General features: G+C 52.3%; 103 protein-coding genes and 4 pseudogenes. 77 read left to right on the top strand and 30 right to left on the bottom strand.

Going from position 1 to position 100,676, the window contains the following annotated elements; genetic code table 11:
- Positions 1-105 precede the first annotated feature (105 nt).
- The 4 genes and pseudogenes from ACORQT_RS24385 to ACORQT_RS24400 all read right to left on the bottom strand — a co-directional run bounded on the left by ACORQT_RS24385 (position 106) and on the right by ACORQT_RS24400 (position 3,538).
- Positions 106-1,310: pseudogene (locus tag ACORQT_RS24385) on the bottom strand (IS91 family transposase).
- Positions 1,311-1,383: 73 nt separating this feature from the next.
- Positions 1,384-1,752, bottom strand: coding sequence for a DUF2913 family protein (locus ACORQT_RS24390; RefSeq protein WP_372242319.1), 369 nt, complete (start codon positions 1,750-1,752; stop codon positions 1,384-1,386).
- A gap of 349 nt (positions 1,753-2,101) precedes the next feature.
- The gene (locus tag ACORQT_RS24395) at positions 2,102-2,638 is read right to left on the bottom strand and encodes a stationary phase growth adaptation protein (RefSeq protein WP_089186948.1); all 537 of its coding nucleotides are present in this window, start codon (positions 2,636-2,638) and stop codon (positions 2,102-2,104) included.
- Positions 2,639-2,827: 189 nt separating this feature from the next.
- Entirely contained in the window at positions 2,828-3,538 is a 711-nt protein-coding gene (locus tag ACORQT_RS24400; RefSeq protein ID WP_089186947.1) for a tyrosine-type recombinase/integrase, read from the bottom strand.
- Positions 3,539-4,303: 765 nt separating this feature from the next.
- On the opposite strand from ACORQT_RS24400, the gene ACORQT_RS24405 reads away from it, so the two are divergent.
- The gene (locus ACORQT_RS24405; RefSeq protein WP_145958056.1) at positions 4,304-6,139 is read left to right on the top strand and encodes a hypothetical protein; all 1,836 of its coding nucleotides are present in this window, start codon (positions 4,304-4,306) and stop codon (positions 6,137-6,139) included.
- Between the two features lie 180 nt (positions 6,140-6,319).
- On the opposite strand, the gene ACORQT_RS24410 is transcribed toward ACORQT_RS24405, so the two are convergent.
- From ACORQT_RS24410 to ACORQT_RS24440, 7 genes are all read right to left on the bottom strand, one after another.
- Positions 6,320-6,511 carry a DUF7706 family protein gene (locus ACORQT_RS24410; protein ID WP_089186946.1) on the bottom strand — a complete coding sequence of 64 codons (192 nt, stop codon included), beginning with the start codon at positions 6,509-6,511 and terminating at the stop codon, positions 6,320-6,322.
- 53 nt (positions 6,512-6,564) lie between these two features.
- Positions 6,565-6,858 (bottom strand): hypothetical protein, encoded by a 294-nt coding sequence (locus ACORQT_RS24415; protein WP_089186945.1) that lies wholly within the window; start codon positions 6,856-6,858, stop codon positions 6,565-6,567.
- Complete coding sequence (locus ACORQT_RS24420) at positions 6,859-7,710, bottom strand: ParA family protein (protein WP_089186944.1); 852 nt, start codon at positions 7,708-7,710, stop codon at positions 6,859-6,861.
- 151 nt (positions 7,711-7,861) lie between these two features.
- Complete coding sequence (locus ACORQT_RS24425; RefSeq protein WP_089186943.1) at positions 7,862-8,152, bottom strand: helix-turn-helix transcriptional regulator; 291 nt, start codon at positions 8,150-8,152, stop codon at positions 7,862-7,864.
- Positions 8,153-8,354: 202 nt separating this feature from the next.
- Positions 8,355-9,530 (bottom strand): MalY/PatB family protein, encoded by a 1,176-nt coding sequence (locus ACORQT_RS24430; protein WP_372242320.1) that lies wholly within the window; start codon positions 9,528-9,530, stop codon positions 8,355-8,357.
- Between the two features lies 1 nt (position 9,531).
- A complete protein-coding gene (nhaC, locus tag ACORQT_RS24435) occupies positions 9,532-10,971 on the bottom strand; it encodes a Na+/H+ antiporter NhaC (protein ID WP_089186941.1) in 1,440 nt (479 codons plus the stop codon).
- Between the two features lie 145 nt (positions 10,972-11,116).
- Entirely contained in the window at positions 11,117-12,127 is a 1,011-nt protein-coding gene (locus tag ACORQT_RS24440; protein ID WP_089186940.1) for a LacI family DNA-binding transcriptional regulator, read from the bottom strand.
- A gap of 369 nt (positions 12,128-12,496) precedes the next feature.
- Between ACORQT_RS24440 and ACORQT_RS24445 the strand changes: the two genes are divergently transcribed.
- The 14 genes from ACORQT_RS24445 to ACORQT_RS24510 all read left to right on the top strand — a co-directional run bounded on the left by ACORQT_RS24445 (position 12,497) and on the right by ACORQT_RS24510 (position 24,169).
- Positions 12,497-13,141 (top strand): DNA methyltransferase, encoded by a 645-nt coding sequence (locus ACORQT_RS24445; protein ID WP_089186939.1) that lies wholly within the window; start codon positions 12,497-12,499, stop codon positions 13,139-13,141.
- A gap of 16 nt (positions 13,142-13,157) precedes the next feature.
- Positions 13,158-13,379, top strand: coding sequence for a hypothetical protein (locus tag ACORQT_RS24450; protein WP_089186938.1), 222 nt, complete (start codon positions 13,158-13,160; stop codon positions 13,377-13,379).
- Positions 13,380-13,803: 424 nt separating this feature from the next.
- Positions 13,804-14,229, top strand: coding sequence for an antirestriction protein (locus ACORQT_RS24455; RefSeq protein ID WP_089186937.1), 426 nt, complete (start codon positions 13,804-13,806; stop codon positions 14,227-14,229).
- Positions 14,230-14,251: 22 nt separating this feature from the next.
- Positions 14,252-14,686, top strand: a complete 435-nt coding sequence (locus ACORQT_RS24460) for a DUF1380 family protein (RefSeq protein WP_089186936.1) — start codon at positions 14,252-14,254, stop codon at positions 14,684-14,686.
- A gap of 674 nt (positions 14,687-15,360) precedes the next feature.
- On the top strand, positions 15,361-15,651 hold the full coding sequence (locus tag ACORQT_RS24465) for a ribulokinase (RefSeq protein WP_089186935.1): 291 nt from the start codon (positions 15,361-15,363) through the stop codon (positions 15,649-15,651).
- A gap of 86 nt (positions 15,652-15,737) precedes the next feature.
- On the top strand, positions 15,738-17,795 hold the full coding sequence (locus ACORQT_RS24470) for a ParB/RepB/Spo0J family partition protein (RefSeq protein WP_089186934.1): 2,058 nt from the start codon (positions 15,738-15,740) through the stop codon (positions 17,793-17,795).
- Positions 17,796-17,836: 41 nt separating this feature from the next.
- Positions 17,837-18,277, top strand: a complete 441-nt coding sequence (gene psiB, locus ACORQT_RS24475; protein WP_089186933.1) for a conjugation system SOS inhibitor PsiB — start codon at positions 17,837-17,839, stop codon at positions 18,275-18,277.
- A 20-nt stretch (positions 18,278-18,297) separates the two neighbouring features.
- Positions 18,298-18,999, top strand: a complete 702-nt coding sequence (locus tag ACORQT_RS24480) for a plasmid SOS inhibition protein A (RefSeq protein ID WP_233502790.1) — start codon at positions 18,298-18,300, stop codon at positions 18,997-18,999.
- A gap of 556 nt (positions 19,000-19,555) precedes the next feature.
- Positions 19,556-19,996, top strand: coding sequence for a dehydrogenase (locus ACORQT_RS24485; protein ID WP_089186931.1), 441 nt, complete (start codon positions 19,556-19,558; stop codon positions 19,994-19,996).
- Positions 19,997-20,454: 458 nt separating this feature from the next.
- Positions 20,455-20,748: a hypothetical protein gene (locus ACORQT_RS24490; RefSeq protein ID WP_089186930.1), complete on the top strand. Its 294-nt coding sequence runs from the start codon at positions 20,455-20,457 to the stop codon at positions 20,746-20,748.
- Between the two features lie 86 nt (positions 20,749-20,834).
- A complete protein-coding gene (locus ACORQT_RS24495; protein WP_145958055.1) occupies positions 20,835-21,095 on the top strand; it encodes a hypothetical protein in 261 nt (86 codons plus the stop codon).
- A 111-nt stretch (positions 21,096-21,206) separates the two neighbouring features.
- Positions 21,207-22,037 carry a DUF4942 domain-containing protein gene (locus tag ACORQT_RS24500; protein ID WP_308352386.1) on the top strand — a complete coding sequence of 277 codons (831 nt, stop codon included), beginning with the start codon at positions 21,207-21,209 and terminating at the stop codon, positions 22,035-22,037.
- Between the two features lie 816 nt (positions 22,038-22,853).
- Positions 22,854-23,270 carry a protein TraE gene (locus tag ACORQT_RS24505; RefSeq protein ID WP_145958054.1) on the top strand — a complete coding sequence of 139 codons (417 nt, stop codon included), beginning with the start codon at positions 22,854-22,856 and terminating at the stop codon, positions 23,268-23,270.
- 44 nt (positions 23,271-23,314) lie between these two features.
- Complete coding sequence (locus ACORQT_RS24510; protein WP_089186927.1) at positions 23,315-24,169, top strand: LPD29 domain-containing protein; 855 nt, start codon at positions 23,315-23,317, stop codon at positions 24,167-24,169.
- Between the two features lie 33 nt (positions 24,170-24,202).
- Here ACORQT_RS24510 and ACORQT_RS24515 read toward each other — a convergent pair whose 3' ends face one another.
- Positions 24,203-24,523, bottom strand: a complete 321-nt coding sequence (locus tag ACORQT_RS24515) for a hypothetical protein (protein ID WP_197666974.1) — start codon at positions 24,521-24,523, stop codon at positions 24,203-24,205.
- Positions 24,524-24,745: 222 nt separating this feature from the next.
- On the opposite strand from ACORQT_RS24515, the gene mobA reads away from it, so the two are divergent.
- From mobA to repA, 44 genes are all read left to right on the top strand, one after another.
- The gene (gene mobA, locus ACORQT_RS24520; RefSeq protein ID WP_060432402.1) at positions 24,746-25,078 is read left to right on the top strand and encodes a plasmid mobilization protein MobA; all 333 of its coding nucleotides are present in this window, start codon (positions 24,746-24,748) and stop codon (positions 25,076-25,078) included.
- A 7-nt stretch (positions 25,079-25,085) separates the two neighbouring features.
- Positions 25,086-26,228, top strand: a complete 1,143-nt coding sequence (traI, locus tag ACORQT_RS24525) for a TraI/MobA(P) family conjugative relaxase (RefSeq protein WP_444859441.1) — start codon at positions 25,086-25,088, stop codon at positions 26,226-26,228.
- On the top strand, positions 26,195-27,040 hold the full coding sequence (locus ACORQT_RS24530; RefSeq protein ID WP_444859442.1) for an LPD7 domain-containing protein: 846 nt from the start codon (positions 26,195-26,197) through the stop codon (positions 27,038-27,040). Before traI ends, ACORQT_RS24530 begins: the two co-directional genes overlap by 34 nt.
- 123 nt (positions 27,041-27,163) lie before the next feature.
- The gene (locus ACORQT_RS24535) at positions 27,164-27,439 is read left to right on the top strand and encodes a hypothetical protein (RefSeq protein WP_060442014.1); all 276 of its coding nucleotides are present in this window, start codon (positions 27,164-27,166) and stop codon (positions 27,437-27,439) included.
- Between the two features lie 116 nt (positions 27,440-27,555).
- Entirely contained in the window at positions 27,556-27,756 is a 201-nt protein-coding gene (locus ACORQT_RS24540) for a TraY domain-containing protein (RefSeq protein WP_072270311.1), read from the top strand.
- A gap of 516 nt (positions 27,757-28,272) precedes the next feature.
- Positions 28,273-28,554: a hypothetical protein gene (locus tag ACORQT_RS24545; protein ID WP_145957746.1), complete on the top strand. Its 282-nt coding sequence runs from the start codon at positions 28,273-28,275 to the stop codon at positions 28,552-28,554.
- A gap of 77 nt (positions 28,555-28,631) precedes the next feature.
- Positions 28,632-29,672: a toxin co-regulated pilus biosynthesis Q family protein gene (locus ACORQT_RS24550; protein WP_158524210.1), complete on the top strand. Its 1,041-nt coding sequence runs from the start codon at positions 28,632-28,634 to the stop codon at positions 29,670-29,672.
- Between the two features lie 113 nt (positions 29,673-29,785).
- On the top strand, positions 29,786-30,250 hold the full coding sequence (gene pilM, locus ACORQT_RS24555) for a type IV pilus biogenesis protein PilM (protein ID WP_060442016.1): 465 nt from the start codon (positions 29,786-29,788) through the stop codon (positions 30,248-30,250).
- 21 nt (positions 30,251-30,271) lie between these two features.
- A complete protein-coding gene (pilN, locus tag ACORQT_RS24560; RefSeq protein ID WP_060442017.1) occupies positions 30,272-31,903 on the top strand; it encodes a PilN family type IVB pilus formation outer membrane protein in 1,632 nt (543 codons plus the stop codon).
- Between the two features lie 3 nt (positions 31,904-31,906).
- Complete coding sequence (gene pilO2 / locus ACORQT_RS24565; RefSeq protein ID WP_089186993.1) at positions 31,907-33,205, top strand: type 4b pilus protein PilO2; 1,299 nt, start codon at positions 31,907-31,909, stop codon at positions 33,203-33,205.
- Entirely contained in the window at positions 33,192-33,764 is a 573-nt protein-coding gene (gene pilP / locus ACORQT_RS24570) for a type IV pilus biogenesis protein PilP (RefSeq protein ID WP_089186992.1), read from the top strand. The genes pilO2 and pilP overlap by 14 nt, the downstream gene beginning before the upstream one ends.
- Positions 33,765-33,769: 5 nt before the next feature.
- Positions 33,770-35,260, top strand: coding sequence for a GspE/PulE family protein (locus ACORQT_RS24575; RefSeq protein ID WP_089186991.1), 1,491 nt, complete (start codon positions 33,770-33,772; stop codon positions 35,258-35,260).
- A complete protein-coding gene (locus ACORQT_RS24580) occupies positions 35,257-36,372 on the top strand; it encodes a type II secretion system F family protein (RefSeq protein WP_089186990.1) in 1,116 nt (371 codons plus the stop codon). Before ACORQT_RS24575 ends, ACORQT_RS24580 begins: the two co-directional genes overlap by 4 nt.
- 36 nt (positions 36,373-36,408) lie before the next feature.
- The gene (locus ACORQT_RS24585; protein WP_060442022.1) at positions 36,409-36,999 is read left to right on the top strand and encodes a type 4 pilus major pilin; all 591 of its coding nucleotides are present in this window, start codon (positions 36,409-36,411) and stop codon (positions 36,997-36,999) included.
- Positions 37,000-37,053: 54 nt separating this feature from the next.
- Positions 37,054-37,539: a lytic transglycosylase domain-containing protein gene (locus ACORQT_RS24590; protein WP_089186989.1), complete on the top strand. Its 486-nt coding sequence runs from the start codon at positions 37,054-37,056 to the stop codon at positions 37,537-37,539.
- Entirely contained in the window at positions 37,539-38,207 is a 669-nt protein-coding gene (locus tag ACORQT_RS24595; protein ID WP_089186988.1) for a prepilin peptidase, read from the top strand. Before ACORQT_RS24590 ends, ACORQT_RS24595 begins: the two co-directional genes overlap by 1 nt.
- A complete protein-coding gene (pilV, locus tag ACORQT_RS24600; RefSeq protein WP_232092665.1) occupies positions 38,204-39,556 on the top strand; it encodes a shufflon system plasmid conjugative transfer pilus tip adhesin PilV in 1,353 nt (450 codons plus the stop codon). The genes ACORQT_RS24595 and pilV overlap by 4 nt, the downstream gene beginning before the upstream one ends.
- Positions 39,557-39,634: 78 nt before the next feature.
- Complete coding sequence (locus ACORQT_RS24605) at positions 39,635-40,711, top strand: acyltransferase family protein (protein ID WP_089186987.1); 1,077 nt, start codon at positions 39,635-39,637, stop codon at positions 40,709-40,711.
- A gap of 85 nt (positions 40,712-40,796) precedes the next feature.
- Positions 40,797-41,261 carry a DotD/TraH family lipoprotein gene (locus ACORQT_RS24610; RefSeq protein ID WP_148664835.1) on the top strand — a complete coding sequence of 155 codons (465 nt, stop codon included), beginning with the start codon at positions 40,797-40,799 and terminating at the stop codon, positions 41,259-41,261.
- Positions 41,258-42,073, top strand: coding sequence for a type IV secretion system DotC family protein (locus tag ACORQT_RS24615; protein ID WP_089186986.1), 816 nt, complete (start codon positions 41,258-41,260; stop codon positions 42,071-42,073). The genes ACORQT_RS24610 and ACORQT_RS24615 overlap by 4 nt, the downstream gene beginning before the upstream one ends.
- A complete protein-coding gene (traJ, locus tag ACORQT_RS24620) occupies positions 42,066-43,241 on the top strand; it encodes a plasmid transfer ATPase TraJ (protein ID WP_089186985.1) in 1,176 nt (391 codons plus the stop codon). Before ACORQT_RS24615 ends, traJ begins: the two co-directional genes overlap by 8 nt.
- A complete protein-coding gene (icmT, locus tag ACORQT_RS24625; RefSeq protein WP_089186984.1) occupies positions 43,234-43,521 on the top strand; it encodes an IcmT/TraK family protein in 288 nt (95 codons plus the stop codon). Before traJ ends, icmT begins: the two co-directional genes overlap by 8 nt.
- Before the next feature lie 55 nt (positions 43,522-43,576).
- A complete protein-coding gene (locus tag ACORQT_RS24630) occupies positions 43,577-46,885 on the top strand; it encodes an LPD7 domain-containing protein (protein ID WP_089186983.1) in 3,309 nt (1,102 codons plus the stop codon).
- A 26-nt stretch (positions 46,886-46,911) separates the two neighbouring features.
- Positions 46,912-47,265 (top strand): conjugal transfer protein, encoded by a 354-nt coding sequence (locus ACORQT_RS24635; RefSeq protein WP_089186982.1) that lies wholly within the window; start codon positions 46,912-46,914, stop codon positions 47,263-47,265.
- Positions 47,266-47,273: 8 nt separating this feature from the next.
- Positions 47,274-47,981, top strand: coding sequence for a DotI/IcmL/TraM family protein (locus tag ACORQT_RS24640; protein WP_089186981.1), 708 nt, complete (start codon positions 47,274-47,276; stop codon positions 47,979-47,981).
- A gap of 8 nt (positions 47,982-47,989) precedes the next feature.
- Positions 47,990-48,979, top strand: coding sequence for a DotH/IcmK family type IV secretion protein (locus ACORQT_RS24645; RefSeq protein WP_089186980.1), 990 nt, complete (start codon positions 47,990-47,992; stop codon positions 48,977-48,979).
- A gap of 3 nt (positions 48,980-48,982) precedes the next feature.
- Positions 48,983-50,329 carry a conjugal transfer protein TraO gene (traO, locus tag ACORQT_RS24650; RefSeq protein WP_089186979.1) on the top strand — a complete coding sequence of 449 codons (1,347 nt, stop codon included), beginning with the start codon at positions 48,983-48,985 and terminating at the stop codon, positions 50,327-50,329.
- 10 nt (positions 50,330-50,339) lie between these two features.
- Positions 50,340-50,687 carry a hypothetical protein gene (locus tag ACORQT_RS24655; protein WP_089186978.1) on the top strand — a complete coding sequence of 116 codons (348 nt, stop codon included), beginning with the start codon at positions 50,340-50,342 and terminating at the stop codon, positions 50,685-50,687.
- Positions 50,688-50,763: 76 nt separating this feature from the next.
- Entirely contained in the window at positions 50,764-51,399 is a 636-nt protein-coding gene (traP, locus tag ACORQT_RS24660; RefSeq protein ID WP_197666972.1) for a conjugal transfer protein TraP, read from the top strand.
- 10 nt (positions 51,400-51,409) lie between these two features.
- Complete coding sequence (traQ, locus tag ACORQT_RS24665; protein ID WP_060432364.1) at positions 51,410-51,952, top strand: conjugal transfer protein TraQ; 543 nt, start codon at positions 51,410-51,412, stop codon at positions 51,950-51,952.
- 78 nt (positions 51,953-52,030) lie between these two features.
- Entirely contained in the window at positions 52,031-52,417 is a 387-nt protein-coding gene (locus tag ACORQT_RS24670) for a DUF6750 family protein (protein ID WP_089186976.1), read from the top strand.
- A 105-nt stretch (positions 52,418-52,522) separates the two neighbouring features.
- A complete protein-coding gene (locus ACORQT_RS24675; protein ID WP_197666971.1) occupies positions 52,523-53,137 on the top strand; it encodes a conjugal transfer protein in 615 nt (204 codons plus the stop codon).
- On the top strand, positions 53,112-56,174 hold the full coding sequence (locus ACORQT_RS24680; protein WP_089186975.1) for a conjugal transfer protein: 3,063 nt from the start codon (positions 53,112-53,114) through the stop codon (positions 56,172-56,174). Before ACORQT_RS24675 ends, ACORQT_RS24680 begins: the two co-directional genes overlap by 26 nt.
- A 12-nt stretch (positions 56,175-56,186) precedes the next feature.
- Complete coding sequence (gene traW, locus ACORQT_RS24685; protein WP_060432368.1) at positions 56,187-57,395, top strand: conjugal transfer protein TraW; 1,209 nt, start codon at positions 56,187-56,189, stop codon at positions 57,393-57,395.
- Entirely contained in the window at positions 57,385-57,945 is a 561-nt protein-coding gene (gene traX, locus ACORQT_RS24690) for a conjugal transfer protein TraX (protein WP_089186974.1), read from the top strand. Before traW ends, traX begins: the two co-directional genes overlap by 11 nt.
- Before the next feature lie 97 nt (positions 57,946-58,042).
- Positions 58,043-60,187 (top strand): DotA/TraY family protein, encoded by a 2,145-nt coding sequence (locus ACORQT_RS24695; RefSeq protein WP_089186973.1) that lies wholly within the window; start codon positions 58,043-58,045, stop codon positions 60,185-60,187.
- Positions 60,188-60,253: 66 nt separating this feature from the next.
- A complete protein-coding gene (gene excA / locus ACORQT_RS24700; RefSeq protein WP_089186972.1) occupies positions 60,254-60,892 on the top strand; it encodes a plasmid IncI1-type surface exclusion protein ExcA in 639 nt (212 codons plus the stop codon).
- A 91-nt stretch (positions 60,893-60,983) separates the two neighbouring features.
- Complete coding sequence (locus ACORQT_RS24705) at positions 60,984-62,195, top strand: secretion/conjugation apparatus DotM-related subunit (RefSeq protein ID WP_089186971.1); 1,212 nt, start codon at positions 60,984-60,986, stop codon at positions 62,193-62,195.
- Positions 62,196-62,303: 108 nt separating this feature from the next.
- Positions 62,304-63,380 carry a DsbC family protein gene (locus ACORQT_RS24710; RefSeq protein ID WP_089186970.1) on the top strand — a complete coding sequence of 359 codons (1,077 nt, stop codon included), beginning with the start codon at positions 62,304-62,306 and terminating at the stop codon, positions 63,378-63,380.
- Positions 63,364-65,583, top strand: coding sequence for an F-type conjugative transfer protein TrbC (gene trbC, locus ACORQT_RS24715; RefSeq protein WP_063988482.1), 2,220 nt, complete (start codon positions 63,364-63,366; stop codon positions 65,581-65,583). Before ACORQT_RS24710 ends, trbC begins: the two co-directional genes overlap by 17 nt.
- Positions 65,562-65,909: a hypothetical protein gene (locus ACORQT_RS24720; RefSeq protein WP_063988481.1), complete on the top strand. Its 348-nt coding sequence runs from the start codon at positions 65,562-65,564 to the stop codon at positions 65,907-65,909. Before trbC ends, ACORQT_RS24720 begins: the two co-directional genes overlap by 22 nt.
- On the top strand, positions 65,909-66,439 hold the full coding sequence (locus ACORQT_RS24725; protein WP_089186969.1) for a phospholipase D family nuclease: 531 nt from the start codon (positions 65,909-65,911) through the stop codon (positions 66,437-66,439). Before ACORQT_RS24720 ends, ACORQT_RS24725 begins: the two co-directional genes overlap by 1 nt.
- 190 nt (positions 66,440-66,629) lie before the next feature.
- On the top strand, positions 66,630-66,881 hold the full coding sequence (locus ACORQT_RS24730) for a replication regulatory protein RepA (RefSeq protein ID WP_072270501.1): 252 nt from the start codon (positions 66,630-66,632) through the stop codon (positions 66,879-66,881).
- A gap of 281 nt (positions 66,882-67,162) precedes the next feature.
- Positions 67,163-68,047, top strand: coding sequence for a plasmid replication initiator RepA (repA, locus tag ACORQT_RS24735; RefSeq protein WP_233502787.1), 885 nt, complete (start codon positions 67,163-67,165; stop codon positions 68,045-68,047).
- Positions 68,048-68,816: 769 nt separating this feature from the next.
- Here the strand turns inward: repA and umuC are convergent.
- The 4 genes and pseudogenes from umuC to ACORQT_RS24755 form a co-directional block, all read right to left on the bottom strand.
- Positions 68,817-70,091: a translesion error-prone DNA polymerase V subunit UmuC gene (gene umuC / locus ACORQT_RS24740; RefSeq protein WP_444859438.1), complete on the bottom strand. Its 1,275-nt coding sequence runs from the start codon at positions 70,089-70,091 to the stop codon at positions 68,817-68,819.
- 52 nt (positions 70,092-70,143) lie between these two features.
- Positions 70,144-70,524: a translesion error-prone DNA polymerase V autoproteolytic subunit gene (gene umuD / locus ACORQT_RS24745; protein WP_052475507.1), complete on the bottom strand. Its 381-nt coding sequence runs from the start codon at positions 70,522-70,524 to the stop codon at positions 70,144-70,146.
- A complete protein-coding gene (gene recA, locus ACORQT_RS24750) occupies positions 70,524-71,633 on the bottom strand; it encodes a recombinase RecA (RefSeq protein ID WP_444859439.1) in 1,110 nt (369 codons plus the stop codon). Before recA ends, umuD begins: the two co-directional genes overlap by 1 nt.
- Before the next feature lie 440 nt (positions 71,634-72,073).
- Positions 72,074-72,437, bottom strand: a pseudogene (locus tag ACORQT_RS24755) (Rpn family recombination-promoting nuclease/putative transposase); the annotation flags it as partial.
- 431 nt (positions 72,438-72,868) lie between these two features.
- On the opposite strand from ACORQT_RS24755, the gene katE reads away from it, so the two are divergent.
- The 6 genes from katE to ACORQT_RS24785 all read left to right on the top strand — a co-directional run bounded on the left by katE (position 72,869) and on the right by ACORQT_RS24785 (position 78,132).
- Positions 72,869-75,118: a catalase HPII gene (gene katE, locus ACORQT_RS24760; RefSeq protein ID WP_089186966.1), complete on the top strand. Its 2,250-nt coding sequence runs from the start codon at positions 72,869-72,871 to the stop codon at positions 75,116-75,118.
- A gap of 65 nt (positions 75,119-75,183) precedes the next feature.
- Positions 75,184-75,840 carry a DUF421 domain-containing protein gene (locus ACORQT_RS24765; RefSeq protein WP_089186994.1) on the top strand — a complete coding sequence of 219 codons (657 nt, stop codon included), beginning with the start codon at positions 75,184-75,186 and terminating at the stop codon, positions 75,838-75,840.
- A 156-nt stretch (positions 75,841-75,996) separates the two neighbouring features.
- Positions 75,997-77,031 carry a YrzE family protein gene (locus tag ACORQT_RS24770; protein WP_089186965.1) on the top strand — a complete coding sequence of 345 codons (1,035 nt, stop codon included), beginning with the start codon at positions 75,997-75,999 and terminating at the stop codon, positions 77,029-77,031.
- An 80-nt stretch (positions 77,032-77,111) separates the two neighbouring features.
- The gene (locus tag ACORQT_RS24775) at positions 77,112-77,336 is read left to right on the top strand and encodes a YgdI/YgdR family lipoprotein (RefSeq protein ID WP_042785961.1); all 225 of its coding nucleotides are present in this window, start codon (positions 77,112-77,114) and stop codon (positions 77,334-77,336) included.
- Positions 77,337-77,602: 266 nt separating this feature from the next.
- Positions 77,603-77,767, top strand: coding sequence for a hypothetical protein (locus ACORQT_RS24780; protein WP_158234570.1), 165 nt, complete (start codon positions 77,603-77,605; stop codon positions 77,765-77,767).
- A 131-nt stretch (positions 77,768-77,898) separates the two neighbouring features.
- The gene (locus tag ACORQT_RS24785; RefSeq protein ID WP_042785960.1) at positions 77,899-78,132 is read left to right on the top strand and encodes a hypothetical protein; all 234 of its coding nucleotides are present in this window, start codon (positions 77,899-77,901) and stop codon (positions 78,130-78,132) included.
- A 139-nt stretch (positions 78,133-78,271) separates the two neighbouring features.
- Here the strand turns inward: ACORQT_RS24785 and ACORQT_RS24790 are convergent, their stop codons facing one another.
- The 4 genes from ACORQT_RS24790 to ACORQT_RS24805 form a co-directional block, all read right to left on the bottom strand.
- Positions 78,272-78,565, bottom strand: a complete 294-nt coding sequence (locus ACORQT_RS24790) for a YqjK family protein (protein ID WP_071883602.1) — start codon at positions 78,563-78,565, stop codon at positions 78,272-78,274.
- A gap of 103 nt (positions 78,566-78,668) precedes the next feature.
- Positions 78,669-78,965, bottom strand: a complete 297-nt coding sequence (locus ACORQT_RS24795) for a phage holin family protein (protein ID WP_444859440.1) — start codon at positions 78,963-78,965, stop codon at positions 78,669-78,671.
- A 155-nt stretch (positions 78,966-79,120) separates the two neighbouring features.
- Positions 79,121-79,471 (bottom strand): hypothetical protein, encoded by a 351-nt coding sequence (locus ACORQT_RS24800; protein ID WP_089186964.1) that lies wholly within the window; start codon positions 79,469-79,471, stop codon positions 79,121-79,123.
- Positions 79,472-79,540: 69 nt separating this feature from the next.
- Positions 79,541-79,789 (bottom strand): glycine zipper domain-containing protein, encoded by a 249-nt coding sequence (locus ACORQT_RS24805; RefSeq protein ID WP_042785957.1) that lies wholly within the window; start codon positions 79,787-79,789, stop codon positions 79,541-79,543.
- A gap of 244 nt (positions 79,790-80,033) precedes the next feature.
- Here ACORQT_RS24805 and ACORQT_RS24810 point away from each other — a divergent pair, with 244 nt between their 5' ends.
- Positions 80,034-80,336 carry a PerC family transcriptional regulator gene (locus ACORQT_RS24810; RefSeq protein WP_042785956.1) on the top strand — a complete coding sequence of 101 codons (303 nt, stop codon included), beginning with the start codon at positions 80,034-80,036 and terminating at the stop codon, positions 80,334-80,336.
- A 483-nt stretch (positions 80,337-80,819) separates the two neighbouring features.
- On the opposite strand, the gene ACORQT_RS24815 is transcribed toward ACORQT_RS24810, so the two are convergent.
- Positions 80,820-81,410 (bottom strand): DUF2913 family protein, encoded by a 591-nt coding sequence (locus ACORQT_RS24815; protein WP_307877623.1) that lies wholly within the window; start codon positions 81,408-81,410, stop codon positions 80,820-80,822.
- Positions 81,411-81,455: 45 nt separating this feature from the next.
- Positions 81,456-82,415: an Rpn family recombination-promoting nuclease/putative transposase gene (locus ACORQT_RS24820; RefSeq protein ID WP_089186962.1), complete on the bottom strand. Its 960-nt coding sequence runs from the start codon at positions 82,413-82,415 to the stop codon at positions 81,456-81,458.
- Between the two features lie 659 nt (positions 82,416-83,074).
- Here ACORQT_RS24820 and ACORQT_RS24825 point away from each other — a divergent pair.
- Positions 83,075-84,030 (top strand): annotated as a pseudogene (locus ACORQT_RS24825) (IS110 family transposase).
- Positions 84,031-84,320: 290 nt separating this feature from the next.
- On the opposite strand, the gene ACORQT_RS24830 reads toward ACORQT_RS24825, so the two are convergent.
- The 6 genes and pseudogenes from ACORQT_RS24830 to ACORQT_RS24855 form a co-directional block, all read right to left on the bottom strand.
- Entirely contained in the window at positions 84,321-84,662 is a 342-nt protein-coding gene (locus ACORQT_RS24830; protein WP_089186961.1) for a phosphate-starvation-inducible protein PsiE, read from the bottom strand.
- Positions 84,663-85,226: 564 nt separating this feature from the next.
- Complete coding sequence (cspE, locus tag ACORQT_RS24835; protein WP_089186960.1) at positions 85,227-85,439, bottom strand: transcription antiterminator/RNA stability regulator CspE; 213 nt, start codon at positions 85,437-85,439, stop codon at positions 85,227-85,229.
- Between the two features lie 324 nt (positions 85,440-85,763).
- Positions 85,764-85,886 carry a hypothetical protein gene (locus ACORQT_RS24840; protein WP_257590268.1) on the bottom strand — a complete coding sequence of 41 codons (123 nt, stop codon included), beginning with the start codon at positions 85,884-85,886 and terminating at the stop codon, positions 85,764-85,766.
- A 28-nt stretch (positions 85,887-85,914) separates the two neighbouring features.
- On the bottom strand, positions 85,915-86,886 hold the full coding sequence (locus tag ACORQT_RS24845; RefSeq protein WP_089186959.1) for an Rpn family recombination-promoting nuclease/putative transposase: 972 nt from the start codon (positions 86,884-86,886) through the stop codon (positions 85,915-85,917).
- The gene (locus ACORQT_RS24850) at positions 86,883-87,530 is read right to left on the bottom strand and encodes a recombinase family protein (protein WP_089186958.1); all 648 of its coding nucleotides are present in this window, start codon (positions 87,528-87,530) and stop codon (positions 86,883-86,885) included. The genes ACORQT_RS24845 and ACORQT_RS24850 overlap by 4 nt, the downstream gene beginning before the upstream one ends.
- Before the next feature lie 284 nt (positions 87,531-87,814).
- Positions 87,815-89,019, bottom strand: a pseudogene (locus ACORQT_RS24855) (IS91 family transposase).
- Between the two features lie 400 nt (positions 89,020-89,419).
- Here ACORQT_RS24855 and ACORQT_RS24860 point away from each other — a divergent pair.
- Entirely contained in the window at positions 89,420-89,809 is a 390-nt protein-coding gene (locus tag ACORQT_RS24860) for a DUF1090 domain-containing protein (protein ID WP_089186957.1), read from the top strand.
- 789 nt (positions 89,810-90,598) lie between these two features.
- Here ACORQT_RS24860 and ACORQT_RS24865 read toward each other — a convergent pair.
- A complete protein-coding gene (locus tag ACORQT_RS24865; protein WP_075335117.1) occupies positions 90,599-90,919 on the bottom strand; it encodes a FaeA/PapI family transcriptional regulator in 321 nt (106 codons plus the stop codon).
- Positions 90,920-91,703: 784 nt separating this feature from the next.
- Here ACORQT_RS24865 and ACORQT_RS24870 point away from each other — a divergent pair.
- The 7 genes from ACORQT_RS24870 (at position 91,704) to ACORQT_RS24900 (ending at position 98,888) form a co-directional block, all read left to right on the top strand.
- Positions 91,704-92,234 carry a fimbrial protein gene (locus ACORQT_RS24870; RefSeq protein WP_089186956.1) on the top strand — a complete coding sequence of 177 codons (531 nt, stop codon included), beginning with the start codon at positions 91,704-91,706 and terminating at the stop codon, positions 92,232-92,234.
- A gap of 77 nt (positions 92,235-92,311) precedes the next feature.
- The gene (locus tag ACORQT_RS24875) at positions 92,312-92,848 is read left to right on the top strand and encodes a fimbrial protein (RefSeq protein WP_089186955.1); all 537 of its coding nucleotides are present in this window, start codon (positions 92,312-92,314) and stop codon (positions 92,846-92,848) included.
- A gap of 43 nt (positions 92,849-92,891) precedes the next feature.
- Positions 92,892-95,435: an outer membrane usher protein gene (locus tag ACORQT_RS24880; protein WP_070914753.1), complete on the top strand. Its 2,544-nt coding sequence runs from the start codon at positions 92,892-92,894 to the stop codon at positions 95,433-95,435.
- Between the two features lie 139 nt (positions 95,436-95,574).
- Positions 95,575-96,318 (top strand): fimbria/pilus periplasmic chaperone, encoded by a 744-nt coding sequence (locus tag ACORQT_RS24885; RefSeq protein ID WP_089186954.1) that lies wholly within the window; start codon positions 95,575-95,577, stop codon positions 96,316-96,318.
- 36 nt (positions 96,319-96,354) lie between these two features.
- Positions 96,355-97,011 carry a fimbrial protein gene (locus ACORQT_RS24890; RefSeq protein WP_089186953.1) on the top strand — a complete coding sequence of 219 codons (657 nt, stop codon included), beginning with the start codon at positions 96,355-96,357 and terminating at the stop codon, positions 97,009-97,011.
- Between the two features lie 167 nt (positions 97,012-97,178).
- Positions 97,179-97,805 carry a helix-turn-helix transcriptional regulator gene (locus tag ACORQT_RS24895; protein ID WP_158524212.1) on the top strand — a complete coding sequence of 209 codons (627 nt, stop codon included), beginning with the start codon at positions 97,179-97,181 and terminating at the stop codon, positions 97,803-97,805.
- Positions 97,806-97,958: 153 nt separating this feature from the next.
- A complete protein-coding gene (locus ACORQT_RS24900; RefSeq protein WP_089186951.1) occupies positions 97,959-98,888 on the top strand; it encodes a fimbrial protein in 930 nt (309 codons plus the stop codon).
- A 324-nt stretch (positions 98,889-99,212) separates the two neighbouring features.
- Here the strand turns inward: ACORQT_RS24900 and ACORQT_RS24905 are convergent, their stop codons facing one another.
- Positions 99,213-99,617 (bottom strand): hypothetical protein, encoded by a 405-nt coding sequence (locus tag ACORQT_RS24905; RefSeq protein ID WP_145958057.1) that lies wholly within the window; start codon positions 99,615-99,617, stop codon positions 99,213-99,215.
- A gap of 28 nt (positions 99,618-99,645) precedes the next feature.
- Between ACORQT_RS24905 and ACORQT_RS24910 the strand changes: the two genes are divergently transcribed.
- Together ACORQT_RS24910 and uraH are read left to right on the top strand one after the other, a co-directional pair.
- The gene (locus ACORQT_RS24910; protein WP_155296944.1) at positions 99,646-99,789 is read left to right on the top strand and encodes a hypothetical protein; all 144 of its coding nucleotides are present in this window, start codon (positions 99,646-99,648) and stop codon (positions 99,787-99,789) included.
- Between the two features lie 188 nt (positions 99,790-99,977).
- Positions 99,978-100,385 carry a hydroxyisourate hydrolase gene (gene uraH, locus ACORQT_RS24915; RefSeq protein ID WP_089186949.1) on the top strand — a complete coding sequence of 136 codons (408 nt, stop codon included), beginning with the start codon at positions 99,978-99,980 and terminating at the stop codon, positions 100,383-100,385.
- Positions 100,386-100,676 lie beyond the last annotated feature (291 nt).

Genomic DNA, 100,676 nt, shown 5'->3' on the forward strand with positions numbered 1-100,676 from the left:
CTAGCCATGTACAGTGACGACAAAGAGCTGCATGAGATAAGGCTAGCTGCGTGATAATGCGTAAAAAGGCTATTTTTGTTGAGTTTTTACGCTAAAACCCTTTTTTCAGGCACACTTATCCAGAGCCGGGCTCTGAAGCCATCGTTTTTTCGCCATCCGCTGCAGCCGGGCAGAGAGCAGTTTGGTGGCGTGCTCGCCCGCCACGGCACCGGTAAAACGCAAACGGCCCTTGCACAGGATGCACTGGTACGGATCGGTACCCAGGAAGCCTTTCATCAGCACTGCAAATCCGGGTCGCTTCGGTTTTTCCCGTACCGTCATCGCCAGCGCGTCGTAGACCTTCGGGAGCAGCGAACCGCGCTTGCGGTTGGCCAGAAAGCCGTAGTAGCGCACCATTTTAAAGTGTCGGGCCGGGATATGGCTGACGTAACGCTGCAGCATCTCCTCCAGGCTGATTTTCTGGCGTTTGTGTTGCTGCGTGCGGTGATCGTAATACTGATGGACCACGGCACCGCCGCGGTAGTGGCGCAGCTGAGAAGCGGCCACCGGCGGGCGCTTCAGATAACGGCCCAGGTATTTCACGCTGCGCCAGGCACCGCGCGTCTTTTTGGCAAAATGCACTTTCCAGGCGCGGCGATATTGCGCATGCAGATAACGGTGCCACCGATCTTCATTACGGATATGACCGAGGCCCGGCAGGCCTCCAGGGTTGATTTGGGCGTAGTTGTCGCGCAGCAGGTAAACCACGGCGTCTCTTTCTTTTTGAAGAACAGCTGCCGCCAGGTGCCGTGTTTGATGTCGAGGCCGCCGCGGGTGACGGAGACGTGGATATGCGGGTGCTGATTGAGCTGCCGGCCGTAGGTATGGAGCGCACAGAAGATACCGACTTCGATCCCCTGTTGGCGCGCCCAGCGGAGCATGGCGCGGGTGGCGCAGCGAAACAGATCATTGAGCAGGAGCCAGTTGTTATTGAAGAACGGCCACAGCAGGTGCGGCATGGTGAAGGTGATGTGTTGCCAGTCGCAGTCGGGCAGAATGTGCTGCTGTTCGGCGATCCACTGCTCGGTGGCCTTGAGGCCACAACTGCTGCAGGCCTTGGACTTGCAGCTCTGGCAGAAAAAGCGGGCATGGGTGCAATCCGGTGAGGCACAGCAGTAGCGGCGAACACCCATGGCACAAGTGCCGCAGGCGAGCATGCGCTCGACGGCGAGTTTGGTCCAGTCGCTAAGGGTGTCACCGTGTTTGTCGAGATAGCGGCTCCAGCCGTCGTCATGCTGGAACAGCAGCTTTGCGGGTCGCGGAATATACATGGTGCAGAGTCTACAGGGCGTTATCGGGCAGGAAAAGTACGTCGGCGCCAGCCGGCTCACGCCACAGGCGTGCTCATTTTATGCGGGTGTCAACGCGGCGGTGGGGCATGTCCCACCTCGCGGCCGGTCGGGCTGTCAGACGGCACCGGCGTTGAGGTGAGGCAGGATCTAAAAGACGGTTGAGGCAGCAGCGCTGCCGTGCTCGCCCCATAGGGGCGCTACGTTCGAGTAGCCAGATGATATCCACGGCGACGCTTCTGGGAAAGCGCTTCTGTTTTTGGGCGGTGGCCAGCCAGCGGATCAGGAACAGGTTTTCGGCATAGGGCGTGCCGGCGATACCGTCCAGGCGGGCGAGCCCCAATGCTGCCAGGGCGCAGAACGCCAGATGGCTGAGTGCTGCGGTGGTGTTATCCGTAGTAACGGATTTGGTTTTGTCTAACAACGTTGTCTGCCCTGCCCGTTTTGACGAATGGTTAAAGGGACTCTGCGATCCATCATCATTCAGTGTAACTGGCAATCCGGACAGTGACCAGCAACGCATTGAATAAAAAGTAATACAGATGTATTTCTTTTGTGATCATTATCCTGGCATCAAGCGATATAACACTGTATCAGATATATTAGATTGCAATAACGCACGAGGTCTCTATAATATGGTTAAGGATGCAGCAGACTGGTTAACCCAGACATCCCGCTACCAACATAAGTTGGTCAGGCCAAGTCCGGTAAAGGCGCTTCTGAATACCAGAGTTCTCTCTGGCGAAACCCACCTTAAGGTGGGTTTTGTTATTTCAGGGGTGTGGTAACGGCTTTCCGGCCAACAACTTGCTGGCAATAACAAAGAAACCCACCTTCCCTCCCCCTGGCTTGGCATCAACCGCATAGGCGCTGGTCACGTGTATTCGGAGTTTCTTCCGTTCCCGGAACGCTTTGAAGGGGACGTGGTAATAGCAGCGCTCGCCCTCGTCATTCAATGCCTCGATCACCGCATAGCTGCCATAGCCGGCATGGATAATTCGCTGGCGATCCAACGACAGTATCATGTCTTTAAGGTAGCGTTGCGCCAGGCCGTAGCGGTTTTTGCAGAACGGACGTGACTCTTTAGGCGAGTGATACATCAGCGCCCGCTTCTCCTCTTCGCTCTGTTCCGGGTAATCTTTGCAAAAGCAGTGAAACGAGTAGGAGACGATGAATTTATAGACCTTGTCCGCCTTACCTTCGCAGCGGTGCGTATAGATCACTTCGTGGACGTCGAGAAAGGAAAGGTCCCAGGTGTTCCCTTCCGCATCGGTGAAAGGACGCCATTTTTCCACCTCATCAATTTTCACGTCTTAAACTCTCCCAACATGACTCTCCCTGATGATCCTGACACACGAAATAACGGATGGCCGTCATGCTAACACAGGTGGCACCGACGTTCTTGCTCGGGATAAAAGCCCGCTTATCATCGGCTTCAGCACATATAATGTAATACAATATCACATCATTATGAATTACCAGTGTAATACATAGGTATTCTATTTTTGCATCAGCAGGTGCGTGTATTCGCGGTGATCCAGCGAGAACGTCACCCCCAGCTGCGGCGCCACGTCCAGCGCAAACACCTTCAGGTACACCTCCGTGCTTTCATAACGTTCATGGCCCATGTAGGTCTGTACCACTTTTGGCGGTACATGGTTGAAGAACAGGTGCATCGCAAAGCTGTGCCGGAGCGTCTTGGGATTGATGGTCGGCAGCGCAAATTCAATCCCCTCTTCCCTGGCGCGCGCGACGGCCTGCTGCAGCCACAGCCAGGCTGTTTTCCTGCTGACGTCAAACAAGGGGCGTCGCCGGCCGGTGCGGAATGTCGCCAGGAACCGGCGCAGCTGATCGACGTAGCCGGCATCGAGCAGCGGCACTATCCGGGCTATCTTTTCCTCTGCCGATGGCCGTCCCCTGCCCCGCTGGCGTTGTTTCAGCGTGCGCAGGCGGATACAGGGGCGAGGTCCCTCGAGCTGCAGATCTTCCGGCGTCAACGTCAGGGCTTCGGTAATGCGGGCGCCGGTGTTCCACAACGTGGCATACAACATGCGCTGCCGCTCGTCAGGCAGATAATGCAGCAACACCGCCACCTCGGGCGCCAGCAGGTATTTAGGGAGGTAAGGTTGCAGCAGTGCCATGCGCCGCAGCGCGAGTGCGGTCTCGTACTGTGTCACGGCAACCGGCCGATCGGCGCTGGTCATCAACATGGTTCCCCCCTCTGAAGAATGTTTCTGTATGTCTTTTGTATTACATATGTAATTTTGTTGAATTACATTACCCGCAGAGGTTCCCCTGCAGGCTGGCCGATGGCCAGCGGCGTGTTGGGCGCCGGCATGTGGTCGGTGCCTGGCCGGTTGCTGATGATCGCATCCCTCAGACGGCGTTTTAAAATTGAAATACAGATGTATTACATCGATGCGCTGTGAAAAATCTGCAGGGTAATGCCCCTGCCCGCTTTAAATTTTTCGCGTAGCGCAATCTTGCCGATTGCGTCTATTTTGACAGCCCCGGAGACCGGACGCCACGGGAATAAATCGCCGATGCACCGTTGCTGAGGTAACAAAATTCGAAATTAGCGAAAGTTGTTACCACCCTATTTTAGACAAGATGGGGCGTGCGGTAGGTAAAAAATCCCCTGATTTATCGGCGCGTCAGGCGGGAGCGGGGTTGGCGGCGATCGGCCGTGGGTGACCAGGCGGTGAAACACTCTACCTGTTATGTCCAAAGAACCATAGAGATGGATGTTTTTGCGCCGTTTAGAGTTTGGATGCTTAACAGCTTGTTTATTAGGAAAAAAAAAACCGCCTGTTGGCGGTTTTTTAAAGGTATGGCCCATATCCAATCCGGGAACTATCCACAGTCAAAAGGAGAGGGCCGTTTTTTTCGGTTTTGTCAGTCACTTATTCAGCAACCAACATAAATGCGTTAATATACTGGCAATTATAACATGCTAAACAATGGACGCAACTACTATGAGACTTGATAAACGACTTGTCCGAGATGGGCTAACTACCAGGCAAGTGTTTTTCATTGAGTGTTGGGGAAGTTTATCTCATAAGGATAGCATTGATACTGACCGCGTTAGCTTTAATAATATTCTCAATGCTCTGAAGGAGTTAATGTATCTTTACCGGTACAAAGTAAAGTATAACGCAGTCGAAAAACGCACTCGAGCTGCGGAGGAGTTATACGAACTGCTTGAGCATGATCGTGTGCTTGCTCGTGGCGCTTTCCAAGGTATTCCTGCTCAAATAAAAGCTCTTATCGTATCTAAAAATCAGCTGAAGGATTCCGGGCGCAGTATTATAGAAAAAAACTATAGCCTGATGGAAAGTCTGATCACTCATCTTGTCGAACTACTAGAGACATCATATATAAAAGAAGCCCTTGTCGTATTGGAAGAATTACTTGAGCGAGGTGCGGATCCTACTGATGATGAGCTAGGGGATATTAGTGATATATCCAATAGAATAATGAGTTTCATGCTTACGTTAGGGATGCCTTTATCAGAATGTTATCTTCTCTATCAACGTATTTTGTTAGGGAAAAATATTCCTAAGTTTCATGACAGATTTAATTCTTGGAAGGATAAAATATCATCGCCAATGCAGCCTTATACGGTCACATTGATTATGGAGAATGACAGGCTGCATGAGATGCTATTGGTCAACAACCCTCCTGTTAAATTTAATGGGTGTACGTATACACCATTTACAACAATAAAAAATAAAAAGGCAACAAGCATTGAAATAAAAACAGAGGGTATTTCTGTTCTATCAGCTAGAGTGCGGGCTGATTCAATATTAACAGATTCCCTTGATGTTGTTGCATATATGATAGGCAATGGTGATATTAATATACATAAGTCATTTAACGTTACAGACAAAGATGGAAATGCTATAGATTTACAAGGGTTTGAGAATGAAATTAATGTAAATCAAGACAGACTTACACTGCGTGAGTTCTCTCATTTTATAAACTCAATAAGAAAGCTATGTGATAATTCTTCTGATGCATCCTTAAAAAAAATTAGCTCTGCCTTCCACTTCTTACGTAATGGCGTCTGTAATCGTTCAAAAGAAAGTCGATTCACCTCGTTTTGGTCTGCCCTTGAGTCACTCACACTTGGTGTTTCATCAAAAGACAACATTGGACATGATGAACATGTCATTTACTCAGTTGTTCCATGTATGGGCATGGATTATGTTGTAAAACAAATGGTTGCAGTACGAGGGATTATTCGATATCTAAATCTTTATATACGAGATGAAGATGGAGAGAGAATTGACTTTGTTAACGCAGATTTAGCAACGCTTTATACTAACCTGAAGAATGCGAATACTACTAGACAATTGCTGGATGCTTTAGCTCCGTATCCTTACGCTAAGTATATGCTGAATAAGTTGATTCAGCTTTGTATTACACCTCGTGACCTAGGTAATAAGATAATTCGGCATGCTGAAAAAGTGACTCTGCATATACACAGGCTTTACATATTACGTAATTCTATTGTGCACAATGCTGATTCTAGCCCCTATATAGATATCCTTACTGCCAACTTGGAACATTATTTACGTGGTGCTATTAATGCGATGTTTTATACGGCCTCTGCCATACCAAAAATTCGTTCTCCTGAAGAGGCTTTCGTTAGATATCATTTCATGTATGACAGTTTGGTGAAAGAACTTGAGCCCACTTATGGGGTAACAAAGGATTCGGAAATCAAAAGCATTAATAATCAGATCGGAAATGGCGGGATAACGCCTTCAGATGATAAAGTTGTTGAATGGTTAAAACTACATGTATAGTTTTCGTTTGATGTTTTTCTAGTTATTTTTTCATGAAAATGTAAGTTTAAATTTAAAAAGGGTATTGCAAGAGTTTTTTGTCTAGCAGGCTAGATAATCTAGCGAGCAGATATTCTGATAGTCCATGTGTCCTGTTTAAAATGTAGTCCATATGTATTACATAAGGACTACATTATCATTTCAGCGTGGGCTAAAACCCGCTTCGGCCAGTGACTTCTGCAGGAGGTTAACGGCATCCCTCATCTCATATGTCTCGTCTTCATCGACAGCACAAGCTTGAATTTCTGACCAGGTCAGGCGCTTGACGAACTGCGCCAGTGCCAGCGCCTGGCTTTGGGTTAACTCGGTGGTGACGGTCACGATAGCGCTCATCGTTCTCTCTCCTTAATGTAATTCACAAAGATTACTTGTGTAATCCACCTGTATTACAGGTGCTCTTTGATCATCTCCAGCATTTTCTCCGGGCCAACTTCTTTGGCCAGGTACAGTGCGGCGCGTAACACCGTCGAGTCCGTGATGGTCTTGGTGGTCAGATCTTGGATCTCATCGACCAGCTCGCTGCACATGACTTTTTCTGCCGGCGTCATACGGATGGTCTTCGGGTTCTCGCTGGTCGTTCTGTTCCGGTTAACCTTTACGTTGGAAAGGCGGGTTTTAGTCTCGCCCTGGGCTGGTTCCGGTTTGACCATTGCGGGACGGGTGAGGGGGCCTTTAGCCATTTATGCAGCCTCTTTCGATAAGACGGTTTCGAGTTCACGCATCAGCGCGCGGTAATCGTTCAGGGCCAGTGAGCCCTTGTTATAAAAGTAGAGCGGTACGCAGGCTACCTGTGCCTGTGAAATGTTTTCATCGGCGCGGATGCGGGTTTTCAGGTAGTTATCTTTGGTTCGCTCATTACTGGCCAGCTGATCGTGAAGATAGGTATTCATTTTCTTCTTGGCGCCATTGTACTCGTTGCGGAATACGCTGAACTGGGTAAAGCGGGTCTCCCTGATCTCGTCCAGGTAGTCGAGAACCACATCCAGCCCCGTCAGGGCGAAGCTGCCGCCATCGACCGGGATGAGCACGTGATCGGCCATAAAGGCTGCATTGGTGGTCGACAGGTTCAGACCGGGTGAGCAGTCGATCAGAATATAGTCGAACCTGTCCATCACGGGCTGCAGGTGCCGAGAAAGTATTTTTTCCCGGTGATGACGTGTCAGGCAATTTTCCATAACGCGTTCAAACGACGGATCTGAAGGGATAATAAACAGGTTATCGATCACCTCTTCGCCGCTGACGGCCGGAATGATGGCATCAAAAATATTGAAGCGCGGGTTGTTATACAGGTCACAGATGGTATAGCCATATTGCGCATAGTATTTTTTGCCGTTGGCCATCACCTCGGTTGAGTTGGCTTGCTGATCCCCATCGATAAGCAGCACGCGACGGCCTGCCTGAGCAAGAGTCATGGCGAGGTTAGTGATTGTGGAGGTTTTACCTGCTCCGCCTTTGTTGTTCATGATGGCGATGATGCTGGCCACCGTGTTGCTCAGCGGTGTGAGGATGGACTGCACAGGAGCTTTTGTCATCGGGATTTCCCTCTCAATGAAATACTATTGTATTACGTTTAGACGCGGATGTAACTTCGTCATCTGTGCAGATTATAGCAATACAAATGTAATACACAAGTATTTGTATTGAATTACGAATGTATTTCTTTTGGCCGACTAATATTTCCACTCAGGCGACTTTGGTTCCTTCCTCTCGTAAGTCGATATACAGTCCCATCATGGCCATAGTCAGCCTCACCTGGACGGCGCTGGTGACGGCAACCAGGTTGGATAATTCGAGTTTTTGGCGCGACTCCTGCAGCACTTTGCGCACGGTCTCAGGTGATACGTCGCGCAGATCTGCAATGGTCGTGATGGCCAATCCCATGGAGTACAGGATACAGGTCATTGCTTGTGTCGGCGTTAACTCAGGGAATAATTCAAAGTAACGCGCAAATTGTGCAGTCTCAACAGCAGCCATTTTAGCCTTCCATCTAGTGGTCCGCGGCCTGTCAGTAGTCTGACAGTTCCTTGATGGTCAGTACCCGCTCGAACCTATGCCTGGTCGATGCGGGCCCTGAATGACTTCCCTGGTGTTGAGTGTGCCCACGCAAAGCTGGGCACTAACTATCATCATTATCTGGCCCCGAGTTGTATGGTCTGCGCCGTCGGGTGCCTGTTGTTTAAGGGGTAAGTTTGGCCAACCCTCTGATTGCGTCTTCAAGGTACTGACGAGGGCAGCCCAGATTGATGCGGATAAATCCCTTCCCCTGGGAGCCGAAGCTGTGGCCCATCGAGGGCGCGATCTTCGATGTGTGGATCAATGCCTGTTGTAAGGCGTCGTCATCCAATCCCAGGGCGCGACAATCCAGCCAGGCAAGGTAAGTGCCTTCCGCCCGGGTCATTTTGCACCAGGGCGCGGCATAGCCTAACGCCTGCTCAAACCAGCGCCGGTTCTCAGCCAGATAGCGCTGCAAATCGTCAAGCCAGGCCTCGCCGTGCTGATAAGCTGCAGTGGCTGCCGTCATCGACAGCGCATTAAAGACATCCAGGCCATGGGCGTTGAGGCGGTCGATGAACGCCCCTCGCATCCGGGCATTGGGGATCAGGAAATTCGAGATCCGCAGTGACGACAATCCAAACGTTTTGCTGGCAGCGGTAGCTGCAATCACCTGTTCCTGGCAGTCCTTATCCAGGTGCAGGACCGATGTGAACGTCTGCCCGGGCAGCAGCAGGTCTGCCCAAATTTCGTCAGAGATAACGGTCACGCCATGGGCGCGGCAGAGTGTCATCAACTGCGTCAGTTCGTCTCGTGTCCAGCAGCGTCCGGTAGGGTTGTGCGGATTGCACAACAGTAACAGCGGGGGCGTGTGTTGCCGGAAGCAGCTTTCAAGCTGGGCGAAGTCAAATTGATATCCCTGAGGGCTTTCTGTCAGCGGATTCTCGACGACGTTTCTACCGTTCATGGTAATGATCTTGGCGAATGATCCGTAGTAGGGCCCTTGTATCACAACGGCATCGCCCGGGTTACTGAGCATCTGAATAAGGAGAGCCAGGCCGGGAACGACACCTTCGACCGACGTAAACCATTCTCGCTTCAGCTGCAGGTTGTGCCGCTTTTCGAACCAATCCATGGCAGCCTGGTAATAGTGGTCGTCTCGTTCGCTGTAGCCAAATATGCCGTGGTCAACCCGGCTGTGCAGTGCATTTTGGACTTCAGGGGGGCACTTGAAGTCAAAATCAGAAACCCACATGGGTAACAGATCGCTGCCATCCAACTGGAGATAGTGCTCGATAAAGTCCCACTTCACCGAGCCGGTGTTATGGCGGTTAATTACCTGGTTAAAATTGGTCTTCACGTCAGGCATCCTTTTGCTGCAGGTCATTTTGAGGCTGTGTCCTGGCAATGCCGAAGCCGGTGAAGCCATAAATCAGCGCAAACACAACGGCGGCGTAGCATTGGACTGCCCATGGCAGTAAATCCAGCGTGCTGACCCCCAGGGTTGTCGCCATATAAATACCCGCCGCCGTCCATGGGATCAGCGGCTCGATGACGGTGCCGGCATCTTCAACAGTTCGTGACAGGTTCTTATTATCCAGCCCCATGCGGCGATACGCGCCTTTGAACAGCTCAGCCGGTATAAGCAGGGCAAGTTTCCCGTCACTGGTGGCGCCGGTTACGAGGATAGTGGTCGCGACGGTGGCGGCAATCAATTGGCCCGTCGTATGTACCACCTTCAGCAGACGGTTGATGATGATGGTCAGGGCGCCGGTCAACGTTAATGCGCCGGCGAACGAAAACGCGCAGAAGACCAGCAGAATGGTGCTCATCATCGAGAACATACCGCCGCGGTTAAGCAAGCGCGGAACATCGTCAACGATCCCGACTACGTTAAATCCCTGGGTGGAAAACATGGAGAGGTTGAACCCGTCCATTAGCGCGTTTAAACCTTGCTGCAGGCTGAAGCCCTGGAGGGCGACGCCAATGGCAATGGCCAGTGCACATGCTGCCAGCATGATGGGGATCACCGGGCGTTTGGTCACTGCACCCCACAAGACGAGGGCAGGGGGCAGGAGCAAGAGCAGGTTGAAGTGATACAGACCTTCAAGAGCGTTGACTATCGCGGTCACTTTCTCGGGCGTGGCCACGTCGCCAACGGCGCCGGTATGTCCGGCGATCAGATAGACGATGGCCGCCAACACGAAGCTGGGCAGCGTGGTGTACATCAGGTGTTGAATATGGCTATAGAGGTCGGTGTCCGCAACGATGGCCGCAAAGTTAGTCGAGTCGGACAGCGGGGAAATCTTGTCGCCAAAATAGGCGCCCGAGACAACCGCGCCGGCGGCAGCGGCCAGGGGAACGTCCAGTCCTGCGGCAACGCCCATCAGGGCGACACCGACGGTACCCGCAGCGCCCCAGGAGGTACCGGTACATACGGATATCACACTGGTGATGAAGAAAGCCGCGATCAGGATATATTGCGGACTGATCAGCTTTAAGCCCCAGTACACCATGTACGGAATGGTTCCGCTGATCATCCAGGTGCCAATCAGGCCGCCCACGCAGATCAGTATCATGATCACCGGCATCGCCTTCGCCAGCTTGGAGACGATCGCATCGATAATGTCGTCCCAGCGGTAACCTTGCCACCAGGCCAGTGCGGCCGCAATGCCGGCAGAAACCAATAGCAGGGGCTCTATTCGCAGGCCAAACTGCCCATAGCCGATAATAAGCAACAACAACATGGCCACAATGGGCAGCAGCGCTAAACCCAGGCTCAGCGTTTTTTTGTCATCCATGTACAACTCCAGTCAGGGGGTAATTACTCAAGCGTAACTAATAAGTTTCGTAGGGGATGTGAGCGCGGATGGGTGTTCATGTAATCGGTTTCATGAGGTTTGTTAATGTGATGCAGATCTCAGATAAATCGCTTGTCTTGTTGGCTCAGGTCATTGTTTGCGATGGTGCTACGGAATCTCTGAGGATGATTTCAGCGGTATAGCGGTTGTTCTGTGGCGCTGTATTCATGCCTGTGTTGAGCTGAAGGGCGAGCCTGGCGGCACGCCTTGCCATTTTTTCCACGGGGTAATGCACCGTGGTCAACGAAGGATGAAGATACTTGGCCAGGGCGATGTCATCAAAACCTATAATCGATATGTCATCCGGCATTCTTATCTGTTTCTGATGGAAGGTGCGGATCATGCCGGCGGCTATCACATCGTTGAATGTGGCCACTGCAGTAAAATGTTGCTCGCTGGCCAATAACTTCTCAGCTGCACGTTCGCCGCCTTCTTCATTGAAGGGCACGCTGATGATCCAGGTGCTGGGGACATGGATGCCGGCGCCGGCCATGGCCATACGGTACCCCTCGAGGCGATGTTTTTTATCGTCGATCGGCAGATCGGCTGTGATGCAGGCGATCTTTCTGTGACCATTGTTGATCAGTATCGTGGTTGCGGCTTGCGCGGCGCTGACATTATCCAGCCATATGCAACGATTGGCGATAGCGGGTAAATAGCGATTGACCACAACCAGGGCCAGCGTGTGGGCCGCGTATCTCAATATGTCCGCTTCATTCATTCGGGTGACGTGCGCAACGATAGCCTCACATCCCTGGTTTATCCGGAAGTCGAGGCCGCTTTTTTCCAGCTCGGCCTGATGCCCCCCGCTGCAGACCATCAACCTGACGCCTTCTTTTCGCGTGACATCTTCGACGCCCCGCGCCAGGCGCGAGAAAAACGGATCATCGAGGTTACCGGTGAGTAACCCCAACATATTGCCGCTTCGCTTTGCCAGCGCCAGTGCCGCTGCATTCCGGTGATAGTTAAACTCCCGCATTGCTTTCTCCACCCGTTCGCGGGTTACGGGTTCAACAAAGGCGGTGTTGTTGATCACTCTGCTGACGGTGGCCGCGGATACCCCCGCGCGGCGCGCAACGTCTTTCATGGTGGCCATGTCTTATCCTGTTGGTTTTCTTCTGTTCAAACTTTCGGTTAAGTGTAGCTGCTGAGGATGTCGCTACGCTCCGTTTTCCTTACCGCCTTGCGGCGGCCGATCATTTATCCGGATCTTCCCTCCGCGGTGGTTACCGCACACCTGCAGCCCGATGACATATTGGCAGCCCCCGCTGAGAGCGTGGCGGCGGGCTGTGCCCGGCCTTCAAGCCGCTTTCGCGGCATAGCCTCGCCGGCGATACACCCGCCAACTCGGTATTCCACGGTCGGCCTGACACGCGGCGGTGCCTGCCTGCCATGACATCGGGCAGCAGGGAACGGGGGCCGTACCGGCCCCCTCCTGCACCCCTTGAATGGCGAGGTATTCCTTATGTCCCGATATGTCCTGGGTGATTCCGTGCAGGTGATGGCCGGCTTTCCGTCAAACAGCATCGATTTTGTGCTGACCGATCCCCCTTACCTGGTCGGTTTTACCGACCGCAGCGGCCGCAGTATCGCCAACGACAGAAACGATGAATGGGTGCGCCCGGCGTTTCGTGAAATGTTCCGGGTGCTCAAGCCCGACAGTCTGGCGGTGAGTTTCTACGGCTGGAACCGGGTAGACACCTTTATGGCTGCGTGGAAACAGGTCGGTTTCCGTGTTGTCGGGCACCTGGTGTTTACAAAACCTTATGCCTCAAAATCGGCCTTTGTCGGCTATCAGCATGAATGTGCGTATATCTTAGCGAAAGGGCGCCCGGCATTGCCGGCACAACCGCGCTCTGACGTTCAGCCCTGGGAGTACACCGGAAATCGTCATCATCCAACAGAAAAGCCGGTCTCGGTCCTTCAGCCACTGATTGAATCTTTCACACAACCTGGCGCGATAGTGCTGGACCCCTTTGCCGGTTCCGGTTCGACCTGCGTCGCCGCAGCCAAGGCCGGCCGCCGCTATATCGGTATCGAGCTTTTGGCGCAGTACCACGCTATCGGTCAGCAGCGCTTGCAGCGTCTGCGCACCCTGAACGCGGCGTAAACGAGGAGGATCAGCGATGAATTACACCGGAAATGAAGAACTGCGCGCCGCGATTGCGGCACTGTCCAACGACATGTGTGATCTGCACCTGCGGCTGCGGGGACTGGTGAGTACGTATTACTGGAACAGTGACGCGCTGGCAGAGCGCCTTGCCGGCCATATCCTGCGGGACGCGCACGATCGTTACGTCGAAATTTACAAGACGATCAACGAGCTGGAACACCATTTCAAGGATTGAACGACAGGCTGGATACGATCGGGCAGGGGAAACCTGCCCGGGTTGCCTTGCTGTAAGCCTGCGAACGCCGGGGCGCATCGAACGCCCCGCGTCCGTTGAACCGCCACGCGGCACTTGCCGGCGAAGCCGGCGCCGCAACGGGTGCAGGCTGGGCCTGCCCACACCTCTCTAAATTCTTTTCCTTTGACGCCCTGGTGTGGTGACGGCCTGTGCCGTACCCAAACGCTAGTCCGGCACGGTTGTGGCACAAGGGCCGCGATGCTCGCCGTCGGCACCCGTTCGCGCCCGTTACGGGCATTCAGCCGCGCAACGGGCTTGCGCTGCGGCTTTGACGGCGCCCTTGTTCCCCGCCCTCGAGGCCGGCCTTTCGAATGGGTACGGCACCGGCCGGTGTCGCGAACCCTGAAACTCTGGAGGTAGTTCCATGCAACATGCTCATTCCATCACGCTGCAGGTATGCGAATCCGATCGTCTGTCATTTCTGCCGGATATGTTCGGCGACGATTTTCTCTCGGCCGAAATGCAGGTGTATTCGCTCGCCGATCGCTATCTGCCGCAGTACAGCGGCGGTTTCTGGCACTTCATCCGGTTACCGGAGGGCGGCGGCTATATGGCCCCCGATAGCGACCGCGTACACCTGATCAACGCCGACAACTGGTTTGACAAAACCGTCAGCGGCGACGCCGCCGGCATTGTACTGACTGCATTGGCCATCAACCGCCGATGCTGGGTGCATCACGATCGGGGTAATGCCGGTCTGGTGCAACTGCTGATGCAGCGGGAAGAGCAACTTTGGAACTACATCGAGACGCACCCGGAGCGCGGCGACATCACTCGCGCGCTGGATTGACAGGATTTTCACCGAGGGCGGCATGGCCGCCCTGTATAAAATAATGAGGAAAAATAATATGTTCGGCAGTGTTAAAGAAGTAGCAGCGGAATTGTTCCGTGAGTACGGCAGCGAAGAACCGATCACCGTGCTGATATGGGACACACAGTCAGTGCGGTATGCTCTGGAGAAGCACAACCCCACCCCTCAGGATGTATTGGCAATACTGGAAACCATGGGGTGTACCGACATTGACGAGTATCAGCGCCGCGGTATAGGTCATGAATTTGTGGGCGAAGTCATGCGGGGGATCGTGGAAGCCCGAACCGCAACAAGCAGCGTAACGGTCAACAAGCTGGAATTACAGCGGTTGTTACATTTTGCCGCCAACCGGCTTGATAGTGACCGCGCCGAGGAAATGACGGAGGATGAGCGGGAGGCCATGCACAACATCGACGGCTTGCTTAATCAACTCTGATCTGTTGCCGTCCTGCGGTATGTAGGGCGGCATAGTGGTTTACCTGTGAGCGCGCGAAAACCCCTTGCGCCGCTTGCAGCGGCAGGCAGGCGAGGCGTGCGGCTGCGCCGCCCGCCGGCGCTGCCATTCGGAGAATGTACCGGACTTGTCTTACTTACCTGGTACTTTCAAGAATATCGTTTTTCTTCCTCTTCTTACTCTTCCCGCTCCTGTTTCACCAGGCACTTTGCGAATGCGGTAGTGCCTGGGCGTCCGGGCGCGCTGTCGTGCTGCGCATGGCGCCGGCTTGCCGTCGCCACCCTGCGGGCTTCCATCACTGACGCCAGGGCACGCTTGCAGCGGCAAGCTTGCCGCGCCGCGCAGGGAACGCACCGCGCCACAGGCGCTTTAAGGCCGCCCCTCCGGCCGCTGTCGCGCCGGCGTGTCGGGTGGGTGCCCGTTCATTCTTCCGTGGTACGTCTGCCGCAGTGAGCCTTCCCGTCGCGGCTGATAACAGCACAGCGCTTCGCTTAGCGACAAGGGGTGAAATGCACTCCGCCAAAAACTTTTCCTCCCTGCGGTCAAAAAACTTTTTGTCTCCGCCCCTTGCCGACGCTCCCCGCCGCGCTGACTCAGCCTTTTCGCGACGGCGAATACTCACAGCGGCATCAATCAACCACCCGGAGGAATGCAACATGCACCCACAAAACGTCAACAGCGCGACAACGAAGCCTACAGCAGCATCTGCACAGACCCAATGTGACCTGACCATACCGCAGGTGTATGACCTGTTTTGCTACGTGAAAGCGGTGTGCGGTCGTTCGACCGGCACCATTGAACCGCCGGTCGTACCGGCAGGGGCGGAAGAGGTGTTCGCGGACTTTGGGGATTTTGACACCATTTCGGTGTGGATCGTCAAGGGCTGGCCGGTGGCCGCCAGCGATCAGATGACCATGACCCACTGGAGCCTGAACGCCGGGCGATAAAAAAGCGGCATTGCAGCCGCTTTCTCACCGCCAGTCCTGACGCCATCGGGACTGGCACAACACGTGATAACTGAGAGGAAACCACTATGTCTAACATCGAGTCTACCTTACCGGCCAAGGGCAAAACAACCCGCCCGGCCAAATCTACAGCCAAGAAAAACGCCCTCGCGGAAAAAATCGAGGCGGCGCTGGCCAAGGCCGTGCGCAAAACCGCCACGCTCGGCCAGCTGGTGCTGACAGACCTGAACGTGCGCAAGAAAAAGTCCTCGCAGACGTCGATCGAGGGGCTGGCCGCTTCCATCCGTTCAGCCGGTCTGCTGATGAATCTGGTCGTGTTCGAGATGGAGGATGGCCGCTTCGGTGTTGCCGCCGGTGAGCGCCGCACGCTGGCGCTGCGCTGGTTAATGGAACAGGAGAAAGACGCCGACAAGACCACCCCGGACGGCGTCGTGACCGACGATTATCCGGTTGAGGTGCTGGTCGTCAGCAAGGCGATGGCGCGCGTGGTGTCGATGATGGAGAACAGCCAGCGCGAGCAAATGCACCCGGCCGATCAGGTTACAGCGTTCCGAGACCTGTCGGAAGACGGGCAAACCCCGGCACAGATTGGCGATCTGCTGGGGTTCAGCACGCGCCACGTCCAGCGCTGTCTGCGTCTTGCGACGATGGCACCGGTGCTGCTCGATGCGCTGGCCGACGACCAGATCACCCTCGACCAGCTGCAGGCGCTGTCGGCCACCGAAGATCATCAACGTCAGTGTGACGTCTGGGAAAACGCTTACGGGTGGGCGGCTGCGCCGCAGCACCTGCGCGAGGCGGTGCTGAAAGGCGAAGTCTCGGCCAAAGACAACAACCAGCTGGCATTCGTCGGGCGCGAGGTCTACGAGGCGGCGGGCGGCACCTTCAAATTTGATCTGTTTACCGACGAGGGCTTTTTGACCGAATCGGCGATGCTGGAACGACTTGCCCGCGAAAAACTGCACGCGCTGGCGCAGCAGGTGGCCGAGGACGAGGGCTGGAACTGGGCGGAAGGGCGCATTTCGGCCATTAAAACGTGGGGTGAGGATGCGGAGCTGTACCGCGAGCTGGCCGAACCGCAGCCGGAATTTACCGCTGACGAACAGGCCGAGATCGCCCGGCTGAAAGCGCGGCTCCGCGAGCTGGAAGCGGCATTCGAGGCGGCAGATGCCGATACCGATACCCACGAGCTGAACGTCGAGAGCGACGCTGTCGAAGCCGATATTGAGCGGTTGACCGCACACGCGATCATCCGTTCATGGCCGCAGGCGATGCGCAGCAGCGGCGGGGTAGTGGCGTCCCTGCGTGACGGGGAAGTGGTTTACCAGCGCGGGATCGTGCTGCGGGCGAGCGAAGCAACCTCCGGGAATGGCGCTGATGATAACGGCGATGGCACGGCGACCACCGAAACGGTAGCACCGAAAACCAAGGAGAAAGGGCTGTCGGCGGCGCTGATCACCAGTTTGTCGGCGGAACGCACACTGGCGGTGATGGGCGCGCTGGTCGAGAACCCGACCGTCGCGCTGGCGCTGCACACCCACACGTTGGTCGTGAAAGTGTTCGGTTCACGCTACGCCAGTTCGCTGCTTCAAACCAGCCTGACCCCAAAATGTGCGGAGCTGTTGAGCAAAGCCCCGACGGCAGAAGGGAGCCGAGCCGATCGCCTGCTGGGCGAGCTGCACGCGCAGTGGGAAGCGAAATTGCCGCCGGAGTGGAATACCGATTTCACATGGTTGCTGACGTGGGAACAGGCCGAGGTCGTGGCGCTGCTGGCGTACTGCGTCGGCCTGTCGCTGGATGCCGTGCAGCTGTGGCCTGAGAAGGATGGCAAAGTCGGCGATGCCCTGACGCCGCTCGAGCACGCACTGGATTTCACGCTGCGCGACTGGTGGCAACCGACCAAAGCCAATTACTTCGGGCGGATCAGCAAGGAGCTGATGAGCGATGCACTACTTGATGCCGGGAAGGTGGCGCAGGCGGCCTCGGTGCTCAAGATGAAGAAGGGGGATGCTGCGCAGCTGGCCGAGGACGAGCTGACCGCCGGCGGCTGGGTGCCGGAGTGCCTGCTGCCGGTGGCCGATGACACCGCCGATTTACATGACGCTGACAACAGCGCCGCCGCGTAACCGACAGGGAGCTGCCGCCCTGCGGGCGGCAGAAAACAGCGATGAAAAAAGCATTCAATCTGGAAACATTGACGGCGATGAGCGCCGACGAACTGGAGCAGTACCGCAATCGGGGCAGGGAGTACCGGGTGATGCTCAACTGCGCGGTGCTGGGTCAGCTGGCGCTGCCGGAAGGCTGGCATGTGGTGGCAGAAGAGGGTTGCGAGTTCTGCGGGCGCGTGCCGGTGGTGTGCCGGATAAGCCCGGCAGGGGATGAGGCGACGGCGCTCTATTTGTGCAGCGCGGGCGTGGAGGTGCCTAACTGGTCAATGGCGCTGCCGTTCGACGGTGGTCAGTCGCTGGCGTGGCTGTACCTGGATGAGCATTACACCCCGGCCACGGTCAACCGGGTGCTGCATACCGTGGCCGGCTATTACCGGATGGGGTTCTGGCGGCCGGAAAAGCTGGCGGTTGCGCTGCGGATGGGAGGGCATTGCCTGTGATCCCGAACCATCTTGCTCTGGTGCCGTGGCACCCGTATCGGCAGGCCGTCTGGCAAGCCATCGCGCAGGTCGAAGCCCGCCGTGAGTCAGGCAGACGGTTGTCCGCCTACCCGTATGCCACGGCTTTTTTCCGCCAGTTAACCGGGCGGCCCACCCTTTCAGCCAAGGACATCCGCATGATAGACGTGACCTACCGGCCCGGCGATCGTCGCCGCGCCACGCGCAAGGAAGACTATATCGACGCGCTCGACACGCTGATTGCCAGCCGGGGCGAGCACTGTTATTCCCCGTTGCCGGGCGACACTCGCGATACGCTGTTCCCGGAAGTGAACCGCCGCCGCCGTCAGCGCTTCGAACACCGGCTGACGATGAAACACACCCGTCAGGCGCGCATTGATGACACACTCCGGCGGCACAAGCGGCGACGTTATCAGGTGCGGCTGGCGCAGGCGGAAATCGAGCTGGCGTTCATCACGCCGGGCGAGCTTGACCGCTGGGTGCGGCGTGCGCAGCAACAGGGACTTGTCGAGGATGACCTGAGCGGACTGGTGCTGGCATGGACGGCGCGGTTTCCCTGTCTGGCCGAACTGGATAGTTACCTCTGGGCGGCCATGCCGTTCTGGGAAGCCCGTCTGCAGGTCAGTCTGATCAGCGATGAGTTGTCCGCTGAAGCACGTACCGATAACGCGGCGCGGTTGCCGAATCGCCTGTTAGGCCGCTAACCCCCGGACAACAGGCTGCAGTGGCTGCGCCACTGCGGCTTGTTGCTCTTTGGTTCCTGTGCCAGGTATGTCGGTGGTTTCGGCAAGGGAGAAGGCTCTTGTTGATAGTGCAGCGGTGAAGGTCGGGCATGGATGTGCTGATTCAGAACGATTTGCCTGGCGATGCTATGCGGCGGTGGGCGTCCGGGCGCGCTGTCGTGCTGCGCATGGCGCCGGCAAGCCGTCGCCCCCCTGCGGGCGTCCATCGCTGACGCGAAAGGCCCGCTTGCAGCCGGCAGTGCCGGCGCCGCTATTCACTGTTCGCCGATTACCGGCGATCGCTAAGGACGCCCCGACGTTCCGCCGTGTCGAGGGTTTTCATTCTCATCTTACTCACCAGTGGCCATCTCTCTGCGAATTTTTGCGGAGGGCTGTTCGTAGCACCATCCCCGTTCTAAAAACAAGGTACTGGCAAGCCACGCCTCCGGCGCCCTTGTTTTTCTCCTGGTCTGTCGCTTCTTCGCCCTTTGCCGCAAAGAACTCGCTGAGAGATGGAACCTAGAAGGAGCAAACCAGAATGAACACCAACAACGTCAACGTCAAAACCGCCGCTGCAGAATCTGCCGAGATATGTGAAAAGGCAGGAATGTGCGAACCAGAGGCCCCGGAGCCGTGGGAAAAGCCCGGCGTGCAATATCCCGCCGCCGTTCGAGCGTTGGAAATGGAGTTTCGCTATTTAGACGACCTGAATGATCTGTATGCGCAAAGCAGCACGTCACCCGACGAGCTGGAGCAGGCGCTTTATGAGATTTTCAGGCGGATGACAGAACTCGTCCAAAGCTGCGGGGCTGACTATAAACTCCCGGACAAACCGCGGGTGGCCTACGAAATGATCCAATATTGGGTCAGAGGGCAACGCGTAGCACAACGCTGCTTCGGTGAAATCGGTCAGCGCGCCTGGGAGCATGCTCGCTACCGCTTGGCGCTCGAGATGGCAGTGGAGTATTCGTATAACTAAACCGCTATGGTCTTCCTCCGGTGGCTGGCCGCACTCATCCAGCCATTAGCCCTATTCGTCTAGCCAGCCGCAAGCGGTTGGCAAGTCTCGCCGAACCCCTGCGGGTTTCGGACCCGCCGGCTCAGGTCTGAAAGCCAACAGCAACGTCAAAAGCATGCGCTTGCAGCCGGCAGTGCCGGCGCCGCTTTTCACTGTTCCTCGCCAGGGCGAGGAACGCTGCAGACGCCCCGGCGTAATAACGCCGTGTCGGGTGTGTTCATTCTTTCTTGATATGGAGGTTATCTCCCGTCAGCCCCTTACGCGGAGGGCTGTTCGTAGCACCATCCCTGGGCAGAAAACAAGGGTAAATGGCACGCCTTCGGCGCCCTTGCTTTCTGCCCAGGTCTGTCGCTCCTTCGCCCTTTGCCGCGAAAGGTCCCGACGAGAGATGAATTAACCACCAGAGGCAGGAGAGCAGAATGAACACACAGAACGTCAACGTCAAAACCGCCGCTCAGGAGCCCTCGGAAAGATGTGGGGAGAGGCGGAACGCTATCTGTCAGAACGATATGCCAATTTTATTGAAGGAATGCCTGTATGTCCTGAATGAAATAACGAATCGCAGACTGCCGCGAGGTAGCCGTTATCCCGATACTTATGCACTGGCCTCGGCCATTGAAGCCGTTTTACGGGCGGTTGAACAAGAACAATCAGCCGCAATTCAACGTGATCAAAAGGAGGTTTTCAACCAAAAAACGCAAATCCATAAATGAAAAAAGCAGCGTTTCCGCTGCTTTCTCGTGCCGGTCTACCCCTAGGAAAGTTAGCCCGGCTCTCAATAATCGATTGGAGTAAAACTATGACTATTGAATTTTCAATCATTACATCAACTGACTCTTATGTAAAGCAGTTGGCGGCAAATGACGAAGCGCCGAAAAAGCAAACCCGCATACTGCGGGACAGCCTCGAGGCTACGGCAGTTAAACCTGAACTGCGTGCATTGGGGCGGCATATTGCAAAATGTCAGCGTAAACGCCAGCCGGTACGCATTCCGGCTATGCGCGGTAGTGAGCTGGGGCAGGTATTGCGCACGTTAGAACTGAAACGGGCCTACGCCTGATAACACGAACTGCCGTCCTGCTGGACGGCAGTTTTACCCAACTCATTGAGGAGAAACACATGACATTTTCAACCGTAGAACAGACCCGTGATAACGCGGGCGTGATCGCAGATATTACCGTTAATCCTTCCCAGGGGGGGGGAAGTTATTCCCTCTGTATCAATTGACCGCATTATTGCGCAGCGAAATGTCGGCATTGCTCAATTCATGGAGGGAATGGCATTGATCCATACGGCTGCTAAACAGCTTTCAGAGGCGGCCAACAAAGAATATTTGTATGGTTACAGCGACGTGGTCAAACAGGCGTTGGATTGGCGAGGCAAACCAGAAAAATACGGTGATGCGGTTGCCAAGCTGATTGATCGGAAAGTTTGGGATCGGCTGCTGAGTGATACCGGTATGTACACGCTGATGAGCAGTAAACAGCGGGATGAGTGGGATCGCCAGCTGAACAGCAAGGATTGCCCAGAGGTCACGCTTGATACGGTGCTGGCGACGTTCAAACAACTTAATGCCGATAAGACTGTTACCTTTGAGAAAGGAGTAATAGACGTATTTCGTAGCTTGTCATGGGACTACAAAACCAACAGCCCATGCCGCCTTGGGAAAAAGATCATCGTAGAACGCTTTCTCAGCACATGGCGGCACAGGCAATCAAGTTTCACGTGGGAAGGGCAACAACTGCTCGATGATCTGGCGCGTCCATTTTATTTGCTTGATGGGAAGGCGGTGCCGGACTTCAGGTCAGGGGACGGTCAAAAATACGCTGATTTCTTTGGCACTGGCAACAAAATCAGCGAATTGTGTGATCTTGAATATTTTACCGTCAAGGGCTTTGCCAAAGGGACTGGGCATATCGTTTTTAAACGCCCCGATCTGGTAAATAAAATTAACGATATCGTGGCGCGCCAGTTCCCAGGGATGTTGCCACCGCGCTTGTAACCAGTAAGTCAGACCTAAGGAGGCAGGCAGGGAAATCCCTGCCTGGAAAATATGCCCCATCATTATACATTTTAACCAATGTGCCATTTTGTCATTATTCGGTGATCATGGCTTGAGTGTGCCAACTGCAGAAATAGTGGCGAACTGTTGAGGTGTTAACTGCTGCCGGGCGGATAAAAGCCCTGTGGCTTCGCCACGGCTGCTTTCGGCCCTCTGGGTCTGATTCAGTCCAGTAATGCCCCTTTTAATTCGATATCGCTGTTTGATGTTTTCCCTTCTTTGACGCCTATTTCTCCTTTCACCAGGGTTGAAAAAAAACACAATGAGCTGAAGCTCCCTGCGGTGGCCGGTCGCATGCGCCCGACCATCAGCCCTACTCGACTAGTCAGCCGTATGCGGCTGACAAATCTCGCCGAACCCGCGAGCGGTTTCGGGCCTGCCGGCTAGGGTCTGAGAGCCAACGTCAACAGCAGACGCTTACAGCCGGCAAGTGCCGGCGCCGCTTTCACTGGTGGCTCCTTCGGCGCCACCGCTAGAGACGTCCCGCCGTTCCGGCGTGCCGGATGTGTTCATTCTCAAAGTTCTGTCGTTGCCCATCACTCGATAAGTACCGGCGCAGAGGGCAGGGGGTAGCACCGTCGCCCAGCGCAGTACCAGGGTAGCGCTACGCCGCCGTCAAAAACTTTTTCTTTCCTTCGGTCAAAAAAACTTTTCGTCGTCGCCCTGGCACTGCGCCGTTCGTCGTTGCTCCTTTGCCCTTCGCTGCGACGGAACTCACCGAGAGATGGATTAACCATCGACAAGAGGAAAACCAGAATGAACACACAAAACGTCAACACCGCTGCTCTAGAATCTTCCGAAAGATGTGATCTCAATGACTTTGAAACTTGCCGCCTTGGTCAGTTCGCAGTTCGATTTTTTGCGCCTTCAAGTGATGGTGCTATGCATGGAAACTGCACCTACATGTGCCTTGCAAGCAGTGAATGGGATGCCGCCTTTAGATTCGGGCAGCATTGTAAGAATGTTCATTACGATATCTATTCTGTGACAGAAACAGAGCCAGTTCAGAATGTCGCGTTAAGTACAAATAATTATCGATTTGTCCCGTTGAATTCAAAGTGTTGGCGTTGCCTTGATACAGGGTACGTGGTGATCGTTACATCTGATGGAGGCATATACGATGAGATCATGCAACCATTAAAACGCTACGGCATGTTGTCCCCAATTTTCTAATTTATGCGGGGCGATGTCCCCGCTATTTATCATGGAGTTTAAATATGAAAATCGAAAATAAATCTCTTAAGGTTGGGCAAACTGTTTACACCAATCTTTACGGATATGGCCGAGGCGTAATTTTCGGTGTTCATGGTGAGCCTCTACCAGAAAATGTTATAAATTTTCCTGGAAATGAAATGGTTCATGGTGAAAGAATTGACCTTGATATTGTGTTTCATTGCGGAAAAATTCTTCGTAAAGTGTCTGAAAGTATTTTACAGGGGGTTCAGTGGAAGATCTGTGATGACGTTTGTACACCGTCAGAACTAGATGAAATTCTTTCTATCGCATTACAGGAAGAATGTAGGAATGAGAAGGCAAAAAAAGATATGAAAGAAATCTTTGAGGCAGAGGTTCAAAGATTGAAATTCCTACCTGATTTTGCCCACCTTAAAAAAGTAGAAAATAATAATAGCAGTGTGGCAGCAGTTGTATCTTCAAATATTCGTTTGCTGCTTAAGAAAAATTTTTCTGGCGTTAAATTTTCTGTAAAGAAAGTAAGCTATAACTCAATCTCAGTGCGTTGGGTTGATGGCCCAACTTGTGACAAAGTTGAGGAGATAACAAGAAAATTTAAGAGCGGATATTTTAACAGCATGGAGGATGTTTACGAGTATAACGAAAGTCCATTCAATGTTGTTTATGGTGGTATAAATTTCATTTCTATAGACAGAGTTTATAGTGATGAACTCATCGATAAAGCGATATCGCTGTGCAGAGAAATTTATGGTGATAAGGTTCCAGAATGGGCTGATGTAGATTCCTACAAAAAGGGAACGTTGTTCACGGTAAATGTGAACTCATTGTTCAATAATAACTTGCAAAGTGAAATCAGACTCAAGCTAAAGTCGTTTTAGTCAATGATATGGCGGGTAACCCCGCCATTTTCATTATGATTGGTTAGCTTCCTGCTTAACGTTACTCCTCCCGCGTTTTTTTGCTGTAGATTTTGTTGATCGGATGATATCCGATATCGCCTTCTCGCTTACTGATATATCTACCGTTTGTAACGCTGATTTTATCTCAGATGCTGTATATCCCTTTGACCTTGCTAAGGCGATAATGCTTTCTTTTAGTGATTCCAAAAGTTCAGTTCTGCTGATTTTGTTAGGTGTCAAATCAGGTAAGGATTCTAGAGCCAGTTTTGCTTCTTCTAGCTGATCCTGAGTATAAAATTTAGTTCCTGCCATGTAACCCTCTGATTTAGCCATAGTAGATGTAACCACATTAAACCATATCACCTCTGAGAGGCCAAGCCCGCCCCCTCACTGACGCCTAATCAGGCGAAAAATAGCTCGCATCCAAAAGGATAGACGTAGTAAAATGACGGACAGGAAATGTTTTGTCATTACCGCCTGCACGCAGTCTATAATGCAAAACACCTGGTCAGGGCTACGCCCCGACACCCCGGTTGAGTAGTTAGAGGTTGAGCTATGTCGAAAAGCGAGTCGCGTCAGAAAGGAATAATCATCCAAATCCGATGCACCGAAGAGGAGGCTGAGGCCATCAAAGGCAAGGCCAAGGCTGCAGGGATAAGCACTTCCGAGTTACTGCGGCGCTCCGCGCTGAACCGGAAGATAATGACACGAACAGACACACGCTTGATGAACGAACTTCTTCGTTTGGGTGGTTTACAAAAACACCTCTACACCCAAATGCAAGACCAGATGACCCAGGAACTCAGTAAGCAGTTTTCTGACGTACTGGTCGAAGTGAAGAAGGCCATCATCGCTTTGGATTTGAATCTCGTACCAGCAAACGAATAAGGGCACTATGAACGTTATCATCCCACCAAAAAGACGTGACGGCGGCACCAGCTTTATGAAGTTGGTCGGCTACCTGAGTCTGCGGGATGAGAAAAAACCTGATGACGTAATCACGCCCGATAAGACTGAAAAGACCTCTTCACGCTCCAGTCAGGCCATTTTTGATCGCCTGGTAGACTATGTTGAGCGGCGTAATGATTTCTCATCTATGCAGGTTGTCGCTAGCTTTCCTGATGGGCGTGAGCAAGTCATTGTCGGGGGCGTTGAATGTGAAACAAATTGCTTTTCACTGGAGACAGCTGCAGCTGAAATGAATATGGTTGCTGCGCAGAATAGACACTGTAAAGACCCCGTCTATCATTTCATTTTATCCTGGCAAGAGGATGAGACACCGACGCCGTCTCAGGTGTTTGATAGCGCTCGCCATTGCTTGGAAAAGCTGGGGATGGCAAATCACCAATTTGTTACTGCTATTCATCGTGATACCGACAATATTCACTGCCATATCGCCGTTAATCGTGTGAATCCGGAAACGTATCGCGCGGCCAATTTGTGGAATGATGCAGACACCTTACAACAGTGTTGCCGCGTTCTGGAAAAACGTTTTGGCTTCAAACAAGATAATGGCAGTTGGGTGTGGGGTGATAACAATACATTGCGTCGTGCACCATGGCGTTTTCGTAATGCTCCACAGGGTGCTGCCAAGCGAGAGATCTTCTCTGACAAAGAAAGCCTATATCATTATGCGGTTCGGCAGGTGCGCTCAAAAATTACCGATGCCATCAAGAACAAGACTGCAAGCTGGAACTATTTCCATCTTCTAATGCATGCCAATGGTCTTGGATTACGCGAACAATCAGGCGGGTTGGTTATATACGATATTGCGCGACCAGATACTATGATGGTTAAAGCATCTGATGTTCATCCGTCTCTTTCTAAGACTAGGCTTGAACCGTATTTTGGTCCGTTCGAAGCTCCACCACGCTTTGATTCTGAAGACCTGGAAGAGGGGGGTATGCAATCTATAACCACTACCAACCCGAATTCCAGGTGCGCGATCGGGAGGCGAGAAAAGAGCGTCGTGAAGAAAGGGCTGCTGCACGCGATGACCTCAAATTGCGTTATAAAAAATACCGCGATACATGGGTAAAACCTGACTTGAACGTGAAAGCACGCTATCAGGAACTGGCCGCACATTATCAGGCAATGAAGGGTAATGTTCGCCATAGCTACCACGACCCTCTGCTGCGAAAACTGATGTATCGCGTTGCCGAGTTCGAGCGAATGAAAGCAACAGCGGAGCTACGAATTCAGATCCGTGAGGAACGTAAGAGGCTGTTTGAGTCTGGCCAATATCGCCCGTTGTCTTACCGTTCCTGGGTGGAGCGCGAAGCTTTAACGGGTGATGTTGCCGCTATTAGCCAGCTGCGTGGATGGGCGTATCGTGAGAAGCGTAAAGCGAAAGCCGCCGTACCGAATAAGCATAAAGACAGCGTATTGGTGTTTGGTGTTGCTGATGACTCACCGGTGCTCGAACGGTCTACCCATGCAACTCGCTTGCACCGGAATGGTACAATTGAATACCTGCGGGATGGGGTTGTCGCTGTAGTCGATCGTGGTGACCAGGTTGAGATTAAGCCGGGGTTCGAGGATTACGAGGACACCGCGAATTACCACCTGGCTGCAGAGATTGCCGGCACGAAAAGTGGTGAGCGAGTTGAAATTGTTGGCACCGACGATTTCGTTGACCGCGTACTGCTTGAGGGCTGTCGCCTGAATTACCAGCAAGAAAAAGAGGTGTTCGGGCCGACAGACAACTGGCAGCGCGGTCGCTCCGAGGTTCTCGAGCATCGCCACTTTAGACCAGAAATGGGTTATGACGCTCCTGCTGGATCTCGTCAAGCTGACGATCGCGACGATGATGCACCAACAGTGAATTCGTATTGGGGACCACGTCCTTAAACAGAGCAGTAGATAAAAAGTAAAGCGAGATAATTAATGTAAATCATATTATTAGCCGCTGATTGTACAGGGTTGAAGGCCTGTACAACCAGCTAACCATAACAACCTGTACGGGAGGCTGCCATGGCTGCCATCGATCCTAGCCAATTTAAGGCATTACACAAGTATTTTCCGGATTTAACACTCACACAGTTGGCCACCGCCTATATGTATTCGACAGGAATCCCTGTGGGAACGATTGCACAGCTTCGAGACGTATCCGAGGACACTGTCAAAGATTCTCTCAAAGCTGCATGTCATCGAATGCACTTAACGTCGATATCTACGATGGGGACGGCGATCCAGCTTAAGCTAAACCTTGAGTTGTTGATAGCCATTGACACCCTGCAACCAAATTGAATCTTAGTTTCACATTTTAACAAATACGTCAACCCCCTTTTAAAGGGGGTTTCGCATTTTAGGAGAAAGGATTAATCTCGCCATAATTCTTTTGAAGATGTAGGGAATTATAATAAATGACTGATAAGTCACAATGGAAAGCCGCACAGACCGTTATCGAAATGAGCCCTGATGTTAATCGGTTGCTGACTCAGGCCGCAAAGCGCTCAGGTCGTAGCAAAGTTAAAGAGGCGACAATTCGACTTGCCGATCATCTAAAAACAGTTACAGATATTGCGGTGCCTGGCCGCCGTTTCCTTTCTGATGAATCCAAGTAGCACCCTATAGAGATCCAACACCAGGGAACTCTATTTTATTAGTTTGTTTAGTGATTATAAAAATATACGGCGTTAACTCGCAGGGCATTCTTTTACCTGGAATCTTTTGAATTTTGGGTGATTGCCCGTGAGGAATTATCACGAAATGAATAATTCGTCCGTTGGGATGGGGTGCTCGTGGCCTTTGAAAAAAGGTGGTGCCCGCTTTTTAACAACCGGGGTTACTTATACACATTATCCGCTTAGCGGTTATGTTATTTTTCAATGGGAGTAACCCCGAATGGAAAGTCGGACAGCATTCTGTAACTGTTAAGACCCCTATGCAAAAAAGCAATGTATCTATGGGTACGATCTGCCTGTAGAGAAGATTAGCACCACCCGCGAGGGCGGGGTGAATGGGCGTGAACGGGCAACACTGGCAGTGAAAGGGTGCTGACGCAAAAGAGATTTGTGCAAGTCCATTCTAACGAGTGGGCTTGCCTGAACAGCAGTTTACATTCGGATAAGGAGATGTTGATGGCAAAAGGAACGTTAAACTCATCACAAAATTTTTCCTGTGATTTCTCCGAACTATCGACACAAATTGCCCCTGATATAGAGAAAGTAAATAGATCGCGTAAAAGAAAGCGAGTTAGACGCGATACGTTATTTTATCTGGGCAATACAAAAGTGCAGGTTAAGAAAAAGTACAGGCTATCATCCTCCGCTATAACTCCCTCTCTACCTACATCGCGCACCCGGCCTTTTGAGCGTGCGGTGGCCTGTGCAAATATTCTTTGCCGAAGTGTTACTAAATAAACTTCCTGACATCGTTATTCAGCAATATCCCCTGTCTTGTTTCCTGTTTATCCCACTGCGTAATTGAGGTGACTCTATTGAAAATATTTCTCCCCGTTGCCCTGGCGCCGGTGGTGTTGAGTGGATGTGCTATTAGCCCATCTTCGCCGCCGCGCGTTCCGGCTCAAGAGTTTGTGACTTCGTTGATCCAGGAGCAAATACCGATAATTCAGCGAGCACAGGCGGATCTGGCCCAAGCCAGCCGGGTTCGTTTAAAACCGGTGCGGGCGGTTTCTGAGTCCAGGCCAGCAGCCACATCGTTGAGGCGTCAGCCGGAGGTCATTCAGCCCAGAGCGCTTGCAGGTCAGCCGGTACCCACCCTGCAGGCTATCCGCTATATCGGAGAGCGGCCAGCCAGTCTGACGCTTGCCAAACCGGGCAAAGCTTCAACGCTCCGTCAGGCTATACGGCAGATCACCCCGCCTGGATGGCAAGTGACTTTCTCTCAAGAGCTTAAACCGGATGCCCACACTTCACTGCAATGGCGTGGTAACGATCAGTGGCCGTTTGTGCTGGATGACGTGCTGCAGCAACAGGGCAAGGTCGCGCTGGTCGATTGGTCAGCCCAACGGATTTCCGTCACGGCCAAATCTGTTGAATTTACTCCCGGCGCCGTGGCTGCAAATTCGCCCAAAAGCGCATCAGTTACCCCGTCCTCAACCCCAGTGGTAATTGATAAGAAAGGCAGTGTGGTATCTGGCCGTAATCCATTTGGTGGCAGCAAGCCGGTTGCCACCTCGAGCCCAACCCCGACGGTAAAAACTACAGCTTCGTTAACACTGCCAAAATCGGTCGTTAAACCAAAGGTTTGGCGGATCGAAGCAGGGAGCACGTTGAAAGATACCCTCTTCAGTTGGGCGGCGGCAGAGAAGTGTTCTACCCCTGGTGTCGCTAACTGGACTGTCGCCTGGTTGACATCGGTGAATTACCGTATCGACGCCCCACTCCAGTTTGAAGGCAGTTTCCGGGATGCGTTGAATAGTCTGTTCACCTTATACGGTACGGCGAAAGTGCCATTGTATGCCGGTATTCGCCATGTCCAATGTGTCATCTCGGTTGATGATAAGGAAATCCATTGATGGACATTCAGTAAGATCCCTTCCCCTTCTGTTCAGAGGTTGCATTCGCAGCCTTATCTCCTGGAGGTTTGCATGAGTTATCGCGGCAAAGTGAACGTCGGCGTGATCGTCCTATGCACCATATTCTGGATAGTGCTTTGGAGGGTAATCTGATGTTTTACTGGATTTTATCTGTATTTCTGGGGTTCCTGGTGTGGGTCAACATTTCTCCCCATGACCAGGCTGGAACTCAGCTGCAGGATAGCACGCTGAGTCAGCGCGCTATTCAAACCATCCGTTACATCAATGACATCAATGACTGGCGCTATATCAACCCTGCACAAAAAGACGGTGTGATCCCCGATAGCGCCTTCGGCTGGTCATCCGTTGGAGGGTTGCGCAATGTTTTGCAGGCTGGTCGTGTGTATGTCTATCAGCCAGATCAACCTGGGTTGATGGCGGCATTGTTGGCGCAGAGCCGACATTCCGCGCTGGTTGGCAAAGTCGTCGGAAGACGGCTTATCGACAGCGTTGGCAATGACATGCAGGTTAATGTGCCGGCGAGCATTACTGACGGCAGCCTGGTGTACCTCAACTAATCTCTCCTCATAAGGTTAACAATGAAAAAACACCTCCCCTTGACCGGGTTGGCGGCGACGTTGTGTTTGCTGCTTTCCGGCTGTGCGCCGCTTGAGCGCATCGATAAGATCGATAATCAAGTTTCACGGGACGAAAATCAGGCAGATAAACATCTGCATGCTCTTAAAAAGGGCTCTGTGGTGCGGGATTTAACCTCTCAGTGGATCAACCCTTACCCGTTAAATGCTCAGCCTGGTGGCAATAGTTTGTTGCCTCCTTGCGCTGTGGCCATTAATCGTCCAGGGAGTATCACACTGGCGGAAGTCAGTGCTTTCATCAGTAAGCGTTGTCGCTTGCCGGTGGTGGTGACGCCTGATGCGCAGGCTATCTTGGCACCGACTGGTGGCAAAACTGAGCAGATAAGTGGCCCGGTTCCGGCGCCAGACCCAAATGGGCTGGTGCCATTAGCCGCGTTGGGCGGTTCATCTGCCCGCGCGGCGCCGGTCGTTAGTGGTGGCACTGCGCTCAGGGGCGTGTTCTGGCAGGGGGAGTTGGGCGGATTGCTTGATAATGTCACCACTCGTCTTGGGCTGTCATGGCGCTATGAGCAGGGCCGGATCGCCATTTTCTATCTCGACACCCGGACGTTCCCGGTCATGTTCATGGACAGCAAGGCGAGTTTTGGCTCTAAAACCGTGAGCGGAACCACTTCATCGATGGGGGCAACGGGTGACAGCAGCGGCGGTGGGCTCAGTGGTGACTCCAATACCTCTCAGGCGACTGAGATGGAAATCAAATCAAGCCTGTACGAGGACGTCACCAATACCATTAAGTCGATGTTAACGCCCGGTACCGGTCGCATGAATTTGTCCGCCGGCGTCCTGACGGTGACGGATACGCCACGCGTTCTCGAGCAGATAGGCCGTTATCTGGAAGACCGCAATAAAGAACTCAACCGCCAGGTCGTACTCAACGTGCAGGTCTACAGCGTCGAAAAACGCACTCAGGATCAGTACGGCATCGACTGGAACGCCGTATTCAACAGTGGCAGCGTCGGTTTGTCCCTGACCAACGCGTTTACCGGCGCGGCTTCAGATGCGTTGAACGGTGGGGTTTCTATCCTTGATGGCAAAGGGGCGGGCACCAAAGCCTTTATCAAAGCTCTGTCGGAGCAAGCGAACGTCAGCGTGATGACAGAGGCCTCGAGCATGACCACTAACCTGTCAGCTGTGCCGATCCAGGTTGCACTGCAGCAGGACTATGCTTCCAACGTCACTACGGAGAACACGGCCAACGTCGGTTCATCGAGCAGTATTACCAAATCCACGATCACAACCGGTTTCAACATGACCGTGCTGCCGTTCCTGATGCCCCAGTCGCCAAAAATGCAGCTGCAGTTTGCGATCAATATGTCAGATGACCCAACCATGCGCACGTTCACCAGTGAAAAAACGTCGGTTGAGTTGATGAAAACACGCCTCAAAACCTTTACCCAGCGCGTCATTATGCAATCCGGACAAACGTTGGTTCTCAGTGGTTACCAATCTCTCAACAACACCGCAAATCGCCAGGGCGTCGGCAGCTTCCGCTTCTTTGGACTCGGCGGCGGTGCCAACGGCGAAAATAACAAAACCATGCTGGTCATTCTTATCACTCCGGTCATTTTGGGATAAGCCATGAAACAACAGACTACCTACACGCTGCAGAATGGGAACGCCTGGCTTGTGGCCGGGTTGCACTGGCAGTATTTGCCGCTGCGCGGACGCCGCAGCATGCGTTTGCGTGCTAAGGAGGCAAAGGCTACGCATTGGGCAGCATTGCCAACTGGTGACGGCCAGGCACAAGGCACCTTGCTGGGCACTGTTAACCTCGCCGACCAGGCAGCACGAAAAGGAGGCGGGATGGCATCGATGGCATTGGCGGTTCTGCCGGCATTGCCAGAGGCGTGTTATGGCGTTTTCCCGTTATCCAACGGGCAATACTGGTTCGTCGCTGTCAGTGACGGCATGCTTTCCCCGTTCGGTGACATCGTGGGGGATGAAACGGCTGTACGCACTGCGGCGTCCAATTTTCTGGCGATCACCTCAACGCCTGCTTCGGGGTGGATAATATATGCTCCTGGCGGCTTCTTTCCCGGTGAAGAAACGGAAGATAAATCGCTCTCCGAGTTGGTCGATAGCAAGGTCGGTTTGCGCCGGGCCCGGCTGAGTCAGACTCATGACCCGAAGGTGCTGTGGCTTTGGGGCATAGCAGTGGTGGCCCTGGGCGCCGGGTATGTGGGGTATTCAGCCTGGGAGAAACACCAGGAAGAGGCGCGCATAGCAGCGGCTCAGGCCGTGCTGATGGCCAGGCAGCAGATGGCACAACAGACGCCGGCCGACAGCCTGAAACCCTGGGCTACACAACCGCGGTTTCCATCGATGCTCAGTGCCTGCAGAAGCGTTTGGAAAGCGCCGCAGATTTCTATTGCCGGCGCGTTATTCATTACAGAAACGTGTGATGTGCAGGGCAAAATCATACTGCACTACGCTCTGTCGAACGGTGTCACCGTAGAGGATTTCGCCTTGCGGTTACCCGCGCTCTATGGTTCAAATATTCACCCCGTTTTTAATATTCCCGGTAGCGCCGACGATGCCTCTTTTGCATTAACGGTGCCAATTTCTCCTCCTGAACATCCCGAAGATCTTCTCCCGGGCAACCAGCAAATTCAGCGCTTAACCAGTTATGCCCAGCGTATCAATGCACGCTTGCGCCTAAGCGAAATGGACGTAAGCACGCAGTTAACGCAGGGCGACGTACAAAATCTGCCGTGGCGCACCTACAGCTTCACGTTCATTACAAATATTCCGCCCGATCGGTTGTTTGCGCCAACGCGCTTCAACAGCAGTGGAATAAGGGCGACCAGCATCACGACCACGCTCAAAAACAACCGTCTGGAATACACCATTGAGGGACTTCTGTATGCCAACCGCTAAATCCAGAGTAACACCCTGGGCGTTGTGCCTGGTGCTGATAGCACCTGGTGTCTTCGCCGCGCCGGTCGCTGACATACCGGCGGCCCCGCCCGCTTCACCGTCGGTGAAATCACCCACGCCAGCGGATCTTCCTCTGCCGACTATGTCCGTGCGCGCGAAGGCTGGCCGAGCGTTCGACCTTGAACAACTGGAAGCCATCCAGGCAGAGACTGTGCTATATGAGGCCCAACTGGCCAGGGCCAAAGCGCTGAATGAACTGCAAAAGAACGGGTATGACCGTGCACTGGATCAGCCGTTCAACCCGGCGCCACCTTCTCAGGACAACAAATCCGAGGTCAAGGGCGCGGTGCAAGATGCTGCACCGCCGCAAATTGTGGAGATCACCGGCGCGGGTAAAGGCTTCACGGCCGTGCTGGCACTCAGCAACGGCAATCAGGTTACGGTGCAGGTGGGAAATCGTATCCCGGGTACGGAGTTCGTTGTTAAACGGATCAACATCAATGAAGTCGTGGTCTCCGGGAAGAACCAAACACTGGTCTCTCTTTCCTTTGCGGGGTAACCCATATGTATGAGAAACGTGGTTCAACCTATATCCATTTAGATCTGACCAATACTGATGCCCCGACGCTGTATGTGTCTGACGCACACAATAATAGTCTGGCCGTCACGTCAGAGATTGCCGGCGCGTTTAAAAAACACCCCAGGCTGCAGGTTAAACGGGTTCAGCTCGATAAGCTGAAAGAGATGCAGCAAAGCCAGCTCACTGAGAACCCCAACGCTAACGAATATTCCGTTCAACAGGCGAAGATTATTAGCTTCTTCAAGGATGCCAAGATGAAAGGCGCCAGTGATATTCATCTGCTGATCGGGATGAATGATGTGACGGTGGTGCAATTTCGTGTTCATGGCGATCTTGAAACGGTGACAACGCTGGATTGCGCGGAAGGGATGACGCTGGCGTCAACGATTGTGATGTCGATGTGCGATGTGGCCGAGAAGAGTTTTAACCCCAATCGCGCTCAGGATGGGCGGGTGCGTAAAGAGTTTCTGCAAGGGCTTCAGCTCTTCGGGGCGCGTTATGCGCATACGCCGGCAGAATTCGGTCTGTATGTGGTCATGCGCATTTTGCCCGATGAGGGTAAAACGCCGCCTACGCTCGACGAACTGGGTTTTCTACCGGAACAGCAAACGCTTATTCGCCGTATGCTGGCGCGCCCTGAAGGCGTCATCATCCTGTCCGGCCCTACCGGTTCTGGGAAAAGTACCTCCCTGCGTACCTTCAGCGAAATGTACCTGTCGTTTACCGGGCATCGAAAACGACTGATGACGCTGGAAGACCCTCCAGAAGGATTGATTTTGGGCGCGGTACAAACCCCCATCATTGCCGATAAAAACGATCCGGACGCTGTTAGCCGTGCCTGGGTCAGGTCTATTTCTGCCGCATTACGGCTGGACCCTGATGCCATGGTTGTCGGCGAAATTCGTGATGCCAACTCGGTTAAGTCTGCTTTGACGGCGGCTAAGTCAGGACACCTGGTGGAAACCACGCTGCATGCGAATGATGCGGTCGGCATTCTTGATCGCCTGACCGATACTCTGGGTATCCCCATGGGCCAGGTGGCCGATCCTCAAGTCATGATTGGGTTAATCGCACAGCGGCTGGTGCAGCTGTTATGCCCTCACTGCAAGAAACGCTGGGAGGCGGTCAGAGCAAGTCTGGGAGAGGAGAAAAGAGCGCTGCTTGAACGCTTTTGTCAGGTCGAAAAGCTGGCTTTTCGCCATCCTGAGGGATGTGAGCACTGTTACAAAGGCGTAATCGGCCGGCGTGTTATCGCTGAAGTCATTCGTCCCGATGCCAGATTCATGGAGCTGTTTCGCCATGAGGGCAAACTGGCTGCGCGCAGTTATTGGGTGAATGCGCTGGGCGGTATCACTCGCGGTCAGCACCTGATGCGTTATCTCCATGACGGACTGGTCGACCCGATTGATGCGGACTATATCAGTCCGCTGGACGAGGACAGCCTGACATTGTTACCCCCGGAGGCTGCATCATGATTTCCCGTTTGCGCGAACGGTTGACGGCGCTACGGGGCAGGATGCCGTCATCGGAAACAATGAATGAAGGGGTAGGGCGCTGGTTGGCGCAAAAGACATTCTCCACCGCTGACCGCCTGACGCTCTACGAGGATCTGGCTTTCCTGCTCGACAACAACCTCAAAGTTGAGAAAGCCATCAATTCAATGATAGGGAGCTATGGCAATAAACGCCCGCCGGTCGTCTATTGCCTGGAGGATATGCTCAGTGCCCTGCGTCAGGGCCGGTCAGTCGACCAGGGATTGGCGTCCTGGATACCCCGGCAGGAGGCCGCCATCCTTAGCTCCGGCGTTCAGGACGGCAACCTGGCTGCTGCCCTATACCGGGCGATCACCGTGGTGCAGGGCATGTCGGATATGAAATCAGCATTGGTGTCCACGTTGGCTTACCCGATGCTGTTGCTGGCAACCACGTTTGCCATGATGAAGATGGTCACTGTCTATTTCCTTCCCCGCCTGGAGTCATTGTCTGCCCGAGATAATTGGACTGGGGCGTTGTGGTGGCTCAGCACCATCTCAGAATTCTTTGTCAATCATGCAATTATTCTTGGTGGGCTGGTACTCCTGCTGATTGGCTTCGTCGTCTGGTCAATGCCGAACTTGACGGGAACGGTGCGGCAGCGTGTTTTGGACCGTCTATTGCCCTGGAGCGTGTATCGCGACGTGCTGGGAGTAGGTTTTTTACTTAATTTCAGTGCGTTGATGCGTGCTCAGGTGAAGACGGAAGACGCCATCGACATGCTGAGCCGTTATGCACCACCCTGGTTATATGAGCGATTGGCCGCAACCCAGCGTCAGGTTAGGCAAGGTGACCACCTTGGGTTGGCGTTGCGCAATGCCGGCTACGGATTCCCCTCTCCGCGTGCTATCGACAAACTGGTCCTGCTGACCGACGGCGATAACGCTGAAATCATTATTGAAAATTTTGCACGGGCCTGGCTTGTGCAAACTGTAGCCCGGATCAAGCGGACGGCGTCTTTGCTTTCTTACATCGCATTGGGCACCAACGCTGGCTACATGATCCTGATCCTCCTGGCCACACAAAACCTCAACGACCTCGTGGGCACACGTTAAGCCGCCCACTCTCATCAAAACCTAAAGGAAACAGTAATGGAACTGACACAAACTCGACAGTCAGCAATCAACCGTGGGGTTATTACCCTGCTTGAAGCGGCTATTTATTTTGTTCTTGTCCTCGTCGTATTAGCTATCGCCATTACCCAGGGCGGAGGGCTGTTTAACCGCAACGACGCCAGTACGGAGTACAATAATGCCGCAGAACTTCTGACCAACACCCGCACCATGCTGAAAACATCCGGTGTTTATAATTTTGCCGCCGCTGACGCCATGACCGGCGCCCTGATCCAGTTCGGGGGCGCGCCGGCCAACATGACGGTTGTCGGCACCAAGTCCTCGGGTAGCGCCAAGTTGCAAAACCTGTGGGGGGGCGCTGTCACCGTGCAACCCGTGGCAACGGCCGGTGGGCAGAAATCTTCCTTCTCTCTGACTTACGCGGCCGTTCCTCAAGAGGCGTGCATTACTCTGGCCACCAAACTGAGTGCGGCGCCGAGTGTTGTTACCACCATGGTCAACGGTACATCGACGAATGGCGCGATCGCTGCCAGCGCCGTGGGGGCGCAGTGTACTGCCGATAAAGGATCTGTTGGGCAGAATACCCTTACCTTTACCAGCAACACCTGATGCCCATCCTGCCGGCAACGTTCTGTTGCCGGCCTCCATCTGGAGTGCATTCTCATGTTGTTTTCCTTTCAACGAGCCTTGGCCTGTCTGGTGCTGGGCTGGGCATTATTATTCTCGTTGCCGGCACAGGCGTTCTGTTTTAACGAGGCAGGTGCGCGCTATAAAGTCGACCCTTTATTACTTCGCTCAATGGCGACTGTCGAAAGCAGCCTAAATCCTCAAGCCATTGGCAAAAATCGCGATAAAGCCGGACGAGTTACCAGCCGTGACTTCGGGTTGATGCAAATCAATGACCGACATATTCCCCAGTTGCGCGCGTTGGGCATCATCCGCAGTGAGCAGGATTTGCTGACTAACAGCTGTCTCAACGTACAGATCGGGGCCTGGATATTGGCAAAGCACCTCAAACAATGCGGGGTAAATTGGCAATGCCTCGGTTCCTATAACGCCGGATTCGCTGATAACAACGGCCCGCGGCGTATGATTTACGCGCGAAAAGTGTATGCGATGTACATGAAGCTTAAAGGCGGTGCCGCCTGATGGCTTTGTATCTTCTGAAGTTCTCGTTACTGATGGTATGCGCCGGCGCCACTCTGTTTATTGGTGCTCAGCCGTTGGTCCATCGAGCCAAAAAATTCTTGCTTGAACATGATGGCCCGCCCCTTACTAGGCTGCAGGTCAGAGGCGTCACAATAGTTTTTGTCGGCACCGGTACTGCACTGATCGCAACAACAGCCCTTGTGGGTCATCCCTGGTTAGGTACTGTCAGAATTCTGGGGCTGCTGGCCTGGGGTATTCCCATGGTGCTGCTTGATTTGCGCAATTACTGGCTACCGCTGCGATATACCTCGGGTTTTTGGCTGACTGGTCTGCTGTTTACCTTGTTGCCTGGCAGTGCACTTACCCTGACTGAGGCGCTCACAGGCAGTATCGGCATGTTTTTGTTCCTCTATGCCTTTCACTATGGCGCCAAGCATCTGCGTGGGGAAGAAGGCTTCGGCATGGGCGACGTGCATTTGATCGCCGCGCTGAGCGCCTGGTTTCCCTGGCAGCTCGCCAGCGTGCTGAGCGGATGTGCATTCTTGCTGTTTATCGTCGGGGCATTACTGACGGACAAAACGGCTCAACCCTATGCTCCCTGGCTATTCGCGTTACTGGCAATACTGGCCGGTAGTTTCCCTCAATTGATCCTAACAGGTGCCTTATGACTGCTGAAATTGTCACCCCCCGTATCAACCGGGGGGTATCGTTGATCTCGATGGCCATCGTTCTGGGGATCGTGTTGATTGCCGCCCCTATCGGGTTGGAACGATATTCCAACTATATTGAAGAACAGACCTGGGTCGTGACCGCGACACACCTGAGCACAGTGAGCGAGGGTGCCCGTCGATACGTTAAAGATAACTACGATACGTTGCTGAATCAGGTAAAAGGGGGCGGCAACGTAACGGTAACCGGCCAGACCCTGCGCGATAAAGGGTATTTGCCGGCGGGGTTTTCCCTTACCAACAATAACGGCCAAACCTATATTCTTGCCGTGACACGCAATCCTTCGCAAACCGACAAGCTGGTCGCCTTTGTTTTGACCGCCGGCGGTCAAAATATTACGTTCAAGGGCCAACGCTATATCGCTCAGAACACGTCTGGCTTGGGTGGGTATATCGAACCCGTCAATGTTGCCAACGGCGCCGGCGGTGGCTGGCAGGTCAACCTGGCGAATATGGGGCTAAGTGGACAGAGTGGACACCTGGCCGCTTACCTGACGTCCGATGTATTGGCAGGTGGGGCTGAAGAGAGCGATCGCTTGTATCGCTTCCAGGTTAATGGTCGCCCCGATCTTAATAAGATGCACACTGCGATTGATATGGGAGGGAACAACCTGAATGCCGCTAATGATATCAACGCACAAACAGGTAATTATCAGCAGAATGTAAATGCTCAAAACGTTGTATCGCGGGATGGTGTGGTTGCGGGAGGTGGAATTGCAGCTGCAGGGGATGTTCGTAGTAATTACGGCTGGTTGGTAACAAAACATGGTAAGGGCTGGCTCAACGAAGACCACGGTGGCGGATTTTATATGGATGACAACGATTGGATTCGTTCGGTGAATAACAAAGGTATTTATACCGGTGGCCAACTGAAAGGTGGGAGCGTTCGTGCAGACGGCCGGGCATCTGTCGGTGAATATCTGCAGCTTGATGGCACGGCAAATGCTGGTTGGGGATGCGGCCCAAATGGACTTGTAGGTAGGACACCAGAAGGCGTACTGCTCTCTTGCCAAAATGGCATATGGAAGTCCTTGGGGGCGTTAGATACATTTAACGTGACGAGTGATGAGCAATGTCAAAACCTAAAGGAAGCTAGAGCTTATTGCCCTGCAGGAACAAAACTGGTATCTGGAGGATATAGACTGTCGCGTTGGACAGCTAATGATTCTGCACATAACTCCCCTGATGCGGCCTTTCCTGACGTTTTTTCGAATAGCTGGGTTGTGGTGACGCCTAATAATGAATGGCGCACTACATGTTTTCAGTCCATTGCTATTTGTGCAAAATGACATAAGGGTTTATAAAGTGGAATTTCGCGGTTCGGTGTAATATAATGGATCGTTGATTTTATAATTTAAAGAGTCTTTATGGAAAAAAATAAACTGGCCAGTGTTCAAGCGCTGAGAGGGCTTGCTGCTCTTGCTGTAATGCTATTTCACTTTCGTTGGAATATTAATCTTTCCTATCCTAATTTAGGGGATAAATTGTTTGGGTGGGGGGCTATTGGTGTTGATGTTTTCTTCTTGATTAGTGGGTTTGTTATCACGCTTTCAGCTAAGAAGTTAACTCCAGGACTGTCGGCTGCGGGGGTGTTTCTGAAACACCGCGTAAGAAGAATATTTCCAGCTTATTTTATTATCCTGCTAATTTCCTTCCTTTTGTCTGGGGCTATGAGTACCTTTCATTACCCAGAAAAAGTAAGTAACTTGATAAGTGCAATCACCTTCTCCCCAATTGATCCGAATCATGCTCCATTCTATATAGATGATAGTGGTTTCTATGGAGTTCGGTGGACACTGAATTACGAGATGTTATTCTACGTGGCCATGGCATTTTGTCTGCTATCAAGATATCGATGGTTCCTTTTGTTTGGTGGGTTTTCGTTAAGTCTGGTTATTTTCCCTATGTTGGCAGGGCATTCTCCGACCTTGGATGTGAGTGGTTATCAATTCAACTCTGCTTACATGAACTTAATCACCAACCCAATAATATGGATGTTTTTGGTAGGGGTAGCCTTTGGGCTTATCTATCCTTATACAAAAAATTTAAATAATCATGTTAGAGTTATTTTTTTAGTCGCGGCGATGTCTATCGCAGTTTACTGCGTTCTGTATACACCATTGCTAAATCATGGCATAACGATGTCTGGATGGTATCTTTCCATTTTGTTTATTGCTGTGGTTCTGAATGATAAGCTTATAACTAAATTCATGCCGAGGTTCTTCGTTACTTTGGGAGAGATATCCTTCTCTCTATATCTCATTCATACTTTAATGAACGGAGGGATAGGCAAACGTTTTGAAGATATAGGTGTGGCTGATGGCATACCACGGTTTTTGTTGTCATGTGTTTTTTCTATCGTATTGGCATACTTGTCATATGTTTTTATTGAAAGGCCAGTAAGTCGACGAAAACAAAAAACAGCAACCCATAAAATGGCATAAATAATAAAGGGGGCGGAATGTCTCCTTTTTTATTGTCTTTTAATATTCAATCAACCTCAATGTCAGACATACAGGATAAAGACGCATGAAATTTAATTGCATGTTACTCTTTTTGCCTGTGGTGCTTAGTGGCTGTCAACTCACGGCAAAAAGTACTGCAGTCATACCGCTCAAAAACACTGATGCTCAATATAATCCCGCACAAATTCAAAATAATCAGAATGCTTTGTATTTATCTGGCGCGATAAATCAAGTCCGAACACCGTTTTATTCTTCTAGTATTAATGCAAACTCTCAACGCGTTACCATTAACTGGGATGGCGACGCCGTCGAGCTACTTTCCCATCTGGCTCGGCAACGTGGGGTGACTTTTAACTGGACGGGCGTGCGGCTTCCGTTGCCGGTTAATTTGCATGTAAATGGCGTTACCTACCAGAATCTGCTGCGAATGATTGAGGTCCAAACCGCCTGGCGGGCCACACTGCATGAATTTCCGGGGCAACTCACTCTGGCCTTTTCCCAACCCGAAAAACCGAGGGGGCGCAGATGAAAAGATCTTTTCTGACGCTGCTATTCGTTAATGGTGTGCTGTACGGCCATGCGGCGGCGGCTGCACAACCCCCTTTAGAATCGGCTCCGCCAGATATGAGCAGTTACCTTAGCCCATCACAACCATCATCGTCGGATATTTCGGAAACCCGTCGCCAACTGCTCGAAGAAGCTGGACGTACATTGGGGTTTCGAGGTGGAAAAGCGCAGCGTGCTTGGGAGTTACGTCAAACCCTTGATGCTGTGGCCAAAAACTTGGATGCCTTATATGACTTCCGAACCTTGATCAGTCGTCAAGGGTGGCTACCACCGGTGATCAGTGAAGCGCAGGATGTGGCCCATATCACACCGAATCAGATAAGAACCGCTACGCATGTGTATGAAATTCTCACACCGGAGCGTTTTGTCAGTAACCCGCCATCCTGGCGGAGTTGGCTTAACGCCGGCTTGTCCACTTCGGCTGTTGATGGGCCTGAAGCGGCAGTGATTCCGGCCAACGGCGCCCAGAAAGCGCTGTGGCAGGCGGCGGTACGAAAGGGATGGGAAGAAGGGCGAGAGAGTGCTGACCATACATTGGAAGCCAATTTCAATCGCCTTACCCGAGATTACCGCGGCATGTTGGTTTACTCACGCTTGTTGCAACAGGGCTATATCACCTCTCCGGTGGTGACTGAGCAGCAACAAACCGTCAGTGGCGATCGCAGCAAGTTGACCACGGGTGATCGAGTTCGTCGTCTTAAAGAGCACGCTGGATTTGTGCCTGATAAGACGAAATGGAAGCCGGTCATACACAGAGAGGGAGAAAATGACTGAATCTGCTGAGTTTATTCCCTATACCTTCGAGACCGGCCTGGATGGTAATGCACTTAAAACGTTTTTTGTCTGGTGTGCTAAGCAGAGTGTCAGTGATATCCATATCCAGGGCGGCAATCACCTGGTTGTCAGCCACCACGGCCGATTGAGACGAGCCAGCACTTTTGTGCTGGCTGACGATACCCTGTCCAAACTGATTGACGAGATCTTTGAACCGGAGGTCCGGGCCACGGCCGGTGGCGGCTATCCAGTCGACAGAGCTCTGCAGCTCGATGGCGACATGTACCAGCGCTATGGTCTGGATCGTGGTGAACGGTTGCGCTTTCGCTGTAATTTTGTGCAGGCTACGGCTGGGCGGTTGGATACGACGATTGCACTGACCATGCGGGTCATCCCGACCGCGATCCCCGAGCTGGATTCGTTGGGCATCGAGGATGACCTGCGCAGTGTTGTTCTGCCTCATAAGGGGTTGGCCTTCATTGGCGGTGAAACCGGCTCTGGGAAAAGTACCTTTCTGGCATCGGTCTATCGGCACTGTATCGATCATGATCCTGACCGGAAAGTGACGACGACGGAAGATCCGATAGAGTTTGTTCTGGGTAAGAGCGGTGATATTTTGCCGGCGACTCAGCTGCAGATCCGTCGCGATGTGGCTAATTTTGCTGAAGGTATCCGTGCTGACCTGCGGCGTGCCCCCTCGGTGATTGGCGTCGGGGAGATGCGTGACCGAGAAACCGTGGAAGCGGGGATACAGGCTGGCCAGCTGGGCCATTTGTGCCTATCGACACTGCATATTCACTCCCCCGGAGAGGCCATTCCTCGCTGTTTGAACCTATTCCAGGCGGAGATCCGTGAGGCAATTGCGCATGACATGCTCGGGGTGCTGCAGTATATCGTGGTGCAGAAGTTGCTAAGAACAACTGATGGCAAACGGCAAGCCGTGCGCGAATACATTATTTTTGATGACCCTTTGCGAGAACGGCTATCGGAAATGCCATACGTCAGATGGGGCCAACACATTGACGGTATTATTCGTACTGAGAAACGACGCATTGCCGATCATGCCTGGCACCTGTACTTACAAGGGCGCATTGCCCGCAGCGAATTGGCCGTTGCCCTGACGAGCCATCAGTTACGTGAACTGGAGCGAGGTCATTCACATGCATGATGAGCAGGAACCTTTGCCACCGGGCTATTGGCGCAATGCTTCTCGCAGGCTCAATGTTTACGGTGTTCCGGCCCCGTTATTTTTGCTTTACCTGTTCTGGTTCCGCTTCCCTACCTGGGACACGATTTATGTGATCAGCGGCATCATCATTTTTTTCCGCATTCTGTCGGCCTTTGGTTGGACATTGACGGTGCTTATTGCGCGGTTGGTCTATCTGCTGCGTGGAAAACTGCTGTCGGGTCGACCGTGGTGGTACCGCCGCTTTACTGAAGGTGAGTGACTAGCATAAAGGCCTTTAGGGTGCCGGGAGAGGTATCGAAGTCGAGGAGATCATAATGGGAGAAAAAACCAAAAATCGTCTTTGGTTGGCGGTGCGTCACGAAGAACGCGAGAAGGCTCGCAAAGCCGCAGGGCTACTTGATGATGGCCGTTCGGCGCTGGCCTGGGATAAAGATGCGGTTCTGTGGTATGCGCGACCGGGGTGTGATATCGAGCTCGTGAAGGCTTGGTTACCCGACAAGACCATCAGCACTGGCGGTGGTGATGCCCAGGTAGAATTTCACGATGCCCTTACGCAGGCGGGGTTAATCGTGAAAGGGTTGCCGGTGATGGATGGGAAGCGGCATCGCGTCGCTACGCTGGAGGATAAGAAGGGGCAAAAAAGCGGTGTTTATCGTGGGTTCCTCGATCGGCGCCCTGGCGGTTGGTTCATTAACTATCACCGAGCTGAGACGGAAAAGTCTGTCACGAATTGGAAAGCTAGTGGAACAGAAGCCGATCCCGTTGCCCGGCTGCACATTCGAGCGGCTGCTCGCCAGGCGCACGATGAAGCTGAACGGACGCGAGAGGCCAATTACCGCCGACAGACGGCGAAAGCGCAGGCGCTATACGACAAGCTTCCGGGCGCAGACCCTACCCATCCTTATCTGGTGCGAAAGGGGATATCCCCGACGCCGGAGCTGCGACAAACTCAAAACGGTGCCCTGGTGGTGCCGTTTTTTAATGCTGAGGGTGAATTTCGCACCTTGCAGTACATCACGCCTGACGGCGATAAGCGGCTTTACAGCGATGCGCCAAAGCAGGGGAATTTCTTGGTGGTGGGTGGCCCGCTAACGCCTGACGCCCCAGTGTTGTATGCCGAGGGGTATGCCACGGCCAGAAGCCTGAATCTTGCTACTGGCCAGCCGGTCGTAATGACCATTGATGCCGGCAACATGGCCGCAATTGCCAACGTGCTGCACGCGCGTTATCCCGATACCCCACATATCTTCCTTGCCGATTTGGATCATGCAAAGAAGGTGAACAAAGGGGTGATGATGGCTACTCAGGCCGCGTCATCAGTGACTTACGGTGCTGCAATTGTGCCTGACTTTACTGATGCAGAAAAAAAACTGGGGCTGACCGATTTCAATGACCTTCACCAGTCGCGAGGGCTGGATGGGCTACGTTTGCTCGTGACCGCCAACATTGCCCGTGCACTGGATATTATCCAAGAGGAAAGAGAAAAAATGAACCATCCATCCGATGGCGCTCCGCTGCCCATTCCGGAAGAACCACCGTTTTCACCGGTTGAGGCAGTGCCGCCGATGCCGACAGAACCGCCTCAGGCCAATGTCGGGCCTGTTGAGCCGATTGTGGATCACCTTCCCGTAGTCGATGAAACGCCGATCGATATTAACGATTATGCGTCCTGGGCCGCGCAAGCCGAGACATCGGGCGTACCGTTACCTGATATGGGCGCCGAACCTGTAGAAGGCCCTGTGGTTTCTGATGTAGCCGATCGTTCCGGCGACACGCCTATTTCTCTGGCAGGACGGCTTAATCCTGAAGGAAGTGCGCCAGAACCTGCACCGGTTGATGCTGCAGAACACATTGCACCGATTCCTGAGGCTGTTGAACCGACACGGGAGATACCATCCGATACGGCCAGTGACCTGGAGGATGCGGCACCGCGCCAACACAGTGAACCTCAGCTAGAAAATGCCATACCGGCATCACAATGGGCCCATCGTTCTGAGTCCGAACAGGCTCAGAACGCATCAGCAGTCGATGCCATCTGGGTGGGCCCGTCACGTCCGAGCGACGAGGCGGCTGATCCTGATGTGGCGTTGATAGACAAGGATGCGTTACTTCAGCGGCTGTCATGGGAAAAGCAGGGGGACAATGCGGTTCTCTACAAACTGGATAACGAACCCGCGTTTATCGATCGGGGCTCCCGATTGGATATGGCGGAGGGGGCCAGCCAAAGCGATGAGAAGGTACTGGCGGCGTTGTTGACGGCGGCACAGTATTACCGTGGTCGTATTGAATTAACCGGCAGTGACGCTTTTCAGGAAAAAGCGATCGCCCTGATTGCCCGGCATGAAATTAATGTGACGATGAAGGTCCCTGCCCAGCAGGCCATGTTGGAAGATGCGCGGAAAAAGTTGGCTACGCCAGTGCCAGTTCGTGACGCTGTCACCGGTGATGCCGTGCCAATGCCGGAAAATTCCCCCGTATCGCAACCGGCCACATCGCCGGTGCTCCATTCCGGTCCTGCAGCTTCCACACCGCCCGCCGCACCGCAAGAAGCTGAGCCTGTTGTTGAGACGCGGAATCATCCTGCAGCCAGGCAGCAAGAGAATGCCGCCCAGCCTGACAGCGGTATTCCTGCCGCTATTCACCAAAGTTACAAAGCCGCGGCGGCGGGTGTCACCGGCAAAGTCCTCAAATGTGGTACCGCCCCTTTCCGTTTTGAACCCGGAGAATCACAAAGCGCGTTCATTACGCTGCGGACACGGGAAGGAAAGCAAACATTTTGGGGTAAGGAGTTGGCGGGGCTGTTACGTGAAACCCGTATTCAGCCTGGGCGAATGGCCACGCTTACCTGGTTGGGGAAAGAAGCCGTAACCGTGCAGGTTCCGCAGAAAGACGATCAGGGGGTGGTTACCCACTTTGAGTCAAAAACAGCGCATCGCAATCAGTGGTCTCTGACCCCTACCGGGGGTGATACGGTACGTACCGGTCAGGATGATGGGGTCAAGTTGGCGGCATTTGATGCGGCAAGATTTGCCAAAATCCAGTCGGCCATCATTAACCAGCTGCATCTTGATATGCCACCGCCGGCAGTGCCTCAGGAAGGGGTGTACTGGCTGCGGCCAGATGGTCAGGGCAGTCAAACACCCGGTGATGTGTTATCTGCACCGCGGCCATCCATGGATAAGGGAGCGGGAGAGCCGGTTGCCAGCAGCTGGACGCAGGATGGTCATCTTGATCTATACCTGGTGCGCAGCGATGGCCCATATCTGCAGGGGGTGGTTCGCCATCAGGGAGAATATCAGCATGTGCTGGTAACGTTACCTGGCCGAGAGGATGCGCCTCCCATGGTGTTCAACACGATCACCCCTGAGGGGGCGAGACCTGTAGGCTGTGGGAATGGGATCAACCGCAGCAGTGGCCAGCCCGTACCTCGCGAGAACATCGCTTTCAAGCTGGAAGGCGATAGCCAGGTTCGAATTGGCAAACTGGATGCTCCTGCCAGCTTACCGCCCGCGCTTCATTCCCGACTGGGTTTTGACGAGCGTTGGCGCGATGAGAACGCTTCCCCAAAGGCCGCGCCGGCGGCAGCGCCAAAGGCGCAGCCGGGCGACCCTCGCCCGATATAACTCACTGACCGCAAAGGACTCTCTTTATGTTTAAAAAAAGCGTGTGCGCAGCACTGCTTGCGGCGTTGTGCTGTCTGCCGGCTACCACTTTTGCCTCCACCTGCCGTGCGGGGGCTGCGGCTGAAGCCGGCAGCAAAGTCGGTTATGAGCAGGCTCGACGGGCCGCCGAAGCCTGGGCGTCGCGAGAACAGAATGCCTCCGACCAGTTACAGGATTGTTTGTCGCGGATACGTACAACCACTATCCAACTGCCCACGTTTCCCAGCCTTGCCGACATCATGAACCAGGTGTCCGAGAAGGTCTGTCAAGCGGCCGTTGACAAGATCAACGACTACATCCCCGGCACCATTGACCCGTGGCAAGAGTTCACGGGGCGTTAAGGAGACCCATGCAAACGCAAGAACAAAGTTCTGCCGAGGTGGCATTGGCGCCGAACATGGCACCCCCGGCCTCAGACGATGAGGCGCGTGCCTATGCACACGCCCTGTCCATGCAGCGCCAGCGTGAGCTGGGCGCGGCTTTTGCTCATCGCTGCCTGAACGTCGTGGTGTGGTTGTGCGTGGCATTGGTGCTGTCACTTTCCCTCAACGGGTATCTGGGGTGGCAGGTTGCACACCCCCCGGTCAAATACTTTGCAACTGAGAAAGGACGGCTGACGCCTGCCAAACCGACAAACATTCCGGCGTTTAGCTCGGAGGATGTCGCTGCATTTGGCGCCGATACTTTACGTCAAGGCTTTACGCTTGATTTTGTTCACTATCGCGCACAGATGACGCGCGTGGAGCCGCGTTTTAACGACCAGGGGTTTGAGGGCTATAACAAGGCCCTGACATCGTCAAACATCCTTGCCGCAGTGAAAAATCAGCGGATGAACCTGTCGGTTGATGTGGCGCCTGGCGTCATACGCAGCAAAGGGTTACTTGGCGATCGTTTTACCTGGGAATTCCAGTACCCGGTTACCCTCAAGCTTGATGGCCAGCAAACCAGCACGCCGGCCCAACGTTTTATCTTCACTCTGCGCATCCAGCGCGCCGATGTTCAGGAAAAGCCGGCGGGACTTGAAGTCACTCAAATGATTTCGACAAACGCCAACTGAGGTTCCCCATGAAAAATACCCTTATGTGCACTTTGCTGGCGCTGATGACGGCGCCGGCCTGGGCAGAGGCACCCGCTGCCTCTGCGCCGTCGGGTTGGTCACAAAGTCAGGCGCCCACGGCCTCGGTGCCGGCGGCACCGGCTGCGAGGCCGATATCTGAACCACCATTACCGAATGGCGCCGGATTATCTGGTAACGATCCACTACCCCCACCTTCACCGTTGTATGCCCAGGCTGAGGAGGCCGTTTCCCCACTGACGCCGGATGAGATCAGGCAGTTGCGGGCGCGTCAGTCCGAGGTGAACCGAGCGATGACATCACCTCCCGTGGCGGTGGTGCCACGCATCAGCGCGCTGACCGTCGATCTGGCGCCGGGGGCCAGTTTGCCCCTGGTGCGAACGGCAATGAACTACCCCAGTTCGCTGACGTTTATCGACAGCACCGGTGCTCCCTGGAAATTGGGTGCAGCGCCGATCAGCGGGAATCCGGCCTTCCAGATTTACTGGGTGCCCGACAGCCCGGTAATGGTGGTCTATGCCAAGCAACCTTTTGTCAGCGGCAATATCACCGTTTATCTGAGTGGGCTGTCCGTGCCCATCGTGCTGAATGTCACCAGCGGTGAACCGGATACGGCCGCCAAAACCTGGACGGTAGACAGCCGGCTCGATATGCGTGTTCCACGGCGCGGGCCAGCGGCCAAAGCGACAGCGATCCCGGAAAGTCGTATTGGCCTGCATGACAGTACGCTGCAGACCTTCCTTGACGGCATACCGCCTAAAGAGGCGCGGCGGCTCAAAGTGACAGGGGGCGTACCGGACACGACGGTATGGCAGCTGGGGGATGATTTGTACATCCGATCGCGCGCCGATATTCGTGATGAGTTTGAAGCGACGCTTTCCTCTGCCGATGGCACTCACCTGTGGAAGTTGCCGGTTACGCCTTATGTGACGTTTTCCGTTATGGGAAAAACCACCGCGCTGAACATTGCTCTGGAGTAAGACATGGCGAGTGAAAATGATGCAGGAAGGGATAAAAAACTGACATTGACTCTGGTGGCCTCTGCCGTGGTGGCATTGGTGGGGGGGACTTATTTTCTCTGGAGCTGGCTGGCGACACCTCCGCCGGCGCCATCTCAGGTTGATATCAATCGCGTCGGGACGTCGGTACACAGTAAAGGGGCTGAGACACCGGCGTATCGAGAGCTACTGCGCCAGTATAACCAGGAAGGCGTGACGGCCGCGCAGCAACGCAACAGCAGCTTTATCGCGTCTATCCCGCTGGAGCAGGAGCCGGTGACGCTGCCTTCACAGGCCGCAAATGCGCGAAAACCATCGGTAGCCCCCTCTGTCCGACAGGGACGCAGCGACTCACGTCAGGCCGATGCTGACAGGCAACGGCAGGACGAGCGGCGTCAGAAAGCACTGGATGCGTTACTGGCACAGATGACGCCGCGAGCGGATTCGTCAGCACCCCCCGCCGGTATACAACTGGCTCAGGCACTTGGCGGTGGGGAGGGTAATGCACCCGGAGGACGCGGTGATGATGTTTCGGGCTTTGGCAGCTGGAGTGCCAGTTTGCCAGGCAACGTATCGGTGCAAACGGCTTCGCTGAATGCCGGTCAGGGAGGTTCACCGGTCACACCTTCTGTGGTCATCCCTCCCTACTGGCGCGGACCGGGTGTGATTGATATTGGTGTGGATTCGGATAACAGCACGACGCCGGTCTTGGGGAAGTTTGTATCGGGGCCTTATGCCGGCGCGGTACTTAAAGCCCCCACCGGCGCGAAGTTGGCGGGAGATGGTGTCGTGATCCACTTCACCGAGATGGCCTTTGGTGGCGTCAATTATCAGGTTGACGCGTATGCGTTGAATGATGAGAGCCTGGTGCCGAGCGTCGCCTCCCACGTCAATAACCATTACTTCTCGCGCATTGTATTGCCGGCGGTGATGAAGGGGATCGGCGGTATCGGCGAGATGTATGCGCAAGCCAATACGCAGGTGGTAACGAACGGCTTCAATGCGGTGACGACGCGGCCGGGTACCCCGGATGGTAAAGCCGTCGCCGGTGTTATTGCCGGCGGCGCCGCCAGCCAGGCGGCAAACGTGCTGAGCAGTGATGCGGCACGGTTACCGCCGAAACAGGTCCTTGTCGATAAGCAACAGGTGGTCGCGATCCAGTTCATGCGCGGGGTTTACTCAACCGATGCGGTCAACGCGGGGACAACGGCGGCGCCCATGGTCACATCACCGGTGGTGACACCGACGGAAAGCATGCCGCGGACAGAGAGTGACTGGCGGTCACAGACACAGGCACGAATCGAAGCGCAGCGCAGGCTGCAACAGCAATAAGGGCTATCCCATGGCACGAAAAATTGATCCGGGCATTACTCGAAAACAGCTAAATGAAGGTCAACTACGGCAGGCGCTGAACTGTGCGCTGGCCTGCTTGCACGCCTGTGAGCCTGACGTGATATCCCCCAGGTTGCTTCAGGACTGGGTATCTTCAGATAGGGTGTCCGAGTTGTACCGTCTTATGCATACCGATCATCGGTTTGAAAAGGGGCGCGTTGCGCTCGAGAGTTACTTCAACGGCCTGCCCAGCGTAAACATCGAGCAAGCGGCGTCGATGAACCCATGGCCGGAAGCCGCAGAGTGCGCACATGAGCATCTGGTCCAACAGATTACTCGGGAGAATAGATATGAGTGAATTTTCAACTGCCCCGACAGTATCCACCCCGACTGAATCTCCGCCAACACCTCCTATACCCGCAAGGCCTGGCTTAATGCAACGCAAGTTGCTGTTTGGTCTCACGCTGCCCTGGCTGGCTGGTGCCGTTCTTACACTGGGACTGTCGGCAGTTTATCTGTTTGCCCCAGATTTGAATGGCGGTGATAGCGGTTCGGCAGCGACGCCGGAAGCATTTAGTGAATCTGAGTATGTGCAATCTCCGGCGCCAGTGTCGCTGGCACCCGTTGTACCTGCCGGGGGCGCGGATGCGGGTCAACTGCAAAACGACGTCGCTACCATGGTCGGTGGTGTCCGTTCTTTTGCTGAAGCCAACCGCACGGCGATTTCCCGTTTGTCGGATACGGTTAAAACGCAGAGTACCGCGCTGGCCGCGATGAAACGGCAAATGGCAGATCTGCAGGCGCAGAACAACCAACTGCTTGGCCGGTTGTCCGTGCTTGAAGCAAAGCCCGTAGCCGTGGTGTCGCAGGTTAACGACCGTGCGGTTCCTCGAGCCCGTTCTGCGCTTGCCGGCATGCGGCTTGATGCGGTGCAAAATGGCATGGCGTGGGTGTACTGGCAGGGTAAAACCTGGGCGGTCAAAGCGGGCGATCGGCTTGGGCGAGTGACGATCACCGGCATAGATGCGCAGGCGCGTGAAGTCAGCACCAGCGCAGGCGTACTGAAGTGAGGTAAGTGCTATGCCTAACGGAAGTGATGCTATCCAGCTGCTGGTTAATCTTGCCCACAACGTGCAGGGGGCGTTTACCCGTTTGGGGTTTACGCTGGCCATGCTGTTTGCCGTGGTGGGCGCGATAACTTTTCTGGCCCACCACGCCAGTGCTTCGCGCAAGTCGCCGGGGCAGGCCGCCGGTGGAGGGAAGGTTATCGCCTGGTTGCTGCTGTGCGGCGGGCTGGCGGGGTTAGATCAAATGATCGGGGCTGCCGCCAGACAGGTGGGGTGGCAGGGGGCGACCTTCGACGCCATCAGCTATGTGGATGTCGGTACCTTTGGCGTGGCGGCCGATGCCGCGAACGCCATGCTGACGCTGATCCGCGTATTTGGCGTTTATATTGCGCTGCAGGGGATGTTGACCTGGCGCCGCTCACTTAAAGATGGGCATACGGGGTTATCGGCCAGCCAGGACGTTTCCACCGGAAGCCTGAAATTCACGCTGGGTATCATGATGGTCTGCAGTCCTTATCTGCTTGATGCCCTGCAAAAATCCCTTGGCATGCTGTAAGCCTGCCGGGTTTCATCCGCGCGTAAGCGCACTCTCATCCTTCATTAAATAACAATTTTCATTTTCAAGGAGTTAATCATGCCTAATGACATGATGCTGAACCTTTCCGTGCGCGTTTATTTCCTGAAAACATGGTTACGCCAGCGGCTTAGTGCGTTTTTATCCGTGGCTGCTGCAGCCCTTCCTGTCGCTGCATTTGCCGATGGTGATATTGCTGATATGGCAAATCGGGCTGCTGAAGGTGCGAAGTCTGGCATCAAGTCGTCGCTGACCATCGCGCAGTTCGCTGGCGTCTTCTTTGTTATCGGTGGACTCATAGCTGCCAGAAACAAGAAAGATAATCCGCAAGTTAAGGCCTGGCACATCTTAGCGTCCATCCTGTTTGGCGTTTGCCTCATCGTGGTGCCGGAAATTATCAAACGGGCGCAAACACAGGTGGGGTTGACACCGGTCAACGTCGGTTAAACGAAACGCGCTCCGGGCTTCCGGAGCGTTTTTTATGGAGTGGCGCTATGGCACAGCGACATATTTCGGATGATGCCCCGGTCGGCATTGGGTGGAGATGCTGCCATGACTAACGTTCAGTTAATGCCGGCCCCATTGTCGCTGGATATCAGCGGCGATCCCCAGACACCGTTGCCGCAGCCGATGGAAGGTTCACGTTGTCAATGTTGCGGCCTGCATATTCGTAAGCTGTGGCAGGGGGCCCGAGCAGGGTTTGATGAACCCCATGCGGTATGCACCTTGTGCTACCTCACTGGCCATCTCGACAGCCCCACCGCCGCGCATGCCCGTCTGGTCTGGCTCCCAGGCACGTCTCTGACGAATGTCCTTCATCTGCAGCGTCAGATTTTGCTGGCGATGATTGCCGGCAATCGCGCGCAGCAACGTGAGGGAAAACGTTTGTGGCGCTGGATGGTGCTCCATGCACGCGAAGTGGAAGGGGCATGGGGAACGGCGCGCGTTGGCGAGTTTGCCGCCGCCATGTTGCGATTGCCACCGGCCAAGCGGGCACACCTGCAGCAACGCCTCATTGGCTGCGTGCCCGTATTTCCCCCTGATGTGTTCGATGACCTGTCGCTGTTGTTGCCCGAAGGTAAAACAGCGACGCAGGCCTTAACGAGCTGGTGTTTGCCTACTTACCGCCGGAGTGATTTGTATGCTGAGCCCGATCCGCTGGATTGAAGAGATAATTACTGCAACATCCCGCTTCGCCGTGTCGCGGGATTTACCTGATTACTGTGATTTGCAGACGGTAATCCGCCTGACAGATGATGATCGTATACGCCATCCTGAGTTGGAGGCCCCCTATATCTTGGTGACCGATGACGGTGACTATTGTTCGGCCTTCTCCGTCGCCGGCAGCTTTTGCGACACCGATGAAACTGCTCCCCCTGATGCGCCGTTTTCCTGGATGGGGCGCATCAAACGCATGACCGAATCGCTGAATGCGGTATATCGCCGGCATGGTCATAAATTCAGCCTGGTTTACGAGGATGATCCCTCGCGCGGGGAAGAAGAGGTCAGACGCCTGATGGCACCTCAATACCGCTCCATTCGGCGAACCGGTATTGCTCTGAAGGAAATTCTCGATGAGCGGGTGGCCAAAATAAGCCCCTGGGTGTCACGAGAACGCTGCTATCTGGTGTGTTATACCGGGCGCAAGGCGTTGTCAGCCCACGAACTGATGGACGAAAACAAGCGCCTCAAGGTGCTTATCCAGCAAAGTCCTGATGCGCGTTTTGGCCAAAATCCGGTGTTGGCTGAGATGGTTGGGCAAAAAATCAGGCATGACGCCTTTCTCAGCGGTATAGAAACGGCGTTGAAGGACAACGGGGAAGGTGTACTGCTGAGCCGCCTGGACGCGCACTCCGTTGGTCATGCCTTACGCGAACAAGTTGACCGCGCCGGCACCTCCGAACACTGGCGGCCGTTGTTGCCGGACGATCCTATCATGCCGCATGGCGTACGCGATGGTGAAGACCATACGCCATTCCTGGCGCCTTGGCTGAACTTCCAGCTGATGAATCAGGATGTACACCCGCAGGGCAATATGTTGCGCATTAATGGCGTGTGGCATGGCACCTTGTCTGTTGTTCTTGGGCCGCAAACCCCTCAGTCGTTTGCGCATCTTAAAGCGTTGGTACCGCGCGCGGTGCCCTGGCGGGTTCGCATGGATGTGATGCCTGGCGGGATGGCTGCGCTGGGCGTCAAAAAAGGGACGCTCGACTTTATGGCGTTCGTACCGACATTGCGACCGATTTGGAAGTCCATTGCAGCACTCACCCAGGTTGATAGAAATGAACCGGTCTGCGTGATGACGATAACGGCGGCCACCTGGGGGGACAGCCCGCAGGCGGTGACCCGTAATCTGACGCTACTGACACAGGCTTTCCAGTCCTGGGGCGTATGCGAGGTGACACAAACCTTCGGCGATCCCGTTCGTGCCTGGGTTTCCACTTTGGTGGCATCCAGCAAAGGCAGCGGTCCTAATCCACTGTATCCGCCGCTATCCGAAGCGCTGAATCTGGCCCCACTGACGCGCCCGGCCTCCGCCTGGGAAGACGATGGCAACGCACTGTTCCCCACGCTGGATGGCAAACTTTACCCTGTGGGGCTGGCCACCAGTAAGCAGAACAAGTTGACCAGCCTGGTATCGGGTTCACCAGGTACGGGTAAATCGGTATTACTTAACGCCCTGGGTAATATTCAAATCACCAGTGCCCAGCAAAATCTGCCGTTTTTTGCCGGCGTGGATAAGGGGTTCTCGATGCAGGGGCAGATTGCTTTGCTGCGGGACAGTTTACCCCCTGAGCGGAAAGATGAAGTGATCGGCATCGTGTTGCAAAACGACAAGGCGCATTGCCGGAACCTGTTTGATATCCAGTTGGGGGCACGGTACCCGATCCCTCCTGAGCGCAACTGGATACTCAGCATGCTGACCGCCATGTGTATCGATCCAGAGACCGGAATACCGCCGAACGCGCGGGATACCCGTCAAATTCTCAATCGTGCCATCAGTAAAGCCTATTCTATCAATGCTGAAACCAGCGGTGCTCAGCTCTATAGCCGCGGACTGCCGGGGCTGGCGTGTGTTGACGAGGCTTTGGATAAGCTAGGGCTGTTCGAGCGGTTCGATGCTGATTGGTGGGAGAAAGCGGTGTGGTATGAGGTTCGCGATCTGTTGTTCGAAGGCGGGTACGTTCGGGAGGCCCAGCTGGCGCAGTTTCAGGCGGTGCCGGAATTGTCGGATATGACCCGGATCTTGAACCTCGATGAGATTAAAAGTGCTTATGGCGAGATCCAGCGTGACGGTAGCCAGGAAAAATTGCTGGATTATCTGTTCCGTTGCATGAACGACGCGGTCGGTGACTTCAAGATGCTGGCTGGGCGCACACAATTTGTAATTAACCCCCGCACCCGGGTTATTGCCATTGATCTCAACAACGTCATGGGCGACGACAGTAAAGAGGGGCACCTCAAAACGGGGATCATGTTCCTGTTTGCCGGGCAGGTGGCTGGCGGTGACTTCGTTTTGCCTCAGTACCGAGACGCGTTACTGGCCGCGGTCGATAAGCGTTATCACGCATTACATATCGAGCGACTGGAACAGCTGGATCAGGAAGTGAAGACAAAGGGGTATGACGAACTGCATAACGCCAAGAAAGTGCCGTTTATCTTCCCGATGCTTGAAACCCAGGACCGTGAACAACGTAAGTTTGGGGTTCGCACCGTGCTGTCCTCCCAGTATATGCGCGACTTCCCTGACGCCATCCTCCGCTCGGCTAACTCACTGTTTATGATGGAAGTCGATCCGGATGATGAAGCGCTGCTGGTCGACCGCTTCAAGGTGCCTAAGGTTACCCTGCGTAATTTCCAGCGTTGCGGCACTGGCCCGGCGCCCGACGGGAGTGGCGTACCGTTCCTGGGCATTTTTCGTATCAAGGGCGGTGGCACGCTCGCCAGAATATTGAAAAACGCACTCGGGCCCCTTGAACTGTGGGCGCTGAACTCTTCACCGATAGACAGTCCGCTCCGCCGCCTGTTGTACGAGCAGGTTGGTGGGTCAACGGCGCGCGCCATTCTGGCCGAAGCTTTTCCGCAGGGTACTGCGGAGAAGTTGATCGAACTGCGAAGAAAGCAGGCCGGCGATGTCGATGCCGGCAATGTTACGCGTCAACTTGCCTCAGAGCTTATTGCCAAACGCGGCTATCACATCTAAGCGAGAAAAATCATGAAATACTCAGCGACAGTGGTCGCGCTGGCGGTCAGTCTCGGACTGAGCCAGCCCGCGGCCGCGTATACCGTTTATGTGTCCGGCAGTGCGCCGATTGAAATGCAGGTGATGCCGGCAATGGGCACTATCAATGCCACGCTGGCGGAGATCCTCACAACGGAAACCCAGATAGGTACCGCTATCGTACAGGCCAGTGACAAGCAAGTCTCGGCGGTGACTGAAGCGGCACGCGCGCAGCGAGAGGCCGATATCTTTGGCCGTCAGACAGAGCGCCTGGAGCGCGCTCGTGACAGCTTTACGGTAACGGACAGTATCTGCAGCGAATCGGCTTCCGGTATGGCTACGCAGGTCAGCAAGCAGACACGCTCCAGCGCATCAAGGCTGTCCGGCGGCGGCGGGGTCAGCAGCGCCATGGTTCGCAAGAGTGTGGCATCTCTTCCTGTGGCCCCCCGTCAAGGGGGTTATCGCAGTGCGGCTGTGCATGCGGCGTACTGTACGGCAGAAGAGGCGGCAACTTACGGGGGAACGGATCTTTGCCCACAGGTCTCCCCGTTGCCCGGCGGCGATATTGAGTTGCGTTCCCTCATGGATGGTGCAGGAGCTGTCGGTAAAGCACCTGATCTGACCTTCAATCAGGAACAAGTCGATGCGGCGATGGCTTACATGAAAAACTCATCCCGTCATGATGCCGGACGCACGCCGGGGAAGGGGGATATTCAATCGGCCACCGGCCGCGAGTATCAGGGGTTGCTGACACAATATAAGTCAATACAGAGCGCGGCCTCGCAGCCCCAGTTGGACTTGATTGCAGCCAGCCAGCCTAACCCCGCAACCCGTGAGGCATTGGGTGAGTCGTTACAAAGCCCGTCGGCCAGCCAGTATTTCTCGGCGACGGCGAGCCCGGAGGCACAGAAGTCCGGGGTGATGAGCGAACGGGAATATGAGGCGTTCGAGGTTGGCCGGCGGTACGCCAATACCGCTTATGAAACTGACCTGCAGGCAATGAGTGGCGATAACCTGACGCGGGAGCTGGTACGCGTCCAGAGCCTGGGCAACTGGCTACAGCTGGGCATTAAAAACGAGTTGCGAAAAGCGAACGTGATTGCGGGGCAGCAGCTGGCCATGGCGGCCAAAGCGCAATATGCGCCGCAGCTGCAGCAGTTGTCTAATCAGATGAGCGCAGGAGTAACCGCGAATGCAAACTGAGCATGGTAAGCAGAAGCCTGCCGCCTCTTCGTGGCGGCGTGTAGGAAAAGTGGGGGTGGCATTGGTTAACCCCCTCTCAGATCTTGGGGTGATTTACCGCAGCGGCGTCCGGCCAATATTGAATAATCTGGCGAGAGCACGGGCGATGATTCGTGCTCGTCAGCAGGTTAAACGTGAACCATTGACCTGGGCGCAAGCGGTGGCGGCGGCGGGGGTTCCGATTGAGCAGCTTCGCGCCAACTTTGTCCGTATCCGGGCATTTTGGTGGTTCCTGATGCTGGTTTGCGGCGGGCTTGCTTTGATTTTGTCGCTGATGCTTTTGGCGAGCTTCACCACTTTGCCCGGCGCCACCTTGCTGAGAGCGACGATCGCGGCATTGATCCTGGTGCTGTTAGGGGCGGCGGGCTACGTCAAGGCGCTGATCGCAACGTATCGTCTGTGGCAACTCACTACCCAGCGTGTCAGCGTAGAGGAAAAGGGCACGTTCGAGGATTTTCGGTCGGAAAACCGCTGTTGCCGGCAAACGGTGTCATTGGGATGTTGGCGCTGATAACGGGAGTGCATCGCCGTTATCTCCTTTGACGCCTCATTTCCTTCCCTGCCTTCTACCCAGCGATCCGCCGGGGCCATAACATACGGACAACACGATGAAATTTCTCAAAAGGCTGTGGTCAGCAGGCTTGCTGCTGCTCTTTTCCTGGCCGGCGTTCGCCGATGGCGTGAATTATCAGACCATCGCTGATGCTGCACAGAAAACCAATGACTTATCGCGCCAGGCGCTGGTCATGATCTTTGGGGATGTAGTGCTACATCCCTTTAACCCCGGGCAACAAACGTTGATTGGCTCTCTGTTTGCCATTATCAACGGTGTACTTTGTGCCATAGCCCTGTTTTGGTTTTTGACCGTGACGATGAAAACTGTCGTCAAAGCTGGCCATGAGGGGCGTGTTTTTAATGGCGCCCGCTCGATGTTGTACCCGATCATGACTTTTGCGGGATTTATCACTTTGGTGCCTACCGGCTCAGGGTGGTCGATTTCTCAGTTGGTGATGCTGTGGGCGGCGTCGGTAATGGGCGTCGGGAGCGCCAATCTGCTAACCGATAAAGCGGCGGATATGATGGCCAGCGGATACTCCATGGTCACGCAGCCGACTGCGCCGGCGACGCGTTCAGCTGCCCGGGCCATTTTTGAAATGAACCTGTGCAAATATGCCATTAACCGCGAACTGCAGGCTCTTTATGCGTCAGGGGAAGCGAACACGCCGATGATGAGCACGAAAGGAGGCAACGGTGAGTACGTGACCGGTAATGGCAGCGCCATTTGTGGGTCGGCGAAGACGCCTAACTCTGCCCGTAGCGGCGTCTGGAACGTGTTATTTGACAGCAAGGTCGATACCGACAATGTTGTGGCGTCACAAAAGCAGGCGCTGGACAGGATGCAGGCATCGCTGGATCGGGCTGCAATGGACTTCGTCGATACCTATTTGAGTAAGCGTGATCAGGATAGTGGCAGTTTTCAGGATGTGGAAACTGACATCCAGAATGCGGCGGCTGACTATGAAGATACGGTCAACAAGGCGCTGAACCAAATCAACTATAAGGATTCGCTGCAGAGCCAGCTGGTCAATCAGATCAAGAGTTATGGCTGGGTTGCTCTGGGGGCCTGGTATCACACCTTCGCGACAGCTAACAGTAAAACCAATGATGTGGCCAACGCCACGCCAATCACCAGTGGCATGAGTGGTGTGGGCGAGCACGGTACAGGGGACTTGTACAATCAGGTGTTTACGGCCTATCGCGCGCAGGTGCAGAACAGTACCTATACACCGCCCCTGGGAACACAAACGGAGAGTGAGATTAGTGCAGCCGGCGCAGCTCAAGATCCGAACTCAGTATTCGTTGGAGTTTTAAAAAGCCCAATCCAAAAACTCACAACCCTTATAGCTACAAAAAACTTGGGTACTGATGCCGATTTCAACGGTCAAGTAAACCCATTAATTAAAATGCAGGAGATCGGTGATTATACCTTAGGCACTACTGAAACCCTGATGGCTGCTTATGCCGGTACTTGGGCGATTGCATCTGCGGCCAGTAACTCACCTGTAGGGTGGGCAAGTAAAATTTTTGCGGTTGATGCAGGCGCTGTGGTTAAAGATGTGATGGGGGCACTAGCGCCAATGTTCTATTTCTTTATGTTTGCGCTTTTGGCTATTGGATTCTCATTAGCCGTATTCTTACCGGCAGTGCCTTTTATTTTCTGGATGACGGGCTTCTTTAACTGGGTTGTCAGTGTGTTGATTGGGTGTGGAGCCGGTCCAATGTGGTCAGCGACGCATTTGGGCGCTGAGGAGGATAAAGGAAGTCGTAGTGCCTATGGCTATATATTCTTGATCGACATGATGTTACGGCCTTCTCTTATGGTGCTGGGGTTCTTTTTCGCTTCTGTATCAGCAATAGCCGGTGGCACGGTACTCAATCTGTTGTTTGCTTCAGCACTGGCCAATGCTAATGCGGACTCGATTATGGGATTGGTTAAAATGGTTGGTTGGTTGATGATATATGCACGCATTTCAACCTTTGGTGTGACACGCCTATTCAGCTTAGAAGCATCTCTACCGGATTATGTGATCTCATTCCTTGGTGGTCGTGAAGGGAATAATGTTATGGGCGGATTGGTCGATAATATGAAAAATATGTTCGGGGCAGCCGGGACCGGATCTCAGCGAATTCCTGGTGTCCGTAATATGCCGAATAGGACCGGAAAAGGTAATGGGGCTGATGGAATTCAGTAGAAAATACCCTGACAAATGTACAGTTGTTGGGTATAATGTCATCAACGGCTGTTGGAGGATAAAACTATGGTGCAGCGACTGAAAACTACACGCGAAGGATGGGCTTGGGTTTTTAAAATCCTTTATATGGTATTAGCTTTACCCTGCCTTCTATTTTTAGCTTTGGCGTCACTGCTGACGTTAAGCGATGTTCTAAAAAGCGGTGATCTTTACCAGCTATTTTTCTACGGTTTGATCTGGGCCGCGATACTCATCCCTGTCGCTATTTTCACTAAGCAGGTCATAAGTAAACGTCGTATTCTAAAAGTCATCACGAACGATGTTAAAGACCCTGAGTATTTTATGCCTGAGCAGGGTTATGAGATGTACCATGAAGGGGATGGTAAATATCTGGGCATTGATATCAAACGTGGCACCATCCTTTACGTGCACCGCATTCGCAAAGGTGAAGTCGACGTAGTTGGGCTGGATATGAAAGACTGGACCAATCGGGAAGCGGAAGGAAAGATGTTCCGTCTTTACACCAAACTCCCGGAATTACCCCGTATTGAAATTGCTACCCCTTGGGCCCAACGCTGGTTTGATACGCTTGGTTCTATGGAGTTCAAGCAATATCAGCCGGCGATGCCGTTCTCTGAGTATGTTGATATTCACCGTGAGCAGCTGGAGCGTGAAAACCATATCGCGATCCCCCGCCTGGCCTGACACCTAACTTTCTCCTCTAGCTACCTTACCAGGTGGCAAACACCCTCAACACCGGCTTATAGCCGGTGTTCTTTTTTGCGAGTCATTCCTTATGTATAACCGCCCATCGCAAAGTGCATGGGATGGCGATCAAGGGCAAATGTTCCTGGCCTTCTGTGCTGCCGTTCTGTTGTGCTGGCTCTTTTTTGATTCGTTTGTCTACGGGAGTTGCTGGGTACTGTACTGGCTCTGGACAGCGGTGGATGTTCCCCGTATCCATTATTGGGTCGGTGAAAAAATCAACCTGCTGGCCGATACGGCCAATCATGCCGTCGATGTCACCTTTGATGAGTGGTTGACAGTGATGAATGCCACTTCAGGTATCTTCATGTTGTTTCTGGTACCGATCGTCGTGGCCAGTGGTATCGCGCTGGCGCAGCACCCTGTACTGGCATTTCGCAGCAAACGTCCCATCAATATTCATACGTTGCCGCAGTTGGCCAGCAGCTTTGCCCCTTCCGTGACGCCCGTGCTGGCTATGGCCTCCGGTCCGGATGGTTTGATGAATGATCCCGCCCCGGCTAACGTTTGGGCGCTAAGGCCAGAAGACTTCACCGCGCAACTTCAACTTGTTCACCGCAAGACGCTCGATAGGGCTGCCGCCGCGGCGGTGTTCACCGCGCAGTTGGGTAAACCTATGTGTGATGTGACAAATTGGCATCCTTACGAGCGCGCTTTGCTGGCAGTGTTTGGTCTGCAGGTTTTCCTGAACGATCGTGCGTCTGCGTCACAACTACTGGATGATCTCAATCGTTCCTGTGTAGTGAGACGATTTTTACGGCGCAAGCGGGTTTCACCAGTGCCGTTGTTCCCGTTGGCCAATGCAGCGTTTCAACGTGTGATTCAGGCCCCCGGTGTCAACGAGTGGCTGGCGGGGCACGGATATGTGCGCAGTGCACTCGTTGGGTTGTATGCCCGTGACCTGCGATTGCCCCCGGCGCGTTTTCGCTGGCTTAAGGGGATTGACCGTACATTGTGGTATGGGCTTCACTCAGCAGACACCGCAAAGGTGTTTGTTGAAGGTGCCGGTATTGCCGCTCAGGCTCGCGCCGAGGTTCGTGCCAGTAAGCTGCGATTGCCTCGTCCGGGCATTATGGTGGAACAAGCCGTTGAAGGGCTACAGACCGATCTGGAAAGTCTGGGCCTGGTCTACCCGTATATACCGGCAGTGGTTCGTCGGCGTCAGGCGACAGAACAGTCAGTGATGTCAGCTGTTTATGCTATTACCGACCCGCCGGACAGCGAGGCGGCAGCGGCTCCCTAGCGTCACCCCTCTTGATTTACCCGAACACCCCCACCGAATTAACTCCGTTAGCACGTCAGGCCAATCAGGCTCTGGTGTCGACCCTTATTTGAATTAAAAGGATATTCCATGCGTGCAAAATCTGACTATGCGCCTTTCTCTGTATACATCCGCGGTAATCTGTTAGTCGTCCAACGTCCAGTCGACCTGGGCAAGCCGGCTGAGGGGCGGGGTGTCCGTACTTTATGTACAGTTGACCTGCGACGCCAGCCGACTTTTTTCCTGTCTGACGCCGGGGTGATGTGCTGCGACAAGTTGGGGAATGTCTTCACAGTTGAGTCCAGCGCTAATGGTGGTAACGATCAGCTGCTTGCGGCGTTGTCTGAGGCACAGTTAAAGCAGGCAGAAAATTGGCGTACCCGATGGGGCGGTCGGTTGGTCATTAGCGCTGGACTGCTGATTGTCGGGCTGATGCTGGGTGTTTCTCTCGTGCACTCCAGCAAGGAGGGGCCGTTGGAACTGGAACCTGGCCCCGAGGTTAGCCTGGCTCCCGCGCAACAGGTTGTGCCGCTGACGCTTCCGCCTCATGCGACTAAAGCTGAACGCCCTGAAGTGCCTGTTCCTGTCCAGCAAACGCGGGCTCCCGCGCCAGAAGATGGCTGGGCGCTGCCAGCGTCCGTCCGGTCAACCCTGCCGCAGAAGCTGCAAAGTGCTGCCGACCGCCAATTGTTCACCGTGAACTATTCCTCTGGCCACGATCGCACTTTGTATGTGTTTGCTGATCCCAATTGCCCGAATTGCCGACATCTGGAGCCGGCTTTAGTGGCGGCGGCTCAAATGGCTAACGTGGTTGTCTTCCCGGTGGCTGTGATTGGGCGAGAGAAATCCATTGCTGCCATTACCCCTGTGTTGTGCTTGCCGCCGGCGCAGCGGCCGGCTGCCTGGCAGGCTCTATTTACTGTTGGTACCGATGGACTTCAGCTGGGTAAAGCGGCTGCGGTCGATAAGAAAGCCGACAGCGCCTGTGATGTGGCCGAAAAAGCGCTGGGCGTCAACGAGGTGGCTTATCAGGCCTATCGCATTCCGGGCACCCCCTGGGTGATTGCTGATGATGGCCGCTATGTCCCTCAGGCTGTTCTGCGTGATCCGGCTCAACTGAGCCAGTTCCTGAGCGAAAAGGAGACACCGGATGCAGCAACCCACTGACTACGGCATAGCGCGCAATCGAATTAATCGCCGCGTTTATCACTCAGCCCTGGGAGACTGGATGTTGTCCCCAGGAGGGCTGGCGCTGGGGATGGCGGGCGCCGTTATCGTCGGTGTGGTATGGCCGGTCACCTTGTGGTTAACACTGCCGGTCTTGATGTTCTGGGCGCCGTCGATGTTGATGGAGCCCTGGCAGATGCCGATGCGCATGCCAAGCGATATGGATCGGCTCGACCCTTCTACGCAGCGTCAGGTGCCGGGCAAGATGTGGGGCTTTTTGCCCGTGACGGTCATGCGTATTGTCATGGGCAAAGCGGCCGGTATCCTCTATCTGGGATACCTGCGTGGCCGGGATGCGGGGCGTGAGTTGTGGTTGTCAATGGACGACATGACGCGACACATCCTGATGTTTGGTACCACCGGTGCCGGTAAGACGGAAACGTTGCTGGGTTATGTGCTCAACCAACTCGGTCTGGGCAAGGGGCTGATTTATTCCGACGCAAAGGCACAGAACGACGTGGCGTTGGCCATTGCGTCCATGGCCCGGCGTTTTGGCCGCGAAGACGATCTGCGGATGATGAACTTTATCACCGGCGGCCGTTCCCGTGCTCAGGAACTGCTGGAAGATGTTAAAAACCGGCCTCAAACCAATACGGTCAATGCCTTCGGCATAGCCGAAGAAACCTACATCATCAACCTGATGGACTCGATGTTACCACCGGCCGGCAACGACGGCGGCTGGCAGGAAAAGGCGCGGGCGATGATACAGGCGTTGGTGTTTGCCCTGGTGTACAAATGCCGGCGAGAAGGGACGGTGATGTCGCAGCGTACCATTCAGGCCCACCTTCCTTTGCGCAGTATTGCACGGCTCTATATCCAGTCCGTGGAGGAGCAGTGGCACGATGAGGCGCGATTACCACTGGAGAACTATCTCGGCACGCTGGCGGGGTTTGATCTGGCCACGGTGGACTCACCGTCAGAATGGGCGCCGGAGGCGCTGAACCAGCATGGTTACCTCATTCAGCAGTTCACCCGCATGTTGGCGCTGTTCAACGACACCTACGGTCATGTGTTTGCGCGCGATGCAGGTGATATCGACCTGAGAGACGTTGTTCACAACGATCGCATCCTCGTCATTCTCATCCCTGCACTGGAAATTTCTGCGACCGAGGCGGCAGCGCTTGGGCGACTGTATGTGTCCCAGCTGGCAATGATCCTGAGCCAGGATCTTGGAGAAAAGCTGGAGGGGCGGCCGGAAGACATCATGGTTGTACGCAAGTACAAGGACAAGTTTCCGTTTCTGTGGATAGCCGATGAAGTGGGGGCCTGTTACACCGAGAAATTGGGTGAATTGGCCACTCAGGTTCGATCGTTGGGGTATTGCCTGCTGCTGGCCGGGCAAGAAGCACAGCGACTTAAATCAGCCGCCGGTGACCGCGTGTGGACGCTGATTGCCAATATGGGCACGCGTATTACCGGCAAAATCATGGACCCGAAAGACACCCTGGAAATCCTGCAGCTGATGGCCGGCACTGAATATCTACCGGAAATGAGTCAGATGGTGCGTCAGAACGGTGTTCTCGGCAGCCGATGGGATGAAGACGACAGGCTGCAACTGCGTGAGCAAAAGAAAGTCAGCGTGGAAGAAGTACAGCAGCTGCAGGAAGGCGAGAATATCACCCTGTTTCGGGGGGAGGTTATCCGTGGCTCGTCACTTTATATCGCGGATGCCGACAAGTTTACCAAAGAAGCGATACAGATTAACCGTTTCATTGAGGTCTCTCCGCCATCACTCGATGCGTTGTTGGCGCAGGCGCCGGCCACTATTCGCCGCAGCTACCCACGTGCCGATCGGATACAGCAGATCGTTCGCCGGCTGGACGCGCCATCTGCACGTTCAGACCTGGAGAACCTGCAGCTGACCGACCCCGCGCTGGCCGCCCTCAATGATCTGGAAGACGAATGGCTACATATCTGGCGCCGACGCCCGACGGCAGCGGTTAGCACCAGCCTGTTATGGGAAACAGCGCTGGCGCATCTGCCGGCGCGCGGATGCGGCTACCAGGTGCAGGCGAGGACGCCGATCGCATTGGGCGTCGGACAACCTCGTCTGATGGCCTATCAAATGCAACATATTCCGGTTGAGAAACCGGCCGACAACACTTCAAAAGAGAATGCAAAATGGCAACGAAAATCACAGTAAACGGCAAGACGATGGTCGTCGATGGTAACCATATCCGTGTCAGTGGTAACCAGGTGATTGCAGATGGCCAAACGGTGTCGCTGGGTGATGGAAAGGTTGTGGCGGTCGCTATTACGATCGTTGGTGATGTTCAGGTTCTTGATTCCGAAGAGGCTGATGTGACGGTGCAGGGGAATGTTGGCACCGTTCGAAGCACTAACGGTAATGTCAGGGCGGGTAATGTGACTGGCAACATCGAGACGCGAAATGGCAACGTCACCTGTGGCCATGTCCAGGGCGATGTCAGCTCGAGGAACGGGAATGTGTTATACGGGGGCGCAAAATAATGCGGACTTCACTGAAAGCCTGGTGTCTGGCCGCGACGTTAGCGGCCGTTCCGTGCGCTATGGCGGCCCCCTCGGTGCAGGTCGGGTTCTCACCGGAAGGGAGCGCTCTGCAGCTGGTATTGAATACGCTTAATGAGGCCCGGAGCAGTATCCGCCTAATGGGGTATTCGTTTACCTCACCCGAAGTGGTGAAAGCCCTGACGACCGCCAAGCATCGGGGTGTCGATGTGAAAGTGGTGCTCGATGCGAAGGGAAATCAGAACAAGGCCAGCCAGGCGGCGATGAACGTGCTGGTCAATGCCGGTATCCCGGTTCGTACTGTCGATACCTTCAAGATAATGCACGACAAACTGATCATCACTGACCAGGTGAATGTCGAGACCGGGTCATTTAACTTTAGCCGTGCAGCGGCGCGGTCCAACTCAGAAAATGCGCTGGTGCTACGTAATATGCCTGGCGTGGCACAAACCTACCTGACGCACTGGCAATCGCGCTGGGATATCGGAAAGGAGTGGCGTTCGTCGTATTAAAAATACTTTTCATTCCTTCCCGCAACACTATGACAGCCTGATCCTCTGGGCTCAGGTTGTCCGCTTTTCCTGCATTTTTATCTGTCATCCCGCGCCAACGGGACTGAAAAATGCTTTTTATGCTGCTAAGTTACGGATTCTGTAGTACGCTTTGCCAAACGATCCTTTTCAGATCCTTGGGGAGGCAGAAATGTCACAGGCCGTAAACGCAGTTACTTCCTCATCGAAACGTCCTTACCGAAAGGGGCATCCACTCAGTGACGCTGATAAACAGCGTGCTTCAGTGGCGAGAAAAAGAGCTACTCACAAAGAGGTTAAAGTTTTTCTGGAACCTCAGCTTAAAGAATTGCTGATGAATATGTGCCAAGATGACGGCTTAACACAAGCTGAAGTATTGGCTCGATTGATTGAGCGTGAAGCGCAGGCCAGAAATATAGCATGATGGGCTTACTTTCTTGATCCTTTAACCTGTGAGTGCTAAATTGCTGTGCGAGTAAGAATTTTTTGGTTGGCCACGCCGTAAGGTGGTTGGAAATGGGTTCCGAGGTAGTTTGAGCTGAATCCAGAAAAGCAAAAACCCCGATAATCTTCTCAATTCTTGGCGGGATCGAAAGATTAACGGGGCTCACTTAAAACTGTATAGAAGCGTTGCTCTATGCAGGGAGTATAGTTTTATGCCTTTTAAAGGTCAACTCCTCCTGTGCAACTTAAGCGCAGGGAGTGGTGGATAACCGCTCAATCATCGAACAAGCGACATCAGTCAGTTCTCGGGGCTGTTACGTCAGCAATCCTTTTCCCTCTTACCAACCTCCCAAGGCTGGGGCGAACAAACCTGCCCTGATCCGGGCGCTGGTAACTGCTGCCCGTGAGAATCAACCGGCCAGGCATGAAGCATGGTACACCACACCGCGCGTCCAGCAGAAAACCGGACTGACGCGGCCGGTATTTAAACGTATGAATGAACACCGGGCCAGAGCGATCAACGCGCTAATGGTGGCGATGTGCGACCGCTTGAACATTGTGACCGGCAAAGTTGAAGCCAGTGTTGAGCAGCTTTCCGACTGGTGTGGGTTATCTACCGGTAGTGGTGACAAGAAAAGTATCTCCCGCGCCAGCCGGGCGATCACTACTCTGGAAGAGTTGGGTGCCCTCGCTTGCGAACGTGCCTGGGATGAGGCCAGTCGTTCCCACATCCCCAAAATCATCTGGGTAACCGAACTGTTCTTTGTCCTGATCGGCTATGAGCTGGGTAAGTATCAGGCGGCGCAAAACCAGCAGCTGGCGTGGATGAATCAGGGATTGCTCAAGCAGGGCGAAGCCCCGATCACCCTGTCAGAGGCCCGCCGGCGTGCCAAAGAGCAGCATATAAAACGGGCCTTTGAACACCGGGCGCGTCACCGTTCCTTCAAACAACAGCGCCGGCAGGCGCAGAAACTGCTACAGATGGATCACCAGCAGGCGCGTACTGAAATCCTTAACGGTTTGATAAAGATGTACAGCAAGGATGAGCTGGAGGCCATGGGCCATCTTGAGCTAAAACGCCAGGTAGACCAACGTTACCATGCCTTGCGTAAGCTGGCCTCGTCAGCCCCGCCAGACACACCATAACCCTTCTCTTTTGCCCGGCTTTCCGCCTTCCCTCCATTGATGCGCTTGATTGCGTAGGACTCGGCACGTCTGCTGTTCCTGAATAGCCCCTTCAGCCCCATTTTTCTGCGAAACAGCTCACCAATGCGGCGGCGGGTAAAAAGATCTGGCCAGCCGCTGCGCGTTTTCCACATATAGATGCAAATACTCGATGATTATGAATGCCTGCTAAGAATTACATGCAAAGTAACTGTAACTTCATTTAGACCTAAAAAGACCTTACAAGAGCTTTGCTCTGTGGATAATGTCTTCGCTTACAGCGGGTAAACCCGCGCCGCTCAGAAACGGCGCAAGCGCCTTAAAAGTAGCTCCCGCCGACGGCGGGCAAAAGCCACCAGACAAACTCATAAATCTTCTCACAACCCAACCACCACAAAGCCGCCCCGCCCCGGGCCAAAGGCCCGGAACAGAGTGGCTTTAAGATGAATGCTGTAACTAACCGTTCAATCGCTGCCAGAAATATCGCTGAAGTATCGATTAACACGCTCGTAAGCGGCCCTTACGGCCCGCTAACGCGGAGATACGCCACAGCTGCGGCTACGCCTTGCCGTGTCCACTCCGACCGCGCACAAATAGCTACCCAACGCTGTAAGTAAAGTTGGCTTATCAGGGCGAGGGGCTGGATAGGTGAAATCTATCAAAGCAGGGCGGCTATGCCGCGCTACCGGCGACCCTAACCTTAGGGTGTTCTCTTACAGGACTGTTGTCGCCTGCATGCGCTGACGCGCATTCACTTCAGACGCACAACTGGGACATCCTGCAACCGTGTGGTCCAGGCCGGCGACAGTCGCTGTCGTTTCATCTTCCAGCCGTCTGCACGATCGGGAATACCCTGCCCGGCAAACCACACCGGCGCCCGGCCATCCTGATTGAGGCTGTCGAGCAGCTGCATCAGCCGATCGCTGTTTTTGCGCGGCGGCGCATCATCAAACAGACCGAACTGTGCCACGCGTTCGCTGGTGAAATCACCCAGCATCACGCCGCAGCGGTGATAACTGTGGCCGGCGATGAAGATCCGTTCGAGCGCCCGGCGTGCGGCCTGAATGATGTCACGGCTGTCCTGGGTGGGCGTCGCCAGTCGGGTGGTCGCCTGATTGCCGTAATAGGTCTCGCCGGCGGCGAACGGACTGGTGGCCACGAACACCGAGATGTGCCGGCAGAACTGCCGTTCGCCGCGCAGCTTTTGTGCCGCGCGCTCGGCATGCGCGCAGACCGCCTGACTGACGCTGTCCAGCTCGGTGGGCTTGTCGCCGAACGAGCGGGAGCAGACGATTTGCTCCTTCGGCGCCGCAAATTCCTCCAGGCCCAGGCAGGCGATGCCGTTCAGCTCGCGCACCGTGCGCTCGAGCACCACCGAGAACTGTCGGCGCGCCGCGGCTGCCGGCATGTCGGCCAGCTGCAGCGCAGTGCTGATCCCCATCGTTGCCAGCCGGCGGGCAATACGCCGGCCAACGCCCCACACTTCCTCTACCGGCACGTGCGCCATCAGGCGTCGCTGGCGCGCCGGCGCACTCAGGTCGACCACACCGCCGGTCTTGTGCCAGGTCTTGGCGGCGTAGTTGGCCAGTGTGGCCAGCGTCTTGGTCGGCGCAATACCGACGCCGACCGTCAGGTGGGTGCGGCGCCGCACTTCTTCACGCAGCCGGCGACCGAGTGATTCCAGCTGCGCGGCCGGGATACCGGTCAGATCGCAGAAAGCCTCATCGATTGAATACACTTCCAGTCGCGGCGTCAGCTGGCCAAGGATGGCCATCACCCGATGCGACATGTCGGCGTAGTAGGCATAATTCGACGAAAACGCCACCACGCCCTGCCGCTCGGCGTCCCTGGCGATTTTGAACCAAGGCTCCCCCATCTTGATGCCGCAGGCTTTCGCCTCGCGGCTGCGCGCGACGACACAGCCGTCATTATTGGACAGCACCACCACCGGACGGCCGCGCAGGTCGGGGCGAAAGACGGTTTCGCAGGAGGCGTAGAAACTGTTGACGTCAACCAGGGCAAACATGGCGGGGTCTCCGGGCTTTGCGGAATGTGCAGGTGGCGATAACCGGGCCGGGTTACAGCGTGTGAATGGCGTGGCGCACCACGCCGAAGATCACGGTCTCGATATCGTCACCGAGGGGGATGGGCGCAAAGGCCGGATTGGCCGGCAACAGCATCGGCCGGGGCAGCAGCTGCAGGCGCTTGCAGGTGAACTCGCCGTCGACGGTGGCGATGACGATGTCGCCGTGCTGCGCCCGGTAGAAACACTCCACGACCAGCAGGTCGCCGTCGAGGATACCGGCGTCCTGCATCGACTGCCCCTCGGCGCGCACCAGGTAGGTGCTCTCCGGGTGACGGATGCAGATGTCGTCCAGCGACAGGCGCTGCTCGAGGTAGTCCTGCGCCGGCGACGGAAACCCGCAGGGCACGCCGGCGTCATAGAGGCGAACCGGCATCACACGGCCTCCGGCACGCTCTGCCAGGCATCGTCATCCGGGGGCGTGTCCGCGTCGGCTGAAGCCGCGGCCGGCTGCGCCGCCTGCAGGTAGTGCGTGCGCAGCTGCGTGGTCAATGTGGCCACCACGTCGGGACGGTCGCGCAGCCAGCCGGCGGCCTTCTCGCGCCCCTGCCCGATTTTCTCCCCCTGATACTCGTACCAGGCGCCGGTCTTGAGGATATATTTGGCGTCGACGGCCAGATCCAGCACTTCGCCCTCGCGGAAGATGCCGACGCCGAACAGCAGCCGGAACTGCGCCTGGCGGAACGGCGGCGAGACCTTGTTCTTGACCACCTCCACCTTGGTATCCCGCCCGATGATGGTCTCCCCTTCCTTGACGTTGCCGGCGCCGCGCACGTCGAGACGCACCGAGGCATAGAACTTGAGGGCGTTGCCGCCGGCGGTGGTTTCAGGGTTGCCGAACATCACGCCGATCTTCATGCGCAACTGGTTGATGAAGATCACCACCGTGCGGGTGGTGTTGATGCTGCCCTTCAGCTTGCGCATCGCCTGGCTCATCATGCGAGCCTGCAGCCCCATCTGGGCGTCCCCGATCTCGCCTTCCAGTTCGTTTTTCGGCACCAGGGCGGCGACGGAATCGACCACCACCACGCCGACGGCGCCGGAACGCACCAGGGCGTCACAGATTTCCAGCGCCTGCTCACCGGTGTCGGGCTGGGAGATAAGGAGTTCACCGATATCGACGCCCAGCTGCTGCGCGTAACGCGGATCGAGCGCGTGCTCGGCATCGATAAAGGCGCACTGCAGCCCGGCGCGCTGGGCACAGGCAATGACCGACAGGGCGACGGTGGTCTTGCCGGACGACTCGGGGCCGTAGATTTCGGTGATACGGCCGACCGGCAGGCCGCCGCCGAGTGCGATGTCGAGGCCGAGCGAGCCGGTCGGGATACGTTCGACGGCCATGCCATGGTTGTCGCCCAGGCGCATGATGGCGCCCTTGCCGAACGCCTTCTCGATGGCGGTGATGGCGCTTTGCAGCGCTTTGGCGCGACTTTCCTGTGTGCCGGCCGAGTCCTGCGGGGTGCGGGTGCGTGCTACGTTGCTCATCTTGTGTTCTCCTCTGGTCGGAAACCGAATGCGTCATTATAATAATACTGTATGTATAACCAGTATAATATAAAACCGACGAGGAATGGCAAGGGGCTATGGCGAGGTCAACCGCGCGACGGGCACAAGCCCCTCATTTTGAGGTGAATATTTTTACCGACGATGCGCACAGGTTATCCCCCAAATTTGTGGATAACGTCCTGATTGTGAGTGGCGCGGCACCGGGGGCGGATATGACCGTCCTGGGCAAAAGCGGTATTCAGCGCCGCTTTTACGACGTAGAATCCGTTATGCTGTGACGGTACCGGCACGACGCCGGACTTCCACTCTTTCGCGTCCAGCAGATAATTGTCCCAGCCCTGGTCTTTCAGGGTTTCAGAGGCGTAGGTGAGCCGGAACAGGACGGACTGAGCGGCCAGCTTGCCGCTGCAGGAGCGAAAGAGGTAGTCAAGATGCTGGCGCAGATCGCGCTGACGGATATGTTTCTGCCGCAGGGTCAGGGCGGACATGCTGCGGTGGCCCATAATCTCTTCGTCGGGAATGACCGTCACATCAACCAGCGGAAAATCGCCGGTGTACAGTTTCCCGGCCAGCGCCGGATCATCAAACTCCTGCAGCCAGTTGGTCGGGTACGGGTATGGGCTGCGTTTGCCGGTATAGAAAGTACCGGTATGACCAGTGGCAGCGATTTATGGCCGGCAGATGGATGTCCATGAAGTCGCGGGGTATCTCAGGTTGCGTCAGAAATTGCCGGAAAGTGGCATTATGGGGCGAAGGATTTTTTTCATGGGGCGGTTGCCGCACATTCGGTCAGCAGCTCACTATTTAGCACCAATATATGGTTCGATACTTTTGATACTAACAATTCAATCGGTTGGCCATTAAGGTTATAACTGATATGCGCGCCTGCTACGCCAATCTTCTAAAAGCCCCTCTTTACCTGCCTGCAATTTTTACTTAAGTCAATAGATCTCGATTTATGGAATATATGATGCGGCATTTTTGCGTAACGCCACCTTATTTCTGAAACCTTAAGCTCTGACCATAACCTCCGTAGAATATTTAAAAATAGAATCTTTTAAATTAATGTTAATTTTACGTTAATTTTTTTCTTTCGTCGCGTTGTATGATGCGTAAAAAACTACCAAGTCCATAATGTATTAACTATGCTGTAGGTGTGGTTAATGCTTGGTTGCTCCTAACTAATTGTTTTTATTTGAATGGAGGTTTTTGTGATGAAGAAAAACAAAACTGATTTTACTTCTAACGGAAGTAATGATAAGACAATCTCTACAGTTGAACCACACTATGAAGATACTGCACCCGTCGAGAAGGTAATTAAACCCCTTGCGAGTATAAGTCCCCCGGGAGCGGAACCCATGATGCCGGGTTCTGATAAGACACCTAAGAATAGAAACGAGAAGCTCAAACAGTTAGATAAATTTCGGTCTGATCCTCAGGGAGAGTCGCTGCGCACGAATCAGGGCGTGAAGATTTCCGATAATCAGAATTCACTAAAGTCAGGAACTCGCGGCTCAACCTTGCTTGAAGACTTTATTCTGCGAGAAAAGATCACACATTTTGATCATGAGCGCATTCCCGAAAGGGTAGTCCACGCACGAGGTGCGGGTGCACATGGTTATTTTCAGGTCTATGAATCGCTAGCCTCCTATACCACTGCCGAATTCCTTCAGGATCCCAGTGTTAAAACACCTGTCTTTGTGCGTTTTTCTACCGTCCAGGGCTCCCGAGGCTCTGCTGATACGGTAAGAGATATTCGAGGCTGGGCAACAAAATTCTATACTAAAGAAGGCAATTTTGATCTCGTAGGTAATAATACACCCGTATTTTTCATTCAGGATGCGATTAAGTTCCCGGACTTTGTCCATGCGGTGAAGCCAGAGCCTCATAATGAAATACCCCAGGGTCAAAGCGCGCATGATACTTTTTGGGATTATATCTCACTGCAGCCAGAGACACTGCATAACGTTATGTGGGCAATGTCAGATCGCGGCATTCCCCGTAGCTACCGTATGATGGAGGGATTCGGCATCCATACCTATAAAATGATCAATGCTGAAGGCCAGTGCCACTTTATACGTTTCCATTGGAAGCCTGTATATGGCGTCTCCTCTCTAATATGGGATGAAGCTCAATTGCTGACAGGCCGCGATCCAGATTTTCATCGCCGTGAGTTGTGGGAGTCCATTGAAGCGGGTGACTATCCTGAATATGAACTCGGGTTGCAGATAATTCCAGAGGAAGATGAACATAAATTCGATTTTGATATACTTGATCCAACTAAGTTGATCCCAGAGTCTTTGGTTCCCGTTCATCTCGTTGGAAAAATGGTATTGAATCGCAATCCAGATAATTACTTTAGTGAAACCGAACAGGTAGCATTCTGTCCTGGTAACATCGTTCCAGGTATAGACTTCTCTGATGACCCACTACTTCAGGGGCGACTCTTCTCTTACATTGATACCCAAATCAGCCGATTGGGAGGAGTAAATTTCCACGAACTTCCTATTAATAAACCAATTTGTCCTTTCCACAACCATCAGCGTGATGGGATGCATCGTATGAGCATTTCTGGAACAGCCAATTACGAGCCTAACTCTATAAATAACAATTGGCCAAGAGAAACCCCCCCGGCAAAGGGCGGGTTTGCAACCTACCCGCAACCAATAAATGGTGAAAAGACCCGCAGAAGGAGTAGCACTTTTGTTGACTTCTATTCTCAGCCACGTCTATTTTGGCTGAGCCAAACCAAAGTGGAACAAAATCATATTGTCGGAGGGTTCAGTTTCGAATTGGGTAAGGTTATGCGCCCTTGGATACGTGAACGTGTGGTTGATCAGCTTACCTATATTGATCACCAGTTGGCCCAATCTGTCGCAGATAATCTTGGGATAAGATTGAGCCAAGAACAATTGAAGCATCCATTACCTGGCCCCGTCAACGGGATATCTAAAGATCGTTCATTAAGTATGTACGATGGGCATCATCAGATACTCAAATCACGCCAAGTGGCTATTCTTGCTGCCGATGGTGTTTGTGGGGAATCTATTGATAATATTATGAAAACCCTTAAAAAACATGGTATTCATGGAAAGGTTTTTGCTCCGCACTTAGGTAGAATAACTTCTCTGCAAGATAATGAAATAGAGGTCGACGGTACCATAGAAGGCAATCCATCTGTGATGGTGGATGCCGTTATCATACCGGAAGGAGAAGGCAGTATTGACTCCTTGATGAAAAACGGCAACGCCAAACATTACGTGATCCAAGCATTTAAACATCTGAAAGCGATAGGGCTGCAAGGTAAAGCGTTTAAGCTATATGATGCATTGCCGTTGCCCAAACCAGATGAAGGTATTATCGTGGGGGATAAGGCTGCGGATTTGGCTGAGGCATTTTGTAATGCTATGAAAGGACATCGTATTTGGTCCAGAGAAAGCGTAGCACAGGAAATTGCTGGCTAAAGTAGTACTAACTTGGGCTCTCATTTAAGGGAGCCCTACCAATGAGGATCAACAGGATTGTCGTTATGGAATACTATGGTTATACACTTGTTAAGTTTATAATAGGTTTTGTTATTGTAATTACTCATCTAAATCTATCGGGTAAAACTCAGCTTTCCCAGATGACCCCCGTAGACTTCATCGGCAATTTCGTGCTGGGTGGAATTATTGGTGGTGTGATCTATAGCGATTCAATACCTATGCATCAATATGTACTGGTACTCTTTATCGGCGTATTTCTCATCTCGTTATTGAATGCATTAAGTAAGCGCATACACTTTTTTCGCACTGTTACTATAGGTCAGCCAATACCGATCATCAAAGAGGGTCGCTTTCTTATTGATGCCATTTCGAGTAAAAGAAATAAAATTGATATATTGAATGTCTCCTCTCAACTTCATGCGCAAGGGATCCCATCCTTCCAGGAAGTCACTTATGCGCAGATAGAGCCAAATGGTCAAATAACGGTTGTATGCGATGGCGCCAAGATGCCTTCAGTTATCATAATGAAAGATGGTAAGGCCAGGATTGCTGAACTCAGTTCGATAGAGAAAGATGAAGCATGGCTTGCCTGTAAATTAAAGGACGCTGGTATAGATCCTCACGCGGTTTTCCTTGCGGAATTTTGGAATGGAAAATTAAGTTTTATATTAAATAACGGCGAGGTTAAATTCCCTCTTTAAGCACTATTCATTGTTATAGCATTTAAAGTAATAATTTTTCCTCCATAGATTTGGCATAACTGATTATTATTGCTATGTTTGTTATGGCTCGATTGAGACTGTGGCATCTCTTTCAGCAAACTTTACACAATGTTAACAACATGAAAAGGATCGTAAATGAAAATGGAAAATGGGATGTTTGTTGAAAAAAAAATATCATGGGGTAGCGTAATAGGCGGTGTTATCACTGTATTGGCCGTGTCATTACTGTTGTCAACGCTGGGTACAAGTCTTGGGCTTTCCATTGTTGACCCGGCTTCGGACGATCCGGTAAATGGAGCGGGAACCACCGTTGCCGTCTGGTCTGCAATCTCGATTATTGTCAGTCTTGCCATCGGCGCTTTCGTCGCCGGTCGTCTGGCAGCAAATGATGGTCTCATTCATGGCTTCCTGGTGTGGGCTACAGCGCTCATTGTTGCTGCAGTTCTGGGAACCCTGTTGGTTGGCTCAGCCGTTAAGATGACTGGTAATGCGCTCGGCGCCATAGCTTCTACCTCAGGTAGCCTGCTTTCAGGTGCAGGCTCTGCGCTTGGAAACGGTGCATCCGGAGTGGCAAATGTGGGAAAAAATCTCTTTGACCAGCTGGACATCGACACAAAACTTGAGCCGGAAAACCTAAAATCGGATGTGGTAGCAGCATTGAAAAAGAGCGATATACCTTCGTTGCAGCCAGAATTTATGCAGCAGCAGCTTGATGGTGCTAAAGCGGATTTGAGTGATGCGATTAAGGCTTTCTTCAACCAGCCTGATAGCAATGACGCTATCATACAGAAACTGATTAGTAAGCTGAAAAAGCGTGCGGATGCAATTACTAAGGATGTCAACCAGGACTCATTGAAAAAAGCGCTGAGTGAAAACACCGACATGACTCCTACAGAGGTTGATAAAACAGTCACTAACTTGATCGATACTAAAGAAAAAACAGCTCAAATCGTTAAGCAACGTCTCGATGAAGCAGAAGCGAAAATTAATGAGGCGAAGCAAAAGTATGCCGAGCTTAAACAGGAAGCCCGTGAGCAGGCTGCCGCAGCTGCAGATGCATTGGCGCGTGCGGCTCTGTGGTCATTCTTTGCCTTGCTTCTTGGTGCAATCATCAGTGCGTTGGCCGGATTGTGGGGCGTAAAGACGAATGCCCGTCATATTCGAAGCTGATAGGCTGGTTTAGCGTTACCAAGTGCCCTAATCAGATTGAGTGCAATTTTAGCTATGTTCATGCAGTTAAGGAGAGACTTATGAGAAAATCGCTAATGTACGCTGCGACCGTCATTTTTTCCATCATGGCCCTATCGGGATGCACACGTTCAAGTTATGCCATCTATACACATGACGGCCGTACTATAGTCAGTAAAGTTAAACCGGCCCAAACCAGCGCAGGCTTGGTAGGCTACACCGATGCTAATGGCGTCAAACAGCAAATTAACCAGTCTGAAGTGAAAGAAATTTCAGAGATCCCATAATGAAGTCAAGAGGATAGAAGTAAAATAAATTAGTTAAGTAACAGTGTTATTTTTTAATGAAGACCCTTGTAACAAGGGTCTTCATTAATCAACAGAATTGATTGGTATCTATAGTTATTTAAATGTTACACCCACCACCCAACCATCAAGATGCAGTCTAAGAAACTACTTTTTATAGAGGGATTCTCATATAAAAAGATGTAACTAACTTTAATGGAATAGGTTTGGAGCGTGCTTTGTTCTTTTAATCAATTAAGGAAAGCCTGGTGAGTAAATACAGCCTGGCAATTTTACGATTTACGCTGATGTTTATTTTTACGTTAGTTCTTGTAGGTTGTCCTGAAACCCCTAATAAATCTTTGCGGGAGCAGGTAAGGGATGCTGAAAAGGCTTCTGGATATAGCTCAGATCCTGCTGTAATTGAAAAATGATGAGGTTAATATGGTTCGTGCAAACTCTGGAAAGTCGATCTCATCCTAAACGTCAATACGCCCCGGATGAGACGACTACTCCCAATATCAAATTGGCACGACCCATCCACCCCCAATAAGGAAATCATGCCATGGATAAACAGGAATACCGGCTGTACCTGGCCATGTTGAAGGCGCGCGGCGAACTGGCGCGCAAGGCAATGGCCGACAACGCCCGGCGGCGCAACATGCTCAAAGCGCATCGTCAACGACGCTCTGACGACATCAGGTCATTGTTGGCCTGGAAAGACAGGGATGTCTCAGTGGACGGGTTACTGGCCAGCGATGAGGAGTTGGAAACTCGTGAACGGGCGTTTGGCAAATAATGCGAAAGCGTAGGCAGCTGGCTGAAGGCGATAATAAGGGGGTTCTACATGGGAAACCCAGATTTTTCGAAGGCTGAAACAGACTAGGGGCGGTGGTTCAATCATGGAGCGCGAGAACCTAAACCAGCCTCTTGTCTTGTTATCTGAACAGGCGGATCCGTTGACGAATAAATTTCATTGCCCCCCATGCGGCCACAGCTCTGCGTGGCCATATGATCAGACGACGTGGTTTAGATTTGAGCGCATACAGGGCGGCTATCCCGATACCGGGAACGATAAAAGCCCGGCAACGGTATAATGCCTGCCAGCCGCGATCAACGGGTTCCGACAGTCTTAGCCAATCACTCTTTAACAGGCTCAATGTCTGTCGCTGTTGTGCTATTTGTTGCAATAGTTGTTGTTTACGGTTTTCCCTGAGTTCCCTGACATTCATGCTTCATCCCCCTTAAGAATGCTCAAATCCTTACTGAGTTGTCTGCGGGTCTCTGGCAATATACTGCTACGGGAGATTATTTGTCTGATGAAAATGCTCGAAGCTAATGCGAGAACAATAAACACAGCGGAAGCCCCCCCCCCAGTACCATGAGGCGATGTTCCGGTGAGGCTAACAACAGAATAAACACCAGAAGGGATATAATACCAAACGCAGTGAAAAGAAGGGCCAGCCCCACCATTATCAGGAGATGGGTAATGCGGCTTTTCTCTTCTTCCAGCTCAACGGCTACAAGCTCCAGGCGGGTATGCAGCGTTCCGGTAAGGGCGGTAAATACGCGGCGAATAGTGTCTATCAGGCCACGGGAGGGGCCCCGCTGCGGATCATTCATTTTTCTCATAACGGCGTCCTTCTGTTTTGTCCGACAGGGCTTCTTTGCCACTGTGCTTCATCACTGACCGGCGAGCAATGGCTCTGCCGTGTTTTTTAAATCGCAGCCCAGAGAGGTTAACGCGAAGTTTAATCCGGTATCCCCGGACAGGCCGGGGAATCGAGTTAATGGCCTACTTTTTCGCTTACCGCGTCACCCGCCTGTTGAGCGGCTTCTTTTGTTTTATTCCAGCCTTTTTCTGTGGTTTCCTTGGTCCGGTTCCAGGCTTTCTGTGAGTTTTCCTTTACCTTATCTGTCGCGGTTGCTTCTCCGCCGTTTTTGAGCCGGTTTTCAGCCTGAAGTTGTTTCTCCTCAAGCCGGTTTTTTGCCTTGTGAGTCGTTTCTTCAGCACGATTGGTGGCCTGCTCAGCCTTCTGCCCTGCTTTGTTTTTTAAATGTTCAGCATTGATAGATTCGGCCAGAGCGCCTGTGGATACCAATGTTGCAGAAAGGATAACTATATTTAATATATTCATTTTTAACTCCTTTAAATTATAGTAAAGCACCTGCTATCAGAAAAAGCGGGCTTTGCGCCCGCGTTTATCTTATTTACGGCCAATGAGCAGACCAATGAGTAAGCCAATGCCTGCAGCGATGGAGATCGCCGCAAATGGATTGTTTTCCACATTATCACGTACGACTTCAGCAGCCTCCTGAGCTGCCTGACTCCCCTGTGCCGCGACTTTACGGGCCGCTCCTTTTACCTGGTGCCCGTAATCGTCGGTCAGTTCACCGTATTTTTCCTGCGCTTCGCCAGCAACTTCTTTTACTTTGTCTTCAGCTTTCCCAAACATGATGTTATCCATAACGGTTATGACTCAGAATATTTAACCAGCTTGATTTCGCCAGCATTAACGTTATACAAAAAATGTGCCAAATACTCAAACACACGCTATAGCAGCTTTTTTGATAGCTAAGCATGAACTGCTTGGTGCTTTTGACCATAATATAATCAAATTGACCACAATATCCTTGGTGTAAAACCTCTAGCCGAAAATGTTGGCGGTTTTGGCATAACCCTCGATAAGGAGAGATTCTATGGGTGCGCAGTATTATTGTCGTGGTAACACTTCGCCTTATGTTGCTTTGCCTGCTGATAAAACGGCTCTTCGCCTGGAGTCGCAGGGGCTGTGGCGGCGTGCCGCCACGCGCTGGCAGCAGGTACTGCTTCGTGAGGCAGACGACCACGTGATAGAAGCGGTGCTGCAGCGCCTGCGCTATTGCCTGGCACGGGCGCCAGCACAGGTCCGCCGTGTCAGTGACGGCACCGCGCCGGCGGGCGCGACGCTCGTGGCGAGAAACGGTATGCCGAACGACCCGGATCTGTGGCGAATGGAATAATCAAACAGGAAAGGGTTCTACGCCGGAACCCAATTTGGGTGATGCGGCGACCGGAAGATCCCTACCGATCATAATGTCGAGGCCGAGCGAACCGGTCGGGATTGTTGCCCTTGTGCATTAGCACCTTTGCTGAACGCCTTCTCGGTGGCGGTAATGGCGCTTTACAGTACTTTAGCGCGACTTGGCCACGTCCTGTGGTATGCGGGGTCGTGATACATTGCTCATCGGGCGTTCTCCTCTGGTCGGAAACGAAACGTGTTATTATAATTACACTGTATGCATAACCAGTTAAATATAAAACCGACGAGGAATAGCAAGGAACTATGGTGAGGTCAACCGCGAAGTGGGCACACGCCCCACATTTTGAGGTGAATATTTTTACCGATGATGCGCACAGGTTATCCCCCAAATTTGTGGATAACGTCCTGGTTGTGAGTGGCGATGTGCCGTTGGCGGAATATTTGAACCGTGTCGGTCGTGGTGTTACGCCGGTTCAAGCGCGATGGTGTGGCAGGCTGACGTGCTGCCCTGCCGGCGCGTACACAGTCCGTACTCGGCCATCACATGCATAAACCGGTCGGCGTCACCGACCACCCGAAACGTGACGGGGTGCAGATGGCGTCCGTCCTGGGCAAAAGCGGCGTTCAGCGCCGTTTTTTCGACATAGAACCCGTTATGCTGTGACGGTGTCGGCACGACGCCGGACTTCCACTCTTTCGCATCCAGCACATAATTGTCCCAGCCCTGGTCTTTCAGGGTTTCAGAGGCGCAGGTGAGACGGAACAGGTCTGACTGAGCGGCCAGATTGCCGCTGCAGGGACGCCAGAGATACTCAAGATGCTGGCGCAGTTTGCCCGCCGGGCCGTGCTTACGGCCGCGGTCGAGTAACCACTGGATATCAATCGCGACGCTCCTGGGGAAGCGTTTTTGCTTTTGAGCGGTGGCCAGCCAGCGGATCAGGAACAGGTTTTCGGCATAGGGCGTGCCGGCGATACCGTCCTGGCGCGCCAGCCCCAGCGCCGCGAGGGCGCAGAACGCCAGATGGCTGAGGTGGTGTTTTCCGGGGAAATGGATGTTGTTTTATCTGACAATGGCTGCCCTGCCCGTCGACGCAAAGGATTAGTGGCGAATTTGGGCCAGGTCGTCAGCGGTCAGCCCGGTCATCTTCATCACCGCGTCGCGATCGAGGCCATTGGCCAGCATGGTGCGGGCGATTTTCAGTGCAGCTTCTCGTTCACCTTCCTGACGCCCTTTTTCCATACCGCGCTGTTCACCCAACTGGATACCTTTTTGGATACCCTGTTCTATACCCTTCTCGATACCTTTTTGTTCAAGCTGTTGTGCGATAGTCATCAGTTCCTCCTCATGTTGCGGTACCCGCTGGGCCAATTCACGGACAAATGCCTGCGCATCTGCCGATTCACCGGCCTGGATAATATAGTGTATCAACGAAATCACCTGTGGCGAAGACAGATAGCCGGCCAGCAGAATGGCGGACAGTCTGTCGGTCAGCTCGGCCAGGTCGCGCTGGCGAATATGTTTCTGCAGCAGAGTCAGTGCGGCCATGCTGCGGTGGCCCATAATTTCTTCGTCGGGGATGACCGTCACATCAACCAACGGAAAATCGCCGGTGTACAGTTTCCCGGCCAGCGTTGGATCATCAAACTCCTGCAGCCAGTTGGTCGAGTAAGGATATGGGCTGCGTTTGCCGGTATAGAACAGTACCGGAATGACCAGCGGCAGCTTTTTGTGGCCGGCGTCGAGGTGACGCTGCATGGCGGCGACGGCATAGCGAATGAGGCGAAACGCCATGTGCTTATCCGGGCTGGACTGGTGCTCGATAAGCACGTGCACGTAACCGTCAGCGCCGTCGTTGGTTTTCAGGCTGTAGAGCACGTCGCTGAAATACTGGCGCAGGTCATCTTCGACAAAGGAGCCGGACTCCAGTTTCAGCGTGCTGAGGTCACAGATGGCCCGCAGTTCGGCCGGCAAATGTATCTCCATGAAGTCGCGGGCAATCTCGGGTTGCGTCAGAAATTGCCGGAAAGTGGCATCATGGGGCGTTGGTTTTTTTTTCATGGGGCTATCGTAACATGTTCGGTCGACGGCTCACTATGTATAGCGGCTTGCCAACATAATGGCCTCTGCTCGCAAACATCCGCTTCTGCTTGCAAACATCCGTCGTCTGCTCACTTTAATTGCCAATGGGGCAGTGACCCGGATGGCGTCGATAACGGCCAACTTTTTCTCTCCCCGCAGTGACGCATAAACCTTCGTTTTTGAGTCATTTACAGCAAGGGCATACTTACTCTATAATTTTTCGTTTTCCTGCTGTCATATGAAAACCCATCAAACAGAGAGTTCAACGATGAAATTCCTGATTATAACCACTACACTTATCGCGTTAAGTGGTTGCTCTGCTTACACGTACGACAATCGATACACAGAATCACAACCTCATGAATTACAACACAAAAAAAACTCTGCCTTAACACCCGAACATAGGCGCAATTCAGATGGGAATTGGATTCCATCGGTCAGGAATGAAAGAGTTAAACAACAAGGCTGTGCTGATAACAGTGTGGATTGCGGGCCTAGAATCCTCTACTAAACCTAGCAGGCAAACACGCATTTAAGTTCATGGTTAGGAAACCTAATAAGGGGCGATTGGGTTAATGAAATGGTCACTCCCTCTTCCAAGCACTAAGCTGAAAACAGGCTTAATTCGGAGATCCATCATGGAAAACATTGCGCTTATTGGTATCGATCTGGGTAAAAACTCTTTCCACATCCATTGTCAGGATAGCCACGGAAAAGCGCTTTTCCGTAAAAAATTCACCAGGTCAAGAGTTTGAATATTTAGCGACGTGTCAGGCAACGACTGTCGTGATGGAAGCCTGTGGTGGTGCTCATTTTATGGTGCGCAAGTTGCTCGAGTTAGGGCATACGCCAAAACTAATTTCCCCCCAATTTGTTCGACCATTTGTCAAAAGTAACAAAAATGACTTTGTGGATGCCGAAGCCATCTGTGAAGCGGCAGCACGCCCCTCAATGCGGTTTGTTCAGCCAAGAACCGAGTCCCAACAGGCGATGCATGCCCTACACCGGGTCAGAGAATCGCTGGTCAGGGATAAGGTAAAAACTACAAATCAGATGCATGCCTTTTTACTGGAGTTTGGCGTCAGCGCCCCAAAAGGTCCAACCTTGATGAGGCGCTTCGCAGAAATTCTGGATACGAACCCGCTTCCACCTTACCTTATACGGCTGTTGCAGAAACTGCGTGAACATTATGAGTATCTCATTGAACAAATTAAGGAATTAGAGTCTCAGCTAAAGAGATCGCTGGATGAAGATACGACTGGTCGGCAATTACTGACGATCCCTTGCGTCGGCCCTCTGACTGCAAGTCTGCTTTCCACTCAGTTAGGCGATGGAAAACAGTATGGAAGCAGCAGGGATTTTGCAGCTTCAACAGGTCTGGTTCCACGGCAACACAGCACGGGAGGACGAACCACATTGCTGGGGATCAGTAATATATCTGCGAACACTGGAGTATCGAGCCGGCCGACTTGCCGGCTGGGTCAGGGAGCTGTTACTACGCAAAAATAATTTCATAGTCACCTGCGCTCTGGCAAATAAGCTGGCCAGGATAGCATGGGCCATGACTATCAGGGATAAGCCATTTGAAGCATAACTATCGACGATTCTAACTATTAAACATTCACTTACCTGGTTTTGCGGATACTGATTACTGATGATATAAACGGCCAAGCGGCCTGATGAAGAACCTGTGGTTAGGAGAGGCCTGAAGGCCGTTGAATTTATAAGGTTCATCAGGCGCGGAACTCATCGAGGCGCGGGCGTAATGCCTATTCAGACGCCGGATAGATTCATGCAAGCCAACAATATCGTCAAGATCGGTGTTGCAAAAACGGGAGTGACCATAGATTCAACCATGAAGGCCGAAATATTCGGATTCCTTACTCATTTAAATCTCCCTGCAATAAACAGTCCTATAATCTGTATCAATATTGCTAATGAGTACACCAAAGTAGCAAATGGCTCACTATGTTCAACCACAATGAGGCGTAACATAGCGGTTATGCCAATATAAACAAAGTATTGCAAAGGGAAATGATTATTATTCTCGAAATACTTTACAATCAACCCTAAGAATTCAAAGTACAAAAAATAATTGATAATTGCTTCCGCGAAGTTTATCTCCTGTTCTTTGTTAAAAAGTAAAACGGCATTGACAAGATGCCAAGTTTCCTTTAGCAAGAAAATAAACAGAAGTAACGCTAGCACAAATAACAATCCATTCATAACAAACTGTAACTTTTGTGCTACTTTTATAGGATCTAATATTTTGATATAATCACCTAGTATTCAAGTGGAGTAAAACAAAGCTGGGAATCAGGTTTGATGGTGAAAAAAATAAGGAAGAGATGGTAATTATATTTTGTCTCCTTTTAAGTTAGGGTATATTAAATATATAGTCATTGGATAATGCCTTTAAAAAGGTGCTGGAATGGAGAAATCTGCTGACATTGTTAATGTCGGTTTCCCTGTGAGTTAAGTTAACGTTAACTTAATATATGTTTTAACCTGTATTACTTTAATGCGAGGAACCGGTGTTTAGTTGGAAAATAATTATTAGCCTAATGTTTATTGCTATAATCGGGCTTGCTTTGTTTGGGTTTTTATTCTCCCTACTACAACTGTAGGTAGTGGGTTTAACTAAAAATATTATCTTTTTAATCAGTTATGTCAATATCAAATAAAAAAACCCGCTTTACGAGAGCGGGTTTTTTGTCTGCTACAGCTTAACTGCTCAGGCTATTGCCCTCATCGCTATCGTAAGCTATGGCAAACTCATTATTTTTGTTGTTAAAGCGCGATGACGTTACCAGCAGAAGGCCCTTTGGCACCATTTTCAATAGAAAATTCTACTTTTTGTCCTTCGTCTAACGTTTTAAAATCGTTGCTTTGGATAGCAGAAAAATGCACGAAGACATCTTTGCTACCATCAGCAGGCGAAATAAAACCGAAACCTTTACCTGCATCGAACCACTTTACTAAACCAGTCATTTTATCAGACATAGATACTTCCTTTAATTTTGAGCCACTCAACGTGGCAAACATGGCCTGTTTTCAGAGAGTTACTTATTAGGCACTTAGGAGGAGGCTCATGAAGAAGGGTATCTACCGATAGCACTTGAACTGAGGACTGCTTTACTAAAACTGCTTTCATAAGGTCTGGGTTCCAAACCGATTAACCATAATAGTCACGTGATGATTGATTTTGCAAGCGTAAACTTCACTATCATCTTTCACATATATCCAACACCTTATCCTTTCGACGACGGTATGTTCGGAACATTTAGAGCGGACAAATTTATGTGATTTAGGTACAAACTTGTTTGCCTAGGCGGGACAGGGGGTACCATCCTGGCGTGCCAGCCCCAGCGCCGCCAGGGCGCAGAACGCCAGATGGCTGAGCGCTGAGGTGGTGTTTTCCGGGGAAACGGATGCGGTTTTATCTGTCAATGGCTGCCCTGCCCCTCAACGCAAAGGATTAGTGGCGAATTTGGGCCAGGTCGTCAGCGGTCAGCCCGGTCATTTTCATCACCGCGTCGCGATCGAGGCCATTGGCCAGCATGGTGCGGGCGATTTTCAGTGAGGCTTCACGCTCACCTTTTTCAATACCGCGCTGTTCACCCAACTGGATACCTTTCTGGATACCCTGTTCGATACCCTTCTGGATACCTTGCTCGATACCCTTCTCGATACCTTTTTGTTCAAGCTGTTGTGCGATGGTCATCAGTTCCTCCTCGTGTTGCGGAACCCGCAGGGCCAGTTCGCGGACAAATGCCTCTGCATTCGCCGATTCACCGGCCTGGATAATATAGTGTATCAGCGAAATCACCTGTGGCGAAGACAGATAGCCGGTCAGCAGAATGGCGGACAGCCTGTCGGTCAGTTCGGCCAGGTCGCGCTGGCGAATATGCTTCTGCAGCAGGGTCAGAGCGGCCATGCTACGGTGACCCATAATCTCTTCGTCGGGAATGACCGTCACATCAACCAGCGGAAAATCGCCGGTGTACAGTTTCCCGGCCAGCGTTGGATCATCAAACTCCTGCAGCCAGTTGGTCGAGTAAGGGTACGGGCTGCGTTTGCCGGTATAGAACAGTACCGGAATGACCAGCGGCAGCGTTTTGTGGCCGGCGTCGAGGTGACGTTGCATGGCGGCGACGGCATAGCGAATGAGGCGAAACGCCATGTGCTTATCCGGGCTGGACTGGTGCTCGATAAGCACGTGCACGTAACCGTCAGCGCCGTCGTTGGTTTTCAGGCTGTAGAGCACGTCGCTGAAATACTGGCGCAGGTCATCTTCGACAAAGGAGCCGGACTCCAGTTTCAGCGTGCTGAGGTCACAGATGGTCCGCAGTTCAGCCGGCAAATGTATCTCCATGAAGTCGCGGGCAATTTCGGGTTGCGTCAGAAATTGCCGGAAAGTGGCATCATGGGGCGTTGGATTTTTTTTCATGGGACTATCGTAACATGTTCGGTCGCCGGCTCACTATGGCTGAGCGAAGGCTTCACCCGTTCTCCGGGCAGAATAGCGTCGGGATGTTGCTGCCGCCAGGTTTTTAATATTCGGTAGACGCTGGCTCTGCCAATGCCCAGTTGGTCGGCAACCGCTTCGCGGGTGAGTCCGGCCAGCGTCAATTCAATCACCTGCTGCGCTTTCGCCTGAGCGGTGGGTTTTCTTCCTTTATATGCCCCTCTGGCTTTCGCGCGGGCAATGCCTTCCCGTTGCCGTTCCTGACGCAGGCGTGTCTCGAATTCGGCGAATACGCCCAACATATCAAGGAAAGCCTTGCCGGACGCCGAAGAGGTATCGATGGCCTGCTCTGTCGCCCTGAGCTTGATGTTTTGCCCTTCAAGCTCATGAACCAGATTCTGTAAGTCGCGCAGACTGCGTGACAGGCGATCGATACGGGTGATCACCAACGTATCCCCTTCTCGCAAGTAATCAAGGCAGTCATCGAGTGCCTGACGGCCCTCTTTCTTGGCGCCGGTCATTTTCTCCGAGAAGATTTTACGGCAGCCGGCTGAAGTCAGCACCGCTATCTGATGTGTCAGATCCTGATCTGTCGTGGATACACGAGCATAACCGACGAGCGCCATACGATTTAATCTCACTAGACATTAGATGATGAGATTTTTGCGTATCAAATTTACTAAATCAAGTTATGTGATACTTTTTTTGAACAAATCACCCTAGCTCTCACAAAGGTATACCTTTGTGAGAGTATGGGTCGGAGCTGTTCATGGTTAGGAAACTCAATCGACCCTTTTTGAGTTTCCTAACCATGAACGGTGGCAATGAGGATCAACATGTGGTGCGACCTATCGCGAGGTAATGCGTAAAAATGCCAGTTTTGCTGTGTTTTTACGCTAAAACCCATTTTTCAGGTGCACTTATCCAGAGAAGGGGTCTGAAACCATCGTTTTTTCACCATCCGCTGCAGCCGGGCAGAGAGCAGTTTGGTGGCGTGCTCGCCCGCCACGGCACCGGTAAAACGCAAACGGCCCTTGCACAGGATGCACTGGTACGGATCGGTACCCAGGAAGCCTTTCATCAGCACTGCAAATCCGGGTCGCTTCGGTTTTTCCCGTACCGTCATCGCCAGCGCGTCGTAGACCTTCGGGAGCAGCGAACCGCGCTTGCGGTTGGCCAGAAAGCCGTAGTAGCGCACCATTTTAAAGTGTCGGGCCGGGATATGGCTGACGTAACGCTGCAGCATCTCCTCCAGGCTGATTTTCTGGCGTTTGTGTTGCTGCGTGCGGTGATCGTAATACTGATGGACCACGGCACCGCCGCGGTAGTGGCGCAGCTGAGAAGCGGCCACCGGCGGGCGCTTCAGATAACGGCCCAGGTATTTCACGCTGCGCCAGGCACCGCGCGTCTTTTTGGCAAAATGCACTTTCCAGGCGCGGCGATATTGCGCATGCAGATAACGGTGCCACCGATCTTCATTACGGATATGACCGAGGCCCGGCAGGCCTCCAGGGTTGATTTGGGCGTAGTTGTCGCGCAGCAGGTAAACCACGGCGTCTCTTTCTTTTTGAAGAACAGCTGCCGCCAGGTGCCGTGTTTGATGTCGAGGCCGCCGCGGGTGACGGAGACGTGGATATGCGGGTGCTGATTGAGCTGCCGGCCGTAGGTATGGAGCGCACAGAAGATACCGACTTCGATCCCCTGTTGGCGCGCCCAGCGGAGCATGGCGCGGGTGGCGCAGCGAAACAGATCATTGAGCAGGAGCCAGTTGTTATTGAAGAACGGCCACAGCAGGTGCGGCATGGTGAAGGTGATGTGTTGCCAGTCGCAGTCGGGCAGAATGTGCTGCTGTTCGGCGATCCACTGCTCGGTGGCCTTGAGGCCACAACTGCTGCAGGCCTTGGACTTGCAGCTCTGGCAGAAAAAGCGGGCATGGGTGCAATCCGGTGAGGCACAGCAGTAGCGGCGAACACCCATGGCACAAGTGCCGCAGGCGAGCATGCGCTCGACGGCGAGTTTGGTCCAGTCGCTAAGGGTGTCACCGTGTTTGTCGAGATAGCGGCTCCAGCCGTCGTCATGCTGGAACAGCAGCTTTGCGGGTCGCGGAATATACATGGTGCAGAGTCTACAGGGCGTTATCGGGCAGGAAAAGTACGTCGGCGCCAGCCGGCTCACGCCACAGGCGTGCTCATTTTATGCGGGTGTCAACGCGGCGGTGGGGCATGTCCCACCTCGCGGCCGGTCGGGCTGTCAGACGGCACCGGCGTTGAGGTGAGGCAGGATCTAAAAGACGGTTGAGGCAGCAGCGCTGCCGTGCTCGCCCCATAGGGGCGCTACGTTCCGGAACGATTGTAGTGGTCAGCCTCAGTGTGCCACTACAATGACCTAATGAAAAAATGAGTTTGGCTAGTTTACGCCGTGGTTAAGAAGTAATATCGTGTAATCGATAAGGCTGCATGAAAATGCGAATAAAAATCGAAGTAATCTTTCTATATTCAAAGAATAAGGATGTTTTATGCTTAAAAAAAATTTGCTAATCCTCACACTTATATATTCAATGCCACTGTTCTCGGCCTTTGCAGCACCACACGAAGCTACGGGATGTGATGCCAAGCGCCTGGATATCCAAAAGCAGATTGACTATGCTAACGCTCATGGCAACAACCACCGTTTATCCGGATTACAAAAGGCACTCTCTGAACTCAATGCAAACTGTACTCCTGAAGGATTGCGGGCAGAAAGAGAGGCAAAAGTGCGGGAAAAAACTCAGAAGGTTGAGGAACGTCGTCGTGAGCTGAATGAAGTAAAAAACGACGGACAAACGGATAAGATTATGAAAAAAAAGCAGAAGCTAACTGAAGCTGAAGCCGAACTTAATGAAGCGAAGGCAGAACTGAAAAAATAACCCCTGCTTAAAACTGAAATCCGCCACGTCGTGAAGGACGTGGTTTTCTTGATGTAGTTATCAACTAATACTGACCACTACAAATAGCCTGTTTTTTATCTATCGTATAATGCGTTGGATGAATATTTTTCCGTCAGATGCTTATCCGAGGCATCACCCGCACTCAGTTGATATTCACTAAAAAGTCATTGGAGCGTTTATCGAACTATGTGAGACAAAAATCATCTTGCAAACTAACCAAAGGGTGATATCCATAATCTATGGAATAAGTGAGCAATTCAGATACTTATAAAAATTTATATTGTTTATAGGATTTTATTATGTGATTAATTGTGTGCCGCATCAATAATAAATATATTCTTTTTGCGAGCGATTTTATGTGACTTCGGCTTTTTTTACTACATACTGCAAATAACGAATCATAATGTTTAATATTCGCGGTTATTAGCTTTTCAATTGACTGAAAACAAAACACAACATCACGATTATAAGAAGAAAAACATGCTTTTTTGGTGCTGTATCTAAAGATAATGGAGTGTGGCTCTTCTATGTGTAGTCGTCCTTTGTGTTCTTTTTCTTGCAGCTTAACATGAGTCGTTAAACTTTCATATTTAATAATCTTTTCATCATAAACGTGAGAGCGAAAATTAGTAGATCTCTCATAATTAATTAGCAAGCTTACTGTTATAAAGCAGCGTAAAAAAATATTTTTTTCATATAATCCTCCATCAAAACATATCAGATTCAAGTTATAGCGCATACTCTGGAGATGATTGTAATTTTATTATTTTAAAGATGAGAAATGATAATTTTTTTATCTTCATCGTTTTTATTAGCATGCCGCAGAGCTATAGGATACCATCTCAATGAGTTATTGATAACTCCGTCTGTTACTAACAATTTCCCATCATCGACTAGACTAATTAAGAGTCTTCGAGCCTGATAAATATCTACATCTATGGCATCTGCTAATTCTCGAGTCGTTAACCACAGATGCTGTGGCGGCAGATCTGTGATGTGATATGGACGAGGAGATTGTGTCACCAATGCCATCAAAATATTTCTTTTTAATTGAGATATTTCTTCCTTTTTAGGTGATAATGATTTCATTGCTATCTTTTTACTCTCAAGAAATAGTGATTGAATTATAAAGAACTCATTTTCTTTCAGGCTAGAGGATTTGCCCATTAGGAGTTGTATCGAAGATACATCACTTATCACACTTTGTTGATAAAGCAGTCCGATTTTTTAAAACAGAATACGTTCTATTGACTAGCGCCGCTCACAGCCATGAAGGGATGACTGAACTCCATCTCAATACTGGTTCGATAAAATGGTCAGCATCTATGCCTATACTGACTATATAATAAATTTACGGCACCACCACCACTCGCCGAGCTTGAATAGATTTGGTTGATTTCTATCTCCTGCAAGGTGAATTCCCTGTTACGCCGTCAATTCTTCCATAGTTTTTCTATAGCCGAACTGACATCGGAATCAGGGGTAATCGGCGATGAGCCGTTGTCCTTCAGTGAATCTAACCATCTTATCTTGTTTTGTCGACCAATTAGATCGACAAATCATTCTTTTTGGTGTTTTATGCTGCTTGTTTATTTTTTTGCGATCTATAGATCTGAGTTGTTGTTTTTTTTAAAAAAAATGGGGTAAAAATCTAAATACTTTGTTTTGTGAAAAAAATACTTTTTTTGAATGTGGTTGTTTGCCAAAATGCTACCAATCCAGCAGATTGATGTTTTTAAATGTTAAGTTAAGCTAAGTTAGTTAAGTCACTCTTCTGATTTATGTTTTTTAAAATATGCAGGTTAAGTTTAAGCCTTGAGTTTCTTGGCTTTCTTTACCTGTTTTCGATGTGCTATTTATATAAGGATCGTATATGAAGCTTAATAAAGTTATGATGTTTGCAGTGATTGCTTTTGGCGCGACATCGGTGGCTCAGGCAGCCGATAATGGGAGTGGTACGGTAACTTTCACGGGCTCAATCATTGATGCACCATGCTCTATTGCTCCTGGTACGCTTGACCAGACTGTCGAACTGGGCGCGATTTCCAGTACCCTGTTGAGAAGCAACGGCAACACCGGCCAATCGACACCTCGTAACTTCCAGATTAAGCTTGAACAGTGTGATAACACAACGCTGAAATCGGTAAGAACCACCTTTAACGGGACTGCGGTACCAAACAACAATAGCTTAATCGCCATCACGGGGACTGCTCGCGGTGCAGGTGTAGGTATCTCCTCTGGCGGTCAGCCTATTACCCTGGGAACGGCTACTGCAGCACAAACAATCAGTGCTAATGATAATACCTTAAACTTTGCCGCATACTTGCAGGGGATTAACGCATCCACTGCTGTTGTTCCCGGTAATTTTACCGCAGTGGCTAACTTCACACTGGCTTATCAGTAATAAATAGTTTAAAGCCTAATCGACCAGGTATCAGGCCTATGATGCCTGGTTAATTTAACTATAAAAGGCGTGCCTCAATGTTTTTACTCAAGAATCACAAGGAAAAGATTCTTTTGGCGTTGCTGGCTTTTTTACCCGGCTATGCCTCTTCCTCTACGCAGGGATGGGGAACTGTTGGCATTACCGGGACCATTGTTGATACTGCTTGCACCATTGCTACAGGCAGTGAAATTCAGACTGTAGACATGGGGATCCTCTCTGTTGGTCAGATCCTTCGCGAAGGCCAGGGAGTAGCAAAACCTTTCAGCATTGAGTTAGTTAACTGTATTCTGGAACGGTCCGGAAATAAAAATGATTGGAAATTCTTCCAAGTCACGTTTGACGGCCATGCTGAAGATGCCCTCTTTGGGTTGCAGGGAGATGCTCGCGGTATTGCACTAAAAATAAAAGATACAAATGGTTTATCGATTACACCAGGGAAACCGCTGCCGCTTGAGGAAGTAACTCAGGGCAATAAAGTGCTGAATTACTCCATGATTCTGATGCCTAATCAACATCCTCTCAAGGCAGGAGCCTATTTCGGCACAGTGCGTTTTAAGTTAGACTATTTTTAAATTTATTTCCACTGGCGGTTAATTCGTGATTAAAGGGATTATTATGCTTTCACCGGCAGGGTATTTATTTCGCATTCAGTCTCTAACGCTTTGTGTTGCACTCTCTCTGGGAAATCCAGTCGCATTGGTCTATGCGGCCGATGCCATTCAATTTAACACTGATGTATTAGATATTAGCGACCGTAAAAACATCGACTTGAGTCAGTTCTCAACAGGTGGTTATATCATGCCTGGCGTTTACAGTTTAGTGGTACATATTAATAAAAACGATCTACCTGAAAAGCAGATACCGTTTTACGCGCCAGAAAATGATCCAAATGGTAGTCGCGCCTGTCTTAACGCGGCACTTGTTGATCAACTCGGACTAAAAGAAAGTCTGAAGAAAGAGCTGACCTGGTGGCATCAGGGAGAGTGTCTCGATGAGAGCGGCATTAAAGGGATGACTGTGAAAGGCGATCTCTCAACTTCGTCTCTCTACCTAAACATTCCCCAGGCATATTTGGAATATACCGATGACAATTGGGATCCCCCATCACGCTGGGATGATGGCATTCCCGGATTATTACTCGATTACAATCTCAATGCCCGTGCGCAAAAAAATCAGCGCAGCGGTAGCAATAATTATGCATTAAGCGGTAACGGAACTACCGGTGCCAATCTGGGTGCCTGGCGGCTTCGCGCTGACTGGCAAGCGACTCAAGAGCGTCAGACGGGTAAATCGGCAACATCCAATAATCGACTGGATTGGAGCCGCTATTATGCCTACCGCGCTATACCAGCACTGCGCTCGAAGTTGACGCTGGGTGAGAGCTACCTGAACTCAGGCATGTTCGACAGTTTCCGGTTTGCGGGAGCCAGTCTGGTATCGGACGACAACATGCTGCCGCCGAATCTGCGTGGTTATGCACCTGAAGTGGTGGGGGTAGCAAAAACCAACGCCAAGGTTACTGTCACCCAGCAGGGGCGAGTACTGTATGAAACCACAGTGGCAGCAGGGCCGTTTCGTATTCAGGACATTAACGATGCGGTCAGCGGCGAGCTGAAAGTACGAGTGGAAGAGCAGGATGGTAGTGTACAGGAGTTTGTAATGAATACTTCAAACATCCCATATTTGACACGTCCAGGCTCCGTACGTTTCAAGTTTGCCGCCGGTAAACCCTCTGATTTTAATCATCATTCTCGTGGACCAATGTTTGGTACCGGTGAGTTCTCCTGGGGGGTAAGTAATGGTTGGTCGCTGTATGGCGGCGCGCTGGCAGGTGGTGATTACAACGCGCTATCACTGGGTATCGGACGTGATCTGCTGATATTCGGTGCTCTGTCATTCGACGCAACTCAATCACGAGCACGTCTATCCAAAGAGGACGGTACGCTGAGTGGCGGCTCGTATCGGCTTAGTTACTCGAAGAACTTTGACGAATACGATAGTCAGGTAACCTTTGCCGGCTACCGTTTTTCTGAACGCGATTTCATGAGCATGAGTGACTATCTTGATGCGAAATATAACGGCAATCGAACCGGCAGTGGCAAAGAAATGTATACCATCACCTTCAATAAAAATTTCCGGGAGTGGGGACTAAGCAGCTATCTCAATTACAGTCATGAGACCTACTGGGACAGGCCGGTCAGTGACCGCTATAACCTGACGCTGTCACGCTACTTCGATATAGGCAGATTCCGCAATGTAAGCCTGTCACTGTCGGCTTTCCGTAACGAGTATAACAATACCAAAGATGATGGTGGATACCTGTCGCTGTCCATGCCGTGGGGTAATAACGGAACGGTCAGCTATATCAGTACAGTAAATCGTAACGATAGTTCCCATCGAGCGTCGTACTACAACCGGATTGATGAACACAATAATTATCAGCTTAGCGCGGGTAGTGCACGCAGCGGAGTCAATGTCAGCGGCTATTACAATCATGAAGGTGATGCAGCGCGCCTGAGTGCCAATGCCAGCTATCAGCAAGACCAGTACAGTGCGGTAGGTATGTCTGCCCAGGGAGGGCTAACGCTGACGGCTGAGGGAGGGGCAGCACATCGCGCCGGCGTTGCCGGCGGCACCCGGATGCTCATTGATACCAACGGTGTGCCGGATGTACCGGTACGCGGATACGGTAGCACCATCAATACCAATGCCTGGGGTAAGGCGGTGATTGGCGATGTCAATAGCTACTACCGTAACAGGGCAAGTATCGACCTGAACAAACTGGGTGACAAGGCGGAAGCCACCGATTCAGTGGTACAGGCAACACTGACGGAAGGAGCTATCGGCTATCGCAAGTTTGACGTGATTTCGGGTGAAAAAGCGATGGCTGTCATCAAGCTGGCTGATGGCCGAGAGCCACCGTTTGGTGCCTCGGTACGAAATGCTCGCCAACAGGAAACCGGTTTGGTGAACGATGGTGGCAGTGTTTATCTGAGCGGCATTAATGCCGGTGAGATCATGACGGTACATTGGAACGGCGGAGCACAGTGCGAAATACGGATGCCGACGCCATTGCCGCCGGACATGCTGATGAACACACTGCTGCTGCCATGTCATCCGCTGAATATACCGATGCCTGCCGGAGCGAAAACCCGGTGAGGCCAGATATATTCATGATGTGACGGTAACGGCTGTAGCACCGGAGTGGGTGTCCTCCAGAACAGCCTTATTGACCATCTGACCGGATGAGAAGTACACGCAAAGTAATAACGAAACATAATACGGAGTTGAACTCGCTATGCGAAATATATTTTTATCGTCGACCATCGCGCTGCTGGGTACGATGAGTATACAACAGGCTTTTGCCGCCATTGCTTTGGACCGGACACGGGTAGTTTTTAATGGCAGTCAGAACTCGGTCAGCCTGAATATCAGTAATCAGAACAAGCAGCTGCCCTATCTGGCTCAAGGCTGGATAGAAGATGAGAAGGGCAATAAAATCCAGAGCCCTTTCACCGTGCTGCCGCCAGTGCAGCGTATTGAACCAGGTAAATCGAGTCAGGTGAAAATCCAGGCGCTGCCGGCAGCAAAACTGCTGCGGCAAGACAGAGAGAGCCTGTACTATTTCAACTTGCGGGAGATCCCGCCAAAGAGTGATAAACCGAATACATTGCAGATTGCACTACAAACACGCATTAAATTTTTCTATCGCCCAGCCGCTGTTGAAATTAATAACAACACGAAACCACCGCAAGAGCAACTGACACTGAGTCGGCAGGGAGACAAGTACGTAGTGAACAACCCGACACCGTACTATATCACCCTAGTGGATGCCAGTAATAAAAAAGACGGCCAGGGCATTAAAGGCTTCGAACCGATGATGGTGTCTCCTAAAAGCACACTGCCGCTGACGGTCAGTGCGGCCAGTGTGGGAAATAGCCCGGTATTGACCTACGTCAACGATTATGGCGGCCGACCACAATTGAGTTTCAGCTGTACCGGCGCTACGTGTTCAGTCGTATCGGAAAAGAACGGCGGATAATCGCTCCAGACATTAGCTGCAACGTGGAAGGCGACAATGAAAAAACACATGGATAACAAGGCACACTCCGCCCTCTGGCTGGATGAGTTGCGTTATTACGGAACGCTGGGCGGGTTGGCACTGATGGTGCCACTGACGCTCGCGATGATGCTATGGCTGATGCCGGCGGTGCATGCGGTGGATAACTGGAGCGTTGAGGGGGCTAATGGCACCCTTTACGTACACGGGGCACTGACAGAGAGCGCTTGTCGACTGGAGATGACCAGCGCACGTCAGGATATTGCTCTGGGCGAAACGGGAACAGGTCGATTGCAGACGATAGGCGCCCAGGGCGTTCCAGTGAGGTTTGAGTTACGCCTGACGGACTGTTTACGCAATTCGATAAGTAGCCGCGATCTGCGTCAGGGCGGAAGGAGTAGTTCCGCCGGTCAACCTGCGGTGACGGTGAGTTTTCTGGCAGCGCGTGATGCAGATAACGCACAGCTAGTGAAAGTCGAAGGTGTTTCGGGGCTGGGATTACGGCTGGAAGATGCGAGGGGTAAGGATGTTCGGATCGGTAGTCGAGGCGCACCACTGCTGCTGATACCCGGTCAGAATACCTTGACCTATAAAGTTATCCCTGAGCGAACATCAGCAGACCTGATCGCTGGAAGCTATCGGGCCGTTGTGGATTTTCATCTGAGTTATGACTGAGATTTTAGCCAGCGAGACGCAAAGATGCGCTATGAAGCCAAATTGCTCCCGGCCCCGATATGGAGCTTAGCCAAGATAACGGTAAATGTTGTCCTCGTTGCACTTTGAACTGACAGTTTGGGCATCGGATGACTAAACAGAAATCAGAAAAGGCTGGGGATGCATCAATGAATACTGTAGTGAGAGTTGCTATATCAGACACGAATCGTTACTTCAGTATCGGTTTACAAGAGGTTTTAACGCGGTATTTTAATACGCATGGCAAGCGTACGCAATTTATAGATATACAGTGTTCTAAAGAAGCCGATCTGGTTTTTCATTACTTTCCTCACGGTGTTCCTAGCTGTTTTTGCCACCTTGCTGATGCTCGTAGCATAGAGAAAAAGATATTGTACTTTTCTCTAAGGGATCCGGAAAAGCGATGCTATTCGCCTAATATCGTCCGCTGCTTGATGGAGTCGGGAGTCATCTACCACGATATGTCGTTGGTCGCAATATTACATCAAGTAAGTTCCAATTTAAATTTGGATTTGGAATGTAAACGATTTGATAAAATTAGGTATAATGTAAATTGCATTTGTCGTAGTCATCATCTGACACCACGAGAAAATCAAATATTGCGATTGATTTTTCAGGAAATGACGATAAAACAAATCGCAAAAATACTGGCAATTAATATTAAAACGGTTAGTAATCATAAGATGAGCGTGATGCGTAAGATGGGATTTCGTCGCAACGCCGAACTTTACACTTGGCTTCGTTATTATTATCTGAGAGATATTAGCTTGCCATGAATGACTCCGATTTTTATAAGGCTTACACTTAATGATGACTTGTTATAAAAGCTCTTAACTAATTTTTAACTTGACTTGCAGATCTTTGGTATTAATTTGTTTGTAAATTTAAGTTGTTTACTTTTTTTCAATATTTTTACATGAGGTTGAATAATGAAGGCTGGTTTTATTTTGATTTTTTTATTTATATCTCTTGATGTTAACGCATTCACCTGTGAAAGAAAAGGGAACTCTGCAATCCGTCCCGGAGGGGGGACAGAAAGAGTTATAGTGCCTATTAATAGAGAGATAAACATTGAAAACCCCGAGTTTTTTAATCTTGGGCAGTATTTTAGATGCAAGAATGACGAACCATCTCGTTTTATTGATATTTTAGATATAACAAATGATGGAATAACCACGGTGTTACCAAATGATTATTTTAGAACGGAAGCTGATATCAATGGCGCTAAATACCCACTACCATTAAATAGATTGGTTAATGTATTCAGACTTTCCGATGGTAATTGGCATGATATACCTATTGTAATTAATTATAAGTTGAACGACTCGCCGGGAAAACTGGTTAGAATAAATACAGGCGACGAAATTGCCAGGGTTAATTTACATAAATATAGTATCCCTGCTCAGACGGAAGACAATTTCACATGGATTTTAATAGCGGGGAACGATGCAATATATACATCTGGAACCTGTGAGATAAATAATGGAAGTGACATAGTTGTTAACTTTGGTTCTATAGCAAAGTTCCGACTTAATAGTTCTGGTATAGATGACAACATCAGAAGAACTATTGAAGTGCCTTATAGATGCCAGAATCCTGTTTCTATACCTATTAGTATTACTCTATCATCAGTTTCAGCGGGTTTTTCTAGTGATGCCATAGCCCTGGATAATAAAAACCTTGGAGTTAAAATGTATTATCAAGGTAAGTTAGTTAAGCCAGGCGACTCAATAAAAACAAATCTATTGAGCGGTGTTGGTAGTAATATATTTGACTTCTATCTGGTTAAGAAGGATAATTCAGAAATTAGTGCTGGTTTATTCTCTGGAAGTGCGGTTTTAGTAATGAGTGCTGATTAATATTAAATGACCTATACAGGGTGAATTAAAAAGTGGAAAAATCGCGTTAAGCCAGCCCTTTAAAATCGACAGGCTTTTTTTTAAGAAATAAGCAGGGCTTTTTATTATCAATCCTAAATCACTCAATATTAAGGTTGATTATCTTTCATTATGCCGTAAAAGCTTGCCATGGTGTTGTTACGTGATTTTTCGCAGATCTGCTATGGGGTTTGAGGGCCAATGGAACGAAAACATACCCCATTGCGGTAATTACACCGGCGCCAATGCCAGCTACTGCGATTCCGAATGGCCCAGCGTCTGCAGCAACTGCTGCCCCCGCACTAATTAAACCAGCAACTGCTGCATCATTTGCTGCAGTTTTTGGGGCCCCTCGATTGACGCCATTATGGTTTTGACCAGTGCTAGGTTGCCCTGTTTAACCGCGTCAAACCAGGCTGCGTCTGGTCCGGTTGAAGGGGCGGCATATAACGTACGGTGTTGAAGCAGGCTCGGGTTAGCGATGCGGTACATCTCATTAAAGCTGTAGCGGAACTTTGTGTAATCGATCTGCATTAATGGATCGCTGCTTTGGGCTACAGCACTATGGCTTACCGTGGCGGCAAAAGCGAGTACAAGTAATTTTTTAAACATCGTGTTTTCCTGGTATTTGGTAGAGTTCACTGGAGTGGTGTAGATTTGGTAGAAGATACTGAGCGCCATCGGATTATCCGGTAAGATGATGGTTTGCAACGACAATTACCTTAAAAGGCGTAAACCGATGGCTGACAACAGCATGGCACTCAACAACAGCGCGACGAAGGCTTCCTACGTGAACGTAGCGCCCCTGGGGGACGAGCATGGCAGCACTGCTGCCTCAACCCTCTTTAAGATCCAGCCTCACTTCAACGACGGCGTCGTCTGACAGCCTGACCGGTCGCGAGGTGACACATGTCCCCGCCGCGTTGACACCCGCATAAAATGGGGCGACCATTTTATGAGTATAGTTTTTTCATTTACAACTAAACTTAACTTATTATTTAACATTCGGGCGCATTGTATTCAGTAAAATGCAGCTATAGCGAGAAATTTCTATAACAAGAGGACTATATAATGAAGTTAGAATATGGTTTATTTGCCTCCATTCTAGCCTGTTCTGCATTGGTGAATGCTGCTGAAAAAAATCCGGTAAGTGTTCACGTTCTCAATCTGCAAACTGGTGTACCGTCCGAAGGCGTAAAAGTCACTCTCGAAAAACAGAATGGGGAAAAGTGGATTAGCCTAGCTTCTGGCGTAACCAATGCCGATGGTCGAATATCCGCGTTGTATCCAGATGGACAACAAATTCAGCCCGGTAACTACAAAGTGACCTTTAAGACAGGTGATTACTACGCAGCCCACAGTCAGAAAACATTCTTCCCGGAAGTGCCGGTATTGTTCCACGTTGAGAAAACCGGTGAGGTCTATCATGTGCCCCTGCTGCTGAGTCAGTACGGATTTTCGACCTATCGCGGAAGTTAAAACGCGCGCAGTGGGCGACATCGACGATGATGAAGTCGGCGTTGGTGAATGAATGGCTGGAGATAGCAGTTTCCGATAACTGCTATTATTCAGACGAATTTCACCTGTCTGCGAGCAAAATAAGGTTGTGGCATTGGTGCGTCTCAGTACAGCCACACAGATGGCGATTGTAGTGGCACACTGTAGTGATCGTACCGCAGGGGCGAGCACGGCTGCTTTGCAGCCTCAACCGTGAGCCTGTACATAGATTTGTGTAATTGCCTGATTTTGATATGTTCATGGTTAGGAGAT

This window comes from Serratia sp. (in: enterobacteria) (assembly GCF_052400455.1).
Classification (GTDB): Bacteria; Pseudomonadota; Gammaproteobacteria; order Enterobacterales; family Enterobacteriaceae; genus Serratia; species Serratia ureilytica.

Bases quoted from the DNA above. Each gene is read 5' to 3' on its own strand.
- ACORQT_RS24400 (WP_089186947.1), bottom strand. From the start codon at position 3,538: ATGTTGATGACCAGCGCCGATCGGCCGGTTGCCGTGACACAGTACGAG.
- ACORQT_RS24405 (WP_145958056.1), top strand. From the start codon at position 4,304: ATGAGACTTGATAAACGACTTGTCCGAGATGGGCTAACTACCAGGCAA.
- ACORQT_RS24410 (WP_089186946.1), bottom strand. From the start codon at position 6,511: ATGAGCGCTATCGTGACCGTCACCACCGAGTTAACCCAAAGCCAGGCG.
- ACORQT_RS24415 (WP_089186945.1), bottom strand. From the start codon at position 6,858: ATGGCTAAAGGCCCCCTCACCCGTCCCGCAATGGTCAAACCGGAACCA.
- ACORQT_RS24420 (WP_089186944.1), bottom strand. From the start codon at position 7,710: ATGACAAAAGCTCCTGTGCAGTCCATCCTCACACCGCTGAGCAACACG.
- ACORQT_RS24425 (WP_089186943.1), bottom strand. From the start codon at position 8,152: ATGGCTGCTGTTGAGACTGCACAATTTGCGCGTTACTTTGAATTATTC.
- nhaC (WP_089186941.1), bottom strand. From the start codon at position 10,971: ATGGATGACAAAAAAACGCTGAGCCTGGGTTTAGCGCTGCTGCCCATT.
- ACORQT_RS24440 (WP_089186940.1), bottom strand. From the start codon at position 12,127: ATGGCCACCATGAAAGACGTTGCGCGCCGCGCGGGGGTATCCGCGGCC.
- ACORQT_RS24445 (WP_089186939.1), top strand. From the start codon at position 12,497: ATGTCCCGATATGTCCTGGGTGATTCCGTGCAGGTGATGGCCGGCTTT.
- ACORQT_RS24450 (WP_089186938.1), top strand. From the start codon at position 13,158: ATGAATTACACCGGAAATGAAGAACTGCGCGCCGCGATTGCGGCACTG.
- ACORQT_RS24455 (WP_089186937.1), top strand. From the start codon at position 13,804: ATGCAACATGCTCATTCCATCACGCTGCAGGTATGCGAATCCGATCGT.
- ACORQT_RS24460 (WP_089186936.1), top strand. From the start codon at position 14,252: ATGGCCGCCCTGTATAAAATAATGAGGAAAAATAATATGTTCGGCAGT.
- ACORQT_RS24465 (WP_089186935.1), top strand. From the start codon at position 15,361: ATGCACCCACAAAACGTCAACAGCGCGACAACGAAGCCTACAGCAGCA.
- ACORQT_RS24470 (WP_089186934.1), top strand. From the start codon at position 15,738: ATGTCTAACATCGAGTCTACCTTACCGGCCAAGGGCAAAACAACCCGC.
- psiB (WP_089186933.1), top strand. From the start codon at position 17,837: ATGAAAAAAGCATTCAATCTGGAAACATTGACGGCGATGAGCGCCGAC.
- ACORQT_RS24485 (WP_089186931.1), top strand. From the start codon at position 19,556: ATGAACACCAACAACGTCAACGTCAAAACCGCCGCTGCAGAATCTGCC.
- ACORQT_RS24490 (WP_089186930.1), top strand. From the start codon at position 20,455: ATGAACACACAGAACGTCAACGTCAAAACCGCCGCTCAGGAGCCCTCG.
- ACORQT_RS24495 (WP_145958055.1), top strand. From the start codon at position 20,835: ATGACTATTGAATTTTCAATCATTACATCAACTGACTCTTATGTAAAG.
- ACORQT_RS24505 (WP_145958054.1), top strand. From the start codon at position 22,854: ATGAACACACAAAACGTCAACACCGCTGCTCTAGAATCTTCCGAAAGA.
- ACORQT_RS24510 (WP_089186927.1), top strand. From the start codon at position 23,315: ATGAAAATCGAAAATAAATCTCTTAAGGTTGGGCAAACTGTTTACACC.
- ACORQT_RS24515 (WP_197666974.1), bottom strand. From the start codon at position 24,523: ATGGCTAAATCAGAGGGTTACATGGCAGGAACTAAATTTTATACTCAG.
- mobA (WP_060432402.1), top strand. From the start codon at position 24,746: ATGTCGAAAAGCGAGTCGCGTCAGAAAGGAATAATCATCCAAATCCGA.
- traI (WP_444859441.1), top strand. From the start codon at position 25,086: ATGAACGTTATCATCCCACCAAAAAGACGTGACGGCGGCACCAGCTTT.
- ACORQT_RS24535 (WP_060442014.1), top strand. From the start codon at position 27,164: ATGGCTGCCATCGATCCTAGCCAATTTAAGGCATTACACAAGTATTTT.
- ACORQT_RS24540 (WP_072270311.1), top strand. From the start codon at position 27,556: ATGACTGATAAGTCACAATGGAAAGCCGCACAGACCGTTATCGAAATG.
- ACORQT_RS24545 (WP_145957746.1), top strand. From the start codon at position 28,273: ATGGCAAAAGGAACGTTAAACTCATCACAAAATTTTTCCTGTGATTTC.
- pilM (WP_060442016.1), top strand. From the start codon at position 29,786: ATGCACCATATTCTGGATAGTGCTTTGGAGGGTAATCTGATGTTTTAC.
- pilN (WP_060442017.1), top strand. From the start codon at position 30,272: ATGAAAAAACACCTCCCCTTGACCGGGTTGGCGGCGACGTTGTGTTTG.
- pilO2 (WP_089186993.1), top strand. From the start codon at position 31,907: ATGAAACAACAGACTACCTACACGCTGCAGAATGGGAACGCCTGGCTT.
- pilP (WP_089186992.1), top strand. From the start codon at position 33,192: ATGCCAACCGCTAAATCCAGAGTAACACCCTGGGCGTTGTGCCTGGTG.
- ACORQT_RS24575 (WP_089186991.1), top strand. From the start codon at position 33,770: ATGTATGAGAAACGTGGTTCAACCTATATCCATTTAGATCTGACCAAT.
- ACORQT_RS24580 (WP_089186990.1), top strand. From the start codon at position 35,257: ATGATTTCCCGTTTGCGCGAACGGTTGACGGCGCTACGGGGCAGGATG.
- ACORQT_RS24585 (WP_060442022.1), top strand. From the start codon at position 36,409: ATGGAACTGACACAAACTCGACAGTCAGCAATCAACCGTGGGGTTATT.
- ACORQT_RS24590 (WP_089186989.1), top strand. From the start codon at position 37,054: ATGTTGTTTTCCTTTCAACGAGCCTTGGCCTGTCTGGTGCTGGGCTGG.
- ACORQT_RS24595 (WP_089186988.1), top strand. From the start codon at position 37,539: ATGGCTTTGTATCTTCTGAAGTTCTCGTTACTGATGGTATGCGCCGGC.
- pilV (WP_232092665.1), top strand. From the start codon at position 38,204: ATGACTGCTGAAATTGTCACCCCCCGTATCAACCGGGGGGTATCGTTG.
- ACORQT_RS24605 (WP_089186987.1), top strand. From the start codon at position 39,635: ATGGAAAAAAATAAACTGGCCAGTGTTCAAGCGCTGAGAGGGCTTGCT.
- ACORQT_RS24610 (WP_148664835.1), top strand. From the start codon at position 40,797: ATGAAATTTAATTGCATGTTACTCTTTTTGCCTGTGGTGCTTAGTGGC.
- ACORQT_RS24615 (WP_089186986.1), top strand. From the start codon at position 41,258: ATGAAAAGATCTTTTCTGACGCTGCTATTCGTTAATGGTGTGCTGTAC.
- traJ (WP_089186985.1), top strand. From the start codon at position 42,066: ATGACTGAATCTGCTGAGTTTATTCCCTATACCTTCGAGACCGGCCTG.
- icmT (WP_089186984.1), top strand. From the start codon at position 43,234: ATGCATGATGAGCAGGAACCTTTGCCACCGGGCTATTGGCGCAATGCT.
- ACORQT_RS24630 (WP_089186983.1), top strand. From the start codon at position 43,577: ATGGGAGAAAAAACCAAAAATCGTCTTTGGTTGGCGGTGCGTCACGAA.
- ACORQT_RS24635 (WP_089186982.1), top strand. From the start codon at position 46,912: ATGTTTAAAAAAAGCGTGTGCGCAGCACTGCTTGCGGCGTTGTGCTGT.
- ACORQT_RS24640 (WP_089186981.1), top strand. From the start codon at position 47,274: ATGCAAACGCAAGAACAAAGTTCTGCCGAGGTGGCATTGGCGCCGAAC.
- ACORQT_RS24645 (WP_089186980.1), top strand. From the start codon at position 47,990: ATGAAAAATACCCTTATGTGCACTTTGCTGGCGCTGATGACGGCGCCG.
- traO (WP_089186979.1), top strand. From the start codon at position 48,983: ATGGCGAGTGAAAATGATGCAGGAAGGGATAAAAAACTGACATTGACT.
- ACORQT_RS24655 (WP_089186978.1), top strand. From the start codon at position 50,340: ATGGCACGAAAAATTGATCCGGGCATTACTCGAAAACAGCTAAATGAA.
- traP (WP_197666972.1), top strand. From the start codon at position 50,764: ATGCAACGCAAGTTGCTGTTTGGTCTCACGCTGCCCTGGCTGGCTGGT.
- traQ (WP_060432364.1), top strand. From the start codon at position 51,410: ATGCCTAACGGAAGTGATGCTATCCAGCTGCTGGTTAATCTTGCCCAC.
- ACORQT_RS24670 (WP_089186976.1), top strand. From the start codon at position 52,031: ATGCCTAATGACATGATGCTGAACCTTTCCGTGCGCGTTTATTTCCTG.
- ACORQT_RS24675 (WP_197666971.1), top strand. From the start codon at position 52,523: ATGACTAACGTTCAGTTAATGCCGGCCCCATTGTCGCTGGATATCAGC.
- ACORQT_RS24680 (WP_089186975.1), top strand. From the start codon at position 53,112: ATGCTGAGCCCGATCCGCTGGATTGAAGAGATAATTACTGCAACATCC.
- traW (WP_060432368.1), top strand. From the start codon at position 56,187: ATGAAATACTCAGCGACAGTGGTCGCGCTGGCGGTCAGTCTCGGACTG.
- traX (WP_089186974.1), top strand. From the start codon at position 57,385: ATGCAAACTGAGCATGGTAAGCAGAAGCCTGCCGCCTCTTCGTGGCGG.
- ACORQT_RS24695 (WP_089186973.1), top strand. From the start codon at position 58,043: ATGAAATTTCTCAAAAGGCTGTGGTCAGCAGGCTTGCTGCTGCTCTTT.
- excA (WP_089186972.1), top strand. From the start codon at position 60,254: ATGGTGCAGCGACTGAAAACTACACGCGAAGGATGGGCTTGGGTTTTT.
- ACORQT_RS24705 (WP_089186971.1), top strand. From the start codon at position 60,984: ATGTATAACCGCCCATCGCAAAGTGCATGGGATGGCGATCAAGGGCAA.
- ACORQT_RS24710 (WP_089186970.1), top strand. From the start codon at position 62,304: ATGCGTGCAAAATCTGACTATGCGCCTTTCTCTGTATACATCCGCGGT.
- trbC (WP_063988482.1), top strand. From the start codon at position 63,364: ATGCAGCAACCCACTGACTACGGCATAGCGCGCAATCGAATTAATCGC.
- ACORQT_RS24720 (WP_063988481.1), top strand. From the start codon at position 65,562: ATGGCAACGAAAATCACAGTAAACGGCAAGACGATGGTCGTCGATGGT.
- ACORQT_RS24725 (WP_089186969.1), top strand. From the start codon at position 65,909: ATGCGGACTTCACTGAAAGCCTGGTGTCTGGCCGCGACGTTAGCGGCC.
- ACORQT_RS24730 (WP_072270501.1), top strand. From the start codon at position 66,630: ATGTCACAGGCCGTAAACGCAGTTACTTCCTCATCGAAACGTCCTTAC.
- umuC (WP_444859438.1), bottom strand. From the start codon at position 70,091: ATGTTTGCCCTGGTTGACGTCAACAGTTTCTACGCCTCCTGCGAAACC.
- umuD (WP_052475507.1), bottom strand. From the start codon at position 70,524: ATGCCGGTTCGCCTCTATGACGCCGGCGTGCCCTGCGGGTTTCCGTCG.
- recA (WP_444859439.1), bottom strand. From the start codon at position 71,633: ATGAGCAACGTAGCACGCACCCGCACCCCGCAGGACTCGGCCGGCACA.
- katE (WP_089186966.1), top strand. From the start codon at position 72,869: ATGAAGAAAAACAAAACTGATTTTACTTCTAACGGAAGTAATGATAAG.
- ACORQT_RS24765 (WP_089186994.1), top strand. From the start codon at position 75,184: ATGGAATACTATGGTTATACACTTGTTAAGTTTATAATAGGTTTTGTT.
- ACORQT_RS24770 (WP_089186965.1), top strand. From the start codon at position 75,997: ATGAAAATGGAAAATGGGATGTTTGTTGAAAAAAAAATATCATGGGGT.
- ACORQT_RS24775 (WP_042785961.1), top strand. From the start codon at position 77,112: ATGAGAAAATCGCTAATGTACGCTGCGACCGTCATTTTTTCCATCATG.
- ACORQT_RS24785 (WP_042785960.1), top strand. From the start codon at position 77,899: ATGGATAAACAGGAATACCGGCTGTACCTGGCCATGTTGAAGGCGCGC.
- ACORQT_RS24790 (WP_071883602.1), bottom strand. From the start codon at position 78,565: ATGAATGTCAGGGAACTCAGGGAAAACCGTAAACAACAACTATTGCAA.
- ACORQT_RS24795 (WP_444859440.1), bottom strand. From the start codon at position 78,965: ATGAGAAAAATGAATGATCCGCAGCGGGGCCCCTCCCGTGGCCTGATA.
- ACORQT_RS24800 (WP_089186964.1), bottom strand. From the start codon at position 79,471: ATGAATATATTAAATATAGTTATCCTTTCTGCAACATTGGTATCCACA.
- ACORQT_RS24805 (WP_042785957.1), bottom strand. From the start codon at position 79,789: ATGTTTGGGAAAGCTGAAGACAAAGTAAAAGAAGTTGCTGGCGAAGCG.
- ACORQT_RS24810 (WP_042785956.1), top strand. From the start codon at position 80,034: ATGGGTGCGCAGTATTATTGTCGTGGTAACACTTCGCCTTATGTTGCT.
- ACORQT_RS24820 (WP_089186962.1), bottom strand. From the start codon at position 82,415: ATGAAAAAAAAACCAACGCCCCATGATGCCACTTTCCGGCAATTTCTG.
- ACORQT_RS24830 (WP_089186961.1), bottom strand. From the start codon at position 84,662: ATGAATGGATTGTTATTTGTGCTAGCGTTACTTCTGTTTATTTTCTTG.
- cspE (WP_089186960.1), bottom strand. From the start codon at position 85,439: ATGTCTGATAAAATGACTGGTTTAGTAAAGTGGTTCGATGCAGGTAAA.
- ACORQT_RS24845 (WP_089186959.1), bottom strand. From the start codon at position 86,886: ATGAAAAAAAATCCAACGCCCCATGATGCCACTTTCCGGCAATTTCTG.
- ACORQT_RS24850 (WP_089186958.1), bottom strand. From the start codon at position 87,530: ATGGCGCTCGTCGGTTATGCTCGTGTATCCACGACAGATCAGGATCTG.
- ACORQT_RS24860 (WP_089186957.1), top strand. From the start codon at position 89,420: ATGCTTAAAAAAAATTTGCTAATCCTCACACTTATATATTCAATGCCA.
- ACORQT_RS24865 (WP_075335117.1), bottom strand. From the start codon at position 90,919: ATGAAATCATTATCACCTAAAAAGGAAGAAATATCTCAATTAAAAAGA.
- ACORQT_RS24870 (WP_089186956.1), top strand. From the start codon at position 91,704: ATGAAGCTTAATAAAGTTATGATGTTTGCAGTGATTGCTTTTGGCGCG.
- ACORQT_RS24875 (WP_089186955.1), top strand. From the start codon at position 92,312: ATGTTTTTACTCAAGAATCACAAGGAAAAGATTCTTTTGGCGTTGCTG.
- ACORQT_RS24880 (WP_070914753.1), top strand. From the start codon at position 92,892: ATGCTTTCACCGGCAGGGTATTTATTTCGCATTCAGTCTCTAACGCTT.
- ACORQT_RS24885 (WP_089186954.1), top strand. From the start codon at position 95,575: ATGCGAAATATATTTTTATCGTCGACCATCGCGCTGCTGGGTACGATG.
- ACORQT_RS24890 (WP_089186953.1), top strand. From the start codon at position 96,355: ATGAAAAAACACATGGATAACAAGGCACACTCCGCCCTCTGGCTGGAT.
- ACORQT_RS24895 (WP_158524212.1), top strand. From the start codon at position 97,179: ATGAATACTGTAGTGAGAGTTGCTATATCAGACACGAATCGTTACTTC.
- ACORQT_RS24900 (WP_089186951.1), top strand. From the start codon at position 97,959: ATGAAGGCTGGTTTTATTTTGATTTTTTTATTTATATCTCTTGATGTT.
- ACORQT_RS24910 (WP_155296944.1), top strand. From the start codon at position 99,646: ATGGCTGACAACAGCATGGCACTCAACAACAGCGCGACGAAGGCTTCC.
- uraH (WP_089186949.1), top strand. From the start codon at position 99,978: ATGAAGTTAGAATATGGTTTATTTGCCTCCATTCTAGCCTGTTCTGCA.